Source organism: Streptomyces griseocarneus (assembly GCF_014655595.1).
Taxonomy (GTDB): Bacteria; Actinomycetota; Actinomycetes; order Streptomycetales; family Streptomycetaceae; genus Streptomyces; species Streptomyces griseocarneus.
Genome location: NZ_BNBL01000011.1, coordinates 54353 through 165655, shown reverse-complemented (window position 1 = coordinate 165655; position 111303 = coordinate 54353). Strand labels below are relative to the sequence as shown.

General features: G+C 70.0%; 115 protein-coding genes and 3 pseudogenes (2 of these 118 only partly in view). 64 read left to right on the top strand and 54 right to left on the bottom strand.

Translation table 11 applies throughout. The features are described from left to right. Positions 1–153 carry the final stretch of a phosphatase PAP2 family protein gene (locus tag IE295_RS25880; protein ID WP_190066173.1) on the top strand. The gene continues 1137 nt to the left of window position 1, outside the view, so only the last 153 of its 1290 coding nucleotides appear in the window; its start codon lies off the left edge, out of view; its stop codon occupies positions 151–153. Positions 154–295: 142 nt separating this feature from the next. Further along, complete coding sequence (locus tag IE295_RS25875; RefSeq protein WP_190066172.1) at positions 296–1654, top strand: cytochrome P450; 1359 nt, start codon at positions 296–298, stop codon at positions 1652–1654. A 42-nt stretch (positions 1655–1696) separates the two neighbouring features. On the opposite strand, the gene IE295_RS25870 is transcribed toward IE295_RS25875, so the two are convergent. Then, the gene (locus IE295_RS25870; RefSeq protein ID WP_190066171.1) at positions 1697–2233 is read right to left on the bottom strand and encodes a hypothetical protein; all 537 of its coding nucleotides are present in this window, start codon (positions 2231–2233) and stop codon (positions 1697–1699) included. A 196-nt stretch (positions 2234–2429) separates the two neighbouring features. Between IE295_RS25870 and IE295_RS25865 the strand changes: the two genes are divergently transcribed. Both IE295_RS25865 and IE295_RS25860 read left to right on the top strand, forming a co-directional pair. Beyond that, positions 2430–3254: an alpha/beta fold hydrolase gene (locus IE295_RS25865; protein WP_190066170.1), complete on the top strand. Its 825-nt coding sequence runs from the start codon at positions 2430–2432 to the stop codon at positions 3252–3254. 4 nt (positions 3255–3258) lie between these two features. Continuing rightward, a complete protein-coding gene (locus IE295_RS25860) occupies positions 3259–4548 on the top strand; it encodes a hypothetical protein (protein ID WP_190066169.1) in 1290 nt (429 codons plus the stop codon). A gap of 45 nt (positions 4549–4593) precedes the next feature. Here IE295_RS25860 and IE295_RS25855 read toward each other — a convergent pair whose 3' ends face one another. From IE295_RS25855 to IE295_RS25825, 7 genes are all read right to left on the bottom strand, one after another. Further along, on the bottom strand, positions 4594–5424 hold the full coding sequence (locus tag IE295_RS25855) for an SDR family NAD(P)-dependent oxidoreductase (protein WP_190066250.1): 831 nt from the start codon (positions 5422–5424) through the stop codon (positions 4594–4596). 164 nt (positions 5425–5588) lie between these two features. After that, positions 5589–5897 carry a DUF6087 family protein gene (locus tag IE295_RS25850; protein ID WP_190066168.1) on the bottom strand — a complete coding sequence of 103 codons (309 nt, stop codon included), beginning with the start codon at positions 5895–5897 and terminating at the stop codon, positions 5589–5591. 95 nt (positions 5898–5992) lie between these two features. Then, positions 5993–6481, bottom strand: a complete 489-nt coding sequence (locus tag IE295_RS25845) for an NUDIX domain-containing protein (protein WP_190066167.1) — start codon at positions 6479–6481, stop codon at positions 5993–5995. Positions 6482–6583: 102 nt separating this feature from the next. Beyond that, positions 6584–7240, bottom strand: a complete 657-nt coding sequence (locus IE295_RS25840) for a DUF6193 family natural product biosynthesis protein (protein ID WP_190066166.1) — start codon at positions 7238–7240, stop codon at positions 6584–6586. Between the two features lie 100 nt (positions 7241–7340). Further along, positions 7341–8294, bottom strand: coding sequence for a hydroxymethylbilane synthase (hemC, locus tag IE295_RS25835; protein WP_190066165.1), 954 nt, complete (start codon positions 8292–8294; stop codon positions 7341–7343). 187 nt (positions 8295–8481) lie between these two features. Further along, a complete protein-coding gene (locus tag IE295_RS25830) occupies positions 8482–10512 on the bottom strand; it encodes an ATP-binding cassette domain-containing protein (RefSeq protein ID WP_224323311.1) in 2031 nt (676 codons plus the stop codon). Positions 10513–10765: 253 nt separating this feature from the next. Continuing rightward, positions 10766–11233: an NUDIX hydrolase gene (locus tag IE295_RS25825; protein WP_190066164.1), complete on the bottom strand. Its 468-nt coding sequence runs from the start codon at positions 11231–11233 to the stop codon at positions 10766–10768. Positions 11234–11873: 640 nt separating this feature from the next. Between IE295_RS25825 and IE295_RS25820 the strand changes: the two genes are divergently transcribed. Beyond that, entirely contained in the window at positions 11874–12161 is a 288-nt protein-coding gene (locus tag IE295_RS25820) for a putative quinol monooxygenase (RefSeq protein WP_190066163.1), read from the top strand. A gap of 285 nt (positions 12162–12446) precedes the next feature. Here the strand turns inward: IE295_RS25820 and IE295_RS25815 are convergent, their stop codons facing one another. After that, positions 12447–13052: a GNAT family N-acetyltransferase gene (locus IE295_RS25815; protein WP_190066162.1), complete on the bottom strand. Its 606-nt coding sequence runs from the start codon at positions 13050–13052 to the stop codon at positions 12447–12449. 106 nt (positions 13053–13158) lie between these two features. Then, a complete protein-coding gene (locus IE295_RS25810) occupies positions 13159–14337 on the bottom strand; it encodes an FAD-dependent oxidoreductase (protein ID WP_190066161.1) in 1179 nt (392 codons plus the stop codon). Positions 14338–14575: 238 nt separating this feature from the next. Here IE295_RS25810 and IE295_RS25805 point away from each other — a divergent pair, with 238 nt between their 5' ends. Then, positions 14576–15181, top strand: coding sequence for a TetR/AcrR family transcriptional regulator (locus IE295_RS25805; protein WP_190066160.1), 606 nt, complete (start codon positions 14576–14578; stop codon positions 15179–15181). 156 nt (positions 15182–15337) lie between these two features. On the opposite strand, the gene IE295_RS25800 is transcribed toward IE295_RS25805, so the two are convergent. Then, entirely contained in the window at positions 15338–15724 is a 387-nt protein-coding gene (locus IE295_RS25800; RefSeq protein ID WP_190066159.1) for a VOC family protein, read from the bottom strand. A gap of 210 nt (positions 15725–15934) precedes the next feature. After that, entirely contained in the window at positions 15935–16324 is a 390-nt protein-coding gene (locus IE295_RS25795; protein WP_190066158.1) for a winged helix-turn-helix transcriptional regulator, read from the bottom strand. 59 nt (positions 16325–16383) lie between these two features. Here IE295_RS25795 and IE295_RS25790 point away from each other — a divergent pair, with 59 nt between their 5' ends. Then, positions 16384–16989: an NAD(P)-dependent oxidoreductase gene (locus tag IE295_RS25790; RefSeq protein ID WP_190066157.1), complete on the top strand. Its 606-nt coding sequence runs from the start codon at positions 16384–16386 to the stop codon at positions 16987–16989. After that, positions 16986–17417, top strand: a complete 432-nt coding sequence (locus IE295_RS25785) for a nitroreductase family deazaflavin-dependent oxidoreductase (RefSeq protein ID WP_190066156.1) — start codon at positions 16986–16988, stop codon at positions 17415–17417. Before IE295_RS25790 ends, IE295_RS25785 begins: the two co-directional genes overlap by 4 nt. A gap of 88 nt (positions 17418–17505) precedes the next feature. On the opposite strand, the gene IE295_RS25780 is transcribed toward IE295_RS25785, so the two are convergent. After that, positions 17506–17928: a MerR family transcriptional regulator gene (locus tag IE295_RS25780; RefSeq protein WP_190066155.1), complete on the bottom strand. Its 423-nt coding sequence runs from the start codon at positions 17926–17928 to the stop codon at positions 17506–17508. Between the two features lie 55 nt (positions 17929–17983). Here IE295_RS25780 and IE295_RS25775 point away from each other — a divergent pair, with 55 nt between their 5' ends. From IE295_RS25775 to IE295_RS25750, 6 genes are all read left to right on the top strand, one after another. Beyond that, positions 17984–18955, top strand: coding sequence for an SDR family NAD(P)-dependent oxidoreductase (locus IE295_RS25775; RefSeq protein WP_190066154.1), 972 nt, complete (start codon positions 17984–17986; stop codon positions 18953–18955). A 259-nt stretch (positions 18956–19214) separates the two neighbouring features. Further along, a complete protein-coding gene (locus tag IE295_RS25770; protein ID WP_190066153.1) occupies positions 19215–21413 on the top strand; it encodes a gluzincin family metallopeptidase in 2199 nt (732 codons plus the stop codon). Between the two features lie 145 nt (positions 21414–21558). Next, positions 21559–22902: a M28 family metallopeptidase gene (locus tag IE295_RS25765; RefSeq protein WP_190066152.1), complete on the top strand. Its 1344-nt coding sequence runs from the start codon at positions 21559–21561 to the stop codon at positions 22900–22902. Between the two features lie 199 nt (positions 22903–23101). Then, positions 23102–23686 carry a TetR/AcrR family transcriptional regulator gene (locus tag IE295_RS25760; protein WP_190066151.1) on the top strand — a complete coding sequence of 195 codons (585 nt, stop codon included), beginning with the start codon at positions 23102–23104 and terminating at the stop codon, positions 23684–23686. 439 nt (positions 23687–24125) lie between these two features. Further along, entirely contained in the window at positions 24126–24842 is a 717-nt protein-coding gene (locus IE295_RS25755) for an NADPH-dependent F420 reductase (RefSeq protein WP_190066150.1), read from the top strand. A 47-nt stretch (positions 24843–24889) separates the two neighbouring features. Then, on the top strand, positions 24890–25246 hold the full coding sequence (locus tag IE295_RS25750) for a TfoX/Sxy family protein (protein ID WP_224323310.1): 357 nt from the start codon (positions 24890–24892) through the stop codon (positions 25244–25246). A 137-nt stretch (positions 25247–25383) separates the two neighbouring features. Here the strand turns inward: IE295_RS25750 and IE295_RS25745 are convergent, their stop codons facing one another. Next, complete coding sequence (locus tag IE295_RS25745) at positions 25384–28497, bottom strand: hypothetical protein (RefSeq protein WP_190066149.1); 3114 nt, start codon at positions 28495–28497, stop codon at positions 25384–25386. A gap of 814 nt (positions 28498–29311) precedes the next feature. Between IE295_RS25745 and IE295_RS25740 the strand changes: the two genes are divergently transcribed. Further along, positions 29312–30571: an MFS transporter gene (locus IE295_RS25740; RefSeq protein WP_190066148.1), complete on the top strand. Its 1260-nt coding sequence runs from the start codon at positions 29312–29314 to the stop codon at positions 30569–30571. A gap of 96 nt (positions 30572–30667) precedes the next feature. Here IE295_RS25740 and IE295_RS25735 read toward each other — a convergent pair whose 3' ends face one another. From IE295_RS25735 to IE295_RS25725, 3 genes are all read right to left on the bottom strand, one after another. Next, positions 30668–31114, bottom strand: a complete 447-nt coding sequence (locus IE295_RS25735; protein ID WP_224323323.1) for a hypothetical protein — start codon at positions 31112–31114, stop codon at positions 30668–30670. Between the two features lie 45 nt (positions 31115–31159). After that, positions 31160–31873, bottom strand: a complete 714-nt coding sequence (locus IE295_RS25730) for a phytanoyl-CoA dioxygenase family protein (protein WP_190066147.1) — start codon at positions 31871–31873, stop codon at positions 31160–31162. Positions 31874–32098: 225 nt separating this feature from the next. Next, positions 32099–32356 (bottom strand): hypothetical protein, encoded by a 258-nt coding sequence (locus IE295_RS25725; protein ID WP_190066146.1) that lies wholly within the window; start codon positions 32354–32356, stop codon positions 32099–32101. 167 nt (positions 32357–32523) lie between these two features. Between IE295_RS25725 and IE295_RS25720 the strand changes: the two genes are divergently transcribed. Beyond that, positions 32524–33801 carry an NsdA family TPR-like regulatory protein gene (locus IE295_RS25720; RefSeq protein ID WP_190066145.1) on the top strand — a complete coding sequence of 426 codons (1278 nt, stop codon included), beginning with the start codon at positions 32524–32526 and terminating at the stop codon, positions 33799–33801. Beyond that, entirely contained in the window at positions 33798–34352 is a 555-nt protein-coding gene (locus IE295_RS25715) for a GNAT family N-acetyltransferase (RefSeq protein ID WP_190066144.1), read from the top strand. Before IE295_RS25720 ends, IE295_RS25715 begins: the two co-directional genes overlap by 4 nt. 462 nt (positions 34353–34814) lie before the next feature. Here IE295_RS25715 and IE295_RS25710 read toward each other — a convergent pair whose 3' ends face one another. Then, positions 34815–35501 (bottom strand): TetR/AcrR family transcriptional regulator, encoded by a 687-nt coding sequence (locus IE295_RS25710; protein ID WP_190066246.1) that lies wholly within the window; start codon positions 35499–35501, stop codon positions 34815–34817. A 53-nt stretch (positions 35502–35554) separates the two neighbouring features. On the opposite strand from IE295_RS25710, the gene IE295_RS25705 reads away from it, so the two are divergent. Further along, entirely contained in the window at positions 35555–36673 is a 1119-nt protein-coding gene (locus IE295_RS25705) for an FAD-dependent oxidoreductase (RefSeq protein ID WP_190066143.1), read from the top strand. 97 nt (positions 36674–36770) lie between these two features. Here IE295_RS25705 and IE295_RS25700 read toward each other — a convergent pair whose 3' ends face one another. Continuing rightward, on the bottom strand, positions 36771–38324 hold the full coding sequence (locus IE295_RS25700; protein ID WP_224323309.1) for an FAD-dependent oxidoreductase: 1554 nt from the start codon (positions 38322–38324) through the stop codon (positions 36771–36773). Positions 38325–38432: 108 nt separating this feature from the next. On the opposite strand from IE295_RS25700, the gene IE295_RS25695 reads away from it, so the two are divergent. Further along, positions 38433–38921 (top strand): MarR family winged helix-turn-helix transcriptional regulator, encoded by a 489-nt coding sequence (locus IE295_RS25695; protein WP_224323308.1) that lies wholly within the window; start codon positions 38433–38435, stop codon positions 38919–38921. A gap of 20 nt (positions 38922–38941) precedes the next feature. Here the strand turns inward: IE295_RS25695 and IE295_RS25690 are convergent, their stop codons facing one another. Then, positions 38942–39433 carry a hypothetical protein gene (locus IE295_RS25690; protein ID WP_190066142.1) on the bottom strand — a complete coding sequence of 164 codons (492 nt, stop codon included), beginning with the start codon at positions 39431–39433 and terminating at the stop codon, positions 38942–38944. A 118-nt stretch (positions 39434–39551) separates the two neighbouring features. Between IE295_RS25690 and IE295_RS33790 the strand changes: the two genes are divergently transcribed. Both IE295_RS33790 and IE295_RS25680 read left to right on the top strand, forming a co-directional pair. After that, complete coding sequence (locus tag IE295_RS33790; RefSeq protein WP_224323307.1) at positions 39552–40259, top strand: DUF4913 domain-containing protein; 708 nt, start codon at positions 39552–39554, stop codon at positions 40257–40259. 55 nt (positions 40260–40314) lie between these two features. Next, a complete protein-coding gene (locus IE295_RS25680) occupies positions 40315–40740 on the top strand; it encodes a hypothetical protein (RefSeq protein WP_190066141.1) in 426 nt (141 codons plus the stop codon). 436 nt (positions 40741–41176) lie between these two features. On the opposite strand, the gene IE295_RS25675 is transcribed toward IE295_RS25680, so the two are convergent. Continuing rightward, entirely contained in the window at positions 41177–42070 is an 894-nt protein-coding gene (locus IE295_RS25675; protein ID WP_190066140.1) for an IS982 family transposase, read from the bottom strand. A 311-nt stretch (positions 42071–42381) separates the two neighbouring features. On the opposite strand from IE295_RS25675, the gene IE295_RS25670 reads away from it, so the two are divergent. The 4 genes from IE295_RS25670 to IE295_RS25655 all read left to right on the top strand — a co-directional run bounded on the left by IE295_RS25670 (position 42382) and on the right by IE295_RS25655 (position 44726). Then, positions 42382–42852: a hypothetical protein gene (locus IE295_RS25670; RefSeq protein ID WP_051880332.1), complete on the top strand. Its 471-nt coding sequence runs from the start codon at positions 42382–42384 to the stop codon at positions 42850–42852. A gap of 539 nt (positions 42853–43391) precedes the next feature. Further along, positions 43392–43889 carry an NUDIX domain-containing protein gene (locus tag IE295_RS25665; protein ID WP_190066139.1) on the top strand — a complete coding sequence of 166 codons (498 nt, stop codon included), beginning with the start codon at positions 43392–43394 and terminating at the stop codon, positions 43887–43889. Between the two features lie 74 nt (positions 43890–43963). Beyond that, on the top strand, positions 43964–44236 hold the full coding sequence (locus IE295_RS25660) for an NUDIX hydrolase (RefSeq protein ID WP_224323306.1): 273 nt from the start codon (positions 43964–43966) through the stop codon (positions 44234–44236). 22 nt (positions 44237–44258) lie between these two features. Beyond that, positions 44259–44726 (top strand): NUDIX domain-containing protein, encoded by a 468-nt coding sequence (locus IE295_RS25655; RefSeq protein WP_190066138.1) that lies wholly within the window; start codon positions 44259–44261, stop codon positions 44724–44726. 211 nt (positions 44727–44937) lie between these two features. Here IE295_RS25655 and IE295_RS25650 read toward each other — a convergent pair whose 3' ends face one another. After that, positions 44938–45276 carry a hypothetical protein gene (locus IE295_RS25650; protein ID WP_190066137.1) on the bottom strand — a complete coding sequence of 113 codons (339 nt, stop codon included), beginning with the start codon at positions 45274–45276 and terminating at the stop codon, positions 44938–44940. Between the two features lie 604 nt (positions 45277–45880). On the opposite strand from IE295_RS25650, the gene IE295_RS25645 reads away from it, so the two are divergent. Further along, on the top strand, positions 45881–46261 hold the full coding sequence (locus tag IE295_RS25645; RefSeq protein WP_190066136.1) for a VOC family protein: 381 nt from the start codon (positions 45881–45883) through the stop codon (positions 46259–46261). A gap of 241 nt (positions 46262–46502) precedes the next feature. Here IE295_RS25645 and IE295_RS25640 read toward each other — a convergent pair whose 3' ends face one another. The 4 genes from IE295_RS25640 to IE295_RS25625 form a co-directional block, all read right to left on the bottom strand. Beyond that, positions 46503–48029: an FAD-dependent monooxygenase gene (locus IE295_RS25640; protein WP_224323305.1), complete on the bottom strand. Its 1527-nt coding sequence runs from the start codon at positions 48027–48029 to the stop codon at positions 46503–46505. 94 nt (positions 48030–48123) lie between these two features. Next, positions 48124–48711, bottom strand: coding sequence for a PadR family transcriptional regulator (locus IE295_RS25635; RefSeq protein ID WP_190066134.1), 588 nt, complete (start codon positions 48709–48711; stop codon positions 48124–48126). A gap of 114 nt (positions 48712–48825) precedes the next feature. Continuing rightward, positions 48826–49554 carry a DUF4097 family beta strand repeat-containing protein gene (locus tag IE295_RS25630; RefSeq protein WP_190066133.1) on the bottom strand — a complete coding sequence of 243 codons (729 nt, stop codon included), beginning with the start codon at positions 49552–49554 and terminating at the stop codon, positions 48826–48828. Between the two features lie 254 nt (positions 49555–49808). Further along, positions 49809–50261, bottom strand: a complete 453-nt coding sequence (locus tag IE295_RS25625; protein WP_190066132.1) for a winged helix-turn-helix transcriptional regulator — start codon at positions 50259–50261, stop codon at positions 49809–49811. A gap of 116 nt (positions 50262–50377) precedes the next feature. On the opposite strand from IE295_RS25625, the gene IE295_RS25620 reads away from it, so the two are divergent. After that, on the top strand, positions 50378–51652 hold the full coding sequence (locus tag IE295_RS25620; RefSeq protein ID WP_190066131.1) for an MFS transporter: 1275 nt from the start codon (positions 50378–50380) through the stop codon (positions 51650–51652). A 51-nt stretch (positions 51653–51703) separates the two neighbouring features. On the opposite strand, the gene IE295_RS25615 is transcribed toward IE295_RS25620, so the two are convergent. Next, positions 51704–52120, bottom strand: a complete 417-nt coding sequence (locus tag IE295_RS25615) for a hypothetical protein (RefSeq protein ID WP_190066130.1) — start codon at positions 52118–52120, stop codon at positions 51704–51706. 758 nt (positions 52121–52878) lie between these two features. Between IE295_RS25615 and IE295_RS25610 the strand changes: the two genes are divergently transcribed. After that, positions 52879–53958: a hypothetical protein gene (locus IE295_RS25610; protein WP_190066129.1), complete on the top strand. Its 1080-nt coding sequence runs from the start codon at positions 52879–52881 to the stop codon at positions 53956–53958. A 100-nt stretch (positions 53959–54058) separates the two neighbouring features. Here IE295_RS25610 and IE295_RS25605 read toward each other — a convergent pair whose 3' ends face one another. Next, positions 54059–55297, bottom strand: a complete 1239-nt coding sequence (locus IE295_RS25605; protein ID WP_190066128.1) for a PP2C family protein-serine/threonine phosphatase — start codon at positions 55295–55297, stop codon at positions 54059–54061. A gap of 227 nt (positions 55298–55524) precedes the next feature. Here IE295_RS25605 and IE295_RS25600 point away from each other — a divergent pair, with 227 nt between their 5' ends. The 3 genes from IE295_RS25600 to IE295_RS25590 all read left to right on the top strand — a co-directional run bounded on the left by IE295_RS25600 (position 55525) and on the right by IE295_RS25590 (position 57249). Then, positions 55525–56040 carry a hypothetical protein gene (locus tag IE295_RS25600; RefSeq protein ID WP_190066127.1) on the top strand — a complete coding sequence of 172 codons (516 nt, stop codon included), beginning with the start codon at positions 55525–55527 and terminating at the stop codon, positions 56038–56040. Positions 56041–56256: 216 nt separating this feature from the next. Further along, on the top strand, positions 56257–56598 hold the full coding sequence (locus IE295_RS25595) for a hypothetical protein (RefSeq protein ID WP_190066126.1): 342 nt from the start codon (positions 56257–56259) through the stop codon (positions 56596–56598). 186 nt (positions 56599–56784) lie between these two features. After that, positions 56785–57249, top strand: coding sequence for a hypothetical protein (locus IE295_RS25590; protein WP_190066125.1), 465 nt, complete (start codon positions 56785–56787; stop codon positions 57247–57249). Positions 57250–57419: 170 nt separating this feature from the next. Here IE295_RS25590 and IE295_RS25585 read toward each other — a convergent pair whose 3' ends face one another. Further along, positions 57420–58013: an MBL fold metallo-hydrolase gene (locus IE295_RS25585; RefSeq protein WP_190066124.1), complete on the bottom strand. Its 594-nt coding sequence runs from the start codon at positions 58011–58013 to the stop codon at positions 57420–57422. 131 nt (positions 58014–58144) lie between these two features. On the opposite strand from IE295_RS25585, the gene IE295_RS25580 reads away from it, so the two are divergent. Next, complete coding sequence (locus tag IE295_RS25580) at positions 58145–59062, top strand: GlxA family transcriptional regulator (RefSeq protein ID WP_190066241.1); 918 nt, start codon at positions 58145–58147, stop codon at positions 59060–59062. Between the two features lie 773 nt (positions 59063–59835). Continuing rightward, on the top strand, positions 59836–61071 hold the full coding sequence (locus tag IE295_RS25575) for a glycosyltransferase (RefSeq protein ID WP_190066123.1): 1236 nt from the start codon (positions 59836–59838) through the stop codon (positions 61069–61071). A gap of 118 nt (positions 61072–61189) precedes the next feature. On the opposite strand, the gene IE295_RS25570 is transcribed toward IE295_RS25575, so the two are convergent. The 5 genes from IE295_RS25570 to IE295_RS25550 all read right to left on the bottom strand — a co-directional run bounded on the left by IE295_RS25570 (position 61190) and on the right by IE295_RS25550 (position 64923). After that, positions 61190–62050: an alpha/beta fold hydrolase gene (locus IE295_RS25570; RefSeq protein WP_190066122.1), complete on the bottom strand. Its 861-nt coding sequence runs from the start codon at positions 62048–62050 to the stop codon at positions 61190–61192. Positions 62051–62177: 127 nt separating this feature from the next. Further along, positions 62178–62606 carry a lasso peptide biosynthesis B2 protein gene (locus IE295_RS25565; RefSeq protein WP_190066121.1) on the bottom strand — a complete coding sequence of 143 codons (429 nt, stop codon included), beginning with the start codon at positions 62604–62606 and terminating at the stop codon, positions 62178–62180. Continuing rightward, the gene (locus IE295_RS34195; protein ID WP_268255726.1) at positions 62603–63850 is read right to left on the bottom strand and encodes a lasso peptide biosynthesis PqqD family chaperone; all 1248 of its coding nucleotides are present in this window, start codon (positions 63848–63850) and stop codon (positions 62603–62605) included. Before IE295_RS34195 ends, IE295_RS25565 begins: the two co-directional genes overlap by 4 nt. Then, a complete protein-coding gene (locus tag IE295_RS34190; protein ID WP_190066119.1) occupies positions 63748–64767 on the bottom strand; it encodes an asparagine synthase-related protein in 1020 nt (339 codons plus the stop codon). Before IE295_RS34190 ends, IE295_RS34195 begins: the two co-directional genes overlap by 103 nt. Positions 64768–64785: 18 nt before the next feature. Further along, on the bottom strand, positions 64786–64923 hold the full coding sequence (locus IE295_RS25550) for a lasso RiPP family leader peptide-containing protein (protein ID WP_190066118.1): 138 nt from the start codon (positions 64921–64923) through the stop codon (positions 64786–64788). Positions 64924–65422: 499 nt separating this feature from the next. Between IE295_RS25550 and abc-f the strand changes: the two genes are divergently transcribed. The 4 genes from abc-f to IE295_RS25530 all read left to right on the top strand — a co-directional run bounded on the left by abc-f (position 65423) and on the right by IE295_RS25530 (position 70374). Then, positions 65423–67057, top strand: a complete 1635-nt coding sequence (gene abc-f, locus IE295_RS25545; RefSeq protein WP_190066117.1) for a ribosomal protection-like ABC-F family protein — start codon at positions 65423–65425, stop codon at positions 67055–67057. A gap of 106 nt (positions 67058–67163) precedes the next feature. After that, positions 67164–67805, top strand: a complete 642-nt coding sequence (locus IE295_RS25540) for a TetR/AcrR family transcriptional regulator (protein WP_190066116.1) — start codon at positions 67164–67166, stop codon at positions 67803–67805. Beyond that, positions 67802–69181 (top strand): carotenoid oxygenase family protein, encoded by a 1380-nt coding sequence (locus IE295_RS25535; protein ID WP_190066115.1) that lies wholly within the window; start codon positions 67802–67804, stop codon positions 69179–69181. The genes IE295_RS25540 and IE295_RS25535 overlap by 4 nt, the downstream gene beginning before the upstream one ends. Positions 69182–69348: 167 nt before the next feature. After that, a complete protein-coding gene (locus tag IE295_RS25530) occupies positions 69349–70374 on the top strand; it encodes an aromatic ring-hydroxylating oxygenase subunit alpha (RefSeq protein WP_190066114.1) in 1026 nt (341 codons plus the stop codon). Here IE295_RS25530 and IE295_RS34315 read toward each other — a convergent pair. Together IE295_RS34315 and IE295_RS34310 are read right to left on the bottom strand one after the other, a co-directional pair. Further along, complete coding sequence (locus IE295_RS34315) at positions 70366–70602, bottom strand: MmyB family transcriptional regulator (RefSeq protein ID WP_308013132.1); 237 nt, start codon at positions 70600–70602, stop codon at positions 70366–70368. The two genes, IE295_RS25530 and IE295_RS34315, sit on opposite strands and share 9 nt — an antisense overlap. 121 nt (positions 70603–70723) lie before the next feature. Further along, positions 70724–71002, bottom strand: a pseudogene (locus IE295_RS34310) (MmyB family transcriptional regulator); the annotation flags it as partial. Positions 71003–71040: 38 nt separating this feature from the next. On the opposite strand from IE295_RS34310, the gene IE295_RS25520 reads away from it, so the two are divergent. From IE295_RS25520 to IE295_RS34510, 5 genes are all read left to right on the top strand, one after another. Further along, a complete protein-coding gene (locus IE295_RS25520) occupies positions 71041–71274 on the top strand; it encodes a hypothetical protein (RefSeq protein WP_190066113.1) in 234 nt (77 codons plus the stop codon). 241 nt (positions 71275–71515) lie between these two features. After that, positions 71516–72583: a polyprenyl synthetase family protein gene (locus IE295_RS25515; RefSeq protein ID WP_190066112.1), complete on the top strand. Its 1068-nt coding sequence runs from the start codon at positions 71516–71518 to the stop codon at positions 72581–72583. Between the two features lie 73 nt (positions 72584–72656). Next, positions 72657–73292, top strand: coding sequence for an ABC transporter ATP-binding protein (locus IE295_RS25510; RefSeq protein WP_190066240.1), 636 nt, complete (start codon positions 72657–72659; stop codon positions 73290–73292). Continuing rightward, complete coding sequence (locus IE295_RS25505; protein WP_190066111.1) at positions 73289–74089, top strand: ABC transporter permease; 801 nt, start codon at positions 73289–73291, stop codon at positions 74087–74089. The genes IE295_RS25510 and IE295_RS25505 overlap by 4 nt, the downstream gene beginning before the upstream one ends. Further along, a complete protein-coding gene (locus IE295_RS34510; RefSeq protein WP_190066256.1) occupies positions 74086–74577 on the top strand; it encodes an SRPBCC family protein in 492 nt (163 codons plus the stop codon). Before IE295_RS25505 ends, IE295_RS34510 begins: the two co-directional genes overlap by 4 nt. Here IE295_RS34510 and IE295_RS34505 read toward each other — a convergent pair. Next, positions 74566–74769, bottom strand: a pseudogene (locus IE295_RS34505) (hypothetical protein); the annotation flags it as partial. The gene IE295_RS34510 and the pseudogene IE295_RS34505 sit on opposite strands and share 12 nt — an antisense overlap. 145 nt (positions 74770–74914) lie before the next feature. Between IE295_RS34505 and IE295_RS25490 the strand changes: the two are divergent. Continuing rightward, positions 74915–76021, top strand: coding sequence for a phospholipase D-like domain-containing protein (locus IE295_RS25490; RefSeq protein ID WP_190066110.1), 1107 nt, complete (start codon positions 74915–74917; stop codon positions 76019–76021). 66 nt (positions 76022–76087) lie between these two features. Here the strand turns inward: IE295_RS25490 and IE295_RS25485 are convergent, their stop codons facing one another. Together IE295_RS25485 and sigJ are read right to left on the bottom strand one after the other, a co-directional pair. Next, positions 76088–76663, bottom strand: a complete 576-nt coding sequence (locus IE295_RS25485) for a dihydrofolate reductase family protein (RefSeq protein WP_190066109.1) — start codon at positions 76661–76663, stop codon at positions 76088–76090. A 140-nt stretch (positions 76664–76803) separates the two neighbouring features. Continuing rightward, positions 76804–77721, bottom strand: a complete 918-nt coding sequence (gene sigJ, locus IE295_RS25480) for an RNA polymerase sigma factor SigJ (protein ID WP_190066108.1) — start codon at positions 77719–77721, stop codon at positions 76804–76806. 101 nt (positions 77722–77822) lie between these two features. Between sigJ and IE295_RS25475 the strand changes: the two genes are divergently transcribed. The 3 genes from IE295_RS25475 (at position 77823) to IE295_RS25465 (ending at position 81277) form a co-directional block, all read left to right on the top strand. Further along, the gene (locus IE295_RS25475) at positions 77823–78197 is read left to right on the top strand and encodes a hypothetical protein (protein ID WP_190066107.1); all 375 of its coding nucleotides are present in this window, start codon (positions 77823–77825) and stop codon (positions 78195–78197) included. Positions 78198–78843: 646 nt separating this feature from the next. After that, positions 78844–79851 carry a terpene synthase family protein gene (locus tag IE295_RS25470; RefSeq protein WP_190066106.1) on the top strand — a complete coding sequence of 336 codons (1008 nt, stop codon included), beginning with the start codon at positions 78844–78846 and terminating at the stop codon, positions 79849–79851. 121 nt (positions 79852–79972) lie between these two features. Further along, positions 79973–81277, top strand: coding sequence for a cytochrome P450 (locus IE295_RS25465; RefSeq protein ID WP_224323303.1), 1305 nt, complete (start codon positions 79973–79975; stop codon positions 81275–81277). A gap of 298 nt (positions 81278–81575) precedes the next feature. On the opposite strand, the gene IE295_RS25460 is transcribed toward IE295_RS25465, so the two are convergent. Beyond that, positions 81576–81983 carry a peptidase inhibitor family I36 protein gene (locus tag IE295_RS25460; protein ID WP_190066104.1) on the bottom strand — a complete coding sequence of 136 codons (408 nt, stop codon included), beginning with the start codon at positions 81981–81983 and terminating at the stop codon, positions 81576–81578. Between the two features lie 366 nt (positions 81984–82349). Here IE295_RS25460 and IE295_RS25455 point away from each other — a divergent pair, with 366 nt between their 5' ends. The 4 genes and pseudogenes from IE295_RS25455 (at position 82350) to IE295_RS25440 (ending at position 84504) form a co-directional block, all read left to right on the top strand. After that, a complete protein-coding gene (locus IE295_RS25455; protein WP_190066103.1) occupies positions 82350–83030 on the top strand; it encodes a helix-turn-helix transcriptional regulator in 681 nt (226 codons plus the stop codon). Positions 83031–83229: 199 nt separating this feature from the next. Beyond that, positions 83230–83616 (top strand): ester cyclase, encoded by a 387-nt coding sequence (locus IE295_RS25450; protein WP_190066102.1) that lies wholly within the window; start codon positions 83230–83232, stop codon positions 83614–83616. A 183-nt stretch (positions 83617–83799) separates the two neighbouring features. Beyond that, positions 83800–84054, top strand: a pseudogene (locus IE295_RS25445) (SDR family oxidoreductase); the annotation flags it as partial. 36 nt (positions 84055–84090) lie between these two features. Further along, the gene (locus IE295_RS25440) at positions 84091–84504 is read left to right on the top strand and encodes a (R)-mandelonitrile lyase (RefSeq protein ID WP_190066100.1); all 414 of its coding nucleotides are present in this window, start codon (positions 84091–84093) and stop codon (positions 84502–84504) included. Positions 84505–84721: 217 nt separating this feature from the next. Here IE295_RS25440 and IE295_RS25435 read toward each other — a convergent pair whose 3' ends face one another. Beyond that, positions 84722–88513: a CHAT domain-containing tetratricopeptide repeat protein gene (locus IE295_RS25435; protein WP_190066099.1), complete on the bottom strand. Its 3792-nt coding sequence runs from the start codon at positions 88511–88513 to the stop codon at positions 84722–84724. 70 nt (positions 88514–88583) lie between these two features. Between IE295_RS25435 and IE295_RS25430 the strand changes: the two genes are divergently transcribed. The 4 genes from IE295_RS25430 to IE295_RS25415 all read left to right on the top strand — a co-directional run bounded on the left by IE295_RS25430 (position 88584) and on the right by IE295_RS25415 (position 91535). Beyond that, positions 88584–88979, top strand: a complete 396-nt coding sequence (locus IE295_RS25430) for a hypothetical protein (protein WP_190066098.1) — start codon at positions 88584–88586, stop codon at positions 88977–88979. A 10-nt stretch (positions 88980–88989) separates the two neighbouring features. Continuing rightward, the gene (locus IE295_RS25425) at positions 88990–89916 is read left to right on the top strand and encodes a hypothetical protein (RefSeq protein ID WP_190066097.1); all 927 of its coding nucleotides are present in this window, start codon (positions 88990–88992) and stop codon (positions 89914–89916) included. Between the two features lie 234 nt (positions 89917–90150). Next, positions 90151–90660 (top strand): hypothetical protein, encoded by a 510-nt coding sequence (locus tag IE295_RS25420; RefSeq protein ID WP_190066096.1) that lies wholly within the window; start codon positions 90151–90153, stop codon positions 90658–90660. 98 nt (positions 90661–90758) lie between these two features. Further along, on the top strand, positions 90759–91535 hold the full coding sequence (locus tag IE295_RS25415; RefSeq protein ID WP_190066095.1) for a hypothetical protein: 777 nt from the start codon (positions 90759–90761) through the stop codon (positions 91533–91535). Between the two features lie 42 nt (positions 91536–91577). Here the strand turns inward: IE295_RS25415 and IE295_RS25410 are convergent, their stop codons facing one another. Beyond that, a complete protein-coding gene (locus tag IE295_RS25410) occupies positions 91578–92051 on the bottom strand; it encodes a MarR family winged helix-turn-helix transcriptional regulator (protein WP_190066094.1) in 474 nt (157 codons plus the stop codon). Positions 92052–92168: 117 nt separating this feature from the next. Between IE295_RS25410 and IE295_RS25405 the strand changes: the two genes are divergently transcribed. Next, positions 92169–92552, top strand: coding sequence for an HGxxPAAW family protein (locus tag IE295_RS25405; RefSeq protein ID WP_224323302.1), 384 nt, complete (start codon positions 92169–92171; stop codon positions 92550–92552). A 6-nt stretch (positions 92553–92558) separates the two neighbouring features. Here IE295_RS25405 and IE295_RS25400 read toward each other — a convergent pair whose 3' ends face one another. From IE295_RS25400 to IE295_RS25375, 6 genes are read right to left on the bottom strand one after another with little or no spacing between them, the layout of a single operon-like run. Continuing rightward, on the bottom strand, positions 92559–93599 hold the full coding sequence (locus IE295_RS25400) for a pyridoxal-phosphate dependent enzyme (protein WP_190066092.1): 1041 nt from the start codon (positions 93597–93599) through the stop codon (positions 92559–92561). Next, the gene (locus IE295_RS25395) at positions 93520–94563 is read right to left on the bottom strand and encodes a GHMP family kinase ATP-binding protein (RefSeq protein WP_190066091.1); all 1044 of its coding nucleotides are present in this window, start codon (positions 94561–94563) and stop codon (positions 93520–93522) included. Before IE295_RS25395 ends, IE295_RS25400 begins: the two co-directional genes overlap by 80 nt. Then, the gene (locus IE295_RS25390; protein ID WP_190066090.1) at positions 94560–95408 is read right to left on the bottom strand and encodes a Rossmann-like domain-containing protein; all 849 of its coding nucleotides are present in this window, start codon (positions 95406–95408) and stop codon (positions 94560–94562) included. Before IE295_RS25390 ends, IE295_RS25395 begins: the two co-directional genes overlap by 4 nt. Before the next feature lie 41 nt (positions 95409–95449). Next, on the bottom strand, positions 95450–96226 hold the full coding sequence (locus IE295_RS25385; RefSeq protein WP_190066089.1) for an ABC transporter ATP-binding protein: 777 nt from the start codon (positions 96224–96226) through the stop codon (positions 95450–95452). Continuing rightward, positions 96223–97341, bottom strand: coding sequence for a FecCD family ABC transporter permease (locus IE295_RS25380; protein WP_224323301.1), 1119 nt, complete (start codon positions 97339–97341; stop codon positions 96223–96225). The genes IE295_RS25385 and IE295_RS25380 overlap by 4 nt, the downstream gene beginning before the upstream one ends. Then, a complete protein-coding gene (locus IE295_RS25375) occupies positions 97331–98365 on the bottom strand; it encodes an ABC transporter substrate-binding protein (RefSeq protein WP_190066088.1) in 1035 nt (344 codons plus the stop codon). Before IE295_RS25375 ends, IE295_RS25380 begins: the two co-directional genes overlap by 11 nt. A 164-nt stretch (positions 98366–98529) precedes the next feature. Between IE295_RS25375 and IE295_RS25370 the strand changes: the two genes are divergently transcribed. From IE295_RS25370 to IE295_RS25355, 4 genes are all read left to right on the top strand, one after another. Next, a complete protein-coding gene (locus tag IE295_RS25370; RefSeq protein ID WP_190066087.1) occupies positions 98530–99801 on the top strand; it encodes an MFS transporter in 1272 nt (423 codons plus the stop codon). Between the two features lie 213 nt (positions 99802–100014). Beyond that, the gene (locus IE295_RS25365) at positions 100015–100635 is read left to right on the top strand and encodes a DUF3995 domain-containing protein (RefSeq protein WP_190066086.1); all 621 of its coding nucleotides are present in this window, start codon (positions 100015–100017) and stop codon (positions 100633–100635) included. A gap of 272 nt (positions 100636–100907) precedes the next feature. Further along, a complete protein-coding gene (locus IE295_RS25360) occupies positions 100908–102044 on the top strand; it encodes an FAD-dependent oxidoreductase (protein ID WP_190066085.1) in 1137 nt (378 codons plus the stop codon). A gap of 282 nt (positions 102045–102326) precedes the next feature. Beyond that, positions 102327–103391: a Rieske 2Fe-2S domain-containing protein gene (locus IE295_RS25355; RefSeq protein ID WP_190066084.1), complete on the top strand. Its 1065-nt coding sequence runs from the start codon at positions 102327–102329 to the stop codon at positions 103389–103391. 321 nt (positions 103392–103712) lie between these two features. Here IE295_RS25355 and IE295_RS25350 read toward each other — a convergent pair whose 3' ends face one another. Further along, positions 103713–104486, bottom strand: coding sequence for a hypothetical protein (locus IE295_RS25350; RefSeq protein WP_224323300.1), 774 nt, complete (start codon positions 104484–104486; stop codon positions 103713–103715). Positions 104487–104719: 233 nt separating this feature from the next. Here IE295_RS25350 and IE295_RS25345 point away from each other — a divergent pair, with 233 nt between their 5' ends. Then, complete coding sequence (locus tag IE295_RS25345; RefSeq protein ID WP_190066083.1) at positions 104720–105778, top strand: vWA domain-containing protein; 1059 nt, start codon at positions 104720–104722, stop codon at positions 105776–105778. A 295-nt stretch (positions 105779–106073) separates the two neighbouring features. Here the strand turns inward: IE295_RS25345 and IE295_RS25340 are convergent, their stop codons facing one another. Beyond that, positions 106074–106775, bottom strand: a complete 702-nt coding sequence (locus IE295_RS25340; protein ID WP_190066082.1) for an SDR family NAD(P)-dependent oxidoreductase — start codon at positions 106773–106775, stop codon at positions 106074–106076. 92 nt (positions 106776–106867) lie between these two features. Here IE295_RS25340 and IE295_RS25335 point away from each other — a divergent pair, with 92 nt between their 5' ends. Further along, the gene (locus tag IE295_RS25335) at positions 106868–107467 is read left to right on the top strand and encodes a TetR/AcrR family transcriptional regulator (protein WP_190066081.1); all 600 of its coding nucleotides are present in this window, start codon (positions 106868–106870) and stop codon (positions 107465–107467) included. Here IE295_RS25335 and IE295_RS25330 read toward each other — a convergent pair. Beyond that, positions 107464–107850, bottom strand: coding sequence for a VOC family protein (locus tag IE295_RS25330; protein WP_190066080.1), 387 nt, complete (start codon positions 107848–107850; stop codon positions 107464–107466). The genes IE295_RS25335 and IE295_RS25330 overlap by 4 nt on opposite strands. A 339-nt stretch (positions 107851–108189) precedes the next feature. On the opposite strand from IE295_RS25330, the gene IE295_RS25325 reads away from it, so the two are divergent. Continuing rightward, positions 108190–108600 (top strand): hypothetical protein, encoded by a 411-nt coding sequence (locus IE295_RS25325; RefSeq protein ID WP_190066079.1) that lies wholly within the window; start codon positions 108190–108192, stop codon positions 108598–108600. A 275-nt stretch (positions 108601–108875) separates the two neighbouring features. On the opposite strand, the gene IE295_RS25320 is transcribed toward IE295_RS25325, so the two are convergent. From IE295_RS25320 to IE295_RS34500, 3 genes are all read right to left on the bottom strand, one after another. Beyond that, positions 108876–109220: a hypothetical protein gene (locus tag IE295_RS25320; RefSeq protein WP_190066078.1), complete on the bottom strand. Its 345-nt coding sequence runs from the start codon at positions 109218–109220 to the stop codon at positions 108876–108878. Positions 109221–109270: 50 nt separating this feature from the next. Beyond that, positions 109271–109864, bottom strand: a complete 594-nt coding sequence (locus IE295_RS25315) for a hypothetical protein (RefSeq protein WP_190066077.1) — start codon at positions 109862–109864, stop codon at positions 109271–109273. A 148-nt stretch (positions 109865–110012) separates the two neighbouring features. Then, positions 110013–110330, bottom strand: coding sequence for a transposase (locus tag IE295_RS34500; RefSeq protein WP_372479112.1), 318 nt, complete (start codon positions 110328–110330; stop codon positions 110013–110015). Positions 110331–110452: 122 nt separating this feature from the next. Between IE295_RS34500 and IE295_RS25305 the strand changes: the two genes are divergently transcribed. Together IE295_RS25305 and IE295_RS25300 are read left to right on the top strand one after the other, a co-directional pair. Further along, the gene (locus IE295_RS25305) at positions 110453–110725 is read left to right on the top strand and encodes a hypothetical protein (RefSeq protein ID WP_190066075.1); all 273 of its coding nucleotides are present in this window, start codon (positions 110453–110455) and stop codon (positions 110723–110725) included. A gap of 362 nt (positions 110726–111087) precedes the next feature. Further along, on the top strand, positions 111088–111303 hold the beginning of the coding sequence (locus IE295_RS25300; protein ID WP_224323299.1) for an FG-GAP repeat domain-containing protein. 705 nt of this gene lie beyond the right edge of the window; the window shows 216 of its 921 coding nt (coding positions 1–216); it begins with the start codon at positions 111088–111090; the stop codon falls past the right edge of the window.

Below are 111303 nucleotides of genomic sequence, written 5' to 3'. Positions count from 1 at the left end.
CCGATGGAGATGGCCAAGCACCCGTGGGTTTTCGGACCACTTCTCATTCTGGCGATGATCTCGGTGATCTACGGCTACGTACGGACCACCAAGCAGTGGGAACCGAAGTCCGCGCCGGCGCTGCAACCGGAACCGCAACCCGAACTGGTTTGAGTCAGTCGCTCGCCGCCGCTTCCGGACCACACTGGTAGCTCATCGAAAGGCGGGGCACCCGGTCGGCATCATCGGCCGGACTCGGTGCCCTGTGATCGGGCGATGAGCATCAGCGTCGGGCCATCAGCGAGGAGGGACAGTCATGGACATCCCCGGTCCCGCGCCCCGGGCGGACGGAGGCGCCGGCGCTGTCGCGGCGGCGGGCGGACTGCACACCTACCAGCTACGGCTGCACGCCGAGTACGGGCCCGTCGTGCGGTTCCAGCTTCCGGGGGCGGAGACGGCCGTGTCGGTCGCCGACCCCGTGCTGCTGGAGGCCACGGCACGCGTCGACAAGCGGCCGGAGCCGCTGTTCGCGTTCCTGGCCCCGTTGTTCGAGACGGGCAACCTCCAGGTGATGCCGGCGGACGAGCACGCCCCATGGCGGCGCCTGCTGCTGTCGGTGCTGGCCGGCCGCCCTTCCCACGAGCGGTACTTCGCGCGGTTCACCGAGCTGGTGACAGCGCTCGCGGACCGTTGGGCCGGGGACGCCGGGGACGCCGGGGACGCCGGGCGGGCCGGGCAGACCGGGCATGAGCCCGTCGAACTGCAGAAGGACCTCACCGAGCTGTCCCTGCGGATGATCTGCGAGTACGCGCTGGGAGGCGAGGTCACCGACCCCGGCAGCGTCGTCGCCGCGTTCGAGGACGTGCTTGTCGAGCACCTGGGGCAGCTCTACCACGCCCCCCTCCCCGGCACTCAGGAGGAACGTGCCGAGCGGGCGGAGAAGGCCCTCGCCTATCTGCGCGCGAGGGTCGACCGGGTGGTCGCGGCGCACCGCTCCGGTGACCGCACGGACAGGAGCGATCTGATCGGGGCGCTCGTCGAGGCCGGCGAGCGCCCCGCGCGGATCCGCGACACCGTCATGGTGACGATGCTGGCCGCCCACCACACGACCGGAGTGGCCGTCTCGTGGACCCTGCACCTGCTGGGCCGGCATCCCGAGGTGGCCGAGCGCATCGCCGGCGAGCTGGACCGCGTGCTCGGTGACCGCGCGGCGCCCGAGTACGGCGACCTGCGGCGACTCACGCACCTGGAAATGGCCCTCAAGGAAGCGATGCGGCTCTACCCGCCCGGCCCCTACGGGGCGCGGGAGACGCCCGAGCCCCTCGTCCTGGGCGACTACGAGATCCCGGCCGGGACCACGATCTTCTACCCGTTCTGGGCCGTCCACATGAACCCCGGCCACTGGCCCGAGCCCGAGAAGTTCATGCCCGAGCGGTTCACCCCGCAAGAGGTGGCCAAGCGGCCGCGACTGGCCTACATTCCCTTCGGCCTCGGCCCGCGCAGCTGCGAGGGCGCCGGCCTCGCCATGGTGAAGGCCGAGCTGATCCTCGCCGTACTGCTCAAGCGCTTCCGGTTCCGTCCCGCGCCGGGACACGAGGTGACCCCGGTGGAACGGTTCGTGCTCTGGGCGGCCGACGACATCCGCATGATCGTGAGTCCGCGGACCCAGGGGTAGGCAGGTCTCGTCACCGTGTGCGGGGCCGCCGAGCAGCAGTGGCTAGGTGATCGTCAAAGTCGTCACTCCGGTCGCACCGGTGAGGCCGCCCGAGAGGCACTGCAGGGCACCCGGCTGGGGCAGGGGGATGACCTGGAGCAGCGTCCGGCCCTGGAAGCGGCCGTGGGTGACGGTGCCGGTGACCGGGGTGACCACCTGGCCGGCCACGGCCGTGGTGCTCCCGGCGATCTCGGCGGTGCTGGTGTCACCGGTGTTCCAGGAGTAGGTCCGGCGGGCGCGGAATCCCTCGAGGAGGTTGTTGCAGCCCGCGAAGACGGTGAACTCCTCGTGATAGCCGCCGCTCTTCACCGCGGCCCCGCCCCCGCCGCCGGCACAGGAGCCGAACCGCCCGTCGACCGTGACACGAATCCGTTGCGGCCGGAAGGTGACACCGGGGCGGTAGGTGACGGACTCGGTGCCCTGGCACTGCAACAGGCCGGACTCCCGGGGGTGAGCCGATGCCGGCACCGGCACGGCCGCACCGAGCACCGCGGAGGCCACCAGGGCGACCGCACGCATGCGCCGTCCGCCGACGGCCACGGCCGCTCTCCTCACACTGGTCATCATGGGGCGGTCTCTGCCCCGGCAGCACGACCCGGACACAAGCGCACAGTCTCGTGCGGCCGCGCGCGGCGGTGTACGTACGCCTACCGGCGCGGGTCGTCCCGCGCGTAGCCTCGTGCCGCCCCTTCGAAAACCTCGCACGTGACCTGCGGCCCAAGTGGGCGGGAGAGAAATGGACACGGTGGAGAGCGGCACGCTGACGGTGCCGGGCGCGAAGCTGTATTACGAGGTGCGTGGTACGGGGCCGCTGTTGTTGCTCATTCCGGGCGGCGCCTCCGACGCGGAGGTCTTCCGGCCCCTGGCCGGCGAGCTCGCCGCCCACTACCGCGTCGTCTCCTACGACCCGCGCGGCATCTCGCGCAGCATGCTCGACGGACCGCCGCCGGAGCCGTGGCTCGCTACCCAGACCGACGACGCCGCACGCCTGCTCGACCTGCTCGCCCGGCCCGACGAGCCTGTACGGGTGTTCGGCAGCTGCTCGGGCGGGCTGATCGCCCTGGAGCTCATGGTCCGCCACCCACGGCGGATCCTGCTGGCAGCCGCTCACGAGCCGCCGGCGATGGGAATGCTGCCGGATGCGGAACGGTACGCCGCGTTCTTCGACGACGTGTACGCGATATTCCGCCGGGACGGCGCGCCGACGGCCCTGGGCAGGCTCCGGGCCGTCTTCGGGGGGAGGCCCGCCCCGGACCTCCCACAGGCGACCGACAACAGCGTGTTCTTCCTCTCCCACGTCATGCGGCCCTCCACCCGCTGCCTTCCCGACGTGACCGCGCTGGCGGCCGTGGCGGAGCGAGTCGTGATGGCGGGCGGCCGGGAATCGCGCACCCATGATGTGCACCGGCCGGTGGCCGTCCTCGCGCGGCGGCTCGACCGGGAACTGGCGGAGTTCCCCGGCGGGCACGCCGGCTACGCGCAGCACCCGTCCGCCTTCGCCGCACGGCTCGTCCAGATCCTGTCCGGCGTACGGCCCTCCGGCACCACCGCCCTCGGCTGACGGCATGCGCATCCTGCTGGGCGCCCAGAACTGCGGCTTCGGTCCGGCCTCCGTACTCGTCGCCGTCTCCCGCCTGCTCCCCGGACACGAGCGGGTGTTCGTGGGGGACGGCGTCGCGGCGGCGTTCGCGCGCCGCAACTCCGACGCCTTCGGCGCCATCCACGAGCTCACCGACCCGTACGGACAGCAATCCGTGCTGCTCGACCGGCTGCTGGCGGGCAGTGACCAGATCGTCTCCGTCATGGACGCCGATCTCGTCCTGCGCGCCGTCGTGGCACGCCGCCCGGTGGTCCTGGTGGACTGCCTGTTCGGCTTCTGGCGACACCGGCACTCCCTGACGCGGATTCGCCGGCTGTGCGCGGACATGCCGCGCACCTCCTTCCCGGCGGCCCGCCGGCACCTGGATTGCCTCTCACCGCACGAGCGCGTCCTCGCCGCCCACCTGCTGGCCGATCACAGCGTGGTCCAGAACTTCCCCGGTGTCTCCCGGCGCATGGCCGAGTTCACCGACGCCGGGGCCGGCGGCGCGATGCATCTGACCGGCCCGCTCGTCGACCTGGAAGGTCTGCGAGAGGCACGAGAAGGCAAAAGGGAAGGCAGCGGACCGGCAGGCAGCAGACCGGAAGGCAGCGGACCCGACTACGACCTGCTGATCAACACCGGCGGCTTCAAGAACTTCCTCCTGGACTTCGACACCAACAACGACTACCTCCGGCTGATCGACCGCTGGATCCCGGACCTCCTCCGCGACTGGCCCCGATTCACCCGCGTCCTGGTCTGCGGCGGCCCCTACGCCGGGCACCGGGAAAGCACCCTGAGGAGCGCCGGCCGCCGGGTCGACCGCCGCCACCTGCCACAGCGCGAACTACTACGGCAGGTCGCCGCAACCCCCCACTGTCTCCTCGCCCCCGGCCTGTCGGCCCTCCACGAAGCAACGCTCCTGGGCCGGTTGCCGCTGGCACTCCACGAGCAGCACTACGCGCACGTGTTCACCCTCCGACACCTCGCCGGCACCCTCTTCGGGCACCAGGCCGGGCGGTTCGCGGACGTCCTGCCCGGCCACGCGCTGCCCGAGGACGACCTCGCGGGCACCGAGGCCCTCGTAGCCGTCGCGGGCCGCATCCGGGAGGACGACAGCCTCTACGCCAGGTTCCGCGACACGTTCAACGAGCGCATCGAGCGGTACCTCTGCCTCACGCCCGAACAGCGGCACGGCGGGGTGGCGGAACTGCGCCGCCTCCTGGACGGCCCTCCCGCCCCTGCCGTGATCGCCGCGATCCTCGCGGCCCGCTGAGCTCTCCGAGCCCTGTGAGGGGCACGGCGGCTCGGCGCCGTACCGTCAGCTTCCGCCGACGTCACCGCCACCACGCGGTTCGATACGGAAGTCGAACGCGACGGTACCGGGGTCGACGGCCGTCACACCGCCGTCGACGGTGAGCACCGCGCCGTTGACGAAGGAGGCAGCGGGCGAGAGCAGCCAGGTGATGGCCTCGGCCACCTCCTCCGGTTCCCCGGGGCGGCGCACGGGGACGAGGCGGGTCGCCTCCTCGTACGCGGCGTCCTTGCCGCCCTCCCCGAGGCCCGCCTCGTCAGCGAAGCGCGTCATCCGCCGGTCGGCCATCTCGGTGCGTACCCAGCTGGGGCACACGGTGTTGGCGCGCAGTCCGTGTCGGCCGTAGTCGACGGCCAGGGAGCGGCAGAGCTGGAGCAGGGCCGCCTTGGACGTGGCGTAGGCGGCGTTGCCCACGCCGTTGCGCAGCGCGGACACCGAGGCGACGGCGACGACCGAGCCCCGTGAGGTCAGCAGGTGCGGGAGCGCGGCTCGCAGCAGGAGGAAGGGGCCCGTGAGGTTGGTGCGCATCACGTTCTCCCAGTCCTCGACCGAGAGTTCACCGACGCCCCCGCCGACGCCGATGCCCGCGTTGAGCACCAGGCCGTCCAGCCGTCCGTACGCCCCCACGGTCGCATCGACGAGCTCGCGCACGGCGTCGGGGTCGGCGGCATCCGAGGGATGCGCGAGGGCCCCGGTCTCCTCCGCGATCCGCCGCAGTGGCTCGGGCCGCCGCCCGGAGACGACGACCCGGTGCCCGGCGGCGCGCAGCATCCGCGCGGTGGCGGCGCCGATGCCCGTGCCTCCGCCGGTAACGAGGTAAACCCGCTGGTCCGTCACGGCCGTTCCGCCCCTCTGCAGTGTCACGTACTCCCCTCGTGATCGTACCCGGCCCAATCGAACAGACCGGAGCCCAACCAGCACGCTGAGGCTGACGCTCGATGGCGTTTGCTCGTCTTTGAGTGCCGAGGTCTGAGCGGGCTTCGCCGGCTGTCGCGATGCTGTCAGTCCCGATTGGGCCTGGGCGCCTGGGGCTTCCGGTGCCTTCCCGTGCCCGGCCCGAGCTTTGGTGCCGGACCCGAAGCCGACGGCTCGCTGCCTTGCGGGTACAGGATGCGCTTGGCCTCGGCGAGGGTGGATGCGAACGCGTACGGTTCCCAGGCGTGCCCGTTCCACCGCTCGATGGCGCGGGGCGCCTCCGGGTTCACGTGCGAGCCCTTGGGGCCGTTGTCCGAGACGATCGGCATGGCCCGCAGGCGGCCGATCTTCGCGTCCCGGCGCTCCGCCCAGTGCGACAGCGGTTCGTCGTCCATCCCGATCACCCTAGCCTTCCCGGCCTCCCGGCGGGGGCTGTTCGGCCCGCACCACCGGACGCCGCGCAGGCTCACGACCAGGTTGTGGGGCGGGTTCAAGCATAGGTGTCTCCCAGGTAGACGGCGCCCCGGTCCCGTCCGGCGGCCAGGACGTCGGTGATGACGGCCGGCAGGCACGGCGGCAGTGTGCGCAGCCCGGGTAGCTTGTCGAGCGCCACCCATTCGACGCCGAGCTGTACGGAGTCCTCCGCGGGCCCGCCGAGCACCGAGGGCTCGTGGAGGATGCGGCACCGGAACACCGCCTCGACGCGATGCCCGGCACCGGACATCATCCGGTGCCCGTCCGGGTGGTTGGCCTGGATGTACTCGCGCACCACCGCCAGGTCCTCGGCCTTCACGCGCACGCCGGTCTCCTCGAAGACCTCCCGCTCCGCGCACGCGGCCAGGGTTTCCCCGGACTTCTGGCCGCCGCCCGGCAACCACCAGGTGTCCGGGCGCGGCCAGTCGCCGCGCACCATCAACACGTGCTGGTCACGTACGACCAGGCCGCTCGCCGCGTTCCTGATCCGTCCCGGGTCCGTCACCTGTGCCCCGCCCCCTCTGCAGCTCTTCGAACGTTTCGGCCCGCGTGGAGAAGACATCCCCAGCCGGAGCGGTCCTGCATGCTCTGCCCGTAACCCGCGCAGCTACGCCTCCGGGAAGGAGCCAAAGCAGGCAGCCGCGACTTCAAGGGCCTCGTTCAGCGAAGAAACCTCACGCGCGGACTCAACCTGCCACGTCGACCCCACCCGGTAGTTGCCCGCCCCGAGAGGTGTGATCTTCACAAGGCCCGATGTCGAGTCGAACGGCCTCCGGCTCAGGATCAGACTCCCCATGCTGATGTCCGGGTAGAACACGCGCAGCTCCGGGTGGGCATGGGCTGCCTTCAGGAACGGACACTTTTCCAGGCACCACTCACTGGAGAGGAGCTGGCGCCACTTCGTGGGGACAGGGTCACCGTCCTCGACGGCCTGCGCGAGCTCGCTGCAGCTCATGAACGGAAAGTGGGCGTGCAGCTCCCGCAGAGTGCCGCCCCGGCGCCACAGGCCCGCGACTCCCACGGCCGCGACGAGATCGTTCGTCCACCCTTCGGACCATACGAAAACGCCAATGCCGTGGATGCTTACACGGAACCTCGTCCCTTCACCCTGGGGAGTCACGCGAACCTCTCCGCGATCGGTGGCTACCTCGGCACCGGCGTTCCATCCGGAGACAGCCCGCACGTCGCCCAAGTCCACGCCTTGAGCCAGTGCGATGTGCTCCATACGTTGGACCAGCTCCGTCTCTTGGTCGCCCAGTGCCATGCCTGCCCCCGTGATCGAGATGCTTTGGACGGACACGATATGCCGCCCTGCATCGACATGGTCAGGTCCGCTGACACGCGTAGCCATCAGGGAAGAGTGGTCAGGGGTTGCTGGGGAGGGCGTGCAGGAGGGCGGCCGCTCCGTGGTGCAGGAGCTGCTCGGCGGCGCGGCGGCCCACCTCCTCGGGCTGCTGGAGCGGCCCCGTGGCGCGGGCGCGGAGGCAGGTGTGGCCGTCCGGGGCGAACACCGCGGCATCCACGGTCACGGTGGTGCCGGTGAGGGTGGCGTGGGCGGAGGCCGCGGTCATGCAGTTGCCGCGCAGCGTCGCCAGGGTGGCGCGTTCGGCGGCGAGCGCGGTGGCGGTGGCCGGGTGGGTGATCGGTGCGAGCAGTTCGCGGATCGTGGTGTCGCCCGTGCGGTATTCGGCGACGACCATGCCGGCGCCGGAAGCCGGGAGCCACTGCGCCGGGTCGAGGACCTGCGTCGCCCGGTGGGTCCGGCCGAGGCGGTGCAGCCCGGCATAGGCGACGAGCAGTGCGTCGAGTCCGCTGCTGCCGTCGTCCAGGCGCGCGATCCGGGTGTCGGCGTTGCCGCGGACGAGCACGGGCTCCAGACGTGGGTGGCGCTGGCGGAGCTGGGCGATGCGGCGCGGGGCGCTGGTCCCGATCCGGGCACCACGCGGCAGATCGGCGAGAGCGCGAGGCGGTCGTCCGGCCGGGACGACGAGCGCGTCGCGGACGTCGCCCCGCTCGAGGACCGCGCCGATGCTCACGCCCGGCTGCCGGTCGTGCGGGCTCGGCAGATCCTTCACGCACGAGACCGTGACGTCCATCTCGCCGTCCAGCAAGGCGCGGTCCAGGGCCTTGACGAACGCGCCCTTCCCGCCGATGCGGGACAGAGGACCTTGGTAGCGGTCGCCCTGCGAGGCCATCGTGCTGATCTCGAAGCGGATGCCGGGGTGGGCCTTGGACAGCAGCTCGACGCACCAGTCGGTCTGCCGGCGGGCCATGGTGCTGTTGCGGCTGCCCACCCGCACGACGCACGTGGTCTTCACGCTTCCTCCCGGGCGACCAGACGCGGCGTCGTGCCGGGCGGCAACGAGGGATGTGGCACAGAGGGATGTGGCACAGAGGGATGTGGCACAGAGGGATGTGGCACAGGGATCTCCTTCGGTCGTGGTGGTACGGAGTCGAGGGCGAGCGCGCGGAAGTCGGCGCGGCACGCGGGCAGGGCGGTGCCCGTCACGTTTCCTCTTCGGCGCCGGCCGCCGCCCGGTAGGCGGCGGCCTGGAGGGTGAACAGCTGCGCGTATTCGCCGGGTTCGCCGCTGCCGGTCCGGCGGGACATCAGAGTGAGGTGGTCGCCGGACTCGACGATGCGCCCGTCGCGGAAGACGTAGATCATGTCGCATTCGGTCACGCTGGCGAGCCGGTGGGAGATCAGGACGGTGATGCGGTCCGCGCGGCGCGGCCCGTGCAACACGGCCTCGTAGACGGCGTGTTCGGCGCGGGCGTCCATGCTGGCCGTCGGCTCGTCCAGCACCAGCACCGCGGCGTCCTGGTACAGGCCACGGGCCACGGCCACCTTTGCCCAGTTCCCGCCGGACAGTTCTTGCCCGCCCTTGAAACGCTTGGACAGCGGGGTGGCCCACTGCTGCGGCAGGCCGGCGATGACGCGGTCCGCCCCGGACTCGGTCACGGCCGCGAGGGCCCGCTGCGGGTCCGCCTCGGTGATGGTCCCCGCGCCGATCGTGACATTGGCCAGCGCCGACAGCGGCCATGCGACGGGATCCTGCAGCACCATGGCGACCTGGGCCTGGATGCTCTCGGCGTCCACCTCCCGTACCTCCACGCCGTCCCAGCAGATGCTGCCCCGACTCGGTGTGTACAGCCCTGCCAGGAGCTTGGCCATCGTCGACTTGCCCGAACCGTTCGCTCCGACGAAGGCCACCGTGGAGCCCGCCGCCAGCGTCATCGACACCCCCCGCAGCGCGTCCCGGCCGGTCTCGGGGTAGGCGTAGTGGACGTCCGTGACCGTGACGTTCTTCACCCGGTCCGGAAGGCGCAGGCCCGTACGGTGCGGCTGCAGGGCACGGCAGCGCTCCAGATGCCGCTCGAGGTCGTCGATCCACAGGGCGTGCTCGTAGATCTGGTGCATGGCCAGCACGACGTTCACCAGTGTGCCCCGGCTGGAGCGGATCGCCAGGAACGCGCCACCGCCCGCTGCCAGCGGCAGCCGGCCCGTCGCCGTCATCCACCCGAGCACCGCATAGGTCGACCCCACCGCCAGGCCGCCGACCGCCCGGCCCCACAGCGAGACGTTCGCCTCCTGCCGCCCCAGCCGGGCGTCCTCCTCCTCGATCCGCCGGGCGAAGCGCTCATGCTCCTCCAGCAACGCCCGCTGCGCCGTAGAGGCGCGTACCTCCGGGGCGGATTCGCGGTCGAGAAGGATCCAGGTGAACAGGCGGATACGGCGCTGGAGGGTGCTGTAACGGCTGTGGGAGAGGAACTGCGCCCGTGCCGAGCGCACCGCCGCGTACCCCTGAGGAACCACGGAGAGCAGAAGAAGGGGCAGCAGCACAGGGTGCAGGACAGCCAGCACGCCGGCGGACCCGATCAGGCCGAGTACGGCGTGCGCGAGCTGGATCAGCTGCGGTACGGCCTGCCGCATGTAGTACAGCCCGCGGTCGTTGGCCTTGTGGGCCTCGTCGGCGAAGGCGGCGTCGTCCACCGCTTCCAGGCGTACGTGGCAGTTCAGCCGCAAGAACTCCTGCTCCACCGCGCGCCGGACCTTGGGCGTGAGCGCGGCTTGTCCTCGGGCGACACCGAAGTCGAGGAGACCCTGCGCCGCCATCAGGCCGGCGACCAGCATGAGTGACGGAAGGGCGTGGTGGATGCGCTCGGAGGTCGCGCCCTGGGCGAAGAGGGCGGAGAGCACGCGCACCGAGGCCAGCAGTCCCAGGGCGCTCATCAGCGACGAGGCGAGCTGCAGCACCACGACCATGACCGTGGCCCGCGCATCGGCCCGGTAGGCCAGACCGAGCACCCTGCGGCTGATCGCCGGCAGCCGGCCCAGAATCCGCCACACACTGGTGCGAGCGGCTTCACCGTCCCACTGCATCCAGTACGCGCTCTTCAGCTCGTCGCCGACCTCCTCGCCCTCCGGCGCCGCCATGGCCCTTTCCGGGGGCAGCGGCAACTGCACACGCCGGCGGGGGCCGGGCACCTCCGCCCCATGACGGCTCTCCGACCCGTTGGTGTCCGCGTCACTCACTTGCGTTCCCCCTCACCCTCATCGACGGACGCAGCCGGCATGGGCAGCTCCCATCCCGGGGCGGCCGCGCTCGCCCTGGAGGAGCCGCGGCCGCGGTCGGCGAAGTGGGGAACGGGGAGTGGGACACAGCAGCCTCCAGCAAGGGTCGTCGTGGTGGATGAGCCGAGTGGTCGTGGTGTTGAGCCGAGTGCCGGTCAGCGGCAGGGCATCACCTGCCCGGGGGCGGCCGGCCCCCGGCTGCGCCGGGCAGGAGTCACCGGGGCCAGCCCATGTCCGTGTACGGCCAGCCGTTCGCTATGCCCTCCAGCGCCGCGACCGTGTACTCCACCGTCGGGTCGGGGAGAGCGTGCAACGGCCACCACTGCCACTTCACGCACTGGCCCGGTTCCATCAGCCGCGGTTCGCCGTGCCACCGGTGAACGCGGAAGAACAGCTGCAGTCGTGGCACGGCATGGGCATTGGCATCGGTAGCGGCGGCGTCGGTGTCCAGCAGGTGCACGGTGTGTACGAGCTCGAGGTCCGGCTCGGCGACGATGACGCCGAGCTCCTCGCCGGCTTCCCGCACAGCGCAGGCCCGTGCGCTCTCCCGCTCCACGTGCCCCGCCGGCACATGCCAGACATGCGTCGCGGACAGTGTGTCCGGCGGCCGTAGCCCCAACAGGACCTGGCCTCTCCGCTGGAACAACAGGTGCGCGCCAACGATGTTCGGCAGGAACGACACGGTCTCCCTCTCCTCCGGCACGATTGCGGCCCGGCGGCCGCGCGGATGCATCGACGTGACGTGGGCCCGTTCACGGGCCGCCCTCGACGACGCGGCCTTCTGGCGGCCGTGCCCGTCGCCTCGATGTCCGACAGGACTCGTCGAATGTACGGGCGAAGAAACCGTCAACCGCGCCCACATCCCCCGGTCGGCGGCCGACGGGGAGGGGTTCGAACGCGGCACGCGGAGCGGCGGTGCCGGGCATGGAAGTCATGAGGCATCCGTGGGCGAGTAGTCGAGTCAGATGCCCGGAATAACGCTGCTGATCAGAGGCCCGTCACGGGGGCGGCTGGGCGAAAGATGGAACGAAGATTCGATGTTCTCCCGCACCCCAAGGCGCGCTTGGGCTCGAGGGCCCGGCGACATGTTCGACGCCACCCGCGCGAGGCGACTCACCCTTGCGGGGCATTGCGCGGTTCGCGCACACAATCGCTTCCTGGTCCCCCGCCGGGGCAAGCGCCGCACTGTCGGTTGACGCCCGCCGGTACGAGGGAACAGCCGCGTTCGCGCCCGCGGCGAGCAATGAAAGATCGTTTATTCTGACTGGCCGCCTAAGTCTCCTCGCCGGCGACGGAGGCTCAGCTCACCCCTGAGGAGTACGTTGTTCGACCTCATCGTCATCATCCGGGTCCCCGAGAACCCCGATGTCGCCCTAGTGGCCGACGCTTTGACTCGGATGCGCCCTTTGTGCCTGGCAGAGGACGGCTGCGTCAGCTGGGAGGCCTACCAGTCACACGAGGAACCAAGCCGCTTCGTCCTGGTCGAGCGCTGGGCCAGCCGCGCCCACTGGGAGGCTCACGACGCCGGCGACGCCATCCAGAAGATCTACATCCCGGAGATCATGCCGCGCATCGAGCGCGAAGTACATCCAAGCGTGCGCGTTCGGTAGCAGGCATGAAGGGGTGACCGGGTGAGCCTGTCACGTTGTTCGAGCGACCTTGGCGGACGACGCCGGCGTCCAGGGCGCCCGGCCTTGGGCCAGGAAGACGCGGCCCTGAAATTCCTCACCCCGTGAGTCATGCAAGTGCCGCCCGTGGCCACAAGCCATGGCCACGGGCGGCTGCAAGTTAACGCGGGGGGGGCTCGATCCGGGCCGGAGGAACCCGCGACCCCGCGCATCACCCACGCCCTCCTGGCCGACTCCGAGCCGGTCGGCCAGGTGATGGGCATGGGCCTACCGGCGAACGTCTCCGTGCGCCTCTCGCCACATCGACCAGAGCGTCGGGCCGCCCCCGGGTACGTGGATCTCGCCCCGCACGGTGAACCCGAATCGCTCGTAGAAGCCGATGTTGGCCTGCTTCGACGATTCGAGGTGTGTCGGCAGTCCGGCCGCGTCCGCCTTGGCCAGGCCCGAAAGCAGCAGGGCAGCGCCGTGGCCCTTGCCCTGGGCCGCCGGGTCTGCGCCGAGTACCGCCAGGTACCAGTGGGGTTCCTGGGGGGTTGCCTGGCCGACCAGTTCCAGCATTTCTCCCAGCCGGGCCGTCTGCTCGCCCAGCAGCCCGCTGATGCGGGTCAGCGTCTCCTCGTCCGGGTGCTGCTCGGCCGTGCCGGGCGGTGTCCAGAAGGCCGCTGCCGCGTCGGTGCGTTCACAGTGACCGAGTGGGCCGTACTTTTGCGTGAGCATGACGTCGAACCACTGGGCGAGACGGTCCTCGCGCCCTTCTTCGTCAGGGAAGAGCCACAGCATCATCGGGTCGTCCCCGAAGGCGCGGGCCAGGGTGCGTGTGATCTCAGGAGCGTCGCCGGTCTCGATCGGCTTGGGCGTGTTCGGTGAGTGCATGCGGCCAACGTAGATTCCAAGATCTTTTCGGCGCATCGGTCGTTCTGCCGATTACTCGGGCCCCCGGGTGCGGATGTCGGCGGATCTCGGGGAGTGCCGGACGGGCTCAGTCGGCGTGGGCGGGGCTCGAGTCAGGGAGGTTGCCGGACGGCCAGAGGGCGTCGGGGAAGAGGGCTTCGTCGGAGTCGGTGTCGGGCATGAGGGTGGTGAGCATCTGCTGGGCCGTCTTCGCGTTGTCGATCGCGCGGGGCAGCATGACGCTTTCGTAGGCGTCGAGGGCCTCGTCGATGGTGGCGTGGTCGATGACGGCTTGGGCGAGTTCGGCGCCGTCGAGCAGGGCGAGGTTGGCGCCGACGCCGACGGGTGGCATCAGGTGGGCGGCGTCGCCGAGCAGGGTGATGCCGGGGACGCGCTGCCAGGAGTGGGCAACGGGAAGGACGTACATGGGCCGGTTGATGAAACCGCCCTCGTTGTCGCGCAGGATGTCCAGCAGGCTCTCGTGCCAGCCCTGGTACTGGGCGAGGAGGCGGGCGCGTACGGAGTCGGTGTCGGCGAGGTCGAGGCCGGTGTGCCAGTCCTGGGGGCCGCGGAAGGTGATGTAGGCGCGGACGTGTCCGTTGCTGTTGCGCTGCAGCACCAGGCTGCGGCGGCCCGCCTTGGCCGACATGGTGCCGCGACCGACCAGGCGGGCGATGCCGGGGTGACGGTGGTCGACGTCGTCGAAGTGGGCTTCCACCATCGTGACACCGGCGTAGGAGGGCTGGGCGTCGGAGAGCGCGGGGCGTACCCGGGACCAGGCGCCATCGGCGCCGACGACCAGGTCGAAGTCGTCGGAGTCCTTGCCGGTGCGGTCGTGGTGGTGCAGGCGGGCGGTGCCGTGGGGGAGTGGGGTGACGGCCCTGACGGAGTGGCCCCAGCGGACCGTGCCGGGGGCGAGGGAGTCCAGCAGGAGCGCGCGCAGCCGGCCGCGGTCGATCTCGGGCCTGCTCAGATCGTCCTCACCGGCCCGGTCGTGGCGTATCAGGGTCGCGTGGCGGTCGTACAGGCGCCACTCCTGGCCTTCGGGCCTGGACAGCGCGAGGAATTGGTCGAACAGACCGGCCGCGCGCAGGGCCGCCTGGCCGGTGTCTGCGTCGATGTCGAGAGTGCCGCCCTGCGAGCGGGAGTCGGGGTCGGTCTCACGCTCGAAGACCGTGACCGGTACGCCGTGCTGCTGCAGGATGCGCGCGCAGACGAGGCCGCCAAGGCCGGCGCCGGCGATCGCGATGCGAGGGGTGGTGGACATGAGGGCCACGCTCCGTTCGATGGTTGAGGAGGGCGCTGGCGTCGTGTGGTGACGCCCTGTTTCGGGCAGGGCAGATCAGTCGTTCCGGTGTGGGGACGCGCGCCACGAGTTCCGGCAGTTGAGTGCCCGTCAGGCGTACCTGCTCACAGAAGCACAGCAGCTGCAAAAGTACAACCGCTCCGATTTTCTATCCGATCACCATTGCGATCGAGTCGCCTCAGACGGGTAGGGTGGGCGCATGACCGAGACAACGACAGGACGCCGCGAGCGCAAGAAGGCCCGAACCAGGCAGGCTCTGGCGGATGCCGCGGTGCGGCTGTTCACCGAGCGCGGCTTCGACAACGTCGGTGTGCGCGAGGTGGCGGAGGCGGCCGACGTCTCGCTGAGCACGCTCTTCAAGCACTTCCCCAGCAAGGAAGCCCTCGTCTTCGACCTGGACGCGGACATCGAGAGCGCCCTTATGGCCGCCGTTCGCGACCGGGCCCCCGGTCAGTCCGTGCTGCACGCCCTGCGCGACCACATGGTGCACACGCGTACCGCCGTGCGGACCGACGACCCCACGTTCGTCCTCGTCGAATCCACCCCCGCGCTGCGGGACTACGCCCGGCGCATGTGGTCGCGCCACGAGAAGACACTGGCCGACACCCTCGCCGAGGCCACCGACCTCGCCCCGGATGACCCCGCCGTCACCGGCCTGGCACGCTTCGCCCTGGAAGCCCCCAGCATCGCCCGCGCAAGCGACGACCCGGCCCGGGCCATGCGCGACTTGTTCACCCTCCTGGAACACGGCTGGGCCACCACCGCCCTGGCGCGCCAGCAAGACCGTCCCGGCCGGGAGGGGTGACGGCGACCGGATACCGCGGCAGCCGCCTGACTCGGCCTACTCGCTTCGCTGCCGACGGCTGGGAACCGCGTTGAGGCGTCAGGTCGCCAGGTGGTCGCGCGGACGGTGAGCGCCGTCCGCGGACAGTAGAGCGCGGCGGGCGCCTGGACCGGCAACTTACCGGCTGAGCACGATCTGGATCAGGTTGCCGCAGGTGTCGTCCAGAACCGCAGTGGTGACCGGGCCCATCTCCAGCGGTTCCTGGGTGAAGTGCACCCCGAGCCTGCTCAGCCGGTCGAACTCCGCTTGTACGTCGTCCACGGCGAAAGAAGCGGCCGGGATGCCGTCCTCGACCAGCGCCGTCTTGTACGGCTGCACCGCGGGGTGGCCGGAGGGCTCGAGCAGCAGCTCGGTCCCGTCGGGATCCTCCGGCGAGACCACGGTCAGCCACCGGGCCTTGCCCAGTGGGACGTCGTGCTTCTTCACGAAGCCCAGCACGTCGGTGTAGAAGCGCAGGGCCTTGGCCTGGTCATCGACGAAGACGCTGGTCAGGTGGATCCTCATGCGGTGCTCTCCAGTGCTCTCCAGTGTTCTCCGGTGCTTCGGGCCTGAGCCGTCGGGTCACGATGCGCTCCACCAACTCATCCAAGGATGCGCCGACGGGTGGGGTCGGCCAGCGCCTTGAAGGCATCGTAGGCGCCCTGCCGTCACCTGATCGAAGAGACAGGCCCTACTGGGCGCGCCCACCCGGACGGGACAGGTGCCGTGGGGTGCTCAATGGGCAGCGGCCCTCGCGAGGCCCGCCTCCTGCGCGTCGATCAGCTCGTCCCAATGCGCCCGTGTCCATTCGCAGGCCGTGTCCAGCGGGACCAGCAGGGCCCGGCCGAGTGGGGTCAGGGCGTATTCGACGCGACGCTCCTCGTGCTCCTCCCGTACGACGAACCCGTCCCGCTCCAGCCCGCGCAGTGACTGGGTCAGCGACTTGGCCGTGATGCCGCGCAGGGGGACCTTGAGCTCCGAGAACCGGCGGGGGCCGTCCTGCAGGCAGCGCAGGATCAGCGTGGCCCACTTGTCGCCCACGCGGAACGGCACCAGTGGTGAGGGGCAGACGGGGTCGAACATCTCGGGGTCCAGCGGAGCTCTTACGACCTGCGACTTCTTCATGATCTACACCGTAGGGCGGTATCCGATTGGAAACCAGCCTTCGGCATACGCTCCCGACCATGGAAACGAAGCGCAACAGGATCATCGTGTTCGGGGCGAGTGGCCGGGTCGGCCAGGCGGCTGTGGCGGAGGCCCGGCGGCGGGGCCACGAGGTCACGGCGGCAGGGCGGGCCGACGGTGAGGTGACGGACCCGGCGGCCGTGGCGCGGCTCGCGGCCGGGCACGACGCGGCGATTGTCGCTGTGTACGACCCCGGTGCGCGCCCCGGTGAGTTCTTCCCCGCCGTCGCCCGTGCCCTCGCGGAAGGGCTCCCGGCGGCCGGGGTGAAGCGGCTGGTGTCGGTCGGGCTGGCGTCCGTACTGCCCACCGAGTCCGGGACCTTGCTGATGGACACCCCCGGGTACCCGCAGGAGTGGCGGGAGTTCTATGCCGGCCACGGCGCCGGCACCGACGCGCTGCGAGCGGCCGCGCCTGAGGCGCTGGACTGGGCGGTATTGAGCCCGGCGGGGGACTTCGACCATGAGGGCGAGCCCACGGGCGGGTACGCGCACGCCCCCGCCACCGCCGACAGCCGGATCACGACCGCGGACTTCGCCCGCGCACTGCTGGACGAAGTCGAGGTCCCGACCCTGCACCTGACTCACGCCGGAGTGTCCGCCGCATGACCGACACGATCCACGACAACCCCAATCCCTGGGTCGCCGACCACATCCGCCGCTTCGAGAAGACCGGCGGCCGCCCCCGCCCCGGGGTGGCCGACCTGCTGCTGACCACCCGGGGCCGCAAGTCCGGGCTGCTGCGCCGCACGGCACTGGCGTACGTCCGGGACGGGGACGCGTACGTCCTGACGGCGTCCAACGCGGGCGCGGACCGCCACCCGGCCTGGTACCTGAACCTCATGGCCGACCCGGAGGTCACCCTCCAGGTCGGCGCGGACACCTTCACCGCGACGGCCCGGCCGGCCACGGCAGCCGAGTCGGCCCGCCTGTGGCCGACGGTGGTGGCCGCGATGCCGTCGTACGAGGCATACCGCACCGCGACGACCCGGGAGATTCCCCTGGTCGTGGTCACCCCCGTGGGGCGAACGGTCTGACGGTTGGCCGGATCGCCTCCGGCGGGTGGAGTGTGCGGCCGCTCCGTCTCCACCCGCCGCCCTGTCCGTCCTCGCTTCAGGCCTCGCTTCAGGCCCTCGGGTCCCAGAGGCCGCCGGCCTCGCCGCGGGCGAGGTGTTCGGCGTAGACACCGACCTTCCACGCGATGACGGAACGGCATTCCTCCAGCGCCTGGATTTGCGTGTCGACACGCTGCCGGTGGGCGTCGAGGAGCCGCAGGCGTTCCGCCTCGTTGCCCGGTCCTTGTCGCACCAGTTCGGCGAACCGCTTGAGGTCGGAGAGCGGCATACCGGACTCGCGGAGCTTGACGCAGATCAGCAGCCAGTCGACATCGACGGCGGTGTAGCGCCGCCGGCCGCCAGAGGTGCGCCGGACCGGTCCGACCAGCAGGCCCTCGCGCTCGTAGAAGCGCAGGGTGTGCACGCTGAGTCCGGTCCGCTCGGCCACCTCGCCGATGCTCAGGGGCTCCTCACCGGTCCCGGTAGTCGTCATGGACCCCAGCCTACGACTTGATCTAGACCTCGCTCTAGATCGTAGCGTCGTCGGCATGACCACCACTGATCAGCAGCCGCTCGGCTCGCCCTTCTCCGCCGCCACCACCGCCGAAGACGTCATGGCCGGCCTCGACTTGTCCGGTGTGACCGCCGTCGTGACCGGGGGCTACTCCGGACTCGGTCTGGAAACGACCCGGACCCTGGCAGCCGCCGGAGCCCGGGTCATCGTGCCGGCACGCCGGCCCGACATCGCCCGCGCCGCGCTCGCGGACGTGAAGGAGTGCGAGGTCATCCCCATGGACCTGGCAGACCTCGCCGGCGTGCGCGCCGCCGCGGCACGGATCAACGACTCCCTCGACCGGCTCGACCTCCTGATGGCCATCGCCGGCGTCATGGCCACCCCGGAGCAGCGTGTCGGACCGGGCTGGGAGGGCCAGCTCGCCGCAAACCACCTCGGACACTTCACGCTCGCCTGCGAGCTCTACCCCCTCCTTGCCGCCGCCGACGGTGCGCGCGTCGTCGTCAACAGCTCCGCCGGACACGCCCTGACCGACATCCGCTGGCACGACCCGCACTTCCGCACCGGCTACGACAAGTGGCTGGCCTACGGCCAGGCCAAAACCGCCAACGTCCTGTTCGCCGTACATCTCGACGCCCTCGGACGCGACGACGGCGTCCGGGCGTTCGCCCTCCACCCGGGCAGGATCATCACTGGTCTCCAGCGGGAGATGACGCTCCGGGAGCAGATCGACCGCGGATGGGTGGACGAGCACGGCAACGTGATCGGCGCCGGCTTCAAGACCGCCTCCCAAGGCGCCGCCACGGGCCTATGGGCAGCCACATCCCCGCTCCTCGACGGCCGCGGCGGCCTCTACCTCGAAGACTGCGACATCGCGCGCATCGCCGACCCCGGTGCTCCCATGGACGACGGCGGCGTCCGCGCGTACGCCATCGACCCCGGCGCGGCCGCACGGCTCTGGGACCTGTCCCTCGCGGGAACCGGCGCCACCCCCATCACCCGATGACCCACGCGTGAGGCAATTCGCCGCCGTCCAAGGGCGGGCGCCGCCTCCGGTGGCCGAGGCGCGAGCCGGGCCGTGCAGAGTTACGCTATTGCTGAGTGTATTGCGCCTCGATGGGCGGTTTTTCGGGGGAGAGTCATTCATCGCGGTCGGCGCCAGGGGGCGGTTTTATCGCGCTCCCGGCCAGGGCTGACGCGCCCCCGGCCGGCCGTTCCCACCAGGCGAAATCTTCCCCTCCACACCTGTTGAGGAGGGCATCATCATGGCCCAGGATTACGGCGACCAGCAGCGGAACCGGCCCGGCCCCGAAGCCGAGAAGCCTCTGAGGATGGTTCCTGACGTGGGAGAGCACACCGATGACGAGGGTGTGCTGCGGAAATACGTCGATCCGGGAGCGACGCTGACGCGGGCGCCGACTGCCCGGAAAGCCATTGAGCAGTTCATGAAGGCGCGCACGGGCGACCTGAAGGCCGGCGCCATCGATCTGCGTGAGACGGAAGCGAGTGAAGGCGCGGCAACGCTGAGGATTCGCTACCAGCAGTTCCACAACAACGTCCCCGTCTCGGGCGCCACCGTGCAGGCCGTGGCCGACGTCAAGCAGGCCGCCGTCATCCAGGTCGATCACGGGGGAGAGCTCGATATGACGGATGCGCCCGATCCGGGCGCCGCCCAGGCCCCCGACGCCCTCAAAGGGGTTGCCCTCGCGCCTTTCGAAGGGGAATTCGAGGCCGCGGAGGTGATCAGGGACGAACTCGCCTACATTCGGGACACGTCCAGGCCCACCGTGCCGCACACCGACTATCCCAGCGCCTCGACCGCGCTGCTGCAGAAGGGCACGAAGCCCGACGACGCACTGCATCTCGTTCGGGACTTCCTCGTGGAAACCACCGGGCCCTTCGAGCACTTCCGCGTCGTCGTGGACGCCGTATCCGGCGAACTGCTGTGGATCGCACTCGCGGGCAAGTACGTGACGGCGACGCTCAAGGTCTTCTCACCGGACCCGGTGACCGAGTCGGACGACAGTTCGCTGCACGGAGCGTCCAGCGCGGCAACGCTCGACGCTTTCCGCCATGACGTCCAGGCCGAGATCGCTCCTGCCGACGGCGGGAAATTCCGGCTCGACGGGCAGTGGTTCCAGTGCAAGGACTGGGACACCCCCGCCTTCGCGCAGCCACAGGAGACAGCGCCCAGCTTCGCCTATCAAACATTTCCGATCAATCGCGCCTTTCTGAGCGCGAACGCCTACTACTGGCTCGACTCCGCCGCGCGCTACCTCCGTGGCCTGGGAAACACGACGCTGAACGCCAACATGCAGAAGGTCGAGGTCGACGCCCAGGGGTTCGACGGCGGCGACAACAGTGAGTGGATCGGCACGACTCCTCCGCGGATCCGCTTCGGGGAGGGCGGTGCACCGGATGCCGCCGATTTCGGTGTCATCGTCCATGAGTACACCCACGGTGTATTCCAATGGCTCGGTTCGGACCACGGCGGGTCGGGGTCGTACGAGCACAGCGTCTGCGACGCCCTGCCCGCCATCTACCGCGACAGGTTCAATCCCGCCGGGCACCGGCGCGCCGAGACGTTCCCCTTCGACAACAACGCCACCAACCAGTGGAGTACGGAGCGTCGGCTCGACCGCGCCGAGCGGTTCGACGGCGCGGGATTCAGCACCTTCAGCTTCAACCTCCGCAACTCGATGCTCGGCACAGCACTGTGGCGGTGCTACCTGGGTATGGGAGGCGACTCGTCCGATCCGGACGAACGGATCGAGGCGGCCGATGCCATGATCAAAACGATGATGGAGATGCTGCTCATCGTGCCGGACGACGATTCCACGAGCGCGGCGCACGCCCGCAGCATGGCCCAGGGCTGCGTCACGGCGGACACGACGCTCACCGGTGGCCTGTTCAGCAAGGTGATGGACGAGGCCTTCATCGGTCAGGGACTGTGGAAGCGGCGCCCCGTGGACGTCTACGTCGCGGACAACCCGGCCGACACCGGGGCCCTGCCGAGCCCCAGCCCGCAACTGGCCTCTCCCGACATCTGGGTCCGCAACAACGACATCAGTACGGGCGACAATCCCGACCTCGGGCACCAGCCGCCCATCAATGACCAGCCGAACCACGTGTATGTGCGCGTCCACAACCGGGGAACCCAGGCAGCCCAGGGCGGAGCATTCCAGCTCGAGGTCTTCCGGTGTGACCGAGGCTCCGGGATGATCTGGCCGACCCATTTCCAGTCGATCGGCACCCTGGTCATCGACCAGGTGATTCCGGCCAACGGTTCGGTGCGCGTCGGCCCCCTGACGTGGACGCCCCACCTCACGGATCACGAATTCCTGGCGGCGGTCGTGCACGGCGACCCGGACCCGGCCCTCACCGCCACGCTCAACGGACCGGTGCCCGCCGATCGGATCGTCCGGTTCGACAACAACCTGGGACTGCGCGATGTCGCCCCCTGACAGCACGTACGACACCACGTACGAGGGGCAGCCGTTCCCCGTCCCCGACAAGCGCCGACCGCCGAGCCCGGCCGTACGGGTCACGCCGGCCAGACGCAAGTGGACCGGCACGCTGCCGGACAAGTTCATCGCGACACTTGTCGAATTGGTCTCGGCGGAGGCTCTCCGCACCACAGTGGAGGCACTCGCGGCCTTCCACACGCGGCACACGTTCTCGCCGCACCTCGGAGAGGCCGCCGCCCTGATATCGGATCAGTTCACGGCGGCGGGATACACGGACGTGGCCAGACGCCCCTGGTCCCATGCCGGTCACAGCGGGGACAACGTCGTCTGCACCAAGCCGGGGACGGGAAGCGACGGCAATCCGGTCATCATCGTGTGCGCCCATTACGACTGCCGAATGGAAGATCTGGGCAACGCGACCGCACGGGCTCCAGGAGCCGACGACAACGCCAGTGGTGTGGCAGCAATCCTGGAAATCGCGCGCCTGCTCGCGCCGGTCGCTCTTTCCGCCACAGTCCGCTTCGTGGCCTTTTCCGGAGAGGAACAGGGACTGTGGGGGTCCACGGCGTACGCCGCGCAGCTCCACGCCGCGGGCACCGACGTCTACCGGGTCATCAACCTGGACATGGTCGGAAGGCCGCCGGAGGACGGTTCCGTGACGGTGGAGCGCGACGAGGGCAACGCCGTCCCGGGCAATGACGCCGCTTCGAAGGCCCTCGGTGCGGTGATGGCGCAGGCCGCCGCGTCCTACACGGCCCTGCCGGTCAAGCTCGGCCCCATCTACGCCAGCGACTACATGCCCTTCGAAGCGCACAGCGACGTCACGGTCGGTGCCTTCGAGGGAGAGGGCAACCCGCACTACCACCAGACGTCCGACAAGCCGGCAACGCTCGACTACGACTATCTTGCCGCCGTCACCAAGACGGTACTGGCGACCTTGCTCGCCGAAACGCTGGACGTCGCCGACGAAGCACGTTCGGCCGTGGACCTGTACATCCGGGACAGCCAGGCCGACACCGGATCCCAACCGAGCGGTGCCCCGAACGGAGCCTCTCCCGACCTCTGGGTACGCAACAGCGACATCCAGGCCGGCGACGACCCCGAACTCGGCCACCAGACACCCGTCAACGGCGTTCCCAACTTCCTGTACGTGCGCGTGCACAACCGGGGCACCGCCGCTTTGGGAAGCGGCGTCGCCCAGGTCCGCACGTATCAGGGCGACCCGGGCGCCGGGGCGACCTGGCCGGCACGCTTCCAGCCGATCGGCACGCTGGTGATCGACCAGGCGATTCCGGCCGGCGGCTCGGTGCGCGTCGGTCCCTTCGCATGGACACCCCACAGCGTGGACCACGAACGCCTGCTGGCGATCGCGTCGGCCCCCTCCGACCACTCCGTCCCCGATGTCTACACGGGCGAGCTCGACACCGACCTCCTGGTCCGGTTCGACAACAACGTGGGCCGGCGCGATGTGGGGCCGCAGGGGTAGACCTGGGCCTACTCGCCACCGCACCGCACCGCACCACGCCGCATCCGCACTGGCCGCAGGGCCGGCAGCGCGACGCGCCTGCTGACCGCCGAGCCGCCGGATCCCCTCATCCCCTCGGCTGCCTACCGCACTTTCTCCTCCCGATACCCTGCGGGTACGTACGTCCGTACCGATGAATCATGGGAAGGGGTCAGTGATCGTGGCGAATGAGGCCGAGCGGCGGCCGCGCCGTACGCGCCGGCATGACCCGAATCGCCGGGAGCGCATTGCCGAGGTAGCGGAGGAGCTGATCGCCGAGCGCGGCCTGGAGGGTCTCAGCCACCGGGCGATCGCCGAGCGGGCCGATGTCTCGCTCAGTTCCACGACCTACCACTTCGCCGACCGCGAAGCCCTGATCCAGGCCGCGCTCGAGCGGGCCGCGGACCGCTTCGCCGGCTTTGTGCACCAGTGGGCCGCCGAGCACGCGCAGGACACCCGCGAGCAGCTGGCCGAGGCGCTGGCGGATTCGGTCATGGCCTGCCTGGGCGAGGGCCGGACCGGGAGGGTCGTGGAGTTCGAGCTGTATCTCGCCGCGCTGCGCCGCCCGGCCCTGCGGGAGACGGCCGTGCGCATGACCCGCGACAGCGTCGAGGCGATGACCCCGGTGGTGGGGCCCGTACTCGCGGCGTGCATTCCGCCACTGATGAACGGGCTGTGCCTGCAGGTGATGACCGCCCCCGAGCCTCCCGGCCGCGGGCAGGTCCTCGCGGTGGTGAGGCAGACGCTGGGGGTGGCACCCGAATAGCCCGGCCCCGCGGCGAGTGACAGATCGGCCCGCCGCCGACGCGCAGGAACGCACCGTTCCCCGGCGCGTCGGCGGCGGGCCTTCTTGTTTGCGGGGTCGACGTGACCAGGGCCACTCTTCCCGGTGGATTGGTACGGTCGTCCGTACTGATGAGATAGAGTGGAGATATCGCGAAAACATGAGCAAATGATCTATATCGGACATCGAGGGAGAAGGAAGAGCATGGCGAAGGCGAACGCCTGCAATCTGGTCGACATCACCGTGCCGCAGGCGGCCCACGACGAGGCGCGGACCTGGGAGAACCCGTGGTTCCTCTGGCAGTTCGGCGGCTGACGACGCCGGCGACGCCGACAACGCTGACAACGAGGAACCCGCCGGCGTGATCACGCCGGGCTTTACCCATTGACCCCGAATTGACCCCGAACAGGAGGTGGCTCCCATGGAGCCCAAGAAGATCGCAGTCCTGGGAACCGGCGGCGGAGGCCGCGCCCACACGGCCAAGCTCCACGAGCTCGGCCATCAGGTCACCGTCGGCACCCGCGACCCCGAGGCCACACTGGCCCGCACCGAACCCGACATGATGGGCCACCCGCCCTACAAGCAGTGGCTCGCCGACCACCCCGGCATCCCCCTGGCCACCTTCGCCGACGCCGCGGCCGCCGGCGAGATCATCATCAACGGCACCGACGGCGCCAACTCCGTCAAAGCCCTCACCAGCGCAGGCGCCGAGAACCTCGCCGGCAAGGTCCTCATCGACTACGCCGTCCCCTTCCTCTACAACCCCGAAACCGAACACCCCTGGCCCACCCCCTGGGGCGTCATGCCGCGCCTGGACCCGGTCGACACCGACAGCCTCGCCGAACAGATCCAGCGCGCCTTCCCCGACGCGCGGGTCGTCAAGGCCTTCGTCACCCAGGAACAGGACACCGTCGTCAACCCCAGGAGCATCGGCGACGGCGACCACTCCATGTTCATCGCCGGCAACGACGCCGACGCCAAACAGACCGTCACCCAGCTTCTCAAGGACTACGGCTGGAGCGACATCATCGACCTCGGCGACCTGTACGCCGCCCGCGGCATGGAGATGTACGCCCACATGCACAGCGCCATCGGCTTCGCCATGGGCGGCCACTTCGGCATCAAAGTCATCCGCTGAACCCTGTGCCCCGGCCACGCCCAGCTGGGCGAAGGCTGCCTGGGGCCGTGACCACCGAGGGCGTGTCCGGAGTCATGGCCTACGACGAGGTGCTGGCGGACCGGGTCCGTCAGCGGCTGGAACACGCGGACCTGGATGCCGCGGAGAAGAAGATGTTCGGTGCGGTCTGTTTCCTGGACCGGGGGAACACGGTAGCCGGGGCGTCCGGCGACGACCTGTTCGTGCGCGTCGACCCCGGCTACATGGACGACGCCCTGGCTCAGCCCGGCGCACGGCCCTACGAATTCCGCGGCCGGACCGCGGGCGGCTGGGTGTACGTGGCGGGCGAGGTCCTCGACGACGAAGTCCTGGACGACTGGCTGCGGGCTGCCTGGGATGCCGCAGCCGGGCTGCCGCCCAAGTGATCCGCGGACTGCCTGGCCTGCTGCTCGTCCGCCCGGAGCCGAGGGGCTGCCATGCGGCCGGCGAGGGTCGGGCACATCCTGCCGGCGGGCTGTGCCGACGTCCGGCCGGCACAGCCCGATCCCTCACGCCGGGACGTTCACACCACCCCGGTCGCCATGCCGGCGCCGGGCATGAAGGCGGAACGGCTGTCGGCCGCGACCACGGCGAGGGCGCCGCCCACGGCGTTGCCGATGGTGTCGATGGCGACCTTCGTGGGAATCGACCACCAACCCTGACTGTCACGGAACTTCGGGATGTTGAGGCAGGCGGTGAGCCCCGTGATGACGATGAGAAGGGATCCTGCCAGTGCCCAGCCGGTCAGGTCCTTCTCGATGGCCTGGTAGATGATGTAGCCGAGCCCTCCGAGTACGAGCACGGTCAGGATGATGGGACCCGCCGTCCTGGCGAACGCCTTCGCCTTCTCGCTCTTGAGGAACTGCCAGACCCCGATGCCGACTACGGCCGCCAAGGCGGTGCCGGCGAAGATGCTCCCGCCCAGGCCCATCCACTTGAGCCCCTTCCAGACCAGGCCGGCGTGGGCGAGGCCGAAAATGATCACCGCCAGGGCAATGCTCACCCCGGTGAGCAGATCCGGTGTCTCCTCACCCAGCACGTCCGCCATGGTGGCCGTCATCACGCTCATCGCCTGCAGCAGACCACCGGCCATGATGCAGGTCTTGATGGCGTCGTAGGCCTCCGTGTTCCGCCCGTCCCCGTTCATGGCGGCGGGATCGGGCAGGGAGCCACCGGGGAACGGCTGGTTGTCGGAGCCGTAGAGCAACTTGTAGCCGATGGTGGCCGGCAGCGCGGCCAGCAGGGCGAGGAGCCCGCCGAAGGTCAGTTTGTCCCCCGGGTGGTCCGCGAGATCGGCGAGCCACTCCCAGAGTTTGTTGAGGGGGCCGAGGGACAGTTCGGTGTCGAGCATGCTCTGGAACGCCAGGAGGCCGTTCGCCACGAAGCGCTCCACCTCGGCCACGAGAGCGCCGACGAGGTCGAGGCCCATGTCGATGATCGCCTCACTGGAGGTGGCGAACTCCTTGAGGGAGGCCTCGGGGCTCTTCAGCAGGTCACCGATGGCCCGCGCGTACCCCACACCCGCGCCGCCCAGCGAACCGACGGCCTTGTCCACCCATGCGGCCAGCGAGTCGGGCACCTCGTCACCCACCGTACTGCCCGCGGTGCTCGGCAGCGTCAGCGGCTGTGCCTGCACCTTGTCCATCAGCCAGTTCCGGTGCACGTCATGCCCGGACGTCGCTCCGGGCACCCCGGAGTGGGAGTCGGGCACCTTCGGCGCCAGGGAACTGCTCCCGTGCTGCCGCACGAACCGTTCGATGTGGGGGTGCAAGTCCCGTTTCTCCTGGCCGACCCACTGGCGGGCATCCTGGGCAGCCTCCCCGGCCGCGCTCCGCAGCACGGTCCCGGCGGAGCGCATGGCCTGTTCGAACGCCTTCTTGGTGTTCCAGATGTCGCGGAAGGCGAAGAGCGCCTTGAGCCACTCGATGACCTTCTCGATGGCGGCTCCGATGGCCTTGAGGACCCGGGTGATGAAGTGGGCGACCTGCTGCAGCGCGTGGAAGGCGAGTTTGACGCCTTCGATCACGACCTTGCCGATCCTCACCGCCAGGGGCACCAGCTTCTTTCCGCCCTCCACGACGGCCTTCTCGACGACCATGGCGCCCCGTTTGAGGCCCTGCCAGATGTCCCCGCCGACCTTTTTCATCTTGTTCCACAGATCCTTGGCCCAGCCCCACATGTACGGCTCGGCCAGCTCATCGGTTGCCCCCGGGGCGAGGGCCACGCCGGGGTTCCCGTTCATCAGATCCAGCTCGAGCAGCAGCTCTTCCTCCGACCGCAAGTCCCGGAACGTGACCCCGTCACTCCGACCCGCCGCACCCCCGTGGTCCACGGCGAACACGAACCCGGCGTCGCTCGTCGTCTCGCCGAGGCCGATCGCCGCACCCTTGCGGATGGCCTTGGCGGCACTGCCCGCGTCGCCCGGGTCCACGCCGGGCACGAGCCGCTTCAGCGCACCGCCGTCCTCGGTGAACTCCGGCAGTCCGCCGCCGGGGTTGGACGGGTTGAGGGTCTTGCGCTTGCCGGCCAGGTACTCGTGCACCGTACGGCCCGGTTCCAGGACCACGGGCCCCGGCAGTCCCTGAGCCGTCAACTCCAGTCGGGGCGTGGCGATTCCGTCGGCGAGCAGTGAGATCGTCAGCCGCCCGTAGGCGTCGGTGAACAGTTCGGACGGATCCCTGCCGATCACGACAGTGCGTCCCTGGCAGACCACCCGGCACGGCGCGCAGCCGTCGGCCACCCTGACCAGCACCCGGTACCGGGGCACCGGAGCGCCCTGGGCATCGGTGAGGGCCGCCTCCAGCCTGTGGCGGGTCGTCTCGTGCAACCGTGTGCCGCCGCCCTCCGGGGCCGAGGTGCGCTCGTCGGCCTCGCCGGCCTTGGGGTCCGGTACGTGGATGCGCAGGGGCATCTCCTGCCACATGCCGGTGAGCTCGTCCTGGACGTCCAGCCGCAGGTGCGTCCCGTCCCGGGTGTAGGAGAACAGCGCCGTGGAGTGCCCCGGGGCGTGGCTGATCGACGTGCCGCCGATGTTCCGGTCGATGGGCACGGGCGGCGCCCACCTCATGGTCCCGTTCTCCTCCCGTGGCCGCTCGTGGTCCTGCCTCATCGCCCAGAGCGTGCCGTTCTCGTCCTCCCCGTAGAGGTTCCAGACGGCATCGACGCGGGTGAGACCGGTCAGGTGCCCGGTCAGGGTCGCGTGGGACAGAACCACGGAACCGCCGATGGAGGCACCGTAGAGATTGACCATGCCGATGGCGCGGAACCGGTCATCGAGGTAAAGGCCGCCACCGACCTTGAGCTCAGGTGCCTGCAAGGCTCCGGTGCCTAAGCTGCCGATGCGTGCCCTGTGCAACACCAGGGCGTCCTGAACGCGAGCATGGTTCAGATAGAAAGAGCCGGCGCAGTCCAGGCCGAACGCCCAGAAGTCTTCATCGACGGCCAAGGACTGCGCGTCGATCGCGGCCTTTCCGACGGAGACCCGGACGGCCGTGCCGTTGAGGGCCAGCCGCCCCCCGACGCTCAGCGAGCGCATATCCAGCGTGCCGGTGACCGTACAGGCGACTATTTCACACTCCCGGTCGGTGTGAGCGCCGACCAGGGTCAGTCCCGGCAGCTCGCATTCCGTCAGTTCCAACGCATCGAACCGTGCACCGTCCAGGCTTGGCACCTCGTCAAATTCGCACCGGGCGAGGCGTACCGCGCTGCCCACAACCAGCTCGGCGAGATCGCACTCTCCTCGGACGTGCACACCTCGCAGGCGTAACCGAGCCAGGCAGCCCGGGAGCGGCGGCGGCGCGGACACCAACAAAGCGCGGACCGCTTCGCCCCGGACCTCCGGCACGCCATCGCACCACAGACCACGGCGATACGTCTCCCACATGCGCTGTTCGCCAGGGCTCCACGCGGCGGGCGGGGCATGCTCCGGCACGGATCCTCCCCATCGACGACGGGCCCGTACTTTCGCTACCCGTACTGCCCTCGGTCGTCACATCATGAGGCCGATCCACGTCTCGTCGTTCTTGGGAATCACGTAGAGCGGGTCTCGGCCCGCCACCCACCCCAGTGGTACGACGTAGTAGCTGTCCGGGCCTTCGACGAGTCGTCGCAGGCCGGTGTACCGGTAGCGGTGGCGCAGCCCCCGGTGCCGAGGTCTTCCTCGTGCACGCCCTACGGGCTGAGGCGCTTGCTGCTCAGCATCAGGACACCGGTCCACTGGTGGGTGTCCCTTCAGTTCAGACGGGTGAGGGCCCGCTCGACAGCCGCAGCAAGGTCCTGCGGGGTCGCTTCAGGCGCGAAATGGCCGGCATTCTCGAGCACCGGACGGGATGGTGCCACATTTGTGTGAGGTCACTGAGAAGGCGTGCTCGGAGCAGCCAATGGGCCTAGGGTGGGCGCCGGTTCCACCGGGGCGGGCGCTTCCGGTCCCTACGCCCCGGCTCGGAGGGCACGTGAGTTACCTGCGGCTGCTTCGGCAGCGGTCTGTACTGGTGCTGTGGCTTGCGCAGAGTCTCTCCGTGCTCGGGGATCGGCTTTACGCGCTTGCTGTGATGTGGGTCGTGTATGCCGCCACCGGTTCGGCCTCGCTCATGGGGCTGGTCGCGGTCGTCGAGTCGCTGCCGTACATCGTGCTTGGCACCGTCGGACGTCATGCGGTCGCACGGTTCTCGACGTTCGGGCGGCTGGCGTGGGTCGACGCGGCCCGGGCACTGGTCGCGGTCGCGTTGCCCTTCCTGTGGTCACCGGACGTGTGGGGCGTGGCGCTTCTACTCGTCGGGGTGTTGCTGCTCGGCACCCTCGGGGCGCTGTTCGATCCGAACCTCGGCGCCCTGGTGCCGGATCTCGTTGAGCCCTCGCGGGTGCAACAGGTCACGGGGCTGTTCGACCTTACGGGGCGCATTGCCCGGATCGCGGGTCCGGCGAGTATCGGTCTGCTGCTGCTCGTGGTCTCCGAGGTGCAGCTCTTCGCGCTGAACGGGATTACCTTCGCGGTGTCCGCGGTGGCGCTCGGCTGGCTGGCACGGCGGTATGCCACGGCGGCCGGCTCCGAAGAGGTAGAGCGGTCCGGCCGGGCACGGCCGGCGGCTCGAGCATGGCCGACAGTGCGTGCGCACCCCCGCGTCGGACTCGCGATCGGCCTGCACGGTGTCGCGCTGTTCTGTTCAGCCGTGACGGCGGTCGGTATGCCGGCGCTGCTCGCCACCCGATACGGCACCGGGGCGGCCGTCTACGGGCTTGTGACAGCCGCTGTGGGCATCGGGGCGCTGTTGGGTAACCCGCTCGCCAGCAACCGGCGCTCAGGCGGCTGGCTGGGCGTCTACTGCGCGGCGTGGGCGGTGCAAGGTGTGGCTACAGCGTGCATGGGGCTGGCCCTGAGCCTGCCTGCACTGGTGCTGCTCGCCACGGTGACGGGTCTGGTCACCCCAGCAACCAGCGTCACCTTGCGTGCGCACCTCGGAGCGTTCGCGCCTGCCGAGCGGCTGCGACTGATGTCGGTGGATCAAACCGTGATTCGCGCTGGTGGCACGGCCGGAATGCTACTGCTGCCGTTCCTGGTCGACGCCTCGCCCCGCGGTGCGTTTGTGGTGGGCGGGGTCGTCGTGGCGGGCGTGGCGCTCGGAGCGCTGCTCGTCGCCTCCCGGGCGCTACGCCCGGATGCGGTCCTGCCCGTGTCTGCGGCAGCCCACGGGCGTCCGGTGGCTGCGGAGTAGTGGCGCGTGCCTCAGCCCCCGCAACGTGGTGCAGACGCGGCGGGGGCCGAGGGGGTTACGGGGAGACCGGCCGTTCAGGCGGCCGGTGTCGAGCTGCTACGCGGACTGCGGTTCGGCTTTCCACCGGGCCACCTCGAGGGCGAGCCAGTGCTCCACGGTGACGTCCTCCATGGGCACGCCGATCTCCTTGTAGATGCGGGTGTGCATGGCGCCGAACCAGGCGTCGCGGCGGTCGTCGAAGAACGCCCGCTCGTACCAGGAGACGCCGAGGATGACCGTCCCACCACCACTGGCGTTGGCGGTGTCGGCTTCGAAGTAGGTGCATTGCCAGTCCCACAGCATCTGCTCTTCGGGACGGGAACGGAGCCGCTCGTCGCTGGCGCGCAGGTGCTCGACGCACCGTTCGACGGTGGCGGCGTCGGGGCAGTAGTAGCGGCAGTCGCTGAACGCGATGACCGTCTTGCTGCCCCTGCGGGTGGGGTCGGCGTCGTCGCCGGTGAGGACGCGCACACGGGTGATCGGCGGTGCGCCGGTCTCGAGCATGGTCACGGTTGGTGCTCCTCTCTTTCCCATGGGTGCCTTGTTGGACTACCAGCCCGATCCGGTGAGCGGGTACAGGCTGGGGCTGAAATCGCCGCGCGCCCGGACGGCGCCGGGCGCGACGTAGCGAACGTTCAGGCCGACGCGGGGCTCGTCGGTGGTGTTGCTGTCCGAGCGGTGGATGAGACGGACATCCATCAAGCAGGCTTGGCCGGCATCAAGAGGCAGCCACACCCCGCGCTCGTGCGGGCCGTCCGGCATGCCCTGAACCCCGAGCGCCTTGCCTCGCGCCGCGTCTCCGCTCTCCCGGCCGTTGGGGAGATATCCGGCGGCGTGTGAGCCCGGCAGCACCTGCAAGCAGCCATTCCCCGTGGTTGCGTCGGTGATGGCCAGCCATGCGGCGACCGCCCGTTCGGGGTCGAGGTCCATGCGCTCATTCGTGCCGTCCTGGTGCCAGGGCACCACGAACTCGCGGCCCGGCCACTTGACCATGAGAAAGCTGTTCTCAACGGCCACGGCGCTGCCGATTACGTCCTGTACGGCGCGGAGCAGCCCGGGGCTACGCACCGCGTACGCGGCCCACTCGATACGCAGGTGAGCTTCGGCTATGACCTCGGTGCGGCTGTTGAGGTGCGCGGTTGTGACGTCGGCGCCGCAGCCGCGGGCCACCTCATTCAGGTGCCAGCCGACGTCGGTACGGAAGCCGCTTTCTCCCAGCGGACTCGGTCCGGCAAACCGGGGCGCAGCGGCGCAAGCGTTCATGGTTCGGTGTCCTCTCCCGCCTCAGCAGCAGCCGAAGCGACGGTGAGTGCGCGGTGATGTCGTGCCGACCTCCGCCCGCATACGGACCGAAGGGGTCGGTCGAAGGAAGCGCGGGGACGGAGCCTAGAACGGGCTAGGAGCCGTGGTGCGGGTCTCCGGCAACGGCCAGCGGGACGACGACGGCAACGCACAGACAGATCCAGATGAGGACTGCTAAGCGTTGTCTCACGTGTCGTTCCCGAGCGGACGCACGGACGTGACGTCCACCCGCCACTCGAATCCGCCGCTGGGTGGGAGCAGCCACACGTACGACGGCTTCTCCTCGACTCCGAACGGCTCACCGACGCCGTGCGCGATGCCCTCGCGGCCCTTGGCGATGTCGATCACCCGCGCGCCGAGCCGCAGCCGATGCGGCAGACCCTTGATGTGGTCACCGCTAGCCTGCGCCCGCCGTCCGGCGTGCGCTCTTACGGACTTGCTCACGTCTTGCCCCCTCGCTGGCGTAGCTCGAAGTGGTGCACCACCAGTGCACTGCTCGAGCGGGCGCTGCGGGCGTCGCGAGACCGGACGTTTAGGCGGACGTTTTCGGGGTCGGCGTAGGCATCAAGTCATTACGGTGTGGAGGGAATCCGCGGTCGCGAGGAGAGCGCATGGCGGGCAAGACGATCAGCAAGCTGACGCAGTTACGCCGGGCCGCCGGGTACACGCAAGCGTCATTCGTGGCGGCGTTCATCGAGGAGGCTGTGCGCCTCGGGGTCGCGGCTGCCCTCAGTGAGCGGCAGCTGCGCCGGTGGGAACGAGAAACGCCGCCGCCTCTGCCCCACCCGGGCCAGCAGGCCGTATTGGAGGCCATGTTCGGCGTACCGCTGGCCGAGATGGGGTTCGACGTCCCGATGCACCGCGTGACGGCCGCAGGGCCGATCAGCGACGCTGGAGAGGTGAAGCGGAGAACGTTCGTCGCCGACGCCGGGGCACTCGTCGCAGCGACCCTTGTTCCTGTTCGACCGGGGCCGCGGATCGGCACGTCCGACGTTGTCCGCCTGCGGTCGAGGCTCGACGGCTTGTACCAGACGGACCACACGGTGGGCAGCGTGCCGGCCATGACGCAGGCGGGCCGTATCGAGGGTGAGATCACGGAGGCTCTCGGCGCCGCCTCGTACACCAGCCGCATTGGTCGTGAGTTGCAGACGATGCTTGCTGAGCTGCACGGCCACCGGGCTTGGTACGGCTACGACGGCGGGCGCATCGGTCAGGGGCGCGCCGCCTGCATGGAAGCGCTCGCTGCGGCGCAACTTGTCGACAATCCGTTGCTACAGATTTCCGTGCTCGAGACGCTTGTGCTTCTCGCGATCAAGGCGGAGCGAGCGTGGGAGGCGGCGAGCGCGGTCGAGAACGCGTACAGGCTCGCCGCGCGCGCGGGAGCCGGTCACACGGTGCACCTGGTGATCGCGCTGCGGGATGCCAACGTCGCGACCCACGCGGGAGACCTGTCCGGCGCGCGCCGAGCGCTGAGTCGGGCCGTCAGCCACCAGGGACGCGCGGACACGGATTCCGAGGTGCCGAAGTGGGCCCGGTTCGTCGGCCCATTCGAGGTCGACTACGCGACGGCAGACATGTATGTACGGGCCGAGCTGCCGAAACAGGCCGTGCCGTTCCTGCGCGCTGCTGTGCGCGGCATTGGCGATGACCTGGCTCGCAACAGCGCCTCGTACCGCGTGAAGCTCGCAGGTGTACTTCTCGCCGCCGGGGAGGTCGACGAAGCTTGCGCGGAGATGGGCGCTGCTCTCGACGCGTCCGGCGGTATCGCCTCTCCGCGGCTGCTGGGCAAGATCCGAGGGTTCCAGCGGGCCGCGGCCCGGGTCGACAGCATCGCGGCCCGTGAATGTGGCGAGCGCATTCGTGAGACCGTCAGAGGAGGCACTACATGACGCAGCAAGGGGCCATCACGGTAGAGCGCATGGACGGCTCTGCCGCCGCTCAGGCCGAGGAGGCGTTCAGGCTGGTCTACGCCGAGGCTTTCGCGAAGCCGCCGTACAACGAGACCGCGGATGAGGTGGCAGTCACCTTCCGGCGCTTCCGCTCTCAGACCCGCAAAGGCAACTTCCGCGCCGCTCTGGCCGGTGCGGAGAACGGCGAGCCGGTCGGCATGGCGTACGGCTATCCCCTCGGGCCTAACACGGGCTGGTGGGACCAATTGACTGAACCCGTGCCCGAAGAGATGCGGCGCGAGGACGGGCACCGCACCTTCGGCCTCATGGAACTTGCTGTGCGCAAGCCATGGCGCCGGCAGGGCATCGCGCGCCGACTACACGAGACGTTGCTCGACGGCCTCGAGGCCGAGCGCGTGCTGCTCAACGTCCACCCGGGCAGCAAGCCCGCGTCGGCCGCCTACCGGGCATGGGGATACCGCAAGATCGGCGAGGCACGCCCGTGGGAGGGCGCGGACCTCCATGACGTGATGCTGCTCGACCTGCGCTGAGCGAGCACGGGCGCCTCAAGCGCACGCAGGGCCAAAGTGATCGGTCGCGCCGGCCGCTCAGGGATGCAACGCGGGGCTCCTGGCTGGGCGTCGTCCCTTCAGTTCAGGCGGGCGAGGGCCCGCTCGACAGCCGCGGCAAGAGCTTGCGGGGTTTCTTCAGGGGCGTTGTCACTCACTCGCCGGCAGAGGACGGTTCTTGGTCCGGGACGTTGCGTGGAGACGAGCCGTTCCAGGTCGACCATCGCCCGGATTCGGTCACGGTGTGGGCCAACGGCAATTGCTTCCATCTCAGTGACATGGCGGGCGATGCGATCGACGCGGCCGACTGGCAGTGCCCTGCCCGCGGCCCGGATTCCTGAGGGCGGCTCCGAGCGGCAACCGATCACGTGCCGGCCGATTTCAAGACGCGGGGCAGGTGGACGTCTGTAAGTCCGCCGGCCCTTCTCCGGACCAAGAAAACGATCAAGGCCGGGTGAGTTTGGCGGCCACGGCATCGAGGACCCAGTCCAGGCCGGTCGTGAAGGATGTCTCGGCGTCCACGTCCGTGCCGTCGTACACGGCCTTGGCCAGCGCCGGGAAGCGGCCCGTGGCCAACATCCTTGTCACATGCGGGCCGGAGGCGCGCTGCCAGTCGCGTTTGGACAGGCCCGTGGCGCGCTCGGCCCGCAGGTTCGCGATCTCGCGCCTGATGGCGCCGGTGAAGTAGGCGCTGACAGTCTCCACGGCGCGCATGACGGTGTCGATGTCGGCGAGGCCGTCGAGGGCGGCCAGCGCGGCCTCGGTCACGGCGAGGCCGTTCGGGCCCAGGGTCGGGCGGCCGCCGAGCAGGTCGGCCAGCCATTCGTGGCGGAGGGCGGCCTGCCTGGTGTGGTGGGCGAGGACGCGCAGCGCCTCCCGCCAGTCACCGGGCTGCTCCTCCGGGAGAATCTCGGCGTGGACCTCGTCCACCATGAGGTCGAACAGCTCCTGCTTGGTGGAGATGTATCCGTACAGCCGCATCGGGCCGGCGTTCAGCCGGGCGGCGACCTTGCGCACCGACACTGCCTCCAGCCCGCCTTCGTCGGCCAGCGCGATGGCGGCGGCGACGATCCGCTCCCGGTCGAGCGGCACGGGGTGAGTCGGCGGCTCCGGCCGGTCCCACACAGTCATGGTCACACCGATCTGTTGCGTTGCATCGCAAGGGAGAAATACAGTGTATCGATATGAGACACCGTATCGCCGTGGTCGGGAGCGGCCCTGCCGGCCTTACCTTCGCCCGTGTCCTGCACCGCCATGGCTACCCCGTCGCCGTCCTCGAACGCGATCCCGCCCCAGATGCCCGCCCCCCGGGCGGCACGCTGGACCTGCAGGAAGGGCTGGGCCAGCTCGCGCTGGACAAGGCGGGGCTGCTGGCGGAGTTCCAGGCGCTGTCTCGCCCCGAGGGGCAGGCCATGCGCATCCTGGACGCGGACGGGACCGTGTTACGCGACTGGCGACCCCGTCCAGATGACCGGGCCAATCCCGAGATCGACCGCGGGCAACTCCGTGACCTGCTGCTCGGCCCCCTCGACGTCCAGTGGGGGCGGGGCGTGACGCAGGTGGTGCCGGGGACCCGGGATGGCGCGCTGGTTCATTTCGCGGACGGGCGGCAGGAGACGTTCGACCTCGTGGTCGGCGCGGACGGCGCCTGGTCCCGGATCCGCCCGGCAGTCTCGTCGGTGACGCCGCATTACACCGGCGTCACCTTGTTCGAGACCTCCCTCGACGACGTCGACACCCGCCACCCTGACCTCGCCCGGCTGGTCGGCGACGGTTCCGTGGCGGTGTACGGCGTGAACCGAGCTCTCGTCGCCCAGCGCAACAGCGGCGGCCACGTCAAGGTGTACGCCCAGTTCCGCGCGCCGCTGGACTGGCACACGAACCTGGACCTGGCCGACGTGGAAGCCGTGCGATCGAGCCTGTTGGCTCTGTTCGACGGCTGGGCCGCTCCCGTCCTCGACCTCCTCCGCCACGCCACCGCTTTCGTCCACCGCCCCCTCTACGTCCTGCCCGTGTCCCACACCTGGACCCACGTCCTCGGGGTGACGCTACTGGGCGACGCCGCCCATCTGATGCCCCCATTGGGGGCGGGCGCGAACCTCGCGATGCTGGAAGGCGCCGAACTCGCCGAGTCCATCGCCACCGGCCCTGGAGATCTGGACGAGACCGTCCGCGCCTTCGAGGAACAGATGTGGGCACGGGCCGGCAGGTGGGCGAAAATCACGACGGCCGGTCTGGAACGCCTTGTCAGCCCGGACCCCGCCGAAGCCCTCGCCCTCTTCGATCAAGTCCAGCCATCCTGACTGCCGAGCGCGAGAGCACGACTGGCAGCGCGCCTCCGGCCCGCATGTGATCGGGAGCGGCCCGGCGCCGTCCGCATCGTCCTGGGCTTGGGCAGGGTCATGCCGTGGCCGCCAGAGAAGTGGCTTGGCGGAGGGCGGCGTCGTGTGCCTCGCGGGGGAAGCGAGCGGCGATGTAGCCGTCCGGGCGGATGAGTACGAACTCATCGCCGCCGGCTCCGTAGGCGCGGTAGGCATCGCCTTCGGTGTCGATGACCGTGTCAGGTCCGGTCGCCGCCGTGTCGGCGGAGATCTGATGGGTGCGCAGCGGGACGTGTGCCTGAGCGCGGGCCGGATGGGAGGTGCTGGTTCCGTCGGTGAAGGAGAGCAGGGTCCAGTGCGGGCCGCGTTGCAGGTCGAACAGCCGGACCGGCTCACCGGTCGCGGCGTGCAGGCAGTTCGCGTCGGGGGCGCGGTCGCCGGGCCGGAGGATGCCGCGGTGGGGCGGGGTGTGGTGGGACAGGGGACTGTCGGGGTAGGAGATGGTGAGGCCGGTGGTGAAGTCGCCGGTCAGGTCGCGTTGGGCGGACGAGCCGTCGCCGGTGCCGGCGGCCCGCATGACCGCGTGGAGCCGGGAGGTGCTGTCGCGCAGCACGGCCTGGGCGACGGGGCGCCGTTCGTGTTCGTAGGTGTCCAGCAGCGCCGGGCTGGCTCCTTCCAGGACAGCGGCGAGCTTCCAGCCCAGGTTGTAGGCGTCCTGGATGCCGGTGTTCATGCCCTGGCCGCCGGCGGGCGAGTGGATGTGCGCGGCGTCCCCGGCCAGGAAGACGCGGCCGACGCGGTACCGGTCGACCAGGCATACGTTGATCTTGTACAGGGACAGCCAGTCGGCATCGGTGATGGTGACGCCCGGCACGCCGGCACGCTCGGTGAAGATGCGGCGGAACAGTTCCAGTGACGGCTGCTCGGGCTCCGTCGGGTCGGCCGGGACGGATGCCTGGAACTGCCAGATGTCGGTGCTGGGCAGCGGGAACAGCGACAGGATTCCGTGGCCGGGGCTCATCCATAGGTGCTGGCGGCCGCGTTCCAGGCCCTGGACGCGCACATCGCCCAGGTGCCAACTCTGCCCAGGCAGGGAGGTTCCCTGCAGCGTCGCTCCGATCTGCTGCCGGACCGGACTGCGGCCTCCGTCGCAGCCGACGACGTACCGCGCGCGGATCTGGTGTGTGCCTCCTGTGGCGGTGTGCACGGTTGCGGCGACCCCCTCGTCGTCCTGGGCCAGCGCGGCGACCGTCGCCCCCATCTCCACGCGGCCGCCGAGCTCGGCGAAGCGGTCGCGCAGGATCTGTTCGAACAATGGCTGCGAGAGCCAGACCGGGGCGTAGGGGACATCGGGCGCCGCGATGCCCACGGCGGCTTCGACGGCTTCCGAGACCACCCGGTCGCGGTCGTACTGCCGCGTGGGGATGCGGACGGCGCCCAGCGCAAGGACCCGGTCGATGACGCCGAGGTCGTCGGCAACTTCCAGTGCCCGCGGCTGGATGGTCTTGGCGCGGGAAGCGGTGCTGGGCCGCTCCGCGCGCTCCAGGACGCGACAGGCGATACCGCGCCGCGCCAGATCGCAGGCCAGGGTCAGCCCGGTGGGGCCGGCTCCGACGATGAGGACGTCGGTCATGGCCGAGTTGGTAGTGATCCCGTCACCCATGATTTCTTACCTAACTTAGGTATGTATCTTCTGGCTCGGAACTTATACTTAAGTTAGGTGTCCATCAAGGGAGGGTGTGTGTCCGCCGAGAACGAGGCGCTAATGGCGCTGCTGCCCCACATGACACGGCTGAGCGCGACGTTGAGCCGCGGACAGCTCTTCGAGAAGGCCACTGCCTCCGCAGGGATGGTCCTGGACCGGCCCGCGGTGACGATCCTGGTCATCCTCGAATCGGCCGGACGCCCCCTGCGGGTCGGGGAGATCGCCACCCAGATGCAGGTCGCCGGCCCGCACGTCACCCGCCACCTGAACGGGCTGGAACACCGAGACCTGATCGAGCGCGTCCCCGACCCCGACGACCAACGCGCCCGCCTGATCACTCTCACCGCATCCGGGCAGGAACTCATCGACCGCTACCTGAAGGTCATCCGCGGCTGGTTCGCCGACGCCCTGGCGCCATGGTCCGATCGGGACCAGCGAGACCTGGTCCGCCTGCTCGGGCGCATGGTCGAAGACCTCACGGTCCACCTCGACGCGGTCGTCAACGACAAGGGCTCCACCACGTAGACCGAGGCAGCAGCGCACCGTCATCGGGTGAATTCACTCGATCCGGCCAGTGCAAGCGCTCCTTCGACCGGTTCGGCCGAGGAGAGGGCGACTGCCTCCTCCAACGCGTCCCGGACCGCGAGTTGTTCCTCGTAAGGGAACCGGATCTTCCAGTTCGCGACGACGTGCCGCAGGAGGTCGAACCGTCCCGCGCGGGCGACGGTCGCTCCGGCGGCCAGGCTCTTGGGCGGGCTCAGCTGCGAGGACGGCGGGTCCTGGTAGTTGGTCTGCCGTACGTCCATCAGGGCCAGCATCGCCGGCACGGGTTCGGGGGACGCGTAGAAGCCCTCGTTGCTCGTCCACCGCGGGAGCTCCTTGCGGGAACCGGGGGTCCAGTCGGCGAAGTCGGCGAAGTCGGCGGTGGTCGGCCCGATGGATGTACGGTGTCGCGCTGTTTCGCCGCTGTCGTCGCAGACCTTGATGAGGACGCCGTTCCGACCCCGCTGTCTCTCAAGGTTCCCGCAGGTTTCCACAGACTTCCGCGTGTTCCCGGTCCCGACGCCGGCCTTCGGCGGCTCCCTCTGGCGCCTCGTGGTGACCTCGTATGATCACCGCACTTGTTCCCCGGTGTGAGAGGCAGCCATCAGTTCCATGGACAGCTCAGCGATCGAGCACGCGCAGCGGGTGGCGGCGCGGGTGACGGCCGAAGCCGAGGGCGAGGCGTGGAAGGCCCACCACATGGCCCTGACGGTTTTCCTGGCCGGCGCTCGGTCGGCGAGGGAGGAAGAGCGCCACGCCCGGCAGTTGACCGACTGGAGGGAGCGCCTCGTCGCCTGCCTCGCGGCGGACGCCTACGCCGAGGTCGCCGAACTGCAGGACCAGCTCCAGGGCTGGATCCTGACGGAGCTCGGGCGTCGTGACGGCTCCCTGGGCACGCTGCTGGCGCACTACCCCCTGCCCAAGCCGCCGCGCGAACCCCGTTCGGTCTTCCCCATGCCGGCATCGGACGTCTACGGTGACGGCCCCGAGTTCTACTTCGCCGACGTCTTCGCCTTCGTCACCGACTACCTGGCGATCACCCTCCGCCGCCCCCTGGACGGTACGTCCGCCACCTGGTGCCCGCGCTGGTGGGAGCACCCCGAAGCGGGGGCCCGGCTGTCCGCGCTCTGGCTGGCCTGGGAACACCTGCGCCATGATTCGGGGCTCGGCATGACCACATGGTGGCTCCAGCACGCCGATCCGCACCTGCGGGTCCTCATGGACCCCCGCCAGGGCCCGTTCGCCGCCTGCTCACCTTCGAAGGGGCACACACAGACCCCCTTCGAACCGCTCCCGGTGGAACCGTACGACCCCTCCTAGGGCGTGCTGCGAACGTCGTTTGGTCCGCTTGTCGGACACGTCTACCCTCTGGCCCGTGATCCAGACGAGGAATGACGAGTTGCGTAGCTATCAGGTGGGACCAGTGCACGCCGAGCTTCGCGAGCTCACGGTAAGTGACGACCGTGAAGGTATGCTCGAAGGAACGCCGCACCTGCACCGTCGCTTTCGTCTGATGAGCATCGAGAAGGCGATGGCAGCGACGCCGCATTTGTATGTGCACGATCTCGACAAGCTCCGAGCCGATGCGGAGGGACGGGTCGAGGAGTGGATGCCGCGAGAGGCGGTTCATGCTCGACTGACGTCATGGTGGAAGCCCGAGGACATTGCAGAGCCTGGGCATACGGAGCTCTCGGTGATGTGGTTCCAAACGGCTGCGCAGGACCCCTTCGCCCACCTGGCCACGATCGTGCGTCCCCTGGACTGGGCTTCGCTTGCCGGGTTCATCCCTTTTGAGGACTAAGTGCGTGTTGAATGTGCTGGTCACAGCCATTCGTTGATGGCTGCTACGAGGACGGTAGCCGTGGCCTCGTAGCGGACCGCGAGTTTGTCAGGGATAGGGATGGTGCAGCGGATTCCGCGCCGCCGCAGGCAAGCGCGGTTCTTCCGGGATGCATACGCCTTGTCGACGCGCCCGCGATCCGGCTTTCGCGTCGGCCCGGGCCTGGAGCGCGGTGCCCGAGCCCGTGGTCGTCCGGCTCGAACCGGTTGAGTACGCGAGCCGAGCCGAGCCCGCTGCGACGGGGGAGGGGCGGGGATGACGCGGAGACCGCCGATGGACGTGGCAGCGGCAGTGGGAGTGCTTGCAGTGGGAGTGCTTGAGGGCGAACTGGAGTCCGGGCGGCGGGCGATTACCGACCTGGGCACGGAACACGTCTAGATGAGTCATTCCGAAGTGATCAGTGGTCGTAGGCGATCAGGGACCGTGTGATTGGCTGTCCGGTCTTGTGGTTGTGCCAGATTGCTGCGGCCAGCGCGAGGACGCGTTGGGCGACGCGGACGGTGACGCCCTCAAAGGTCCGGCCGCCGTGTTGTTCCAGGTCGAGCTGGCCTTTGAGGGTGTCGTTCACCGACTCGATCAGTTGCCGCACCGATTTCAGCAGTGACTCGCCCTTGCGGCGCTTCTCCCGCTTGAACGAGGGCCGCAGCAGCTCTGCCCCGCGCATGGCCAGATCGGTCTCGAATTCCTTGGAGGCGAAGCCCTTGTCCGTGATCACCAGCAGGCCGGGGCGGTCGGTGACTGTGTCCGGCTCACGATCCAACATCGCCGTCAGCACCTCGCGCTCGTCCGGCTTCGGGTTCGCAAGGGACCACAAGATCGGCATACCGGTTGGGGTGCACACCAGGTATAGCCGCAGGCCCCAGAAGAATCGGGAATGGCTGGCGCAGTACCCGTATCCGGCCCAGCCGGCCAGGTCCGACCGCTTCACGGTGGGGCGTGACCGGCCGCACTCGACCGGGGTGGAGTCGATGATCCAGTGGTTGTCGAACCAGAAGTCGGTGTCCGTCGCAAGGAGCCGTACAGCCCGCTTGACCAGTGGCAGCGCAGCCCGCAGCCGCTTGTTCCAGCCCGGCTGCTTCGGCACGAAGGGGAACATCTTGCCGAGGCGGGAGTGGACGAACCGCAGCCACCTGGACTCCGAGGTGAAGCCCAGCATCGCCTGGGCGACGGCGAGGCAGACGAGCTCGGAATCGGTCAGCCGGGGAGGGCGTCCCAGCCACCGGGTGTCCGTGATCTCGTCGTCGATCTTCACATACAGTGCGGTGAGCAGGGCGCCCAGGTCATTCGTCACAGAACGATCTTGTCCGCCCTGTCTGTCTCTCCGGCCGCCGGCAGGGGGCTGCCCGATTGCCCGGCTTCACGCTTGAGCGGGCCGACAAGACACGGGAGACCGGACGCCACCTCATGCCCAGTACCGGACCTCCCGGTCCGCGCTGTGGCCAAGAGCGCCCAGGGCAGCGCGAAGATCTCAGATCTTCCGCCGTCTGCTGCCCGCCGTTGTCGAAGGCTGCGACAACCTGGCCGTCTGCGCGTCCCGGTCCCGGCCCGATACTGCCCGAACCCCGTGCCGTGTTCATGCCATCGATGTCATAATCGGACGTTGTGTGGACAACGCTTGCGCCGCTCATCGGCGTCCTGCTCGGCGGGCTCATGTCGATGCTGGCCCAACGCTCGGCAGGACGCGCCTTGGAACGCGGCGAGGCGCGCCGCAGTGTCCGTGAACTTGCCGAGGCGCGCCGCAACGAGCGTCTCACGCACCTCATCGCATTTCTGTCTGCGGTGCAGGAAGCAGAACGAGTCGCGGTGGATCGGTATCACCACAACCTGGCTGACGAGCAGTGGCAGGCCCGGGCAAGGCAGGTCCTTGACAGGGTGTGGGTGACGCAGAAGACGATCCACGTACTGTGCGCGTCCGAGGTCAGCGAAGCGGCACGCAGCCTCGCGTGGGCAGTACAGGAGGTGATCAGGAAGGGCCCCGAAGACCCGGGAGAGCCACAGGATGAGAAGGTCTGGGCGCACATCCATCCGAGCCGACAGGCATTCCTTGATCTCGTGCGCGACCAGCTAAGTTGAAGCCCCGGGGAGGGATTCGGCAGCTGCCGTGAGCGGCCCGGGACAAGCAGCACCAGCTCCGGCCTCCATTGTGCGGCGAGCGTCATCTACTTCGCCGGCTTCTCGCGGGACGCAAAGCCCGCCTTGGCGCAGGCAGCATGCATGTCCACGGGCCAGCAGCACGCCATCGAATGGCCCCTTGGCCCATCGGCAAGCTGAGCACGATCACTTCGGAATGACTCGTCTAGCTCGCTTTCTCCGTTTCGGCCGTCGGCTGTTCGACGTTCCTCGACGAGCGGCCGAAGGGCTGAGTGAGCGAGCAGCCTGGGCGACGATCCGCTCGCTCAAGCCCGCCCGGATCAGGGTCCACCAGGAGCGGCTGCAGTCGCTCAGGCAGCCACCGTGGTGGGGCGGCCCGACCGCCGAGGGCGTATCCGTAAGACCGCGCCGAGGCCGTGAGCGTCTACCGGGATGCCCGGCTCAGCACCGGGTAGCTTGAATCAGGCGTCGATCAGACCGTCACACCAAAACAACCGGTGTCTGATGGAGGGGACGGCAAGTTGACCAAGCACCCGCAGCTGCCCCGAGCCGAATGGCTCGCGCGCCGCGCACGAATCCTCGGCTGCTCCGCGTCTCTGATCCATGACGCCGACCAGCGGATCATGCTGTTGCACACCTCGTGGAGCGACGCGTGGCAGCTGCCCGGTGGCGGCCACGACGAAGGCGAGGATCTGTGGCGGACGGCCGTGCGCGAGACCTTCGAGGAAACCGGCCTTGCCATGCCGGAGGTGCCTGAGCTCCTGGTCGTGGACTGGGGCCTGCACCCCGAGGGAATCCCCGAAGTCTTCACCCTGTTCAAGGGACCGCTCGTCGACGCGGGTACGGTCGAGGTGAAGCTGTCCGACGAACACGATGCCTGGCGCATGCTCACCGCCGAGGAGTGGGCACCACTGTTGCCTCCGGAGCAGGCCCGGGTCCTGGCCATCGCCACGGAGGTCCTGCGCGGCGGACGATGCCCTTACCTCCGCGAGGCCAGTCACCTGGCGGATGTCCGGTAGCCCGCTCGGGCAGACCCGCAGGGGGAGGGAAAAGCCATGGCGACGCAGTGGGGTGGGTGCCGCCGGAGCGGTACGTGAAGACGCTGCCGATGCACGCCCAGTACGCGTGCTCCTTCTTCACCGACACCGAGAACCGTCCTCTTCAGCTGCGCTGCTCGGTGCCGGCCGCCCTGGGTGCCCGGCAGTGGCCCGGCGGCAACACCGATACCGAAGGGGAGTCGCCGTTCGAGACGGCCGTACGGGAGTGCTGGGAGGAAACCGGCATCCGATTCACTGGTGAGCCACGACTGCCGGCGATGTTCGTCTACCTCGAGTTGGACACGGTCAGGAACCGAAAGGCGCCGTGATCTTGTGAGCACCCACCCGCAGATGGGGCGAACCGAATGGCTCGCCTCCCGCCCGCGGATCCTCGCAGCCGCCTCGTCTCTCGTCCACGACAGGAACTACCGCATCCTGCTGCTGCACGCCTCGTGGAAGGACGAGTGGCAGCTACCCGGCGGTACGCACGATGAGGGCGAAGACCTGTGGCAGACCGCCGTGCGCGAGACCTCCGAGGAGACCGGCCTGGCCATGCCGGCGAAGCCGCGGCTGCTGGCGGTGGACTGGACCCTCAACCCCGAAGGCGTCGCGGAGGTGTGGGGGCTCTTCCAGGGCCCGCTGGTCGACGGCGGCCCGTCGGTGAGGCTGTCGGACGAGCACGACGAGTGGAAGATGCTCACGATCGAAGAGTGGACGCCGCTGCTGCCGCCGTACCAGGCGCGCGTCCTGGCCACAGCCGTCGACATGCTCCGCAACGGCGGGTGCACGTACCTACGAGAGGGCGAACAGGTTGGCTGAGGACGCGCAGACGCCCTGTGGCCCGCAGGATTCTCGCGCCAACAGCTCGCCCAGGAAATCTACTGCAGCCAAGCCACGCTCTCCCGTGACCTCATCGCGACCCGCTACGAGCAGACCGCCACCGTCTACCTGGCCGGACTCCACCTCGCAGGCATCATCTTCCTGTGGTCAGCATGCTGATCCAGAAGAGAGCCCTGGTCACGAGACGGTCCTAGAAGTCCTTCCAACCTCCGCATCTCGACAGGGAGGAGCCGTTCCATTCACAGATCCGGGCCCGTTTGACGTTGGAGCTGTACCGCGCCTCCGTGATTTCGTGGGTTTGGGTCACGATTCGGGGGGAACCGCCGTCATACGTTCTGACGTCGAGTGCTGCTCCAATACGGTCCCAGCTCTGGTCCCAGATCGTTGCGTAGCTTCCGTCGACATAGCCCCAGTCACAGGCGTCGCCGTCGCAGCTCGACCAGCGGGTCGAGGCGCTGGCGGGAGCGGCGGTCAGGAGTATGGTCGCCGCGATGGCAGGCATTACCGTTGCCGTTATTCGCTTGATCATGAAATCCTCCTCTGGTTGCTTCCAGGCGAGGACCTTAACTTTCATGTCCTGGTGAATGGACCACCTGAACCAGACAAGTCTTGCACTCCTGCCAAGGTTTCCCTTGCGACATCACGATTTCCAACGCTGTGGTGGGGGCCGGAGCAGGCGAGCGGGTCCGTTTCTCCCGATCAGACTCTGGGCTGGGAGACGAATTCATCGTTGTAGCGCTCTAATTGCACCCGCTGACCGGCAGAGATTTCGTCGCGCAGGGGCCCTCGCCCACATCTCGCCCGCCCGCAGCTGCGCGGTGAACTTCTACGGCGAGATCACCGCCGACCAGGGCCTGTCCGGCGGATCTTGTGACCGTCCCGGGGGCGTCAGCTGCCCCACTGCGTGACCTACGGACTTACGGACCTACGGACTTACGGACCTACGGACTTACGGTCCTCGCCCCTACGGTCCTCGCCCGGCGGCCCGGCCGGGCGGGGCCAGGACCCCAAAAAACCCTTCGCAGCTGCTCGCCTCGCCCGGTACGGTCTCGAGCGTGTTCCCACTGCGGGGAGCCAACGAGAACCGTGCACGGCCGCCCCGGCAGTTCCCACGCTGAGAGTAGGTTTCGTCAATGGCATGTCGTATCAGTGAGCTCGTGCTCAAGTGCCGCGACCCCGAGGTGCTGGCGCGGTTCTGGTGCGAGGTCCTGGACTTCGTAGTGCTCGATCGCGAAGCGGAGGGCTGCATCGAGATCGGGCCGCGCGAAGGGTTCGGCGGCCCGCAGCCGACGATCTTCCTCATCCGCAACGACGAGCCGAAGACCGGACACGCCCGGCTGCACATCGACGTCAACGCCACCGACCGCGACCAGGAAGCCGAGCTCGAACGCCTCCTGAAGCTCGGGGCGCGCCCGGCCGACATCGGCCAGACCGGCGAGGAGTCCTGGCACGTCCTTGCCGACCCCGAGGGCAATGAGTTCTGCCTGCTCAAGGGCCGCCTCAATCCGCTCTGACGGCTCTGTGTCCCTGGTGCAGCCAGGCACATTCCGGTGGATCATGGGCGGAACCGTAGCTCCTGCGCTTGTAGATCGCCCTGTCGGAGCCGGCGGGCCGCCCACCCTTGCGGCCGCGTCGTTTGCGGTGGGCCCCGTTGGCCGGGGTATGTGCGGGACGTCTGGGTCTCGGCCGCGCGGACCTGAGCGTACGCCGAGGTGGGAGGCCGCTCCCTGACCTGTCCGAAGGGCCACGAAACCGCTAAGTGGCGGACGTTTTTGGCCCTGTCACTGCTGTCGGGGGCCCGAACCAGTACTGCAGGGCTCCGCGCAACTGCTGGGCGGTGGTGCTGCGCGGCACCGAGCGTGTTCCTGCCCAGGCGGCGTGGCCGTCCGGGCGGATGAGTACTGCGGACGCGTCTGGGAGGCTGTCAGTCTGTGCCGACACCACTGTCACCCGGTCTGCCCACGGCCTGGCCGCCTCGCGCAGCGAGTCCGTTCCTGTGTTCTCGTCCACCAACAGCACTCCGCCACCCGTGTGGGCCAGCAGGGGCACCAGGCTGTCCCGTTCCAGCAGGACATCCGGCACCATCCTGCCCTCCCAGGGGTGGCCGGAACCGTGGTGAACCGGATAGCGGGTGCCGACGCCGGTGATCTCCTCGGCCAGGTAGCCGGCCGTCTCCTCGGCCTGCGCCAGCTCGGCGAGCAGTTCGCGCACCGGTGCCAGCGCCTCGCCCTCCGTCGCAATCAGCATCTGCGCCTGGGTGTTGCGCAGCAGCCTGGCGCCTGCGGCATGCCGCTCGGTGTGGTAGGTGTCCAGGAGGCTCTCGGGGACTTGTCCGCGCGCCACCAGACCGAGCTTCCAGCCGAGATTCATCGCGTCGTCGATGGCCGCGTTGACGCCGATGGCGCCGGCAGGGGGATGGATGTGCGCGGCGTCGCCCGCCAGCAGCACCCGGCCGTGCCGCAGCTGTTCGGCCAGGCGGGCCGCGTCGCCGAACCGGGTCAGCCAATGGGCTTCGGCTATCTCCACATGCCTCCCCAACGCCCGGTCCAGCACGTCCTGGAAGCGGGGCAGCGTCACCGGCTCGTCCCGGTCGTCCGGCGGCTGAGGGTCATCGGTGATCAGCCGCACATAGCCGGGCCGGGGGATGGCGAACACCGTGCCGTTCGCGCCGGCCGTCACCCCGAACGGGATCGCCTGCGGGTCCGCCAGGACCACGTCCCCGAGCAGGGTGAAGCGGCGTGCGGGCGTGCCCGGGAAACCGATCCGGGCCAGCTTGCGCACCGTGCTGCGGCCGCCGTCGCAGCCGACCAACCAGCCTGAGCGCAGCAGCATCCGCCCGTCCGGGGAGTCGACCTCGGCGCGCACCCCACTGCCGTCCTGATGCAGTCCGGTCAGCCGGTGACCGCGCAGGATGCGCACGCCCAGTTCCACGGCGCGCTCGGTGAGGATCTCCTCCACTCTGGTCTGCGCGATCCCCAGCACGTAGGGGTGTTCGGTGCGCATGGCGGCCAGGTTGAGCCGGGCCGCTCCGGCGAAGGCGGTGGTCGCCGCGGTGGGGCCCTCGGCGAGGAAGCGATCAGCCAGGCCACGGCGGTCCAGCAGCTCCAGGCTGCGGGCGTTGAGGTTGAAGCCACGGCAGAAGCCGGGCGGGGCGGGGTGCCGCTCGAGCACCACGGCGCGTACCTTGCCCAGCCCCAACTCGCAGGCCAGCATCAACCCGGCGGGCCCGGCTCCCACCACCAGGACGTCTGCGTCGCCGTCCGATGTGTCTGCCGGCGGCACCGGTATCGGGGACGGCAAGGCGGTCGGTGGGCCGCTGGATATCGGCGCGTCGGGTGAGTGCTGCTCAGCCCATGCTGTCGCGGGCACAGTTGTGTCAGGCATCGGGGGAGACCTCCGGCCATTCCAGGGTGCCCTGCTCGATCTCCTCGGCGGTGCACAGCACCCACTGCATCTCCGCCTGCAGCATCGCTCGGGCGTACTCCGCCTCGATCACGAACAGCCGTGGCGCCTTGTGTTCCTCCCTGGCGACCCGATACGCCTGCTCGCCCTCGATGATCCGGGCCTTCAATGCCGCGGCCCGTTCACGCAGCGCCTGCGCCGCCCGCTGCTGTCCCAGTACGCCCAGGTAGCTGATGGCGGACAAGAACTTCGGATACTCCCGGGACGGCTCTCGGACAAGTTCGTCCAGCCATTCGGTGAAGCGCCGTTGCCCCTCGCGGGTGTGCCGGTAGACGGTGCGCGTCGGGCGACCGCCCACCTGCTCGGTGTCGGCCGCCTCGATCCAGCCGTCTCGGGCCAGGGCCCGCACCGTGTCGTACAGCGACCCGGTGGTCAGTTTGAAGGCCAAGTCCATCTGCCGCTCCCGAAGAGCGGTCGCCATGGCGTGGGGGTGCATGGGCTGCTCCAGCAGCAAGCCCAACACTGCGAGGGCCAAGGGGTTGGCCGGTCGTTTGGCGGTCATCTCACTCCACAGTCAGGCTGGGCAGGTACTCGGATCCTACTACTCGGATCCGAGTGAGCATCCTCGCCGCGATCCGGCTGGGGCTCCGTTGACGGCCGCCGGACAGTGCTCAGCTCAGGAGCGTTTGACGGTGATGGCGCCGCTGCCGGTGGTCAGGTCGAGCCGGTGCGTGCCGGACGGGTTGTCGGAGACGGCGATGTCCTTGCCGCCGCTGTCGCTCTTGGCGGTGACCCGGTACCGTCCGTCGGGCACGGTGAGAGTGACGGCGCCGCTGTCGGTCTCCGCCTGGATGTCCTGGGGCGAGGCCGCGGTGAGGTCGATGGCCCCACTGGAAGTGCGGGACTTGATGAGCCCGCCCTTGAGCTCGCGTCCGGTGATGGCGCCGCTGTCGGACCGTACCTCGACCGCGCCGCCGATGTCGTCCAGGTCGATGGCCCCGGAGCCGGTGGTCACCTTCACCGCGCCCGTCCTGGACAGTTTGACGGCGCCGCTGGAGGTCTCACCGGTCACGGGTATGCCCTCCGGCAGGTCGACCGTGTAGGCCACCGAACAATCGGCACCGCAGCCACTGAGCACCAGGACACCGTTCTCAACGCGGTACGTCGTCCCTTCCGGGCGGTCTCCGCCGTATTCCACGTAGCGGTGCAGGTTCACCTCGGTGGTGCCCCCCTTGCCGCGCAAGGTGACCCCGCCGGCTCCGCTGTTCAGGCGCACGGAGGTGATCTTCTCCGACAGCTTGGTGTCGTCCTCGAAGTTCTCCCTGAACATGCCGCACGCGCTGAGTCCGCCGACGGCGATGCCGGTCGTCACGAGAGCAGTGAGCAGGCGGAGGCGCGCACGCATGAAGTATGTACCGTTCTTGAGGAGGCGTCGGGCAGGTCCCCTTGCGGGGAGCACCCGACGAGGCTATGCGCGGGGATTGGACGGCGGCCATGGGGTAACCCCCCCGGTTCCAGTGAACCTAGTGACCGCCAGGACCAGGGTCGGTGCGACCTGACATCGCGACCCGTCGGACAGGCCCTACAACGCGAACTCGCCCATCTCGACGAAAGACGAAACGGGCCACCGCCCCCTGCGCACCACGGACCCGGCTCGGATCACTGGGTGGAGACCTTGTGGACGGTGGTGTCGTCGGGGTTCAGCCGTCGCCCGTCCGCGGACAGCACTTCCAGTGCGCGCAGGGGATGCCCCTGTCGGCGGTCGACCAACTCTGAGTGGGGTTCGCCGGGGGCGAAGAAGTTCTGTTCGCCCCACTGCCGCAGTGCCACGATGACGGGGAAGAGCGCCTTGCCCTTCGGAGTCAGTACGTACTCGCGGTAGGCGCTGCCGTCCGAGGCGGGCACGGATTCGAGGACACCGCCGGCGACCAGGGTGCGCAGACGCGCGGTGAGGATGTTCTTCGCCACGCCGAGGCTGCGCTGGAACTCCCCGAAGCGCCGGCTTCCGTCGAAGGCGTCCCGCACGATCAGCAGGGACCACCAGTCGCCGATCGCGTCGACCGACCGGGCGACGGGACATTCACTGTCGTCGAAGCGCGTCCTGGTCACCATGACGGTCCCTCACTCTCACGATCTCTCACGATGGTTGCAACATGCTACCAACTGGGGTTACCGTCACCGTCCCGTTATTGGTAGCAAGTTGAAACCAGATGTGCGGAGGAGTGCTGATGCCCGGCAACGGCAAGGCTGTGACACGACGGACCGAGGTCCGATGCGGGGAAGGTGGGGAAGGTTCCGCGTTCGTCCTGTCCCGTGGCGTCGTCATTCTGTTCGCCGTCGCCTGTGGGGCCGCGGTGGCCAACGTCTACTTCTCCCAGCCGCTCCTGGTGACCATGGGCCACGACCTCGCCATGAGCCCGGCACTGGTCGGCAGCGTGGTCACCCTCACGCATGTCGGATACGGGCTGGGACTCTTCTTCCTCGTACCGCTGGGCGACGTGGCCGACCGCAGACGGCTCATCGTGGCCCAGTTACTCCTCCTGGTGGTGGCGCTGGCCGCGGTAGCCGCCGCCCACACGGCGGCGATCCTGCTCGCGGGCATGGCCGCGACGGGGCTTCTCGCGGTCGTCACGCAGACGCTGTTGGCCTTCGCGGCATCACTGGCCCCTCCCGCCGAGCGCGGACGGGTCGTCGGCCTGGTCACCAGCGGCGTGGTCATCGGAATCCTGCTCGCCCGCACCGCATCCGGCCTCATGGCCGATCTCGCGGGCTGGCGCTCCGTCTACCTCGCCTCGGCGTCGTTCACCGCCCTGCTCGCCCTGGTCCTGTACCGAGTGCTGCCGCGCCACAGTGACGCTCCGCCGACAACGCTGCGCTACGGACAGCTTCTGCGCTCCACGATCACTCTGTTCGCACGAGAACGACTGCTGAGACTCCGGGCCCTGTTCGGTCTGCTGATCTTCGCCGCCTTCAGCACCCTGTGGAGCAGCGTCGCGCTGCCGCTCAGTGAGGCCCCGTACTTCCTGTCCCACAGCGCGATCGGGGCGCTGGGGCTCATCGGTGTCGCCGGCGCCCTGGCCGCGACCGTGGCGGGCCGCCTGAACGACCGCGGACTCTCCCGGCGGACCACCGGCATCGCCCTGGCACTGCTCGCCGCCTCGTGGTTGCCCTTGTCCTTCACCCGCAGCTCGCTCTGGGCCCTGGTCGTTGGGGTGATCCTTCTCGACCTCGCCGTGCAGGCGGTCCATGTCACCAACCAGACCCTGATCTACGCGCTGCACCCGGACGCGGGCAGCCGACTGATCGGCGGATACATGGTCTTCTACTCGATCGGCAGCGCCACCGGCGCCATCGCCGCGACCTCCCTCTACACGGTGGCCGGCTGGGGCGCCGTATGCGCACTGGGTGCCGCGTTCAGCTGCCTCGGGCTCGTGCTGTGGGCGTTCACTCGACACAGCACCCCGGCCCCCGCCGCCACGGTGACCTCTCGCAGCGAAGCCTGAGCGTTCTCGCCGAACGTCGCCTCGCTGTGGGGGCGCCGGCCGCGGCTGCCTCTAGGACGCGGGCTTGATACGTGTGATCTGCTCCAAGGAGTCGAAGTGCACGATGACACGGTGACCGACATTCCGGAGGCATTGGTCCGAGGCGGTGCCGGAGGCTGTCCGGTAAAGCGCGTTGTAGGACTTGGACGCAAGCCGAATGACGCACGAGCCCGTGTCGTTGGTGCTGATGATCCGCGCGTGACCCGAGGAACCCTCACCGGTTCCGAACACCATCTCGCAACCTGCTGCCAGCATGAGGAGCAGGAAGGTCATGGCGGTGAGACCGGCCAGGCACGAGATGGGCTTGAGACAGCCACCCCTTCGTCGCTCGTCCTCGAAGGACGATCGGATGTCGGGCAGACCTTCGTATCTCGGCATGTGACCCCTTGGGTTGGCGCTGCCGCGCATGCCGCCGACGTTTTCGACCAACGATCCGATTCAACCAACGATCCGATGATGTGCAGGCAACGGTCGAGACCCGTGACGGCTCCCGGCTCTGGTCCGCGACCGCCGGTTCCACTACGGTCGGACCGGTGCGCAGTCAGGCCCCACGACGTCCCCGTGTACGCGGTACCGTCGGACCGAAGTCGACGGAGGGGAGTGGGGAATGTCCGAAACGGCATGCCCTGCCTGCAGCGGTGACCGTGTGACCGACAAGACCGAGCGCAGCGTGGAGCTGGACGGCAGGGGCGGTCAGGTTCCAGTCACCCGCACGTATTCGTCCGCCTGCTCGCACTGCTCGGGTACGGGGACGGTGCTGGGATGAGCGAGCGGGGACCTGCGGAGGACCGGTTGCGTCCCGTCTTCACGTGCGTGGTCTGCGGGTGTGCGTATCTTCCGCCGAAATCGATGGAGTATCAGGCCGCCCGCCCGGCTTCTCCGCTGCATTGCGGTGGTCAGGCGTGCCGCGACCGGTGCGCGCAGCTTCCCCCGCGGTTGCGGGCTTTGATGGCCCGGGCCGCGTGGGCGCGCGCCCGCCAGTGGGCCGAACGAGAGCCGGCCGCGCTGCCCGAACGGGCACGCCGTCGAGCGGGGCGGGCAGGGCGGATCGGCCGGCCGCAGGGCCGGTTCAAGCTGCGCTGAGCGGGCGGCCGCGCCCGGGTCCCGCCAGGCCGTCGAGTGATCCGTTGTCAGTGGCGTGTGACAAGGTCTGTCGCACGAGCACGGCACGGAACGAGGAGTGCGAAATGACGGGGGCCTGGGACGAGGCGCGCGTGGTGGAGCTGGCGCGGCGACTGAGGGAGGCGGAGACCGGCGGCTGGAGCGGGCCGGCGGTGCGGGCGGTGGTCGAGGGCCTCGGCTGGCAGTGGCGGGACGGCGCCGCCGGACCGCGGCTGGTCACGGGCCCGGAGCCGGACGCGGACCCGCGGTGGGCGCCCCGGTTGCGCCCGGTGGGCCGCTTCGAGAAGGACTATGCGCACGGCGGCGAGGAGTACGTGGGCCTGTACGTGCCCATCGCGCTGCCGGAGGGCGGTGCCGCGGGGAAGGCCGCGGCCTTCCGGTCGTACGCCGAGGCGCTGGCGAAGGAGTTCGGCCCCGCCCCCGTCATGGGCGCGTACGGCGACCCCGGCCCGTTCTACGACTCCGCCCCGTTGTGGGGGAGTCCGTTCCTGCGCTGGCGCGAGCGGGAGAACACGCTGGAGCTGCACGCCGGCGAGCACGGTCCCGAACTGCTGCTCCAGCCGACCGATCCGGTGGAGAACTGGTTCTGGCGGCAGGGACACGGCGAGCACTACGCCGTCGGCGGGTTCTTCGGCTCGCGCCGCGACCCCGCCAATGCGGGCCTGGGCTTCCCGGGCCGCTGGCGCACCGACGACTGGGAGGTCTTCTCCCACGCCCTCGCCGACTTCCTCCACACCCTCCCGGCCGAGACCCACGCCCTCGGCATCGAGCTGGACTTCGGTTTCCACGCACTGGTGCCCGGCACCTACGGCCCGATCCTGTTCCACCTCCTTTGCGGCGAACGACTGGAGATCGTCTACGATCCGGAGCGGCTCGAGGACGGCATCACCGATCCGACCTCCTTCGGCTGGATCCCGCAGACGACCCGCCCGGCCGCCCTGGACCACTGGCTCGAAACCCCCTACCACTCGGAGGACTACGGCATCGGCGAGGTGGACGGCCGCAGGCTGGCCCGGATGATGGTCGACACCCTGCGCGACCTCGGCGTGGCCTCCCCGAAGGACCTCAGCCTGACCGACCACGCGCAAAGCGTCGGCGGCTACCACGTCGACTACTACGGTCTGACCCTGCAGGAGAACCCGTAGCGACGACGCCACGGTGACGCACCGCCACCACCGCCCTCCCGGCGACTGTGACCAGGACCGGCGGTGGTGGAGCAGGGCGTCAACGGGCTGAGGCCCTTACTCAGGTGGCTTCGGTGGGACTGCCTCCGTAGTGCCATTCGATGAGTTCGGGATGCCATTCGAGGAGCAGGATGGTGGCGTCGTCGCTGAGGGCGTTGCCTTGGTACTCGAGGATCGCGTGGATGAGCAGCCGTAGGACCTCGGAGGGCTGCTGGCCGGCGGCGGAGGAACGGATGATGAAGTCGGTGAACCGGTCCAGGCCGAACGCCTCGCCGTCCTCGCCTCGGGCCTCGGTGACGCCGTCGGTGTAGAGCAGCACCCGGTCACCGGGTTCCAACGTCGTGTTGTGCACCTCGCGGCGGGTGGGTCCGAGCTGGAACGGCAGCCCCATGGGCGGCTGAGGGGTGCTTTCCAGGGCATGCTCCAGCACGCCTTCATTGCGGATCAGCAGGGGAGGCGGGTGACCGCAGTTGCACCACCGCAGCACGCCGGTGTCCACATCCAGCTGGCACACCACGCCCGTGCAGAACTGTTCGGGGAGCCACTCGGCGAGCGTCCGGTCCACCGCCTCGATCATGTCCGGGAGATCGACGCCGGAGCGGCGGCCGTTGCGGCAGCCGGCCATCACCACGGAGGTGGTCAGTCCCGAGACGAGGTCGTGGCCCATCGCGTCGAAGATGCTGGCGTGCAGGATGTTCTTGCTCACCGAGTGGTCGAAGGCGTCTCCGCCGAGTTCGTAGGCGGGTTCCAGAACGGCGGTGGAGATCACGCCGGTGCGGCCGACACTGCGTGGTGGCAGGAAGGCACGCAGCATCTCGGTGGGCAGGTCCATGCCCTGCGTGCGGATGCGGGCGACGAACCAGTCGCTGTAGGTGCGCTTGGAGGTGACCACCAGGGACAGAACCCGCGCCAGCATCCGGCACCGGCGCAGCCGCGTCCCGTCCAGCACCCCGGCCCGCACGCCCAGCACGCCGAGCCGCTCCGCGCCGTCCACCATCGGCAGCCACACCACCACGCCCTCCTGGGACTCGTGGACCCGCAGTGACAGGGTGCGGTAGGCCCACCCTCCCTCGCTGGAGTCCACCGGCAGCCGATCGGTCTGGTCGTCGAGAGGGATGAGCAGGTGCTGCTGGAGGTCGACGAGATAGATCGTGGCGCTGTCCAGGCCGAGTGCCCGGGCGCACCGGTTCACCAATCCGGGCAGCCGGTAGGGGACGATCGCATTGGCTTCGGCGAGCAGCCGTTCCAGCGTCTGCTCGTCCGCCCCGGTGGTGGCCGCCCGGTCAGCCCTGTCGGCCATGACACCACCTCCGCCATCTCAGTCTCGCATCTAACCGTCCGAGTCTCATTCCGGCCGGGAGCCGGCGGCGCCGGCCCTGGGGATCCGCTCCCGGCCGCCCCCCTCACCCCGCCGAGCCACTTGCGCAGCGTCGGCACCCGACCACGACGCCACGCGGCCCCCGCCCGCGATCCGGCTCGCCCCGGGCCGCTGATCCTCCGCACGGACGTACCGTGCATACTGGGGCGATGCCCGCAGCCTCCGCTTCACCCCTGCGCTTCCGGGACCCCGGACACGACAAGTACCACTTCGCCTCTTCCGGCACGGTGCTGGTGCGCTGCCCGAGGTGCGAGCGACAGGCGCAGGTCGTTCCGGAGCCCCGTGACGCCGGCAGCGCGACGCCCACGTGGTCCACGGAGCGGCGGCTCGTGTGCCGACACTGCGGGCTGTCCCGGAAGCGGGACAGGACACGGCCGATCGCCTCCTACTGGTACGGCAACCCCGAGATGAACGACCCCTATTTCCAGGCGCCGCTGTGGCTCCAGACGCGGACGCGGCACGGCCTCCTGTGGGCGTACAACCCCGAACACCTCGACCTGCTGCGGCGGTTCGTACAGGCGACGTTGCGTGAGCACGACCCCTGGTACGAGCCGTGGCGCAAGATGGGGACCATCGGCCGCCTTCCGGCATGGATCAAGCAGGCGAAGAACCGTGACGAGGTGCTGCGCGGGCTCGACCGCATGCGAGAGTCGCTCGTGAGCTGAGATTGACGGTGCGCTCACGCGTTGCCGGCACGTCGCACCGTCCGGGCCGGGCCTGACTGACGGCAGGGTTGAGGGCATCGGACCGGCTCGGCTGCTCGACGTGGCGGCGGCCACACGAATGGCGTACCTGAAGTGACGGAGGGGGTAGGTCTCCGTACGGTTATGGGTCCAGGTGTCCGAATTGTCGAACACCTGATCCTCATCGTGGAGGTCACCATGAACCGTCTTCGAACCCACGCTCTCGCGGCAGCCCCCATCGCCCTGCTGATCGGCCTGGCGGCCCCGGCGGCTGCCGCGGGCGACCCGCAGCCGATCGCGCCCAAGGCCCCGCGCGCGGTCTGCGACACGCCGGCCGCCAACGCCATCCTCACCGTCCAGGAAGGCATCGCGCTCAGGAAGTGCAGCGACGTGAAGATCGCCGTCAAGACCTGGCACTGGATGGGTAACTACGGATCGGTGTACGACGTGGTCAACGCCGCCAACGGCGGGGGGATCGGTGCCGGTGAGGTCATAACGCAGTACCTCAACGGCCTGTACCCGACGTTCATGTTCTACTGATCAACCGTCAGCGGAACACGCACGGGCACGGTCGCCCACCCCGCATAGCCGAGCGACGATCGTCAACCGCACGCCATCATGGCGTGCGGTTTCGGGGTATACGGCAGCGGGCAGCGAGCCACGTCGTCCTGGACTCTGACGAGGATGGGGTCTGCCGGTCCAGCACCTGAGGTAGCGTCCCGGCACATGACGGCCGACGACGAGAAGCGAGAGAAGTGCGAGGTGGGCGGGACGGGCGAGGCGAACGTGAAGGCTGCTGCGCGTGTGCGGCTCGTGGAGGACCTGGTCGCTCAGGTGCCCGGGTTCGAGGACGCGTACGAGTGCCACGTCTTCAACGAGAACGGGGTGCTCTCGCACCTGTTCTTCTGGGACGTCGTGCAGGACACCGTGCGCTCGTACCTGGGGGAGGGGGACCCGGACGGTCCCGACTGGCGTCGGGTCCTCGCCTTCCTGGAGGAGGAGACGCGGCGTCGTGTGCCCGGGGCGATCGAGGTCATCGTGACGTCGTTCCTCAATGACCTCCCCTACGAGGGGGAACCCGGGTACGGGATCGAGGCGCATCTCGGGCCGGTCATGAAGGAGAGGTACCTGCAGCTCCGGCCCTGGTACGAGGCGAAGGCCTCGGGCGCTCCGGGGAAGTCGGAGGCGTAGCGGGGGCCGGGCCGCCCTCAGGCTGGTACCAGGTCTGGCAGAACGTGTCGAGCGGGCTCTGCCTGTCGACGCCCAGCGTGCGAAACGGCACCCTCCTGCAAACGACGGTCTGCGATCCCTCCCACCAGTACTACAGGTCGCACCAGCAGTAAGTACCGCGGACACGGCAGCTAGCGCGGCACGGTGTCGCCGGCCTCGAACGGGCCGCCGTGGCCAGGCACGATCAGGTTGGCGGCGGCCAGTACCCGAAGCCGGGAGGCACGCAGTACCTCGCGGTCCGGGGCTACGGGGTCGTCCGCCGGTCCGTCCGAGTGCCACCACAGGTCGCCGGCGAACGCCACCACACCCGAGTCCGTGCCGGCCAGCAGGGTGATGTCCTCGGAGCTGTGTCCCGGGGTGCGGATCAGTCGTAGTGAGGGGGTGAGTTCGTAGCCCTCCGCGTCCCGGTTCTTCCACTGGTCGCCCAGGTACTCCACCTTGTGGTCGTGGACCCTGGCCCGGCCGAACAGGCCCACGTTCATGGTGTTGTCCGGGTGATGATGGCTGAGCACAACATCGGTGATGTCATCGGGGCCCAGCCCCAACTCCGCGAGCGGGCCGAGGATGTGGTCGCGGCTCGCCACCATGCCCGGGTCGAAGATCACATGCCGGTCGCCGTCGGACACGTAGGAAACGGTGGCGGCGACGCCGGGGCCGGTGGAGCCGACGTAGCCGGTGGTGAGGATCGTGTACACGGCGCTGCGGCCGAGCGGTGCGTCTGTCATGGCCCCAATCCTTCCGGGCCGACCGGCCGCTCACGAGTGGCACTTCTGCCGCTGATCGCAGGATTCGTGCCACACTGCCTCGCGTGCCTCCTTTCGTGACTGTCGCCGCGTACGGCCCGCCCGGAGTCGGAATGCTCGCCGTCGGCATCGTGGCCGAGGTGTTCGGCCCGCACGGGGAGGGGCTGCCCGGCTTCGACTTCGCGCTGTGCACCGACCGGCCCGGGCCGGTCCCCACCGACCTCGGCGTGCCGCTCACCATCGCGCACGGTCTGGACCGGCTGGCCGCCGCCGATCTGGTGATCGCCCTGCCATGGGCCGGTTTCCGCACCCCACCCGCTCCCGCCGTGCTCGACGCGCTGTCGGCCGCACACGAGCGCGGTTCGCTGGTCGCCGCCCACTGCGTCGGCACGTTCGCGCTCGCCGCCGCCGGGCTGCTCGACGGCCGGCGCGCCACCACGCACTGGCGGTTCGCCGAACTGCTGGCCCGCCGCCACCCGGCCGTCACCGTCGAACCCGACGCCCTCTACATCGACGAAGGGCGGATCACCACGGGCGCGGGAGCCGCCGCGGGCTTCGATCTGTGCCTGCACCTGCTGCGGCGGGAGTACGGAGCCGCGATGGCCAACGCCGTCGCCCGGGACATGGTGCTGCCCGCCCACCGCGACGGCGGGCAAGCACAGTACCTGGCAGCCCCTGTCCCCGAGGACTGCCAGGACGAGCGTCTCGCCGAGGTGCTCGCCTGGGCCCGCGAGCACCTCCACGAACCGCTTCCCGTCGCGGAACTGGCCCGGCGCGCCGTGATGAGCAAACGCTCCTTCGCCCGCCGCTTCGCCGCCGCCACCGGTACCACCCCGCACGCCTGGCTCCGAGGGTTGCGACTGAGCAGCGCCGAGGAACTCCTGGAGACCACGGACCTGCCGGTCGAGGAGATAGCCCGCCGGGTCGGATACGGGAGCGCGGCCGTGCTGCGCGAACAGTTCGTGCGCCGCCGGGGAGTGCCACCCCGCTCCTACCGCCGCTCCTTCACCAACATGCCGTTGAGCGGTTGAGCCGTTGAGAAGCGGAGGCACGCTACCTCCGGGCGATCAGACGGGGAACGCCCCCGCCTCGCTGACTTCCGCGTTCAGGTCGCACCAAGCGATAGAAGTGCCACCGGAGCGAGCGCGGTTGCCGAAGTGGACGTACAGATAGCCGTCGGGCTGGTGACAGACGGCGTACGCGGTGAAGGAACTGCCGTGGCACGTGATCGACGCGCCGTGGCCCCTCCTACCCCTCTCGTACCGCCAGGTGTCGCAGGAGAACGAGGACGTGGCGGTGCTGTCGGAAGCGGCAGCGGAAGCCGAAGCGGAAGCCGAAGCCGAAGCGGGCGCTGCGACACTCACCGCACCCCCGCCTGCGAGGGCGAGGGATACGCTGACGGCCGCGACACGATAGCGGATTCTCATGTGCCCTCCTGTTGCTGATGTGTTCGGTTCGATGCGAGTGGTGACGCTACCCACGGACACCAGCACCCGGTAGTGCCGGAGCGGAGTTGGCCGGGAACCGGCCGTTCACTATGGGGCGCTCCCAGCCATGTCGGAAAACTGTCCACCGCGCATCACAAGGAGGGCACCAAACCCCGCCGACCGACTGAACGTCAAGTGATTGGAGGACGCGGCCCTCCTGGTTCACGACAACTGCGCGAGAAAAGAAAAAGGCAAGGGAAAAACACACTCCTTGCCACTCTCAACATATAGCGCACCGGGGGGCTTGCGGCAAGACCCGGGTAGTACCGCAGAATCGGCGGCCGAAAGCCAGAACCTGCGGAATTGGGAGTCGCGAAGTGCGAGTGCTGTTGACAACGTGGGGATCGCGCGGAGACGTCGAACCGCTGGCGGGACTGGCGGTGGGACTGCGGGAACTCGGCGCGCAGGTGCGGGTGTGCGCGCCGCCGGATGAGGAGTTCGCGGCGCTGCTGGAGCGTGTCGGCGTGCCGCTGGTGCCGCTCGGCCCGTCGGTGCGCTCGTTGGTCTCCGGGACGAAGCCACCGACGGCGGAAGACGCGTTCCGGCTCGCTCCCGAGCTGGTCGCCGCGCGGTTCGAGGCGCTCACCGCGGCGGCCGAGGGATGTGACGCGCTGCTGGCAACCGGTCTGATGCCGGCCGGCGCACGGGACGTGGCCGAGAAACTGGGCATCCGCTACGTGTACGCGTGCTTCCATATTTTCGGATTGCCGTCGCGGCACTTCCGTCCTGGGGTACGGCCGGGCAAGCAATCCCCGCAGGACGAGACCGACAACCGGGTGCTGTGGGAGCAGGACGCCCAGAGGGTGAACGCGTTGTACGGCGAGGCGCTCAACAGCCATCGGGCGGCGATCGGCCTGCTGCCGGTGGACAACGTCCGCGACCACGTCTTCACCGACCGGCCGTGGCTGGCGGCGGACGCGGCGCTGTGTCCGTCGCAGGGCATGACGGACCTCGACATCGTGCAGACCGGGGCGTGGATCCTGCCCGACGACCGGCCGCTCCCGGAAGGGCTGGAGGCGTTCCTGGACGCGGGGGCACCACCGGTGTACGTGGGCTTCGGCAGCATGGCCGCGTACGCTCCGAAGGACATTGCCAGGGTGGCCATTGAAGCGAGCCGCGCACAAGGCCGCCGCGTACTGCTCGCCCGCGGCTGGGCCGGCCTGGCCCCGATCGACGACGCCGACGACTGCTACGTCGTCGGCGAGGTCAACCAGCAGGCACTGTTCCGCCGGGTGGCCGCCGTCGTGCACCACGGCGGCGCGGGCACCACGACGACGGCGGCCCGGGCCGGCGCGCCTCAGGTGGTGGTCCCCCGGATCGCGGACCAGCCGTACTGGGCCGCTCGAGTGGCCGAGCTGGGCATCGGCTCGGCTCACGACGGCCCGATGCCGACCTTCGACTCCCTGTCCGCCGCGCTCACAACGGCCCTGACGCCCGAGACCCGCGCACGGGCGAGGGCCGTGGCCGGCGCAATCCGCACCGACGGGGCGACGGTGGCGGCGAAACTGCTACTCGACGCCGTCAGCCAGGAAAGGCCACCCGTGTCCGCGTGAACCACACGCAATCGTCGAGATTCCGAGGAGGCTCCGAGGTCGTGAACTCCCGTCCTTAGATCGGGAGTTCACAGCCGACAGCCCCGTTGATCTGCTTAAACAGATCAACGGGGCTTCTTCACGCGGGCAGTCCTCGAACGAACCCGGTGACCAGCGTCGCCACCGCCTCTGGAGCTTCCAGGTTCATGAGGTGGGTGGCGTCAATCCGGTTGACGGTGATCGTCGGCCGGGTGCGGGAAAGCGCGGCCAGCTCGTCGGAGACCCCTCGTGCGAACCGGGCGTTGAATTCGCCGAACCACTCCATGCCAGGCGCAGGCGGTAGCTGTCGGCCGGCTTGCACCAGCAGCAGCGGGCGGTCTACCCCGTCCAGCCAGGTGGTGACACCGGGCGCGCCGATCCTGTGGAGTTCGTCGAGGATCTCCAGCGCCGCCGCCCGTTCCGGCAGCGTCTGCCACTTGCCGTTGGGCAACGGGTGTGCGGCCGCGCGGGCAGCGTCCTCCGCACGGTCGGCGGGAATCCCGAACCGGCCGGATTTGATGACCTGTTCTTCGATGTACTCGGGTGGCGCGATGGCCCCGGCCGATGCCAGAAGCCCCTCAGTCACCCGTTCAGCGCCGGGGTACTCGCGTCCCCACCAGAAGCCGTCGAGATTCACGGCGGCACGGGCACGGGCACGGTCCGGGTTCGCCCGGGCGTACTCGACCGCGATCAGTCCGCCGAGGGAATGGCCCACCACAACGGCTTCCGGCACGCCGTGCGCGTCGAGCGTGTCCGCGACGTGCTGCACCACGGTGGGGATGTTCCAGGGGGAGATGCCGGGCGAGCGGCCGTGCCCGGGAAGGTCGACGCCGAGGACACGGTGCCCGGCGGTGAGCACGGTGGCCGAGGCGTCCCAGTCGGCGAACGACCGACCGAAACCGTGCAGGAGAACCAGTTGAGGGCCGTCGCCCCCGTAGTCATGAACATGTAGGAGTGTCATTGGGGTTCACTGTAGGTGGCACGCAGCATTTCGAACACCGGATTAAAGATCTTCATCGAACGCGCAGTGCGCACGTGCGGTGCAACGCAGTACGAGCGGAACAACGAATACTTCTGACCCGCGCCGGTCAGAGCCGCTTCCCTGGCAGGCTCGGTACGACCATCATCCGGTGGTAGCGGCCCGCAAGGGGTGGCTCGCCGACCGGGTGGCCGTCGACCTCCACCCAGGCGTGGGCGCGGAAGGGCGCGGTGCGTACTCCCGTGCACCAGTCCGGCCAGACGCCGCGCATCCGGCACAGCAGTGCGGTGGCCACGGAGCGCTGCAGGCAGCCCTCCCCGGCGCACCGCGCGCTCACCGCGACGACTGCCCGGCGCGCGGTGAGGGCCTGCTCCGCTGTGGCGGGGGCGGCCCCGCGCCGGACCAGCGACAGCACGCGACGGATGCGGTGGGGCTTGAGCGCGACGAGCAGCCGGGCGGCGGCGGTGGCCAGGAGTGCCGGGGGACGGCGGTGCAGTGCCAGGCGATCGCGGGCCGCCGGCACCATCGGCTGGCTCATGCGGGCACCACCAGCCGGGCCTCGAACAGGGCGCCGATGACCGCAGCCGTGTCGCTGAGGGAGCGTTCGGCGGTGAGCTGGGGGTAGACCTCGCGGAGCCTGCACGCCGTGTCGGGCGGTGCGGCGCCGCCGAGCAGGGTGCGCAGGATGAGGGTCGCCGTGCCGTTGAGCTGCCAGTACCGGCCGGTGACCTTGTCGAGCAGCACCATGCCGTCCTCGGTGTCCATCGCGCAGACGTCATGACGCAGGGCGAGGCTCACAACGCTCCTCCGGTGGTCGCGGTGCTCGGTGGGCGGGTGCCCGCGGCATGAGAGCGGAGCCAGATTTTCGCTGCCCAGGCTGGGGCCTAGGGAGCGCAGTGCGTCCGGGGTGGGGTGGACCCCGAGCAGATTCGTGCGGATGGCTGCCGTGTCGATCAGCCCGGCGCGGGCGAGCTGTGAGTCGTCGAACAGCTCCACCAGCGCGGCCCGGTTGTGGCGCAGGCTGATGTGGAAGTCGACGCTGTATTCGCCTTTGGTGCGCTGTTGCAGGACGGAGTCGGGGACGATTCCGTCCATCGCGGCGGCGAGTACCGGCTTGTACCGGCCGGGCGTGCTGCGTTCGGGCACGCGGATGGCAAGCGCCGCCTCGAGCACGCTGTCGTCAAGGTAGGGCGCGGCGTACGCCAGCCCCTTGCGGGAGAAGACGTGGTCCAGCTGGCGGACGCCGCGTCCACCGGCCTGTACGCACGTGAGCGCCGCGTGCTGTCCCCGTCGGGGTGCGAGGGCCTCGGCGGCCTCGGCGACCTCGCGGAGCAGGCTCTGCACGGCCCGGACCGCGTCGGGGGTTGCCCATGAGGGCATGCGCAGGTCCACGCCCCATGCCGTCGAGGGGGCGCGGCGGCCTGGTGCGGTGGGAGGGGGCTCCGGTTCGGTGAGGCTGTCCGCCCAGGCTGCCAGCCACTGGCCGAACGTCCTGCGGTCGGCGAGTTGGCGCAGCAGCGGCCACAAAGGCCAGTGCTGGGAGGCGCGGTGCGTGCGGATGCGGGTGAACGCCGCCAGCGGGTGACTTCGGACGTGGTCGTGCAGGTGCGGGGGAAGTGCGGAGAACAGTTCGTCCCCGCCGCCACCCATCATGTGCAGGCGCGACCCCCGGCCGGTCATCAGCTGGGCGATCGTCGCGATTCTGGAGCTGTCGCGCACCCAGGGGCCCGGTTCGTCGGTGGGGATCTGCTGCCGGTCAGAGCCGTCAAGCCGCTGTACCACAGAGGCCATTCGTGGCGTGAGGGCGTCACGTGCTCGGTGCCGGGGAGCATGTCGGTGGCGCGTACGGCCCAGGTGGCGTCGTCGTTCTCGGGGTCGAGGCTCTGCCAGCGCAAGGTCACCAGCCGGGCCCCGCCCGGCCGCCCCCGGGCTTGCTCCCGGGCGGCCAGGAAGCACAGGCTGGTGGAATCCAGACCTCCCGACAGGTCCGAGCTCACCGTACCGCCGCCGGCCATGCAGGCGCTCACCGCGGCGGTCAGCGCCTCGCGCACGGCGGGCACCCCCTGCTCCAGGGTGAGTTCCGGCTCCGGAGGGCTCCACCACCGCTGCGTACGGGCCCGCCCGTCCGCCTCGATCAGCAGGCAGTCATGGGGGCGCAGGCCCTGCACGCCCAGCCACACGCATCGGTCGTCCAGCGGATACGGAGGAGGCGAGGCCAGCAGGTGAAGAGCCAGCAGCCGCTCGTCCACGCCCGCCCCGGCCGCCTCTCCGGTTCCCGCGGTCGCCGACGCGAGCCTGTCCGACCTGTCGGCGGCCAGCACCGCCCCGCCCACGCGGGCGTGGAAGAGCCGCCGCACCCCGGATGCGCTGCCCCTGGCCCGGACCCGGCCGTCCACCGAGACCAGAAGATGAAAGCTGCCCGTCAGGCCCTGGGCGGCCCGCTCCACGTCCGCGAGGTCACGGACCTGGCCGGCACGCGCGGACAGCGCGCCGGGGGTGACCGGGCAGCGCCCGATCACCGCCAGTCGCCGCGCCCCTGCCGTGCCCACCGTCACATGGCCGTCCGGCCAGCTGCCCAGCAGCCACGGCCGGCCGGAGTGGTGAGCGATGGCCTCGGTCGCCCAGGGGCGCAGGAGTCGCGCGGCGGCCGAGCCCGACTCACCGTCCGGCAGGATCGCGAACCACACGTCACCGGCCATGAGTTGACGGCCCCGGCCTCAGCTGGGGCCCAGGTACCACTCGTAGGGAGGGAATCCGCCCTCGTACTGCGCCCCGGTGGCCTCGCCTCGCGTCAGATCGGCGAAGTCACCGACCTCCACCATCATCGGCGGTTCGTACAGCTCCTGCTGTTCCATGAAGAACCCCCCTGCTGTCAGTGTTCAGTGCTCAGTACTCAGTGCGGATCTGCACCTGGCGAGGGAGTGCCCGGATCTTCCCGGACTACGCTCAGTAGCGATACATTCCGTCCGAAAGAGTGGGGAGTCGACGCCTGAGCGCATGGGGACGCCGGGCCGTCCGCCTCCTGCGCTGCTCGACACAGCCCTCCGCTGCCCCCGCCCAGGCTGTACGGCTGCTCTGTGAGGCATGCGCCGGGGGAATCAACCTTCCTGGTGGGGTAGTTGTTCCGACCCTCCTGCCCTTGTTGTTAGAATGCCGCGAGCATTGATCACGTGTTGAGGAGACACCAGACATGGTGATGGACGACGACATCTCCGGGTGACACCCGGACCCGACAGGCCACCGGCCGGTGCGCGAAAGCACCGTCGTCGTGGCTTCGTTGTCGTCTCTGCGTTCCCTTGTCTGCTGTCGAGGCAGAAGTGTCATTCCTGCCTCCTTCCTCAAGAGGTCACCTCCATGTCCGGCGTTTCCGTCGTCTGCTCGAACCTGTCCTTCACCTGGCCCGACGGCACTCGTGTCTTCCAGGGCCTGTCCTTCACCCTCGGCTCCGGCCGCACCGGCCTCGTCGCACCCAACGGCACCGGCAAGAGCACCCTGCTCAAGCTCATCGCCGGTGACCTGCGGCCCGGCACCGGGTCGGTCTCCATGGCCGGTCCCCTCGGCTACCTTCCGCAGAGCCTCCCCCTGACCGGCGATCTCACCGTGGCCGAGGTGCTGGGCGTCGCCGCGATCATCCGGGCCATCGACGCCGTGGAGTCCGGGGACGTCGACGAGAAGCACTTCACCACCATCGGCGACGACTGGGACGTCGAGGAACGCACCCGCGCCCAGCTGGACCGTCTCGGCCTGGCCGACCTCACGCTGGACCGCACTCTGAACACCCTCAGCGGCGGCCAGGTCGTCTCCCTCGGTCTCGCGGCCCAACTGCTGAAGCGGCCCGACGTGCTGCTGCTCGACGAGCCCACCAACAACCTCGACCTCGAGGCCCGGCACAAGCTCTACGACGTGCTGGCGGACTTCAACGGCTGCCTGTTCCTGGTCAGCCACGACCGTGCCCTGCTCGACCGCATGGACCGCATCGCCGAACTCGACCGCGGCGAACTGCGCATCCTCAGCGGGAACTTCACCGCGTACGAGGAGGCCGTCCGGGCCGAGCAGGAGGTCGCCGAGAAGAACGTCCGCAACGCCGAACAGGAGCTGAAGCGGGAGAAACGGGAGATGCAGCTGGCCCGCGAACGCGCCGAACGCCGGCAGAGCAACGCCGCCCGCAACCTGAAGAACGCCGGACTGCCGCGCATCTTCGCCGGCACCATGAAGCGCGGCGCGCAGGAGTCCGCCGGACGGGCCGGCCAGATGCACGCCGGCCGGATCGACGAAGCGAAGGCCCGGCTGGACGAGGCCGGACGCGCACTGCGCGAGGAGCAGCGCATCACGCTGGACCTGCCCGCCACCAACGTGCCCACCGGACGCAACCTGTTCTCCGGCGAACAGCTCCGCGTCCGACTCGGCGACAAGAACGTCTTCGCCGGCCACGGCGTCGACCTGACGATCCGGGGACCGGAACGCATCGCGCTGACCGGCCCCAACGGCGCCGGGAAGAGCACCCTGCTGCGTCTGCTCAACGGCGACCTGGCCCCCGAGAACGGCGAGATCAAGCGGGCCGACGGGCGCATCGCCTACCTCTCGCAGCGCCTCGACCTTCTGGACCCACACCGTACGGTCGCCGAAAACTTCGCCGACTACGCCCCGGAGCGGCCGGAGTCGGAACGGATGAACCTGCTCGCCCGCTTCCTCTTCCGTGGTGGTCGCGCCCATCTGCCCGTCTCGGTGCTCTCCGGCGGCGAGCGGCTGCGCGCCACCCTGGCCTGCGTACTGTGCGCCGAACCGGCCCCGCATCTACTGCTCCTGGACGAGCCGACCAACAACCTCGACCTGGTCAGCACGGGCCAGTTGGAGAGCGCTCTGAACTCGTACCAGGGGGCCTTCGTGGTGGTCAGCCACGACGAGCGGTTCCTCCACGAGATCGGCGTGAACCGGTGGCTGCGGCTGGCCGACGGCCGGCTGACGGAGACCGGAGCCCCTGAGGCGTGAGCTGACGGACGATGTCCTGCTGCCAGGGGGCGACGTAGGTATCTGGCAGCAGGACGGGTCGGGCGCCAGGCGGTAACAGTGTTACCTGTGAGCTACATTGTTACCCATGAGCAGCACGATCTATCAGGACGCCCTGCGCAGCGGCCAGGAGGCCGCGCGTACCGCCGTCCTCGACTGCGCCATAAAACTGCTGGTCGAAGAGGGGATCTCCGCGCTGACGATACGGCGGATCGCCGCCGAGATCGGCACCTCGACCAAGGTCCTCTACACCATGTTCGGCGGGAAGGACGGCCTCGCCGACGCCCTGTACCGGGAGGGATTCACACGGCTGCGCCGGGCGCAGCAGCAAGTCCCGTGCACGACCGACCCGTTGTCCCACCTCAACAGACTCGGCACCGCCTACCGGGAGCGCGCGCTGGCTGAGCCCGCCTACTACCGGGTCATGTTCGAACAGGTCATCCCCGGCTACCGTCCGAGCGCCGAGTCCCTCGCCGTGGCGGCCTCCGCCTTCGACACCTCCACCGAGGCGGTCGCCGCCTGCATCGAGGCCGGCGTCTTCCGGCCCGGCGACGCCCACGAGATCTCGAAGCTCCTCTGGGCCGCCGCGCACGGAGCCGTGAGCCTCGAAATCGCCGGACACTTCCCGCCGGACACCGCCGCCCGCCGCTACGAAACGCTGATGACCGCCGTGGGCCAGGCCTTCCTTGCCCAGCCGGAACCCACCACGGATCAAGGACGAACCGCATGACGACGCCAAGAATCGCCAACCGCTATCTGTCGGGGAACTTCGCACCCGTCACCGAGGAGACCACCGCCTACGATCTGCCCGTCACCGGCCGGATACCGGCCCACCTCAGCGGCCGCTACTTACGCACCGGCCCCAACCCGCTGGGCATCGAGGATGCGGCCGCGCACATCTGGACCCTCGGCGAGGGCATGGTGCACGGCGTGCGCATCCGCGACGGTCACGCCGAGTGGTACCGCAACCGCTGGGTCCGCTCCGCCTCCGTCGCCGACCGCCTCAGCGAACCGCGCCGCGGCACCGTCGTGGACGAGCGGATGGACTTCGCCCCGAACGTCCAGGTGGCGGGGTTGGCCGGACGCACGTTCGCCCTCATCGAGGGAGGGCTGAAGCCATACGAACTCACCTACGAGCTGGACACGGTCGGCCCGTGTGACCTCGGCGCGACGCCCGAGGGCTACAACGCCAACGCCCACTCCGTCTTCGACCCGCACACCCGCGAGCTGCACTCGCTCGCCTTCCGTTACGGCTCCGAGCACGTCCAGCACATCGTGATGGACGCCACTGGCGCCGTACTGCGCGCCACCACCGTCCCGGCACCCGGCAACCCGTACATGCACGACTTCGCGTTGACCGCTCGCCACGTCATCCTGTTCGACGCACCCGTGGTCTTCAGCGCGGCCCACCTTGCCACCGGAGTGCCCTTCGTCTGGGACGACACCCACCCGGCCCGGGTCGGCGTGATGCCGCGCGAGGGCGGTGAGGTGCGCTGGTTCGAGGTCTCGCCGAGCCTGGTCGGCCACACCCTCAACGCCTACGAGGACGGCACGAAGACCGTCGTCGACATCATCCGCCACCCCGAGGGCTTCAACATCCGGGACTTCGGCACCAGCCGCCCCACACTCGACCGGTGGACCATCGACCTGGCGGCCGGCACCATCCGCGAGGAACGGCTGGACGACCGAACCCAGGAATTCCCCCGCCTCAACCCCCGCTTCACCGGCAGCCCGTACCGGTACGGCTACGCCGCCGCCGTCGAGCTCTACGCACCGCCCGCCGGGCCCGAGGACCAGCGGCCGGACGAGGGCTTCAGTAGCGCGCTGCTCAAGCACGACCTGGTGCGCGGCACCACCGAGGCGCACGAGTTCGGGCGCCACGCAGCGGTCGGCGAGGGGGTGTTCGTCCCCGCCGAGTCACCCACGGCGGAGGACGACGGCTACGTCATGGCCTACGTGCACAACCCGGAGCGCGGCGCCGCGGACCTGGTGATCCTCTCGTCCCAGGACTTCACGGGCCCGCCGATCGCCCGCATCCACCTGCCCGCCCGGGTCCCGCTCGGCCTCCACGGCAACTGGGTCCCGGACGATCAGCCTGCTGGGTAGCACTGCGACGAGCAGAGCACGGCGTTCGACCACCGGTCCAGGTGGGACGGAGCCAGGACCAGTGACTCCGTCCTACCCTTGCCGGGCCACCCCAGCAGATACCTCATACGGGCGTCCTTGCTGGATAGGTGATATTCGATGTCTTTTCCTGTGATTGGCTGCCAGCCATGACGATGAGGGACGAGCCACCCACATCTCGTACTCCACACCCCACCGTTGACGAGCCGAGTCCGCGTCTGCCCTACCCGAGTGGCTGGTTCTGCCTGGCACGCTCACGCGAACTCGCCCCCGGCAGCGTTCTGACCCGCCGCTTCATGGACAAGGACGTCGTCCTCTACCGCACCCGCGACGGCCGGCCCCGCGCGGTGCGTCCCTACTGTCCACACCTTGGGGCTCACCTCGGGGCAGGCGGCACCGTGCAGGGCCAGAACCTGGTGTGCCCCTTCCACCGCTTCGCCTTCGCCCCCGACGGCACCTGCGTGAGCACCCCCGACGGCCCGCCACCGCGTGCTCGCCTGCTGCACCACACCATCAGCGAGCACAACGGCTTCGTCTTCGCCTGGTACGAACCGGACGGCGCCCCACCCACCTGGGACGTTCCCGACACCGTCCAGACCGGAGTCGTGCCAACGGCCGCCTGGAGCGCGGAGGTGCACACCTACGCCCAGGAAATCATCGAGAACACCCTCGACTACCGGCATCTCCCCGTCCTGCACCAGGTGGCCGTGCAAGAACTCGACCCGCCGACGTCCGAAGGCCCCCTCCTGCGCATGCGTCTGCGCCTGGGGCCGGACCGGCCTCCTGTCCTCAGGCAGAGGATCCAGGCCGACCATTCGTTCCTCATGGCGGGGCTGGGATACCTCCGAGTCGAGCTCCCGCTGCCCTCGCTCGGTCTCATCAGCTACCTGTGGGTCATGCACACACCGACCGGGCCCCGACGCACCCACATGCTGGTCGCGACAGCCTGTGCGGACATCCGCAAGCCGGACGCCACCGGAGCGTCGCTCCCACGGCGCGGCCTGCACCGAGCCTTCGCCCGCGCGATGCTGAGGACCGCGGTCGGCAAGGTCCACCAGGACCTGGCGATCTGGAACACCAAACGCTACGAGCCGCGGCCCCGCCTCGCCGCAAGTGACGAGGCCATCGGCTTCTTCCGCCAATGGGTCCGTCAGTTCTACCCGTCATCACCCTGAGGGAAGGCGATGGCGCTTGGGCCAGGCCCAGGGCGGCCCTCGCGAGGACACGTACGCCACTGGGCCCTGGGACTGTGCGTCGGAGTAGATCACCAGCGTTTGTTCCGGGTCCTCGGCCAGGTGGAACGCGGTGTACGCGAAATCGACGACTCCGCGTTCCGGGCACCGTAGCCGTTTGCGTCCGCCGTGCCGCACCTGCGCGTCGTACCGCGGCCACCAAGCGCTCACCTCGGGGCTGCCCGCCTTCAGCTCGTCGAGCAGCCCGTCGTAACGGGCGTCGCCGTGGTTGGTGGGAGGCGAGCGTTCGCAGCCGGGCGAGGAGGGCGCGCGCCTCGTGCTCCCAGCCGACCAGTACGTTCCGGGCGGCGGAATCGAGGAACACCCAGCGGGCGAAGTTCGGTTGCCGGTCCTCGGTCGCGGCGGTGAGGTTTGCGAACTGCTCTTCGGCCGCCCGATTGTGGCTGAGTACGTCGTGCGTGCCGTTGATGATGTACGCCGGATTCGGCTGGAGCAGGAGCAGGAGCAGGGGCAGGAGCAGGACGGCCGCCACCTCGGCAGTGAGCGGCTCGGGCTGGGCTGCCTTAGCTGCGGGCGCGTGACCAGCCAACCTGGGACGAGTCCCCAACATCCGGAGCAACCCACCCAGACTCGTCCCGTCAAGCAGCAATGATCATCGTGGACTACAAGGGAGCCGAGTCAGCTCTCGAGCCTCAGCTGATCGTGCTGGGAACGGAAAGCGAACGAATCTTTGCGGCTTTGGGCATGACCGCTCATGTCCGGAACCTCGGAGAAGTCATGCTCGGCGCGGAACGAGCCGAGCGCACCGGCCCATGGCCCCTGAGCTGGACGGGGGCGGTGAAGCGCGGCATCCACTTCTGGGGGCCTTCCGCAGCCGGATGACTTCTGCCGGCTTGCACAGGTCATGCTTCCGGGCGGTGCAGAGCGACGGCCGCCGCGGACGTATCGACGTGGTCTTTGCCGTCAGCGAGCACGGGCAGCCGGCTGCTGAATCCGGTCGTACCGCGACTGCTGCTGCCGTGACTCCCGATCGCCGGTGTCGTTATGCGGTGGGCGGAGGCCGGAGATGACCACGGCGGGCTGCGGGCTGCGGCTGCCGACCACGGGGCGGGACGAGGCAGTGATGACACGCATTCTGTTGCACAGCACTGTCCCGCATGGCACGTCGAAGCGGCCGCCGGGAAGTGAGGAGATCCTCGAGCGGGGCGTGGCGCTCGTCGAACCCGAGCTGCGCCGGATCGTGGCACGGCTCCATCCGTCCGTGGCCCAGGTGTGCCGCTACCACCTGGGGTGGGACGCAGAGGGTTCCGTGGGTCCCCTGCAGCGAGCCGGCAAGCGCGTGCGCGCGGCGCTGGCGGTGCTGTCGGTCCGCTCCGTCGGGGCGCCGGAGCGGTTCGCCGCCATCGCCGGAACGGCCGTCGAGCTCGTGCACCAGCTCTCCCTGCTGCACGACGACGTCATGGACGGTGACACCGAGCGTCGCGGTCGGCCTGCTGCCTGGGCCGCGTTCGGTACGGGTCCGGCGGTGCTCGCCGGTGACGCCCTCGTCGTGCAGGCGGTCGCTGAGATCTTCCACGCGCAGGCTCCCGGGGCTTCCGCGGCCACCAACGCTCTCATCGTGGCCGTGGAGAAGACGGTGGAGGGGCAGGCGGAGGACCTTTCGCTCGAAGGGTGGTCCGCGGGCGAGGTCTCCCCGGACCGGTACGTGGGCATGGCACGCGGCAAGACCGGCGCCCTCTTCGGCTGTGCCGCGGCTTTGGGCGCCGTGCTGGCCGACGCGCCGGCCCCCGTGGTGCAGGCACTCCATTCCGCGGGGAGCGAGTTGGGGGTGGCCTTCCAGATCCTCGACGACATCCTCGGCCTGTGGGGCGAGAGGGCGGTCACCGGAAAGCCCGTCGGAGCGGACCTGATGTGCGGCAAGAAGACATTGCCCCTCCTGCTCGCGGTCGGCTCGGGCACCGCCGCCGGCCGGCGGCTCGCGGCGCTGCTGGGCTCCGGTCCTCTGGCTCCGGTTGATGTCCCCGAAGCCATGCGACTGCTGGAGGAGACAGAGAGCAGGCGACGTTCCGAGGAGGCGGCTGTCCGCCACGTGACGTCGGCGCTTACGGCCCTCGGCGGGGCGTCCATCCCTGCCGACGTGCAGGAGCAGTGGCGGCATTTCATCACCGACCTGTCCCGCCGCAGCAGCTGACAGTTACCCCGATACCCCGACGACGATCGTTACGCAGGAGGAAGCACTCGCCGTGCCCCGAACTCCGTACGCCCTGCGCGTGCACGACGTACACAAGTCCTACAGGTCACGCCGTGTGCTCCGAGGCGTCTCCTTCAGTCTGGAGCCGGGCACACTGGCAGGCGTCGTGGGCGAGAACGGCTCCGGCAAGAGCACGCTGCTGCGCATCCTGTGCGGCCAGATCGCCGCCGACTCCGGCAAGGTCGAGCACGGTGGCTCCCTGGGGTACTGCCCGCAGGAGACCGTACTCAACGACTCCCTCACCGTCGACCAGCATCTGAGCTGGTTCCAGACCGCCTACGGCCTGGAGGGGTCCGACCGGGCCGAGGAACTGCTCGAAGAACTCCACTTCGCCGAATACCGGCACACCCGGGTGGATGCCCTCAGCGGAGGCACCCGGCAGAAGCTCAATCTCACCCTGGCGCTCATGCACGACCCGGACGTGCTGTTGCTGGACGAGCCGTACCAGGGCTTCGACTGGGAGACCTACCTCCGCTTCTGGGACGTCGCGGCCCGGCTCCGCGAGCGGGGACGCTGCGTCCTGGTCGTGTCGCACCTGGCCTGGGACACCCAGCGGCTCGACGTCGTGCTCCGCCTGCGTCACGGAGTGGCGACACCGGGGGAGTCCGACGTGATGCGCGAGGTGACGACGCGAGGGGCGGACCGTTGAACTGGACGCACAGAGGGCTCCGCACGGGCGCCTCGTTCGCTCTCCTGGAACACGCTCGCAACCACCTCGCCTTGGCGCTGGTCGTCGTGTACATCCCTCTCTGGCTGACGCTGGAGCACTTGTTCGTCACTCCGGCGCCGGCGCGGTTCCTGCTGCGCGCGACGGGTCGTACCGTCACCGTCAACGGAAATCATCTGACGATGGTGTCCGGGGCTATTAACACGGTGACACTCATCGTCGGCTTCATGATGTTCATCACCACCTTCAAATCCCTCGCCTTCGACCGCAGGCTCGCGTTCGCCGGCTATCCCCGCACATTTCTGCTCCTGAGCAAGGTCATCGCCATGACCGTCGCCTCCGCCCTCATCGCGGGTTACGCCACGGCCGTCATCTGCTGGTACTGGGATCCCGTCCGGCCAGGGCTCCTCGCGCTCGGTCTGTTCACCGCCACGGTCGCCTACGGCGGTATCGGCGTCCTCCTCGGGGCCTTTCTGCGCAACGAACTGGCGGCGCTGTTCGTCATCATCATGGCGAGCCTGCTCGACACCATGCTGCAGAACCCCATGAGCAACACGGGAGCCGACAAGGACGGGCTCCAACTGCTCCCCGGCTATGGTCCGACGCAGGTCAGCGTTGCCGCGGGCTTCACCTCCACGGACACCCCGTACGGACACCTCCTGCTCGGCCCACTGTGGTTCCTCCTCATGTGGGGACTGGGAACCGCCGCCTTCTTCGCCCGTACCCGCAACCACCTCCGACTGCCCCGGAGCGCACAGCCGACCAGGAGACTGACGTGAGCCGCCACGAGATGCGCTTCGCCGGACGCTGGAGGGCACCGCTCCCGCCCACCACCATGTACGCGAAGCTGGCCGACATCGAGCACTACCCCGGATGGTGGCCGGCCTTCCGTTCCGTGCAGCAGACCGGCGAACGGGAGTGCGAGGTCGTCATCAGGTCGATGCTGCCCTACGAGCTGACCGCACGGCTGAGGCCGCTCGTCCAGGATCCCGTCGCGCGTGTCTTGGAGGCGGCACTCGAAGGGGACATCACGGGCAACGTGCGATGGCGCGTGGGAGACGACGGTGGGCACGGCTGCGTGGCCTTCTTCACCGAGGATGTCAGCGTCAGGAAGCCCGCGTTGCGACGCTGGATGCCACTGGCGCGCCCGTTCTTCCACCTCAACCACGCCGTGGCCATGCGATCGGGACAACGCGGTGTGGTGGCCGGTGTTGAGCCCTTGGGCGCCTACGGGGACGTGGATGTGCGCGGCGTCGCCGACCAGTAGCAGACGGCCTGCGCGGTAGCACCCGGCGAGATGCGTGGCGTTGCCGGACCTCGCCCTGTCCACCCTGGGTGCGCCCCTCGTGCGCCCGTATGCGCCCGTATCGCCTGTGGAGTGCGCGGCGCGCCGGCTGATGCTCTGGACGCGAACCAGGTAGTCACCAGCCGCTGTGTCACCAGATTGCTCATGGGACATCCGCTGCACCGGGAAGTGCGTACGTGGTGTGACGGGCGCGCTGCTACACAACGACGCGCTGCGTATGAGGCAGCCGGTGCGGGGAGGAAGACGGCGTTCCGGGCGCACCGTGTGCCCTCCGGCGCTGCGTTTCAGGGAGAGGACCATGGGGCTGTCGCGTGTTGTTCGAACGGGCCGGACGGCAGTGGTGGCCGTGGTGGCCCTGGCGCTCTGGGGAGCGACCACGGCGGTGGCGCCGCTCGCATCAGCTGTCCCTCAGGGACGGTACTCGGTGGTCGTCCAGCCCGAAGACGGCCTGACACCGGTCTACCGGCTCATCGACTCCGCGCGGCACGACGTCGACCTGATCACTTACCAGCTCACCGACACCATGGCCGTGCAGAAGCTGGTCGCGCGGCAGAAGGCGGGCATTCGGACCAGAGTCATCCTCGACCAACGCCAGCAGCAGGTGAACGGCCCCGCCTACACAGCACTCAAGGACGGTGGCGTCGACGTGGTCTGGTCGGATGCCCGCTTCTCCTACACCCACCAGAAGACGCTGGTCGTCGATGGCACGACGGCACTCGTGATGACCGGCAACCTGGTCCCGAAGCGGTACGCGACCTACCGTGACTACGGCATCGTCGACACCGACCCGGCCGACGTCGCGGCAGTCGAGCGGGTTTTCGCGGCCGACCACGCCCACGCACCGGTCACCCCGGAAAGAGGCAGCCACCTGGTGTGGTCTCCCACCGACGCCCGTCGGCAGCTCCTCGGCCTCATCAGCCGGGCCAGGACAAACCTGTGGGTGGAGTGCCTGGAGATGAGCGACACCGAGGTCATCGACGCCCTGGCCGCAGCCGCCCGGCGGCACGTCCAGGTCACGGTGGTGATGACCAACACCAAGAACACCTACGCCCGGGCCTTTGACACCCTGACAGCCGCCGGAGTCCGGGTGAGCACCTACGCGCCCTCGGACACCCCTTACATCCATGCCAAGGCGATCGTCGCCGACCACGCGACCGCGCGCGAGCAGGTGTTCATCGGCTCGGAGAACTTCACCCCCACGTCGCTGGACAAGAACCGCGAGCTCGGCGTCATCCTCCCGCACAAGGCGATCGCCGACCGGGTCCAGTCCGTCATCGCTCACGACTTCGCAGGCGCGACCCCCTGGACGCGGAAGGAATCGTCCAGCGGCCCCCTCACAACGCTCCGGACAACCGTGAACCAAACGCTCTCCCCGGCTCCGGCAGCCGCCGCCCCAACCGGCTGAAGCGCGACCGCGCTGGATGGCCGCCCGTGACTTTCCCGGACGGCACACCCAGCAACTCAGCACCTTCTAAAGCAAGGCCTGGCGCGCCACGCGGTAGCGGAGGTAGACGACTCGTGAGCTGAAAGTGCGGGTCTCGACGAGTTCGAGATCTACCCGGCGCTCGCACCGGGGAAAGAACGGAATACCACCGCCAACCAGCACCGGGTAGACCCTGGCCCGGTACTCGTCGATCAGCCCCAACGCGGCCGCCTCGGCGGCGAGAGTCGCGCCGCCGATCGCGATGTCGCCCTCGCCCGGCTCGGCTCGCAACCGCTCGATCTCCTCCGCCAGGCCGCCGGAGGCCAGACGGGCATTGCCCTGCACCGTCGACAGCGTGGTGGAGAACACCACCTTCGGGAGCGGCTTCCAGATCGCGGCCCATTCGAGCATTGAGTCGTCGAGCGATGGATCCTGGTCGGCGCTCTCCCAGTACAACATCGTCTCGTACAGCCGTCGCCCCAACAGGTGAACGTCGACCTTTCGGATCTCGTCGATCCAGGAGCGAAAGACCTCCTCGTCCGGTTCCGTCCAGCCGAAGTCGCCATCCGGCCCGACGATGTAGCCGTCAAGGGAGACGCCCATCGAGTAGGTCACGCTGCGCATCAGAAGTCCTCCTCGGGAACAAGTTCCACACTACGACCGTCGGCTGCCGCAGGACTTATCACGGCTCGCGGGACCCCTTAGATCTCCCGGCACCAAGCGCGAAGATCAGTACGAAGGACGGCGATCTTTCACAACACGGCCTAGTCCTCCCGCGCCCACGGCCGCAGCTTCTCCGGGTTGCGGACCGCCCAGATCCGGGTGATGCACCCGTCGGAGACGTCGAACGCGGCCACGGTCATGACGACGCCGGCACGCCGGGCCACCAGGCCCGGCACGCCGTTGACCGAACACTCCAGGAGTTCGAGCCCCGGAGCCTTGTCGGCGATGGCGACCATGTACTGGGCGATGCGCGCACCGCCCTCGACCGGGCGCAGGACGGTGCCGACCATGCCGCCGCCATCGGCGGTCATCACGGCAGCCGGGTTGAGAAGACCGACGAGGGCTGCGATGTCCTTGGTCTCCCATGCTTCTTTGACCTGCCTCACCACGTCCGCCTGGCCGGTCGCCGACACCGGGGCGGGCGCGACGCTCACCCGCCGCCGGGCGGAGGCGGCCAGCTGCTTGCAGGCCGCAGGGGTCCGTGCGAGAACGTCGGCGATCTCGGCGAACGGATACCGGAAGACGTCGTGCAGGACGAAAGCCACCCGCTCGGCGGGCGTCATCGACTCCAGGACCACGAGGAAGGCCATGGTCACCGACTCGTCCAGAACGATCTGGTCGGCGGGGTCCGCACGGCCGGTGGGGTCGGCGCCGCCCGCACGGTCCCACTCGGTGCGGTCGGGCAGCGGCTCGGGCAGCCATGCGCCGACGTAGCGTTCACGGCGGGCTCGCGCCGAGCCGAGCAGGTCCAGGCAGATGCGGCTGGTCACCGTCGTCAGCCAGGCGCCGGGGGACAGGATCTCCTCCTGCCGGCTGCGCGGCAGCCCGTACCAGCGTGCGTAGGCATCCTGTACGGCGTCCTCGGCCTCGGTCACCGAACCAAGCAATCGGTAGGCGACGTTGATCAGGTGGCGTCGCCCGCCGGCTATCTCATTCGCGCTGGTCCCGACAGTCCCCATGCTTCCGGCCGCCCCCTCGCCTTACCTTTCGCAGGCCCGCGTCGTCGGACTGGTGAGACCTTATCGACCTGCTGCCCGAGGGCGGAAAAGGGGACTGTGACATGGCCACTCAGGTGACGAAGACGGCGAACGCACAGCGCGGCTCCTCGTTCCTGCGGATCGCGATCGCCCTGCAGACCCTGACCATCTTCCTTCAGGCGGTCTCCGCCGGACTGCTGCTGACCTCGTCCTACGGGGAGATGCTGCACAGTGTCGGAGCCCGTGTGATGTACGGGGCGTCGATGCTGTACGTGCTCGTGGCGGTGCTGGCGTGGAAGCCGGGCGGCGGCTCGCCCCGGCCTGTCTGGCACGCGTCAGGATTCCTCGTACTCGCCTCGGTCCAGGTCGTACTCGGCATCGCGCACGTCCCGTCGGTCCACCTCCCCCTGGGTGTCCTGATGTTCGGTCTGAGTGTGCTGGCGCTGGCCCGGCGCTGAGTCCGATGCGGGGCCCCGCCGGGCTCCACTGTGCCGCTTCTCGCGATCCCGGCACCTCCTTCATCGCGCGCACCAGTAGCTGCCCCTTCGACGGCGCGTCGTAGCGCAGCCCCACGGCATCCGCGGAGAACCGCTCGACCTCCGGGCAGGCGAGGTTCGGCTTGGTCCGCCCGCCGGTGCGGGCGCGATTCTCGGGGACCTCCAGGACCCCGCACCGTGCGGCGATCGGCTGGGGCGTCTTCGGGCAGGGGCGTGGTCGGCACAGGGCCGGCCCCGGCCGGGACAACACGCGTCGGCGTGGACGGCCTGGCAGCGATCGGGCGCGCCGCCGCGCGTAGGACGACACGGTGAGGACGACACGGTGTCACAAGCTCCTGCTCTGCGGTGGCTGCCGCCGTCCGCACAGGATTCACTGGCGCATTCGTGTCCTTTCCCGTCCCGCGCAGGGCCGGGACCATGGATTGCTCGTCGTCAGCGACGAAGGTCCTGAGGCCTACCGAACAGCAAGCGGGATGAGATCACCGCTGCCCATGCCCCCGTCCCGGACCCCATGCATGCGGCGTTTCTGAGTCACCCCTGACAACGATCGACAGGGGTTCGTAGCTGGATGCGGCAGCGTCACTTCCCGCTGAAAGGACACGAGAGCATGCGACACGATCTCACTGACTTCGATCAGGTTGTCCTGCCGGCGATCGAGTTGCCGTGGGCCGGCAGTCTTCATTCCGATGTCCAAGTCATGCACGTGGCCTCGGTCTCCTGGTCCGAGCGGCACGCGTTGCTCCGGAATGACGCCGAACGCGACCGGTACGCAGGCTACCGATTCGCGTGGCTGGCCGCGCGCTGCTTCCCCCGTGCCGATAGGGCGTTTGCCCAGTGGGCCGCCGACTTCATGCTCTGGTTCTTCCTGTTCGATGACGTGACGGCCGATCGTGTGGAGAACGCAGAGCAGGCGGCCACCATGGTGCGGAGGCTGACCGCGATGTTGGACGTGGTCGATCTCGAGGAGCTCGGCGAACAGCCCGTGCACGGCGAGACGGCATGGCTGGATCTGTGTCGCCGGCTTCGTGCGTTGGTGCCCTCGGCTGAGAATTATCAGCGGTGGGCGACCGCGATGCGGTTGTGGTTGCTTTCGTTGGCGACGCAAGTGTTCGATCAGGTGTGCACCGACCACGTCAGTCCTCGTTCGTACGCGTCGTTCCGCCGCTACTCCGCGGGCCTGAAACCGCCGATTGCGCTCGCGGACGTGGCCAACGCCGGCCCCATCACGGCCGAGGAGTTCTCCTCGCCCGAGGCGCGTCGGCTGGAACTGCACGCGGTCAACGTCATCGCGTGGTCGAACGACGTGCTCAGCGCCCCGGTCGAGGTGCATGAACCGTCGACTCGCAGCCTCGTCACTGTCATCAAAGACGCCGAGCCCGGCCGGTCGTGGCAGGAAGCGGTGAATCTGGCGGTGGACCAGACGCATGCCGAGGTCGCCAAGTTCGCGGAGCTTGCCGAGGTAGTGCGCCGCACCGCGAGTCCCCATCTCTCCGGATGGATCGACGGCTGCCAGGACTGGATGACCGGCACGGTCAACTGGTCTCTTCACGACAGCGCCCGCTACGGCCACGCCACCGCCGCCCCGCTCTCCGCCGGCCCCCCTCTCCGCCGGTGAGCCGCCCCAGCGCTCCTCACCCCTGAATGCCGCAGAACATCTGACGGGGAAGCCTTCCGATCCGTACCGGACATGACCGCAGCCGATCCCAGATATCGACGCGACAGGACGGTCTCGCACGATGCCTGCCACTCTGCCGCTGCCTCCCGGCCCCGCCCTCAACCGCGAAGAACTGTGGCGCCTGGAGCAGCAGCCTTCGGTGCTGGAGGAATTCCGCGCCTCCTATGGGGACCTGTTCACGCTCTATCGACCAGATCAACCGCCGCGGGTGTTTCTCAGCGACCCTCGCCACTTCCGCAGCATCCTGCTACGGCACGACCGGGAACTCGTCGGCCTGGGCACAACCATGTACAACGACCTGATCGGCCCGCGCAGCATGCTCAAGCTCGCCGGAGCCGAGCACCGACGGATACGGCAGATCGTGACACCCCTCCTCGTCGGCACATCGCTACAACGACGGGCCGATACGGTGCACCGGCTGATCACACAAGGGCTGCACGACCTACGCGGATGCCCCCCACAGCCGCTCGCCAGAATGACCATCAGGATCACGGCGCGCGTCATGAACTCACTGATCTTCCCCGACCTTCCCCAGGCCACCGACCACGCGGTGGAAGAAGCGCTCGTCGCCGTACTCAACGCCCTGCACAACGCACGCACAGCCGCCCCCCAGCGACGCGCACAGCTCGACGCGCAATACCGCCACCACCGGACCGAACTGGACCGCCTCCTGCTGACCGAGATCGCTCGCGCCCGCACCACAGGAACCGGCACCAGGGGCTCCCTGCTGACCGCACTGCTGGCCGCGCCTCACCAGCTGCCCGACCACGACATACGCGACCAACTCGTCAGCCTCCTCACCGGAGGGACCACGACGGCTGCCAACGGCATGTCCATGGCCCTGTACTGGCTGCACCACCGCCCCGACGTCGCCGAACGCCTGACCGCGGAACTGCGGACGCTTCCGGAACACGCCTCCACACGGGAGATCGCGTCACTGCCCTACCTGTCCGCCGTGTGCATGGAAGCCCTGCGCGTCCCGACGGTCACCCCGACCAGCGCTGCGCGGCGCGTGGTGACGCCCTTCACCGCAGAGGGCTTCCACTTTCCCGAAGGCACGGAAATCACCGTCGCGATCCACCTCGCCCACCACGACGAACAGGCCTATCCCGACCACGCCCGGTTCCGGCCGGAGCGGTTCCTCGGGAGGCCTCCCGACGGCATGCGCTATCTCCCCTTCGGCATCGGCTCCCACCGCTGCCCGGGCGCCCAGATGACCGAACTGGAGATGAGGCTCACCCTGGCCGAAGCCCTGCGGCTGCACGCTTTCGGTCTCCTGGGCGCCGACGACGAGTTACGACCCCGCTCGCACGGGGTCAACCTCACGACCCCTCACTCGATCCGGGTGCACTGCCCCAGCGCCTGATGCTCACATCTGACCACATCGGCACACGACCGTGCGGAAACAACCTGGGAGTGCGAGCACCTGCACCGTGCCGACGCCGTCCTGTTCCGGTTGTGCGCCGAGAGCATCCAGCGGATTGTCCTGTACGAACCCGGCGCCCTCGCCGCTCGCGACACGGAATGGACGCGCTCGGTGAGGTCCTTTTCGTGGGCCGCCGCCTGCCCGGGGAGGCAGGTCCGCTCCGGCGGGGGAGGCGGCGGGGCCGGCGCGTACGTCAGCCCCGCGACCGCACCGCTTCAGGCTTCCGTCAACACTGAACCTAGCCGTCTTCGCCGGGCGGTGTCCCGCAGGACGGACCGCCCGGACCGCCGAACTGCACCGAGCTGAAGAAGTCCCTGTAGGCGGGGAAGAGATTGCCCTTGCCGGTCGGGCCGGCGGAGGTGACGGCTGTGCAGCCGGTGTAGTTGGTGTCGGACCAGAGATGAATGGTCGAAGTGGTCCGGTTCCAGTCCGACTTGGCCCTGTCGTTCATGCCGAGCGCCGTGAGGTCCGGCGTGTTCCCTCGCAGCTTGATGATGTCGCCAGTGCCGTCGAGCCCCGAGAACATGCAGTAGTAGTCGGCAGGGCACCGGTCGTACCCGTCGGCCGCATGGGCTGTGGAGGCCGGCAGGACGCCGGCAGCCGCGACGGCCACCGGCACGAGCACGGTACGCAGTGGGTTCCTCATCTGCTGATGCTCCTTGACACGGATTCCGAAGGTTCGTCGACTCGTGTGGATCGCCGCTCGCACTGCCACCGCCCTGACCTTCTCAGAAAGTGGCTGTGTCATCGCGCGGTTCAGCCGGAGGTTTCCCCACCACTGCACCAGCCCCACACAGATCACGCGTAGTGCGGGAGTCGTCAGGAGCGCGAACAGCAGCCACGCGCTACTGCGCTACTGCATGTCTCGGCGGACAGAAGCGACAACATGCAAGATGCCCTTCTATCAACAGATGAAGCCACTGCTCGACGCCTGCATCAGCACCCGACTCATCCATCCGGGGTCGGGTCCCGTCGTTCTATCTCCAACCTGTGTTGTTCTTACAATGGCCGGGTGAAGGACATCGACGCGATCGCGGCATTGCAGGATCCGGTGCGGCGCCGCCTGTACGAGTACGTAGTGGCGCAGGGCCGCGAGGTCGGCCGCAACGAGGCCGCCGAGGCGGCCGGGGTGGCGCGCACACTCGCCGCACACCATCTGGACAAGCTGGCCGAGGTCGGGCTGCTGGAGAGCGGCAGCCGCCGCCTGACGGGCCGTTCGGGTCCGGGCGCGGGCCGTCCCGCCAAGGTGTACACGCGGGCGCGGGCCGAGCGGGAGGTGTCGCTGCCCGCCCGCGACTACCGCACCGCCGCCGAGCTGCTCGCCGAGGCCGCCGAGCAGGCCGGCCTTGACGCCGGGCTCTGCGCGGCCGCGCGCCGCCGGGGTGAGGCCCTGCGCGGCTCGGCGGCGCCCTGCGGCGGCCTCGAAGAGGCCATGGAGATGCTGGCCGCCCGCGGCTACGAACCGCACCTGGAAGACGCCGAGGTGGCGACCGGGGCGGCCGCGCGCGTCGTACGCATGCGCAACTGCCCCTTCCATGCCGTCGCCGAACGCTTCCCGCCGCTGGTCTGCGGTATGAACCTTGCGCTGCTGGAGGGGCTGCTCGGCACGGACGGCCCCGTCCACGCCCGCATGGACGCCAGGCCGGGGGAGTGCTGTGTGGTGGTCGAGGATTCTAAAAATAATGATCGCTGACATAGAAAGCCGGTCTGTGCAGGGATGAGGCCACGACCGCATCCGCGCATGCCGTCCCCCACCTCGCCGAGTTCAACGTCGCCACACTCCCTCTATTTGCGCAATCAGCGAGTCACGGGATATAGGACAAAAATGGACCTATATCGGTGTCAATCTGTCCGTGCATACGACTTCACGAGGTACGGAAAGGCCGGCAGTCATGAGCAGCAGCACGGACGTCAACGAGCTCGTTCACGAGTGGGTGGACGCCTACAACAACCAGGACTTCGACCGGTTCGGGGCGGTGTTCACCGACGATGCCGTCTACACCTGTGGGGCCTTCGGGCTCGCCTTCACCGGCCGGGACGCCTTCGTGGGCCATATCCGCGAGTACGCGGGCGCGGTTCCGGACCGGACCCTGACGCTCAAGCGGGTCATCGCCGAAGGGGACGCCATCGCCATCGAAACCGACTTCGCCGGCACCAGCTCCGGGGCCCACCCGGCCCTGCCCCCGGCCGGGCAGCCGGTCACCGCCACCTTCTGCACCATCCTGCAACTGCGCGGAGGCCGGATCGCCTCGCAGACCGACTACCTCGGCGGACAGTAACCGCTCCCGAAGACGAAGGCGGCGACCGCGCATACCCGGTCGCCGCGGCGCCTCTGGAAGGGCGGTGTTCAGCCTGGGACAGGCGACGTGACCGGCAGGGGGGCATCTCGCCGGCGGTGCGCCCCAGATCGTGGTCCCGCTCGGGCCCCCGTTGGTGCCGGTGCCGGCCCGGCGCGTGGGCCCAGCATGAAGCACGAACTGCGGTACATGCGTGCCCAGGGCAGCGGCGCCCTCGCGTACGCCTCGCGCGGCATCCGTATCAACGCCGTCTGCCCCGGCACCATCGACACCCCCATGGTCAGCGACACGATCGCCAAGGGAGAGCTTGGCACCGCCGACGAGATCGCCCAGGCTGTCCTGTGGCCGTGCAGTCCCGGGCGCGCCGGTTTCGTCATCGGCGTCGCGCTTCCCGCCGACGGTGGTTACGTCGCCCGGTAACGCCGGCCAACGCACCAGAGAGAAATGAGAGACACCATGGAATTCGCCAAGCAGCAGCCCACCAGCAAAGCCCCAGCCGACTGGTTCACCGGCGACGTCTGGTGGGACGTCATCGTCGCCGGCCAGGAGCCCTCCCGGATGCGCGTCAACATGGTCCGCTTCGCACCCGGCGCCCGCACCAACTGGCACCGCCACGCCGTTGGCCAGACCCTCCACGTCGTCTCCGGCATCGCCCTCGTCGGCACCCGCGACGGCACCGTCTTCGAAGCCCACCCCGGCGAGACCGTCACCTGCCCGCCCGGCGAGGAACACTGGCACGGCGCCGTCACCGACCGCTTCATGGAACACCTCGCCATGTGGGAAACCACCGAAGACGGCACGCCCGAAACCACCTGGGCCGAGCCCGTCACCGACACCCAGTACAGCGGTCCCCGCACCACCAGCCGCTAGGCACCGCGGCAACAGCGCCGGAACGCCGGCATCCACGACGTCCCGGCCTGCCTCGCCACCGAGCTCCGCCGCCGCATCGACCTCGACGGCGGCCTCGACGGCGACCTCGACCTCGACCGTGGGCCCCGACGGTATGCCGCGCCTGACGGTCGTGTTCGAGCGTGTCAGCGCCACCCTGCAGCAGCCGGCCCGTACGGGGAGACGTTGGAGAAGTGCCCTAGGGACCCGCGTGCACCTGGCAGGCCCACAGGCTTGGGGTGTGCGGATAGGTGTCGCGCAGGGTGCGCACGGCCCGGTGCAGGGCTTCGGCCGTGCGGGTGACGTCGAGGGTGCCGTCGCCCGTGTGCAGGGCTTCGTAGACGCTGAGCGCGACCTCGGCCCCGATCGCGTCGTCGACGTGCCACAGCGAGCCGACGACGTGGGGGAAGCCCGCCATCTGGAAGGCGCTGACGATGTGCACGGCCTCGTCGGCGAGCTCGGGGCTGGTGCGCAGGGTGTCGCAGGCGGAGAGGTAGGCGAGCCGGACCGACGGCAGCCGCAGCCGGGCCAGGTCGCGCACGGTCAGCGGGCGTTCGGTGTGGTCGTGGAGGACGAGCCGGCTGCCGGAAGGGCGCTCGAGGTCGCCGAGGGCGTGGCAGGCGAAATGGGCGTAGGCGTGGCGGTGGAGGGCGGAGACGACCGCGGAGTGCGTGGCGGAGGCGTCCACCAGCAGCGCGGCGCAGGGGAGGAGGCGGGCCAGGTGGTCCGCCTCGCGGCGTGCGCCCGGGAGCGGGGCCTGGCCGGTGGCCTGCGCGACGCTGACGACGAGCGTGCCGGTGCCCGCCGGGCGGGCGGCGCGCCGGCGGGCGTGGTGCAGGGCCCGTAGCGTCGGTGTGTAGGAGGAGACCACCCGGTCCAGGGCGCCAGGAGCGTTGACAGGGGCCGCCGCGTGCAGGGGCAGGGTGCCCAGGAGACCGCCGGGCGACCACCACACGCGGGTGGCCGCGGGGAGGCTGTCGAGGACCGGGCCGGTGACCGCCTGCCACAGCCAGGCGAGGGTTTCCCGTACGTCCTGCTGGGCGCGCTGCGACTGCTTGCGGGAGGTTCCGGGTGTCTCGATGCGGACCAACGCGTCCTGGAAGGCCTGTCGGCGCGCTGCCGTCGTCCGCGGGTCGAGCCCCGGCAGCGGCACGGCGTCGATGGAGTGCTCGGTGACGGCCAGGCAGTCGCTGCCGTACGGGGAGACGTTGACCAGGAGCACCGGGCCCGCCGCGGCCGTCGCGTGCAGTTCGCGCTCGTCCCAGTCGCGCACCGGACGCAGCAGGCCCAGCTCGGGGTGTTCGGCGCGGATCCGGTCCGTGAGGTCCTTCCACTCGGCCGCCAGTCGCTGCCGCAGATCGGCGCGGGCGTCGGGGCCGGGCGGTCCTTCTTCGAGGAACTCCGGGGTGTCGGTCGCGGTGTCGAGGGCCTCCCGGAGTTCCTCGAAGCGGTCGGCGAGGTCCGGGGCGGTCTCCCGGAGCCGCGTCAGATCGCTGTCGGCGTCGAAGGCGTGGGAGAGGATCACGCCCCTGGCCTGTTCGAGCAGACCGACCGCGAGCCCGGGCCGGCCACAGCGCACGGCGCAGGCGGCCGCCGCTGCGCCCAGCCCGACGGTCCTGCTCAGCAGGAACTCCTGGTCGTCGCGGACGAGATGGCGGGGCGCCACGGAAGGCAACAGGTCGACCGCCACGACATAGCCGTCCAGGGCGCCGTCCCAGTCACCCAGCTCCGCCCGGACGTCACCCCAGGCCCGTGCCGCCTCCAGGCGCATGGAGGGCGCGCACTGCCGCTCCAGGGCCGCTGCCCGGAACACGTCGGCCGCCTCGACGAGATCGGCTCTACGGCGACGGCGGCCGGGCCCCCGGTCGCGCAGCACGTTGCCGAGGTTCGTCAGGCGGAGTGTGCTCTGGGGGTGGCCGGGCGGGGTGGCCTCGACCGCCCGGCGGAAGAGCGCGACCGCCTCGTCCCGGGCGGCCGACGACAGCAGGGTGCGGGGGCTCAGGAGCCGTGCGCCCGCCGCCACCGTCAGAGCACCCGGCAGGTCGGGCGAGTTCGCGGGCAGCGCCGCGATCACCGCGTCGGTCTGCTCGCGCGCCTCGCGGGCGTCGTCGATCCGCGGCATCCGTGAGAAGCGGGCCATCAGGGCGATGGCGAGGTTGTGACGCCGGCGGGGCAGCCGTGGGTCGCCCTGCGGGGTGAGGGCGAGCGCCTCTCTGTGGAGCCTGACCGCTTCGTCGAGTCGGGTGACCGGGTCGGCGGCGCGTTCGATGCCCATGACCAGGCTGATCCCCCTCGAGCTCAGCAGAGCCGCCTGGTGTGCACGGCTCAGGCCGGGCAGTGCGGCGGCCCGGCGCCGGCACTCCTGGGTCTCCCGCAGATCCTCGCCGTCCTCGGTCAGCCGGTGGCGCAGACCCAGCGCCGTACCGAGGTTGAGCAGCCGCACTCCGAGCATCTCGTGCCCTTCGGGGGTGAGCGCCACCGCCTCCCGGTGGGCCCGCACCGCCTCGTTCAGCTCCTCGGGCTTTCCGGAGCGCTGATAGCCGGCGGTCAGCACCAGGCCGAGATCGTCGAGCGCTGCGGGACGGTCCGGGTGGCCCGGCGGCATGAGCGCTTCGGCCTGCCGCAGCCGGCGCAGCCCCTCGTCCAGGTCCGCTCTGTTGGCTTCCGGGTCGCGTGTGTAGCGGGTGTACAAGGTCATCGCGTGAGCGAGGAGCGGCAGTTGCGGGCCGTCCGTCGCCCCCGTGGACGCGGTGGCCGGATCAGTGAGGTGGAGCGCCGCGTCCAGATCGGCCGGAGAGCCGGTCGCGACGGAGCGAGCGCGCAGGGCGTTGCCCAGGGCATTGCGCAAGGCGGCACTCCGACCGGGATGCGTGGCCGCCCGGAGCGCCTCGGTCAGCACGGCGACCGCCTCGTGCAGGTCCTCGACCCGGCCGGTGCGCTGCGCCCTCAGCATGAGGGCCATGCCCAGGTCGTGGCCCGCCGCCCCAGGCCGCTCCGGATCGCCGGGAACGGCCCGGCGGCACAGGTCCACGACCTCGTCGCACTGCTCGGGCGTCGCGCCCTCCCGCTGCCGCAGCAGCAACAGCGCACGCCCCAACGCGCTGAGGCTGCGTGCCGGACGCGGGCTTCCGGGCGGCAGTTGGGACAGTACGTCCCGTGCGATGCCGACCGCCTCGTGCAGGTCCCCCGGGTCGTACGACTCCAGGTAGCGGTCCAGGAGCCGGCCGCCCAGACCCTCGAGGGCGAGGAGCCGCTCGGGGGAGGCGGCCGGGATCGCCTTGAGGGCACGGTGGGCGAGCCGGACCGGATCCGCGTCGTCGAAGTTCCCGGACCCATCGCCGGACAGGTCCCCGAACGGCCAGGTCATCCCTGCGAGGGACAGCGCGCGGGACAGACCCGCGCGCCGCTCCGCGTACCAGGGGTCGTACTCCGGCGTCGCGAGGACGGCGAGGCTGCCGCCCCCGACCGCGAGGGCCAGCCGGGCCTCGCGCGAGGGTGCCATGGTGCCGAGCATCGCGGCCATCTCGTGGAGCCGACGGACATCTGCGGAGGCGTCCGGCGGTGGGTTGTGCTGCTGCCCCTCCGCCGCGATCACGAACGCGGCGCACTGGGCCGACCACTCGGCGGGGCCGTCCGCGTTCGCCGGGTCGGGGCGAATGGCGGGATCGGTGGCCGCGTAGCCCGCCGCCAACTCGGGCGGCACCAGCTGCGGATCGGCGACCCACACCGGGAAGAGCAGTGTCCCCGCCATACTCCCGTGGACGCTGCCGCGATCCCCCGGGTCGGCCATCGCCTGGGCGACGCAGAGCCAGCCGGCCGCGTGCCGGGCCTCCAGGTCGGTCCTCGTGTCGGCGGTCCGCAGCAGCCCCCGCAGTTCCGCATCCGCCTCGGGGCCGAACACCACGTCCCCGTCCACACCGCCGTCCGCCGTCCCGGCCCGCGCGAGGCGCGCACGGATCGCCTGCAGGAACCAGTCCCGGTCGTACCTCACCCTGTCGCTCCCCCCTGCCGGGCACGTCAACTCACCCTCAACTCTGCCTTCTTTCCGGCACACTTGACCCATGACCGCATCTCCCGGCTTTCCTCGACCCGATCGCAGGGCAGCAGCGGCGTTGTGCGTCCTGCTCGGCTCGCCGGACGACCTGCGGCATCCCGGGGTGCGGGAGGCGGCCGAGCGGGCGCGGGACCTGCTGCGGTCGGCTGCGGACGCCGACGAACTCGCGACCTGCTATCGCGCCCTGGACACAGCGTTGCGCCGGGCCGGGGACGCGCGCGGGCTGGTCAACGAATCCCGAGGCGCGGCGGCCCCCGGCATCGTGCCCCACATCAAGGTGGCCGTATGCCCCGGACCGGCCCAATGCACCCGCGTAGAACGGGCCCGCGACCTGCTCCCCGCCCCGCAGTGCGCGGTCAACGGCACCCGCATGCGCAAGGGCCGGCTGGGCCCCGCACAGTGAATCCGCCCCCATGAACCCCCTCCTCGCCACCCTGGGCGGCAAACTCACCGAACGCTGGCTGAACCTGCTGGTCCTCCCCGGCGCTCTCTTCCTCGCCGCCACGGCCGTCGGCACCACCCTGGGCCACCGGCACTGGCACGACGTCGGCCGGCTGCGCAGCAGCCTGGACGACCTCGCCGCCCACCCTGCCCTCGACCGCACCGGCACCGCCGTGCTCCTGGCCGCCCTCGTCCTGCTCGCCGCGACCGCGGCCTCACTCGCCGCGCAGTTCCTCGGCAGCGCGATCGAGCGGTACTGGCTGCGCTTCGGCCGGGACCCGCTTTCACGTGCCCTCACGGCCCGCCGCGTCCGTAAGTGGAAGGAAAGGGACGCGAAGGTCGACGAGGCCGTCGGCCACGCCCACCAAACAGGTGCCGGGCCCAATGGCGCGGTGATGATCCGCAGCAGCACACTGGCGCGGATCCAGGCCCTCACCGAGGCCCGCGACCGTGTCGCGCTGCGCGAACCGGCCCGCCCCACCTGGTACGGCGATCGCATGCAGGCGACGGCCGACCGAGTCGAGGCGGCCTACGGAGTGGACCTCGCTGCCCTCTGGCCACGGCTGTGGCTGATCCTCCCCGAACCCGCCGTGCGCCAGGTCCAGTCGGCCCACGACTCCTTCAGCGCCGCCGCCCGCCTCGCCGCCTGGGCCGGCGCCTACGCCCTGCTCGCCTGCTGGTGGTGGCCGGCCGCGCCGGCCGCCATCGGCTGCGCGGCCGTGGCCCGCTCCCGCGCCCGCACCGGCCTGGACGCACTCGCGGGCCTCATCGAGGCCGCCGTCGACGTGCACGGCCGGGAACTGGCCGCCCGGGTCGGACTGATCCCGCCGGAAGCGCCGGGACTGCTGGCCCATGACACGGGGGACGGGATGTCGGAGGTGTTCCGGAAGGCCGAGTGACGGCGGGTGCGTCGAGTGGGACGGGCGCACCTCCAGGGCCGCCGCGGCGTCCTCGACGCGCTCCAGCTCTCCGGGCGTTACCCCGTCCTGCAGCCGGAGCACACCGCGCGGGACTGACCGGGAACCATACTCGAACACATGTCACCTGGTGTGATGAATCGATTACTCTTTGTACAGTCTCCTCTTGGTGTGCTCACACCCAAACCCGGTGCAGATGCCCATGGAGGAGCAGATATGCGCACATGGAGGACGACGGTCGCCGCCGCGTCGATGGCGGTCCTGGCGTTCGTCGGCGGCACCTCCCCGGCCGGAGCGGTCGGCGACCCGTCCGCTCCGGCCACCGTGCCGGAGGGACGCGACGCCGGCGGCGGCAGCGTGGAAGCCGGCAAGGCCGGTTCGGATGCCGACGCGTCCGCGGTGATCCGATGTGAGGGTCAGGTGCAGCGCCCGCACAACTCCACCCACGTGCCCGGCACCATCAACGTCGTCGTGACGGTCTCGTGCACGGCACCGGTGCCGGAGATCACCACCCGCGCGGCTCTGTACAAGAACGGACAGCTCGTCAATCAGTCGACGCTGAGGACGCAGCACAACACCCGCAGCGCCCAGAACAACGCGGCCGTGAGGTGCAGCCCCGGCAAATACCGAGGCTGGATGTACTTCAAGGTCGTCTTCCCGCCCGGCTACCAGCCGCCGACCAGCTCCGCCAACGGTCTCGGCCAGGAGGTCGCCCTCGGCTGCTGACCCGCGGCCGCCGGAAGCGCGGCGCCGTGTTAGAGGGGGCGCCACCGGGGGAGGATCACGGTGTGCGCCCCATCCCTGCCCGAATCCTGCGCCGACGAGTGGCACAGCTCGACGCGGCGGCGGACCTGACAGCCGGCACGGACGCCGGGCTGCGCCACTTCACCTCCGTCATGACGGGGTGGACCGAGCCCGAAGTGACGGCCCTGGCGGGCGGTCCGGCCGTCCTTGCCCCGTCCGAGGTGGAGAAGGCGGACGAGATGGCCGACAGCTGTCTGCTGCTGGGCCGGCTCGCCCGGGAGGGCCAGGAGGGTCTCGTCCGGGGGCCGCTCGACCGGACGCGACAGCACTGGATCGGCACCAGTCCGCACGAGCTGGTGCCGCACCGGCGGCCCGCCCTGGACCGGGAGCGGTTCACCGCGCCCGGCGGGGATTCCGGTCCTCCCAGCACGAAGCCGTTCCACCTGGGGCTCTACACATCCACGGCGCGGCGTGACGGGCCGGGCATGTGGCGCATGTATCTCGACCTGGGATCGAGTCTCCACCCCCGGCCCTGGCAGACCTGGCAGCTGCCGGTCACCGACCCCACCGCCGACGTCCTCGACATCGGCGGCGCGAGCGACTGGGCGGCTTTCGTCGGGCGCTACCCGCTGGTCCGCGGCGATGACGTCTACCCCGACTGGGCGAAGGCCGCCCGGGACTTCGCCGGAGTGCACATGACCTTGCGCGCGATCGTCGCGGCCCAGGGGTTCCGCATCCCGGTGGCGGACGGCCTGGCCGTGGCTCCCTTCTGGGACGTCGAATCCGTGCTGTGGCTGCGCTGGTGCTTCTCCGCCCCGAGCCTGGTGGAGATCACGCCGCCCGATGACTGGCCGTAATGCGCATACCCCGTCGCGCGGCAGACGCTTGCACCCGGAACGTCAGCTCTCGCACGACTCCTCCAGGTACGTGCGTGCCAGCGCGCCGGCGCGGGTGAACCAGTCGGCGAGGACCGCGACTTCGTCCGGCGTGTAGTCCGCGAAGAGCTCCGCGAGGAGCGTGTAGTACGGCCCGTAGACGGCTCGCACCCGCTCGGCGGCGGCCGGGACGGCGGCGACGCGTACGCGGCGGCGGTCGGCGGGGTCCGGCTGCCGGGTGACGAAGCCGCCGCGCTCCAGGCGGTTGAGGATTCCGGTCACCGCGCCCGTCGTGACGTGCGCGCGCCCAGCCAGTTCGCCGGCGGTGACGGGGGAGTCCCCGGCCTCCAGGACGTACGCGAAGCAGATCAGGTCCGTCACGCTCAGGCCCAGGTTCCTTGCGAACTCCTGCTGGCCGACGATGCTCGTCGCGATGAGGCCGTCCATGGCGCTGATCGCGTCCGAGGCGGAGGCGGCGGGGCGGTTCTTGCCCTCCATTGAAAATCCCTTAGTGCGTAAGATAAATTCCTCACTTGCTAAGCCATCATAGGTCGGGCGCCGTAGCGGGGCCGCGGCATGCCGTGGGACCGCCGGTGGGTACGAGGGGGCAGGTACGTGAGCGGACATCAGCACGACGAGGGCCACACCATCGCCGGATGGATCGGATGCGTCATCGCCACGGCCGGGGCCGCGGTCGCCGGCGCGGGCATCTGTGGCTGGCGGCCGGGGATCTGGCTGGGACTCGGTGTCATGGCGGCGGCGGTGCTGGTCACTTGGGGCCTGCACCTCGCGGGCTGGGGCAAGCCGCCCGGTCCGCGGCCCGCCGACCAGTGGGCCATGAAGGTACGGGACCGCGCCGCGCGCCACGGGCACACGGGCTGCCTCGGATGCCGACTGGCCGGACGACGCGGCGCTCCGCGACGCACGGACACCGCGCCCGAGGCCATGCCCGCCGACATCGCTTCTCATGCGAGCGCGCCCGCCGATCTGTCGTCCTGACGGCAGTCAGGACGACACGGCCGCAGCAGCGGCCGGCGCCCGGTTCCAGCGCATCCGGGACCACGGCAGGGCCAGCCGGCTCTGGTCGGGCACCTCGCGCGGGGCGAGGTCCGCGATCGGCGTGGCCTCGTGGTGCCGGGCGTAGACGGTGTCGACGTAACGGTGGCCGGTGTCCGCGGCGATGAAGAGGACCGTCCGTTCGGGGGAGCGCGCGCGTTCGTGGCGGGCGGCGAGGTAACCGGCGCCGGTCGACAGCCCGGCGAAGACCGCGTGCCGGCGCAGCAGGTCGACGCTGCCGGCCAGCGCCGCGTCGAAGGAGATCCAGTGCAGGGTGTCGTACAGCTCGTGCGACACGTTCCCGAAGGGGATGGAGCTGCCGATCCCGGCGATGATGATCTCGGGGTCGGAGACGTGCTCCGCGCCGAAGGTGACGCTGCCGTACGGCTGGACGCCGACCAGTTCGACATCCGCCGAATCCGCCGAATCCGCCGATCCCGCCGAGTCCGCACGCAGGTAGCGGGCCAGGGCTCCGGTGGAGGCCCCCGAGCCGACGCCGCCGACGACGGTGAGCCCGTCCGCGCCGGTCGCCTCCCGGATCCGGTCGGCGATCGCGCGGTAGCCGAGGTAGTGGATGTCGTCGTGGTACTGCCGCATCCAGTGGTACTCGGGGTGTTCGGCGAGGATCTCGTGGATCCGCTCGACGCGCCGCTTCTGGTCGAGCTTGAGGTCGCTGCACGGTTCCATCTGCTCCAGCGTCGCCCCGAGCACGGCGAGCTGGGTGCGCAGCGTGTGGTCCACCGTCGTCGAGCCGACGATGTGGCAGCGCATGCCGTGCCGGTGGCAGGCCAGGGCGAGGGCGTACGCGTAGATGCCGCTGGAGCTGTCCAGCAGGGTGTCCCCGCGGCGCACCGCCCCGGTGTCGAGCAGGTGGCGTACCGCGGCGAGTGCGGAGACCACCTTCATCGTCTCAAAGCGCAGGCAGACGAGCCGGTCGTCGAGGCGTATCAGGTCCGGTCGGCCGATCGACTCCGCGATGTGCTGGTCCATCCAGGATCTCCTTGGTGGTGGTGAAGGTCGTGAAGGTCCGGGTGGCGGGGATGCCGTGGGCGTCCAGGGTGCGCAGGCAGTTGCGGACGCGGTGTCGCAGGCCCGGCGCGGCCGGGTCGAACAACACGCCCGCCACCGCGCCGCTGTGCGCGATCTGGACACCCGCCGCCCCGACCCGGCGGGCGATCGCGGTCAGCGCGTCGAACTCCGGGTGGCCGAGCACCTGCTGGCCGCGCCGCGCGCTGGCGGTGGCGACCTGGCCGAGCAGCCGTACGTCGCCGGTCGCCACCGCCCGGCGCAGCCGCGTGCGCATCCGCTCCCAGGCCCGTACGTCACTGCCGCCGGGCTCGCGTACGGGCAGGGACAGGGTGTCCACGGGCGCGCCCCCGCCGAGGGCGCAGCCCACCACGACCAGCGGCGGCAGGGCCGGGCCGAGGACCTCCAGGACCCGGCCCTCCCGTTGGGCGAACAGCACCGGGCGGCCGTCCAGCATCAGCGGATCACAGGCCGACTCCGCGCGCACGGCCAGCCGGGCGACCGCGCCGGGGGCCAGCCGCATCCCGTACGAGTCCGCGACCGCGCGCACGGTGGCGATCACGTCGCTGGTGGAGCTGCCCATGCCGAGGCCCACCGGTATGTCACCGGTGAGCCGCAACTCCCCGCCGCAGGGCGGCCGGCCGGTCCGCTCCGCGCACTCCGCCACCGCGAGGGCCGCGGCCCGCGCGGCCTTCGTACGGTCGGCGGGTACGACGGTGAGCGCCTCGGGCGCCGTGCCGGGCCGGCGGACGAACTCGGCGCTGCTGCCGGGCCCGGCCATCGGCAGGGTGACCAGGCCCGCGCACCGGCGCCCTTCGCCGTCGAGGAAGACGCCCTGGAGGATCTCGCCGTGGTGGCAGGGGGCGTACCCGGTGCCGGTGGGGCGGTCACCGGCACCGGGTACGGCCGCGCGGGCGGCGGGAATCACGCGCCGCCCACCGTCCGGTAGCGGTACAGGCCCGTCTCCTCGGCGCTGAACTGGGAGAAGGGAAACGGTTCCGCGGACAGGGCGGTGACACCCGAGCCGAGGAAGGCGCGGGCGACGGCGCTGCCGGTCTGCGCGTAGACGATCAGCGGGATGCCCCGGGACCGGCAGCGCTCCAGGATGGCGTCGAACGAGCCGTTGCTCAGGGTCATTCCGGTGGCGACGACGGCCTCGGCGCGGTCCAGCACCTCGTACATGTCGTCGGTGACGGGGTCGCCCCACTGGGTGGCCTTGAGGTTGAAGTCGCAGGGCAGCGGCCGGCCGCCGCGCTCGCGTATCGCCGCGATCAACGGGTTGACGACGCCGATGAGGCCGACCTTCGCACCCTCCTCGATGTCCAGCAGGCCGGCGATGGCCGCGTCGCGGGCCTTCGCGCGGACCTCCGGGGTACCGGCGGGGAGGGTGACGGGCTCCGCGTCGCCCGCCTCGGCGGCCACGCGGTGGGGACGGGCCTCGGAGAGGTAGGCGTCGAGGGCCGCGATCCGCAGCGGGCGCGGGGCCTCGCGCAGCAGGACGTCGAGCGGGGTGCCGGAGGAGTCGCGGCAGATCGAGGGGTCGATCTCGCCGGCCTCGAAGGCACAGCCGCCGAAGGAGCCGCCGAGGCGGACCAGGACGTACTGGTTGAGGTAGGTGGTGTCGCCGCCGGCCAGGCGGGTGCCGTGGTGGATCCAGAACACGCTGGTCGCGACGAGCTCGGAGGGGAGCGGGCCGTGTTCGCCCGCGAGGACGGCTTCGACGAGCGCGTCGACGGTCGGTGCGAGGGAAGGGGCGGGGGAGGTCCGGGTCATGGGGTTCCTATTCACAGGGATTCACAGCGATTCACAGGGATTCACAAGGAGGGGTGGCGCGGTCCGCGGTACGTGACCACGGGATGCCCCAGGGCATCGGTGGTGAGTTCGGCGTCCACCTCGAAGACCTCGGCGAGCCGCTCGGCGGTCAGGACCGCGGCGGGGGTGCCGGAGGCGATCAGGCGGCCGTGGTGCAGGAGCAGCAGCCGGTCGCAGTACCGGGCGGCGAGCGACAGGTCGTGCAGCGCGACGAGGACCGTCTGGTCGGTACCGCTCAGCAGCTCCATCAGTTCCAGCTGGTGTTTGACGTCGAGGTGGTTGGTGGGCTCGTCGAGCAGGAGCCCGTACGGCTGCTGGGCCAGCGCGCGGGCGATGTGGGCGCGCTGCCGCTCGCCGCCCGACAGCGCCTTCCAGGAGCGGTCGGCGAGCGCGGTGAGTCCGACGCGCTCCAGCGCGGCGGCGACCACCGCCCGGTCGGTGGCGTCCGGCCCGCGCCAGCGGTCCCGGAACGGGGTCCGCCCCAGGCCCACGACGTCGGCGACCCGCAGATCGCTGTCCGCGCCCGAGTCCTGTTCGACGAAGGCGACATGGCGGGCGATCCGGCGCGCGCTCCAGTCCCGTACGGACTCGCCGTCGTACCGGACCGTGCCCGCGTCGGGGGCCCGCAGGCCGGCCAGGCAGCGCAGCAGCGAGGACTTGCCCGAGCCGTTGGGGCCGAGCAGGCCGACCGTCCCGCCGGGGGCGACGTCCGCGCTGACGTCGCGTACGACCGGCGTGCCCGCCACCGACCAGCTCAGCTCTTCGGCGGTGATCCTCACAGTTCACCCCTCTTGCGCAGGACGAGGAGGAAGAGCGGCACGCCGAGCAGTGCGGTGATCACACCCACGGGAACCTCGCGGGGTGCGAAGGCGATCCGCGCCAGCGCGTCCGTCCACACCAGGAACACCGCGCCCGCGAGCGCCGCGTACGGCAGCAGCACCCGGTGCAGCGGCCCGACGAGGAAGCGCACGCCGTGGGGGACGATCAGCCCGACGAAGCCGATGGCGCCGACGGTGGCCACCGCCACCGCGGTCAGCGCGGCCGTGACCACGAGCAGCAGCATCCGCGTGCGCCGCACGCCGATCCCGAGGGATGCGGCGGTGTCGGTGCCGAACGCGAGCCCGTCGAGGGCGTTCGAGCAGAGCCACGCCGCCAGCAGTCCGAGCGGGGTGACGATCGCGCAGACCGCGACGGTGTTCCAGCGGGCCGGCGCCATCGAGCCCAGCAGCCAGTGGGTGACGGCCCGCGTGGTGTCCGCGTCCGCCGAGGCCATCAGGACGAGCGAGGTCAGCGCGGTGAAGAGCTGGCCGACGACCACGCCGGTGAGGACGATGCGGACCGAGTCCAGCCCGGTGCGCCGCAGCAGCAACAGGAGCAGCCCGAAGGAGAGCAGCGCGCCGGCGAGCGCGCCGCCGGTGATCCCGAGCGCGCTCGCGCCAACGCCGAGGACGATCACGGCGACGGCTCCCGTGGACGCGCCCGAGGAGACGCCGAGCAGGTAGGGGTCGGCGAGCGCGTTGCGGGTGACCGCCTGGAGGACCGTGCCGCACACGGCGAGCGAGGCGCCGACGAGGGCGGCCATCAGTACGCGCGGCAGCCGCAGGTCCCAGATGAGGGAGTCCACCAGCGGGGGCAACGGCTCCACGTCCAGGCCGAGATGGGTGCCCAGGACGCGGCCGAGGCCGGTCCAGCCCACGTCGGCGGTGCCGATGCGTATGGCCGTCGCCACCGAGCCCGCCAGGGCGAGAGCGGCGAGGAGGAAGAGGACCGCCCGGGCCGCGGCGGACCGGCCGGACCGCGGGGTGGTGACGGAGCCCTCCGTCACCACCCGCCCGCGGGCCGCCGGAAGCAGGAGATCCACCGACCGCGCCCGGGCTACCGGTTCAGCGGACATACCCGAGGTCCTTCATCCCCTTGGCCAGCAGTCCCAAGGCGTGCACCGAGCGCACGGACGGGTCCAGCTCGATGCCCGGCACCTCGAGGACCTTGTCGTCACGGACCGCCGCGAGCTTGGAGACCACCGGGTGCCCGGTCATCGCGGCGCGCTTCTCGGCGGCGCTGTCGCCCGGCCGTCCGCGCTCCGACAGATCGCCGATCACGATGAAGTCGGGGTCCCGCTTGGCGACTTCCTCCCAGGAGACCTCCGGCCAGTCCTCGTTCACGTCGTCGAAGGCGTTCTTCGCGCCGACGATCCGGCTCATCTCGCTGGGCAGGCCGCTCTTGCCCGCCACGTACGGCATGCCGTTGAAGACGGAGTAGAGGTACACCACGGTGGGCCGGTCGTCGCCCTGAGGAACCTTGGAGGCGTTCTCCCCGGCCTTGGCGACCGCTGCGCGCTGGTCGGTGGCGAGTTTGCGGGCCCGCTCCTCGGCGCCGAAGACCTTGCCCAGGTTCTCGTAGTCGGAGAAGAGCAGCTCGAAGGGGGTCTTGCCGGCCGGGTTCTGCTGCGGGCAGTCGACGGCGCTGACGAAGGTGGGGACCTTGAGGGCGGCCAGCTCCTCGCGGGTCCCGGCGCGGTCCTTGGTGTAGAGGTCCGTTGAGCCGGCGACGACGAAGTCGGGGGTGGCGGCGCGCAGCTGCTCGCCGGTGGCGATCTTCGGGGCGATGACCGGGACCTTGGCGTACGCGGCTCCGTACTGCGCGGGGATCTTCGTCTTGAGGTTGGCCGTTCCCGCCATCCGGTCCTGGAGCCCGAGTTCGAGCAGGGTCTCGGTCGAGGTCTGGTCCAGGGCGACGGCCCGCTTCGGGGGCTTTGCGACGGATACCTGGCGGCCGCAGCTGGTGACGGAGGCCGCCTTGGCCGAGGCTTGGGCGCCGGGCCCGGCGCCCGTCCCGGAGCCGTCGCCGGCTGCCGTGGAGCAGCCCGCGGTGGCGAGGGCGATGGTCAGGGCGATGCCGAGGCGGGCTGGGTGGCGCATGGGTTCTCCGGTCTGGGAGGGGAGGGAGGGAAAGACGTGGGTGTTGTCGTGCACCGGGCAGGAGTGCCGCGTTCGAAGGGTACTGTAATGGTATTCATTTTCATTAACGAATCCGGGTGCGGTTCGCCGAGCCGCCACCCCCACCCCCGAGGAGCCACCACACCGTGCCGACCACACCCGCGCCTACAGCGGCCAAGACCGATACCCCGCCCCCGCGTTCGGTCCTCCGCGACACCGCGTTCCTGCGCCTGTGGGCGGGCACCACCGCCTCCGGCCTCGCGACCTGGGCCCTGCCCTTCGTCCTCGGACTCGCCGTACTCCACCGCGACCTCGGCGCCGCCGGCCTCGGCCTGGTCCTCGCCGCACGCACCGCCGGCTTCCTCGCCGCCGTCGCCGTCGGCGGCGTGCTGGCCGACCGGCACTCCCGCCGCGCGGTCGTCCTCTGGTCGGCCCTCGCGGCCGCGGTCGCCGCGCCCCTCCTCGCCGCCGGTCTCGGCCGCTCACTCGTGCTGATGACGGCCGCCGCCGCCCTCGCGGGCGCCGGACAGGGCGCCTGCCGCCCGGCGTTCCAGGCGCTCACCGCCGAGACCGTCGCGCCCGAGCGCCGTCAACAGGCCAACGCCGCCATGACCATGGCCGTACGGAGCGCCACGCTCACCGGACCCGCCCTGACCGCGCTGCTCGCGGCCTTCCTCGACGTCCCGACGCTCCTGCTCGGCATCGGCCTGCTCTGGCTGGTCGCCGCGCTCGTCCCGGGCAAGGGGACCGCTGCAGCGAACCTCGCCGCGGAGCCCACCCCGCCCACCCCGCGCGCCGGCTTCCGCGCCGAGTTCCTCGAGGGGATACGCGAGGCGCGCCGTCACCCCTGGTTCCTCGCCGGACTGGCCGCTCTCGTCGCCGTCATCGCCCTCGGCTACTCCGCCACCAGCGTCGCCCTGCCCCTGATCAGCCGGGACCGTTACGACACGGAGTGGGTGCTGGCCGCGGCCATGACCGCGTACACCGTGGGCGCGCTCGGCGGGGCCCTGGCCATCGCCCGCTGGCGGCCGCGCTCCCAGGGCTGGGCCGCCTTCGCCGGCCTGGCCGCGTACGGCGTCGCGCCGCTGAGCCTGATGCTGCCCGTGCACCCGGTCGTGGTCGTCGCCGCGTACGCCGTTGCCGGGATCGGGATCGAACTGTTCAACGTGCCCTGGTTCACGGCCACCCAGCGCGAGGTCGCCCCGGAGAAGCTGGCCCGCGTCTCCTCGCTGGACTTCCTGGTGTCCTACGGCCTGGCGCCCGTCGGCCTGGCCCTGATCGCCCCGGCCATCGACGCGTTCGGGGTCACGGCCGTACTCGCCGTGTGCGCCGCCGCCTGCCTCCTCGTACCGGCCGCGGCGGCTCTGGTGCCCACCGCCCGCCACTTCGCACGCACGGCCCCTGCGACGACGGACTGACCGCAGGGCAGGTGGTAGGCCACGGCACGTCCCTGCCCCTGCCGGGCCGGCAAGGGTCCCGGCCGGTCTTCAGTCACCGGCCGGGGCCCTCGCGAAGGTGGTGCTGAGCCCCTGTGTTTCCGTCACAGGGACGACGCGAGGTAGCTCCAGCGGCGGAGGTCGATCATTCGCGCGGATGACCTCCCGTCGTCGTGGTCCGGCCACGATGGAGTCATGTCGATCGAGCTTTCTGTGGACGATGCAGCGCGTCCGGCCCTGCGCCGGGCACCCCGCCTTCGGGCGGGCGCGGGCGCGTGGCCGGGCCTCGCTGCTGCGCTATGGGGGCTCCTGTTTGCGGTGCCCAGTTTCGCCTGGGCGATGGGATTCACCTTCGGCGCGCGGACGACGGTGTCGCCGTCCCTGGTGAAGCTCGCGGATGACCGGGTGGCGTGGTTCGTGGCCGTCCTGTGGGTGACCGGCCTCCTGAAGGTCTTTGGCGCCCTGCTCGGTGTCGGCCTGACGCGCCGGCGCGGCAGGCGGATCGGCCGTCTCCTGGCGTTCTGTGGCGGCGGCGCGGCAGTACTGCTTGTCTGGCACGGTGGCTTCTTCGTTGCCCATGGAGTGCTGGTTGAGGCCGGGGCCCGCTCTGTCGCGCCAGACCTGGCCGGCCTGACCCGCTGGTACCTCTGCCTGTGGGGACCGTGGTTCATCGCCGGCGGCCTGGCTTTCGCCGCCGCCACCATGCGGTATGTCCGCCGACTGGATACCCGGGGCGAGTTGCGACTCCACGGTGCTGTGGGGGCGCTGGGTGCGTTGCTCCTGTCGTTGGCGTCGATGATCACCGGGATCGGCTGATGGCCGTCGCACAGCGAAGCTGGAGATCGTCGTCCCCGGGGGCGGCGGACGCGCCCGGCTGCGCGTGGACAAGCCCGGCGCGGTGGGCGAGCCGGAGCCTTTGACCTGACTGAAGGTCATTCCGGGTAGGTGCCGGGACCGATGTGCCGTGTCGGTCATCTGTCGGGGCCGGCTGTTGGTCCGATGTCGGCGGCTCGTCGGCGGGGTTTGGCACCTTTCCAGAGACGGCCCGCCGGAGCTCACCGGGCGGCCCCGATCCCGAAGGAGCCACCATGCACAGCCCCGTCACGATCATCGGCGCAGGACTCGGCGGACTCACGCTGGCCCGCGTCCTGCACGTCCACGGAATCCCGGCCACGGTCCACGAGGCGGAGTCCTCCCCGACGGCACGAACGCAGGGCGGGATGCTCGACATCCACGACTACAACGGACAGCTCGCCCTCAAGGCGGCCGGCCTGATGGACGAGTTCCACGCCATCGTCCTGGAGGGCCGCCAGGCGATGCGGGTCCTCGACCGGAACGGGACCGTCCTGCTCGACAAAGCCGACGACGGCACGGGCGGACGCCCCGAGGTGCAACGCGGCGAGCTGCGACAGATCCTGCTCGACTCACTCCCGGCCGGCACCGTCCAGTGGGGGCACAAGGTCAGCAGCACCCGTATCCTCGGCGAGGGTCGCCACGAGGTGACGTTCGCCGACGGCAGCACCGTCGTCACCAGCCTGCTGGTCGGCGCGGACGGCGCGTGGTCACGAGTCCGGCCGCTGCTTTCCACCGCCATACCCGAGTACGTCGGCAAGTCGGTCTTCGAGACCTACCTGTTCGACGCCGGCACCCGGCACCCAGCCGCCGCGAAGGCGGTCGGTGGCGGGTCGATGATCGCGGCCACGCCGGACAGGGAGATCTTCGCTCACCGGGAAAAGGGCGACACTCTGCACGCCTACGTGGGGCTGACCGAGCCGCAGGACTGGTTCGCCGCCATCGACTTCACCGATGCCGCCGTGGCAACCGCGCGGATCGCGCAGGAATTCGACGGCTGGGCGCCGGAGCTCACCGCGCTGATCACCGACGCCGACATCGCGCCGACCCTGCGCCCCCTCTACGCTCTGCCGACCGGGCACCGGTGGGACCGGGTGCCGGGGGTGACCCTGCTCGGCGACGCCGCCCACCTCTCGGCCCCGAACGGCGAAGGCGCCAACCTGGCCATGCTCGACGGCGCCGAACTCGGCAAGGCCATCGCCGCGCACCCCGACGACATCGAGTCCGCGCTCACCGAATACGAGCAGGCCATGTTCCCCCGCAGCACCGAGGCCGCCACTTTTGACGGTGCCGAGCTCCACGAGATTTTCTCCTTCGACAACACAGCCCACGGCCCGATCAACATGCTCCCTGGACACGAGCAGGGCCACTGAGCGACTCAGCCTCGACGAGGTTGCCTTCCCAGCGCCCGGGCACAGTGCGGTCCTCGACCTCGGCCAAGCGCCGGCTGATGGACACCATGTCGCGGATGATGCCCCGGCCTGACGGGCGCCGGGGCCCGTCCGCGGCCGGCGCAGGGCGATGCAGCAGGCTGACTCGCCGGCCGAAGCGGCCGACGGTCAGCCGTCGCCATGCTGCGAATCCGCTCCCACACACCACCGGGCAGGCACCTGTGCGCCGCTGACGCTGCGTGTTCACCCTCGTACGATGCACGGATGAGGCTGCGCCCGTGCTCCCGACCGAGGGCCTACGACCGCACCCTGGAGGCCACGCAGAGCCCCGTCCGCCCGGACGGCACCGCCTACCCCTGCGGCTGGTACGTGGCCCGGTTCTCCCGGCACCTCAAACGGGGACAGGTAGTCCCGGTCACCTTCATGTCCCGTCACTACGCCCTCTTCCGCACCCGCAGTGGGCGCGTCGGCATGGTCGAGAGCCAGTGCTGCCACCTGGGCGCCGATCTGAGCCGCTGCGGCCACGTCGCCGGCGAGCGCCTGGTGTGCGGCTTCCACGCCTGGGCCTTCGAGGCGTCCGGCCGCTGCACGGACATCCCCGGCCAGGACCGGATCCCGGCACGGGCCGAACAGCGAAGCCTGACGGTCACCGAACAAGCGGGCAACATCTGGTTCTGGCACGGCGACGGTCCGCCGCACCCGCTGGACGCGGCGGCCTTCGCGGATGACCGGCGCCGGTACGTCACCCTCCCCGGGCAGGTGTCCGTCTTCCGCGTGGACCTGCTCTCGGTGGCCGAGCACGTGGCCGATCTCGCGCACTGGCCCTACAGCCACCAGGCACGCGAGCCGATGGAATACGTCCCCGTGCGCAACGAGGGCCCGCACTTCGAGTTCCGCATCCAGCCGGCCGCCGCCCGCACATCCCGCAGGATGCAGCGCTTCTTCCGTCCCTACGCGCTGGTCACCATGGCCGGGCCCGCGGCGACGGTCTTCCGGGCCCAGACGGGCCCGGACATCGACCGCGACCGCCCCGCCTTCGCCGCGATCCTCGGCGCGAGCCCCGTCAGGGACGGCGTCACCTTCAGCACGTGGCGCGTCGCGGTCCGCAAGCTCGGCCCGGACCTCCCGCTGTGGCCGCTCAACCGCCTGCTCGCCGCCCTGGTCTGGCTCGTCGTACGGCGCAACGCCCGCGCCGACCGCGAGATCCTGCGCTGGATGCGACCGCCGGAGAAACCACTGTGGGTCAAGTCCGACGGCTCCTCCCTCCGGGAGTTCCAGTGCTTCTACCACCGCCAGACAGCCAAACCCGACCCACCCGGGCACAGCTGAAGTGGGGGATGCCATGAACGACCGGGCCAGTTCGTACGCCCTCCTGTAGGCCGTACGCCCCGCTCAATACAGCGGCGGAGCCGCGGATGGAGCCGATCGCGGGCCCCATCGGCGGCTCCGCCTCGTTCGTCCGGTCAGCAGTTCCGGCGGTCGGCGAAGACCCGAGCTGGTCTGACTGACCGCTGCCTGCGCAGCCGGCCGGACCGGCTACCTGGTCGCCATGACCGCTGCCAGACCTCAGATGCCCGGCCCGGTCGGCCTGTACGCCTCCGCACCGTATGGCTGGGGCCGCCCGCGACGGGCACTGACTCGGATGCTCGGTCAGGCCTCCGGCAGTACGAGCCAGATCTCGGAGAGGGAGAGGCCGTGCTCGCGGCTCACCATCCCGCAGCGGCAGCCCAACGTGGCCTGACGCCAATCGCAGGTCACGGTCCACGGGCCGTCCTTGCCCCCGCACCGCGGACAGCCGATGGTTTCAGCCGTCCACACCCCCGGCGCGGGTCGGGTGTGGCGCCGGAATCCACCCACGTATCGGGCCTGCCAGGGCTCAACCGGCGGTGTCAGCGGGACGGTCCCGGGCGCGCTCGTCGCGGTGAGGGCGGTGAACAGTGCGATCAGGTCAGGGAGCAGGGCTTCACCCGCTTGGGTCGGCGGCGCCACGCCTTCCGCCGTCCCTGGCGTGGTCGCGTACCTCGGGGCCGCGGACGCGGTGGGTGGGTTCGGGGCGTCGTGCCAGGGCAGCAGGGCGCGGGCGACGGCGGCCAGGAGGGCGGTGGCAGGCGGGCTGACAGCGTCGGCATCGAGGTGGTGGACGGTGGTCCGCAGAATGCGTTGAAGCCGTCTGTCCCGGTCCGTCGCCCGGGTCCGCGCCGCTGCGCCCCGACGGGCCGGGAGCGGGGCGGTGAGGCGGGCAAGGACGGCTGCCGCCGCCTCGGCGTCCGCCGGGGTCAGGCGCCACTCGCCTGCGGCGAGGAGCTGCCGCGCCCGCCCGGACTCCAGGGTGAGGGCTCGTGTCAACAGGGGGCCTGACAATGCAATCACCTTCTCACTCACATTGAGCACAAAGGCGTACTCGACGTCGGACGGACCAGCCATGCCCGTACGGCGATTCTTGCAGGTCGCGACCGTTCGATTCCGTGGTCGGGGCGAGTTCCATTCACACCGCCGTGACCTCCCGTGCTCGACCGCGCCTGGATCCGCACCGCCGCCGGCCCTGATGCCGAGCACGGCGCCGGATGGGGGCAGGCGCTGAGCGTCAGACGCCGTTGTCAGTGCCTCCCCATAGAGTGAAATCACTCAGCGATCCTCGGAGAAGGAGCAGAAACAACATGTCCGCCAACAGGATCCAGCACAAGGTGAATCACGTCGCGCTGGTTGTGGACTGTTCGGGTTCCATGCGTCCGCACCAGAGCCAACTCGTGCGTGTTGTGGACGAGTTCGTGGCGGGGCTGAAGGCCGAGTCGGACAGCCTCGGCCACGAGACCCGGATCAGCCTCTACTCCTTCGACCACAAGGTGGAGAACCTGGTTTGGGACATGGACGTGAAGCATCTGCCGTCCATGCGGGGTCTGTACCAGGTCAACAATGGCGCTACGGCTCTCATCGAGGCTTCTCTGAAGTCCCTGGACGACCTGGGGCACGTATGGGAGGAATACGGTGAGCACAGCTTCCTCCAGATCGTGGTGACGGACGGTGAGGAGAACGCCTCCGGCGGCGACCGGCGGCACGACGGCGACATGGCCATTCTCGGCCCGTGGCTCGACAGGATCGCGGCGAAGATGGGCGGGCTTCCGGACCATTGGACTTCCGCGATCCTCGTTCCGAACTCCCTGGCCAAGCGGACCGCCCAGAACTACGGTTTCCCGGCCGGAAACATCGCCATCTGGGATGCGGATTCCCAGGAGGGTGTCGAGGAGGCCATAGGCACCGTACGCGCTGCCGCCACCAGCTTCCTCCGGGCCCGCGAGCAGGGCGTGCGCGGCACAAAGAATCTGTTCGCCGTCGGTCAGGACATATCGATCGACGAGGTGCGGGCGAACCTCGAACCGATTCCAGCGAACAAGTACCGGCTCCTGAAGGTCGACAAGGAGGTCGAGATTCGCCCCTTCGTCGATTCGCATCCTGGCGTGACGTACGAGCGTGGTGCCTGTTACTACCAGCTGGGTGCCCGGGCTCAGGTCCAGCCGAACAAAGAAGTCATCGTGGTGGAGAAGGACACCGACCGCGCCTACACGGGCGACGCGGCGCGCAGCCTTCTGTTCGGCACGGGTATCCAGGGGACCGTCTCTGTGAAGGCGGGGAACAATCCCAAGCTGGAGGTCTACGTGCAGAGTCGTTCGGTGAACAGGAAGCTCAAGCCGAACACACGTCTACTCATCATGCTCTGAGGACCTGCTGCTGAAGTCCGCCACGTCAGGGCCGGTCCGAGTGCTGCGCAGCCAGGGCCACTGCGCCGGGCACGTTCACCACCCGCTATGCGGAAGCCGTCGCTGAACTGGGGGTCGGTGGCGCCAACCCGAATGCGATGTTCACCGCCATGATGGCGGTCAACCAGCTCCGCGAGCTCGGGCTACGACCGGAGCCCGGCGGCGTCGACGCGCCCTGGTCCCGGCCCACGCTCCACAACCCCTGGCCGCTCCCCCCGGCGGCCTGGCTCCGCGCGGTAGGGCGAAGTCCGGAGCTCTACCAGGGGACGGTCTCGCCGTGGCGATCCAAGAACTGCAGGCCCGGCGCGCCGGTCTGCGCTTCGAGGACGTCGACGACGGCCGGGATGCTCTCCCGGGGGTTGAGCGGCGCGTCGGGTCCGCCGAGCTGGGTCCGGTTGTGGCCGGGGTCGATGAGCAGCTTGGTCTGTCCGTCGTCGGCATGGCGGGTGGCATAACTGCGCATCAGTTGGTTGAGCGCGGCCTTGCTGGCCTTGTAGAGCTCATAGCCGCCCTCGGTGTTCCGCGAGATGCTGCCCTGGTCGGAGGACATGACCGCGACGGTTCCGCCGGGCGCGACGAGTCCGCGGAGGGCCTCGAGGGCGCGCAGCGGGCTCAACGCGTTGGTGATCATCACCTCGGTGAACATGTCGGTCGAGACCTCGTGGATCGGCAGATTTCCTCGGTCGATCGCGGCGTTGACGAAGAGCAGATCGAGTCGATGGCCTTCGCCCTCCAGGCGCTCGCGCAGCGCGGCCAGCTGTTCGGAGCTTGTCATCTCCAGTGATTCGACCGTCAGTCGGCCGTTCCAGGCATCGGCACGCGCTTGCAGCTCGCCGCCGCCCCGGCGCGTCGTGGCGGTGACCAGCCAGCCGCGTCGAGCGAGCTCGTCGGCAAGGACGAGCCCCAACCCCCGAGAGGCTCCGATGATGAGGGCCTTGCGGTCGGACGTGGTGGACATACTCACTCCTTCGCGGTGGGTGAGATTTAGATTAGACGCGCCGTTGCGTCTAGACAATGTCCCGGCAACTGCTGACGGGTAGGGTGTTCCGCATGCCCGCAGCCAGCCCTCAGCCCCGCAGGCCGCGCTCCGGCAGCCGGCGCGACGAGGCCGCACGCCTCGCTGTGCTTCATGCCGCTGACGATCTGCTCGTCGAGCACGGCTTCGGCGCTCTGACCATCGAGGCGATCGCGCGTCGCGCCGGCGTCGCGAAGCAGACGATCTACCGCTGGTGGCCCTCGAAGGTCGAGATCCTCCTCGACACGCTCGTCGAGGACAGCGACAAACGCCTTCCCGTTCCGGTGGAGAAGCCCACGGCGGAGAGCATCCGCGGCTACCTCCGTGACTTCGCTCGTTTTCTCGCCGACGACCCTGCCGGCAAGGTCCTGCTCGCGCTCATCGCCCAGGCGCAGCACGATCCCGACACGGCCAAGAGCTTCCACAAGCGCTATCTCGGTCCACGTCGTGACCAGGAACGAGACATGGTCGCGCGCGCAATCGAGGCCGGTGAGGTCTCGCCCGGACTCGGCCCCGACGCCACGGTCGACGCCCTTGTCGGCCCGATCGTCTACTGCGCCCTGACGGGATCGAGCATTTCCCGCGGTCTGGTGGACACCCTTGTCGAGGACCTGCTCAGGCCCCGCTCGAATTAAGTGAGGGGCCGGAGCCGGGCGTGCAGGAGGCAGAATTCGTTGCCTTCCGGGTCGGCCAGGACGTGCCAGTTCTCGGTGCCCGTCTGGCCGACGTCGACGGGCCTGGCTCCCAGAGCCAGCAACCGCTCCAGCTCGGCGTCCTGGTCGCGGTCGGTGGCGTTGACGTCGATGTGCAGCCGGAGCTTCCCGGTCCGCGGTTCGCTGCTGGGGCTGAGGACGAGGGTGGGCTGCGGGCCGCCGAAGCCGGCGTCGGGCGGCCCGATCTCGATGCTTCCGTCGCCCTCCCGGCCGAGTTCGACGTAGCCGAGGACCTCACTCCAGAATGCGGCGAGCCGGTCGGGGTCGGCGGCATCGATGACGAGTTCACTGATGCGGCATGCCATGCCCGTCAGTGTACGAAGACCAACTCTGCCCCGCCCCGGAATGTGCCGGCCACCTAGAATGCGCGGACCGGCCAAGCAAACCGCCAACTGGCCAATTAAGGGGCTGAGTCACACCGACCCACCCACCCACACCTCCATGGCTCCCCGTCGACCTTGACGCACGGCGGATGCCGGCGGCCAGACCCTTCCGCCCGTGCCCAAGCACCTGGCGGCGCATCCGAGAGCACGATGCCGACTTGGCGGTCGGCTTGCCCGCGACCCCTGAAAGGCGTTTTTACTTGGGCGGAGTTGAGTACCTGCGCTCTGATGAGTGTTCGGGTGAGCCCGGACACTGGGGCCATGGGCAAAGTACTGCAGAAACCTGTTCTCCAACTGCTGGCGACCCTGGTGCTGGCCGGCGTGACGATGGCGGTGTGGGCTGCCTGGCTGGGCTGGGACCAGCACCGCGACGTGCACCCTGACGGTTCGACGACCGGCCCCTACGAGGCGTGGCAGGTGATCGGGCTCGGGGTGACGCTGCTGGCACTGGTGTACTGGGCAGCTTCCCGGCAGGCCGTCGCGGCCGCGGTGCTCGGCACCACCACCGGGCTGACCGTTGCCGCCTCCTACGACTGGTCGGACGACTCGAGCGGGCTCTTCGCGATCGGCGTGGGCATGGTCATGATCGGGAGCCTGGTCGTGACCGGCCTTCTTTCGCTCTGGATCGCCTCCTCGAAACGGAAGGCCGGAGTCGGCCGGTCTGGGCACTGAGCCTTCGCAGCCGACATTGCCCGTCAGTCCTTCTCCGCTTGGGAAGGAGGCGCGGTGGGCTTTGCGGGTGAGTTGCGAGAGCGCTTGCCGCTCGGGGCCGAGAGTGCGCCCTTCCAGAGGGAATCGATGTCGTCGAGTGTCGGGAACACTCAGATAGTTGCTTCGGCGGTGCAGTCGATGCGTTCCGTCGTGATGGCACGCGGCGAGTCACGCCATGGGGGGTTACTGTGCCTGAGCAAGATGGTTGTCACTTGAGCAGGACAGCAGGACAACTGTCACCGCTCAGCTCGTCGGACTCCAGTGCAGGCGAGGATTGCGCCGGCGTCGTCGGCGAGAAAGAGCATGAAGGCCCACGTCCGGTCCGGTGAGAAGATGCAGCCGATCCTGACCTGAACGGCTTCGAGTCGGGTGAGGATGTCGACGGTGGATGGCAAGGCGAGAGTCTCAGTGCCTCGCCTCCTCGCCCGTCGGAGGCGAGCCGCGTAGACGTCGACAAGCTGCCGGCTGGGAACGCTGCCGTCCCATACGACGAACTCGCCTCCGTCGAGAAGCGCCGCTCTGGCGGGTTCGCAGGCCCTGGTCTGGCCTCCCAGCATCCCGGCGAGTTCTGCCCGGTCCATCTGTCGCCCTTTCGTCTGCTGTCCCGCTGTCCCGCTGTACTGCTGTCCGCTCAGTCGTCAAAGTGGAGCTCAGGTCGGGTCCAGAGGGTGAGGTCGCTGCTGGTGGCGACCGCCAGGGTCAGGCCGGAGGGAGAGAACCCGGCTGCGCGGAGTTCTGAGTGCTCGGAGTGGAAGATGTGCCACCACGTTCCTCCCGCCGGGCCTTTGTGGGACCCGCCGTCGGCGGAGAGGATGACGCGGTCGTGGGGCCACTCGGGGCTGACGACGTCCAGGGTCCAGCCGTCTGGTGTGGTGGTGTGCAGGCCGCCGCCGAAGAGCCCGGCGATACGTACCGGCGTGCCCTCGATCGGGCCGAGCCCGGGGCAGGTGAGCTCCGGCGACGCGTCCGGAGTGCTGGTGTCGGGGTCCGGGTCCCGGTCGCGGGCGACCTTCTCGCCGGTGACCGCGTCGAAGAGTCCATGGCCGTCACTGGACACGACCATGACGAGGTCGTGCCCGCTGTCGGGATGGACGGCGAAGCCAATGCCGAGCAGACCCCCGATGGGGGTCCTGTGGTCCAGCACCGGCTGCCACGGCCTCGGGGCCGGCATGACGGCGGCGGCGATGTAGCACTCGCGCAGCTTCTGCTGGTACTCCGTGATCAACTCGTCTCCTCCGGGCTGTCTGTGTCGAGGGTCAAGACCACAAACGATCTCAAGGTGACAAGAACGATGCACCTTCGGTGACAGCAATCCTGCTCACGCCGCCTCGGAGGGCAGCGTCGGGGCAGCTGTCAGGTGACAAGTTCCGTGCTCACGCAGAGCCCCCCCCCGCGCTGAGCCCACGTCCCCCCGGCACCTTGTGAACGCAGCCGGTCGACGGGCCTGCGAGGCCGACCGGACGGCTGTGGCCGTCTCCAGCGCGATGGTGTCGTCGCCTGGCGCGAACGCCTGCATGGAGTCCGGGACGCCAGGAAGCCGGAGGGCACGTCCTCCCACGGAGAACCCGTGCGGTACTCCACGCGATCGCCTCGACAACCTGCCGGTGATCACGCCACCGCCCACCACGTCGCGGAGTCCGGCCCGGAAGCAGCGGCTCAATCCGCGACCACTGCGCATCAGTCAACGACATAACCGGACCAACGACCCAATGATCCGAACAGGTCGGCCCCGGGGCAGGATGGGAGCGTGATACCTCCCCGACTGCTGTGGTGTGACCCCCGGCCCATCCCCCGGTTCAACCGGCAGGAGCCGGTGACCACGATCATTCGCGATCCCAGCTTCTACGAGCCGACTGAAGAAGATGACTGCTGGCGGTTCGGGTACTTCTGCCAAGCGCACGACCGCCCCTACTGGCACGAGGGCTGCGGGGAAGGGCCGCATCTCATCGCCCTGCACTGCGACGAGCACGGGCCGGAGAACATGTGGCCGCAGCCGGAGATGCTGCTGTTCCCGGCAGGGTTCGACCCCCCACTGAGCGACATGCAGCTGACCTGGGTGCAGGCAGAGCGGAACGCCGCCGACTAGGCAAGATCCAAAAGAGACGGCCCAATCGTCGCGACCACGACCTTGCAAACGACTTACCGAGCGCGGCCTGGCCGTCCGGTGCGGCGGGTGGCCGGCCGCGAGGGAGGCGGCCACTTGCCCCTGGGCCGCGGCTGCCGCAGGCGCGCTGAGCTCGGGCGCGCCTGCTCGCCAGAGGCCAAGGGCCGCAACCCGCACATGGGGTTACGGTCCTTCCGCTTCGCCCGCCACGCGGAATTACTCATTCCAGGACCCCCCACCGCAAAACCACTGGGACACACGTGCAAAGATCCGGACAATGATGCGGGCGCTCCCGATACATGGGGGTGCCCTGACTTGATTCAGCACAACTCATGGAGTCATACGTGACCCAGTCCTCCCGACGAGGGCGCACCCTGTCGCGTCTCGTCACTTCGGCGATCGCCGTCACGCTGGTCGGCGGCACCGCCGGCACCGCTGCGGCCGCCGGCACCTCCGGCACCGACGCCCCTGCGGCGTCCGGGCCGAAGAAGAGCATCTCCCGGAGCGCCGCCGCGGCCGGGCAGCACAAGCCGACGCCCGCCGCGCCGTTCTTCTTCCTG

Coding starts and splice junctions, on each gene's coding strand:
- IE295_RS33790 (WP_224323307.1), top strand. CDS start 39,552: ATGGACAGCTCAGCGATCGAGCACGCGCAGCGGGTGGCGGCGCGGGTG.
- IE295_RS25520 (WP_190066113.1), top strand. CDS start 71,041: ATGATCATCGTGGACTACAAGGGAGCCGAGTCAGCTCTCGAGCCTCAG.
- IE295_RS25440 (WP_190066100.1), top strand. CDS start 84,091: ATGGAATTCGCCAAGCAGCAGCCCACCAGCAAAGCCCCAGCCGACTGG.
- IE295_RS25340 (WP_190066082.1), bottom strand. CDS start 106,775: ATGTCCACCACGTCCGACCGCAAGGCCCTCATCATCGGAGCCTCTCGG.
- IE295_RS25400 (WP_190066092.1), bottom strand. CDS start 93,599: ATGGACCAGCACATCGCGGAGTCGATCGGCCGACCGGACCTGATACGC.
- IE295_RS25490 (WP_190066110.1), top strand. CDS start 74,915: ATGGGGCTGTCGCGTGTTGTTCGAACGGGCCGGACGGCAGTGGTGGCC.
- IE295_RS25620 (WP_190066131.1), top strand. CDS start 50,378: ATGCCCGGCAACGGCAAGGCTGTGACACGACGGACCGAGGTCCGATGC.
- IE295_RS25425 (WP_190066097.1), top strand. CDS start 88,990: ATGAACCCCCTCCTCGCCACCCTGGGCGGCAAACTCACCGAACGCTGG.
- IE295_RS25710 (WP_190066246.1), bottom strand. CDS start 35,501: ATGACTGTGTGGGACCGGCCGGAGCCGCCGACTCACCCCGTGCCGCTC.
- IE295_RS25335 (WP_190066081.1), top strand. CDS start 106,868: ATGCCCGCAGCCAGCCCTCAGCCCCGCAGGCCGCGCTCCGGCAGCCGG.
- IE295_RS25380 (WP_224323301.1), bottom strand. CDS start 97,341: ATGTCCGCTGAACCGGTAGCCCGGGCGCGGTCGGTGGATCTCCTGCTT.
- IE295_RS25785 (WP_190066156.1), top strand. CDS start 16,986: ATGACCGACACGATCCACGACAACCCCAATCCCTGGGTCGCCGACCAC.
- IE295_RS25800 (WP_190066159.1), bottom strand. CDS start 15,724: ATGAGGATCCACCTGACCAGCGTCTTCGTCGATGACCAGGCCAAGGCC.
- IE295_RS25450 (WP_190066102.1), top strand. CDS start 83,230: ATGAGCAGCAGCACGGACGTCAACGAGCTCGTTCACGAGTGGGTGGAC.
- IE295_RS25345 (WP_190066083.1), top strand. CDS start 104,720: ATGTCCGCCAACAGGATCCAGCACAAGGTGAATCACGTCGCGCTGGTT.
- IE295_RS25515 (WP_190066112.1), top strand. CDS start 71,516: ATGACACGCATTCTGTTGCACAGCACTGTCCCGCATGGCACGTCGAAG.
- IE295_RS25865 (WP_190066170.1), top strand. CDS start 2,430: ATGGACACGGTGGAGAGCGGCACGCTGACGGTGCCGGGCGCGAAGCTG.
- IE295_RS25580 (WP_190066241.1), top strand. CDS start 58,145: ATGCTCGCCGTCGGCATCGTGGCCGAGGTGTTCGGCCCGCACGGGGAG.
- IE295_RS25630 (WP_190066133.1), bottom strand. CDS start 49,554: ATGCGTGCGCGCCTCCGCCTGCTCACTGCTCTCGTGACGACCGGCATC.
- IE295_RS25530 (WP_190066114.1), top strand. CDS start 69,349: ATGACGATGAGGGACGAGCCACCCACATCTCGTACTCCACACCCCACC.
- IE295_RS25805 (WP_190066160.1), top strand. CDS start 14,576: ATGACCGAGACAACGACAGGACGCCGCGAGCGCAAGAAGGCCCGAACC.
- IE295_RS25810 (WP_190066161.1), bottom strand. CDS start 14,337: ATGTCCACCACCCCTCGCATCGCGATCGCCGGCGCCGGCCTTGGCGGC.
- IE295_RS25565 (WP_190066121.1), bottom strand. CDS start 62,606: ATGAGCCAGCCGATGGTGCCGGCGGCCCGCGATCGCCTGGCACTGCAC.
- IE295_RS25860 (WP_190066169.1), top strand. CDS start 3,259: ATGCGCATCCTGCTGGGCGCCCAGAACTGCGGCTTCGGTCCGGCCTCC.
- IE295_RS25470 (WP_190066106.1), top strand. CDS start 78,844: ATGCGACACGATCTCACTGACTTCGATCAGGTTGTCCTGCCGGCGATC.
- IE295_RS25655 (WP_190066138.1), top strand. CDS start 44,259: ATGGGGCGAACCGAATGGCTCGCCTCCCGCCCGCGGATCCTCGCAGCC.
- IE295_RS25320 (WP_190066078.1), bottom strand. CDS start 109,220: ATGGACCGGGCAGAACTCGCCGGGATGCTGGGAGGCCAGACCAGGGCC.
- IE295_RS25600 (WP_190066127.1), top strand. CDS start 55,525: ATGCCCGCAGCCTCCGCTTCACCCCTGCGCTTCCGGGACCCCGGACAC.
- IE295_RS25540 (WP_190066116.1), top strand. CDS start 67,164: ATGAGCAGCACGATCTATCAGGACGCCCTGCGCAGCGGCCAGGAGGCC.
- IE295_RS25625 (WP_190066132.1), bottom strand. CDS start 50,261: ATGGTGACCAGGACGCGCTTCGACGACAGTGAATGTCCCGTCGCCCGG.
- IE295_RS25360 (WP_190066085.1), top strand. CDS start 100,908: ATGCACAGCCCCGTCACGATCATCGGCGCAGGACTCGGCGGACTCACG.
- IE295_RS25535 (WP_190066115.1), top strand. CDS start 67,802: ATGACGACGCCAAGAATCGCCAACCGCTATCTGTCGGGGAACTTCGCA.
- IE295_RS25420 (WP_190066096.1), top strand. CDS start 90,151: ATGCGCACATGGAGGACGACGGTCGCCGCCGCGTCGATGGCGGTCCTG.
- IE295_RS25645 (WP_190066136.1), top strand. CDS start 45,881: ATGGCATGTCGTATCAGTGAGCTCGTGCTCAAGTGCCGCGACCCCGAG.
- IE295_RS25775 (WP_190066154.1), top strand. CDS start 17,984: ATGACCACCACTGATCAGCAGCCGCTCGGCTCGCCCTTCTCCGCCGCC.
- IE295_RS25410 (WP_190066094.1), bottom strand. CDS start 92,051: ATGGAGGGCAAGAACCGCCCCGCCGCCTCCGCCTCGGACGCGATCAGC.
- IE295_RS25635 (WP_190066134.1), bottom strand. CDS start 48,711: ATGACCGCCAAACGACCGGCCAACCCCTTGGCCCTCGCAGTGTTGGGC.
- IE295_RS25790 (WP_190066157.1), top strand. CDS start 16,384: ATGGAAACGAAGCGCAACAGGATCATCGTGTTCGGGGCGAGTGGCCGG.
- IE295_RS25610 (WP_190066129.1), top strand. CDS start 52,879: ATGACGGGGGCCTGGGACGAGGCGCGCGTGGTGGAGCTGGCGCGGCGA.
- IE295_RS25815 (WP_190066162.1), bottom strand. CDS start 13,052: ATGCACTCACCGAACACGCCCAAGCCGATCGAGACCGGCGACGCTCCT.
- IE295_RS25755 (WP_190066150.1), top strand. CDS start 24,126: ATGGAGCCCAAGAAGATCGCAGTCCTGGGAACCGGCGGCGGAGGCCGC.
- IE295_RS25720 (WP_190066145.1), top strand. CDS start 32,524: ATGGCGGGCAAGACGATCAGCAAGCTGACGCAGTTACGCCGGGCCGCC.
- IE295_RS25570 (WP_190066122.1), bottom strand. CDS start 62,050: ATGACACTCCTACATGTTCATGACTACGGGGGCGACGGCCCTCAACTG.
- abc-f (WP_190066117.1), top strand. CDS start 65,423: ATGTCCGGCGTTTCCGTCGTCTGCTCGAACCTGTCCTTCACCTGGCCC.
- IE295_RS25595 (WP_190066126.1), top strand. CDS start 56,257: ATGAACCGTCTTCGAACCCACGCTCTCGCGGCAGCCCCCATCGCCCTG.
- IE295_RS25430 (WP_190066098.1), top strand. CDS start 88,584: ATGACCGCATCTCCCGGCTTTCCTCGACCCGATCGCAGGGCAGCAGCG.
- IE295_RS25840 (WP_190066166.1), bottom strand. CDS start 7,240: ATGGCACTGGGCGACCAAGAGACGGAGCTGGTCCAACGTATGGAGCAC.
- IE295_RS25715 (WP_190066144.1), top strand. CDS start 33,798: ATGACGCAGCAAGGGGCCATCACGGTAGAGCGCATGGACGGCTCTGCC.
- IE295_RS25355 (WP_190066084.1), top strand. CDS start 102,327: ATGAGGCTGCGCCCGTGCTCCCGACCGAGGGCCTACGACCGCACCCTG.
- IE295_RS25795 (WP_190066158.1), bottom strand. CDS start 16,324: ATGAAGAAGTCGCAGGTCGTAAGAGCTCCGCTGGACCCCGAGATGTTC.
- IE295_RS25350 (WP_224323300.1), bottom strand. CDS start 104,486: ATGGCTGGTCCGTCCGACGTCGAGTACGCCTTTGTGCTCAATGTGAGT.
- IE295_RS25735 (WP_224323323.1), bottom strand. CDS start 31,114: ATGCTCGAGACCGGCGCACCGCCGATCACCCGTGTGCGCGTCCTCACC.
- IE295_RS25465 (WP_224323303.1), top strand. CDS start 79,973: ATGCCTGCCACTCTGCCGCTGCCTCCCGGCCCCGCCCTCAACCGCGAA.
- IE295_RS25475 (WP_190066107.1), top strand. CDS start 77,823: ATGGCCACTCAGGTGACGAAGACGGCGAACGCACAGCGCGGCTCCTCG.
- IE295_RS25700 (WP_224323309.1), bottom strand. CDS start 38,324: ATGACCGACGTCCTCATCGTCGGAGCCGGCCCCACCGGGCTGACCCTG.
- IE295_RS25585 (WP_190066124.1), bottom strand. CDS start 58,013: ATGACAGACGCACCGCTCGGCCGCAGCGCCGTGTACACGATCCTCACC.
- IE295_RS25390 (WP_190066090.1), bottom strand. CDS start 95,408: ATGACCCGGACCTCCCCCGCCCCTTCCCTCGCACCGACCGTCGACGCG.
- IE295_RS25650 (WP_190066137.1), bottom strand. CDS start 45,276: ATGATCAAGCGAATAACGGCAACGGTAATGCCTGCCATCGCGGCGACC.
- IE295_RS25550 (WP_190066118.1), bottom strand. CDS start 64,923: ATGGAACAGCAGGAGCTGTACGAACCGCCGATGATGGTGGAGGTCGGT.
- IE295_RS25590 (WP_190066125.1), top strand. CDS start 56,785: ATGACGGCCGACGACGAGAAGCGAGAGAAGTGCGAGGTGGGCGGGACG.
- IE295_RS34500 (WP_372479112.1), bottom strand. CDS start 110,330: ATGTCGTTGACTGATGCGCAGTGGTCGCGGATTGAGCCGCTGCTTCCG.
- IE295_RS25605 (WP_190066128.1), bottom strand. CDS start 55,297: ATGGCCGACAGGGCTGACCGGGCGGCCACCACCGGGGCGGACGAGCAG.
- IE295_RS25850 (WP_190066168.1), bottom strand. CDS start 5,897: ATGGACGACGAACCGCTGTCGCACTGGGCGGAGCGCCGGGACGCGAAG.
- IE295_RS25705 (WP_190066143.1), top strand. CDS start 35,555: ATGAGACACCGTATCGCCGTGGTCGGGAGCGGCCCTGCCGGCCTTACC.
- IE295_RS25780 (WP_190066155.1), bottom strand. CDS start 17,928: ATGACGACTACCGGGACCGGTGAGGAGCCCCTGAGCATCGGCGAGGTG.
- IE295_RS25375 (WP_190066088.1), bottom strand. CDS start 98,365: ATGCGCCACCCAGCCCGCCTCGGCATCGCCCTGACCATCGCCCTCGCC.
- IE295_RS25460 (WP_190066104.1), bottom strand. CDS start 81,983: ATGAGGAACCCACTGCGTACCGTGCTCGTGCCGGTGGCCGTCGCGGCT.
- IE295_RS25330 (WP_190066080.1), bottom strand. CDS start 107,850: ATGGCATGCCGCATCAGTGAACTCGTCATCGATGCCGCCGACCCCGAC.
- IE295_RS34190 (WP_190066119.1), bottom strand. CDS start 64,767: ATGGCCGGTGACGTGTGGTTCGCGATCCTGCCGGACGGTGAGTCGGGC.
- sigJ (WP_190066108.1), bottom strand. CDS start 77,721: ATGGGGACTGTCGGGACCAGCGCGAATGAGATAGCCGGCGGGCGACGC.
- IE295_RS25325 (WP_190066079.1), top strand. CDS start 108,190: ATGGGCAAAGTACTGCAGAAACCTGTTCTCCAACTGCTGGCGACCCTG.
- IE295_RS25485 (WP_190066109.1), bottom strand. CDS start 76,663: ATGCGCAGCGTGACCTACTCGATGGGCGTCTCCCTTGACGGCTACATC.
- IE295_RS25770 (WP_190066153.1), top strand. CDS start 19,215: ATGGCCCAGGATTACGGCGACCAGCAGCGGAACCGGCCCGGCCCCGAA.
- IE295_RS25365 (WP_190066086.1), top strand. CDS start 100,015: ATGTCGATCGAGCTTTCTGTGGACGATGCAGCGCGTCCGGCCCTGCGC.
- IE295_RS25875 (WP_190066172.1), top strand. CDS start 296: ATGGACATCCCCGGTCCCGCGCCCCGGGCGGACGGAGGCGCCGGCGCT.
- IE295_RS25730 (WP_190066147.1), bottom strand. CDS start 31,873: ATGAACGCTTGCGCCGCTGCGCCCCGGTTTGCCGGACCGAGTCCGCTG.